This is a genomic window from Zeimonas sediminis, from assembly GCF_023721795.1.
GTDB lineage: Bacteria > Pseudomonadota > Gammaproteobacteria > Burkholderiales > Burkholderiaceae_E > Zeimonas > Zeimonas sediminis.
Genome location: NZ_JAMQYE010000002.1, coordinates 111,189 through 220,595, shown reverse-complemented (window position 1 = coordinate 220,595; position 109,407 = coordinate 111,189). Strand labels below are relative to the sequence as shown.

Below are 109,407 nucleotides of genomic sequence, written 5' to 3'. Positions count from 1 at the left end.
CCAGGGTGCTCGAGGCCTTCTCGCCGCCGTCGCCCGACTGGCGGCGCAGCGTGCTCGGCCACGCGATCGGCATCCAGCACGCCACGCTCGAGGGGCTGGCTGCCTGGCGTTGAACGCAAGCTTCGGGCGACCGCGTCACCCGGCGCGCTTGGCCTGCATCTTCTCGAGGAATCGCTGCATGTACTCGTGCGGCTCGCTGCCTTCGTAGGCCGCCCCGAAGGCCTCGATGCTCGCTTCGAGCGAGCGCTCGATCGTCTGGCCTTCCCACGACCGAAGCAGCGACTTCTGAAGCCGCACGCCCGCCGGTCCGCACTCGAGGATCTCGGCGGCGACCTGCACGATCGCGTCGTCGAGCGCGTCGGGTTCCACCAGCTTCTCGAGAAAACCCCAGCGCTCCGCCGTCGGGCCGTCGATCGCGGATCCGGTGAGCAGCAGCAGCCGGGTGCGTCCTTCGCCGATCAGGCGCGGCAGCAGCCTCGCGTGGATCACCGACGGAATCCCTATCCTGACCTCGGGCATCGCGAAGCGCGATGCCGTGGTCCCGACGCGGATGTCGCAGCAGGCCGCCAGCTCCATGCCGCCCCCGAGGCACCACCCGGACAGGCGCGCGACGGTGGGCACCGGGAAGTCCCGCGCGGCCTCGCACAGATCGTGAAGGCGCGTGATGAAGGCCCTGGCCGAGGCCGGCTCGAGAGTGGCCATCTCCTTGATGTCGGCGCCGCCGACGAACGCCTTGTCGCCGCTGCCGCGCAGCACCAGCATGCGGATGGCCCGATCCGAGGCGGCCTCGCGCAGAGCGCCGGTCAGCCCCGCGATCGTGCGGGAGTCGAGGATGTTCAGCGGCGTGCCGTTGGCGATCTGCAGGGTCGCGATGCCCTCGGCCGACACCGTCAGCGTATGCGAATCCCGTCGGCTCATCGACGACCTGGCCCGCTGCCTACAGCGCGTCGGCCGCGAAATCCGCCAGCCGCGAGCGCTCGCCGCGCTGCAGCGTCACGTGGCCGGCGTGGGCCCAGCCCTTGAAGCGGTCGACCACGTAGGTGAGGCCCGACGATCCCTCGGTCAGGTAGGGCGTGTCGATCTGCGCGATGTTGCCCAGGCACACGACCTTGGTGCCGGGGCCGGCCCGCGTGATCAGCGTCTTCATCTGCTTGGGCGTCAGGTTCTGCGCCTCGTCGACGATCAGGAACTTGTTGATGAAGGTGCGCCCGCGCATGAAGGACATCGCCTTCACCTTGACCCGGCTGCGGATCAGCTCGTTGGTCGTGCTGCGGCCCCACTCGCCGGCGCCGCTGTCGGTCTGGTTGAGCACCTCGAGGTTGTCCTCGAGCGCGCCCATCCACGGCTGCATCTTCTCTTCCTCGGTGCCGGGCAGGTAGCCGATGTCCTCGCCGACCGGCACGGTGGCGCGGGTCATGATGATCTCGGTGTAGCGCCGGCTCTCGAGCACCTGGACCAGGCCGGCGGCGAGCGCGAGCAGCGTCTTGCCGGTGCCGGCCTGGCCGAGCAGGGTCACGAAGTCGACCTCCGGGTCCATCAGCAGGTTCAGCGCGAAGTTCTGCTCGCGGTTGCGCGCGGTGACGCCCCAGACCGCGTTCTTCAGGTGGCCGTAGTCGCGCAGTGTCTGCAGCACCGCGGTGCGGCCGGCGATCTCCTTGACCTTGGCCGTGAGCGGCAGCTCGCCGTCGGACCACACGAACTGGTTGAGCAGCAGCGAAGACACCAGCGGGCCGGTGATCCGGTAGAAGGTCTGGCCGCCCTGCTGCCACGACTCGACGCCCTTGCCGTGGCGGTCCCAGAAGTCGTCCGGCAGTTGCAGCGTGCCGGCGTAGAGCAGGTCGGTGTCCTCGATGACCTGGTCGTTGAAGTAGTCCTCGGCGGGCAGGCCCATCGTGCGGGCCTTTATCCGCATGTTGATGTCCTTGGACACCAGCACGACCTTGCGCTCGGGGTGCTGGTCCTGCATCGCGCGGACCACGCCGAGGATCTGGTTGTCGGCCTTGCCCATCGGCAGGCTGGCCGGCAGCATCGAGGCGACGGCCTGCGTCTGGAAGAACAGCCGGCCGGTGGCCTCCTTGCTGCCCAGCGCCGACAGCGCGATGCCGTCGTCGATGTCGCCGTCGACCGTGGCGATCAGCTCGTCGAGCGCGCGGCTGACCTGCCGCACGTTGCGCGACACCTCGGACATGCCCTTCTTGTGATGGTCGAGCTCCTCGAGCACCATCATCGGCAGGAACACGTCGTGCTCGGCGAAGCGGAACAGGCTGCTCGGGTCGTGCATCAGCACGTTCGTGTCGAGCACGAAGAGCCGCGGCGACTCGGCGGACTGGCGCTTGCGGCGGCCGCTCGGGGCGGCGGCCGGCGCCGGGGACGGCGCCGTCGCGGGCGCCGGGGCCGGGGCCGCGGCGACCGGCGCCTGCTGGGGCGCGGCGGGCCTGGCATTCGCGGCCGGCTTCAGCGGCGCGACGACCGCGGCTTCGGCGGTGCTGGCGGCGGCCGGCGAGACCGGCGCCGGGGCGACCGCCTCGGGCGCGACGGCTTCGACGGCCGCCTCGGTCTTCTTCGCCTTGGGCCGCGCGGCGCGCGCCCGGGTGGCGGTGGACAGGTCGATCAGCGTGGCGGGCCGGGTCGGCGGCTTGGGGAGCGGCATGGTGTCGTGGACGCGTGGTCCGTGCGGGAGAGGGGGCGCGCTGCGGTCCGGCAGCGGGGCATGCGCGGGCTCAGAGGGCGCGAACGCACTCGAGGACTTCGTCGGCGTGGCCGGGCACCTTCACCCCGCGCCATTCGCGGGCCAGCCTGCCGTCGGCGGCGATCACGAAGGTCGAGCGTTCCACGCCGCGGACCTGCCGGCCGTACATGTTCTTCATCTTCATCACGCCGAACAGCTCGCAGACCTTCTCGTCGGGATCGGAGATCAGGTCGAAGGGGAGCGAGTGTTTGGCGCGAAAGCCCTCGTGCGACTTCAGGCTGTCGCGCGAGACGCCGACGATCGTGGCGCCGGCCTGGGCGAAGGCGTCGACCCGGTCGCGAAAGTCGATGCTCTCGTTCGTGCAGCCCGGGGTGTTGTCCTTCGGGTAGAAATACAGGACGAGCTTGCGGCCTTTCATCGAGGCCATCGAAAACCCGCCGCCGGTCGATGCCGCCTCGAAATCGGGCACCTTCTGGCCTGTGGTCACGCTCAATCGCACCTCCATCGGTCGGCCCGGCCGCGTGCCGGGCGGGGGACTCGGCTCAACATACCACAGGCAAGTTTCATGCAGGTTTCGTGCCCGCCGGCCGGGCTCGCGTGTCCGTCGACCCGAGCCCGCTTGCGATCAGGCCTCGCCCGGCAGCAGCGCGGCCAGCACGCGCCGGCCCTCGGCCATCAGGATGTTGTAGGTGCGACAGGCCGCGTGCGTGCTCATCACGTCGACGCCGATGCCTGCGGCCGCGAGCGCGGCGGTCAGGCGCGGATGCGGGAAGCGCTGCCTGTCGCCGGTGCCGAGCAGCACCAGTTCGGGCGACAGCGCCAGCAGGCCCTCGAAATCGGCCTCGGACAGCGCGTCGAAGCGCTGCGCGGACCACGCGGCGACCTCGCCCTCGGGCATCACCACCACGGCGCCCTCGAAGCGCCGGCGATTGATCTCGATCCAGTCCGGCCCGTAGGCGGTCACGGTGTTCAACGGCGACGGCATGTCGGCGTGCAGCTTCATCGGGTCCCGTCCATGCGGTTCGCTGAGGTGTAACTCACTGAAAATGTTACATTAATGGGCTAAGCGGAGTCCAACATGAATTCTCGACGCGAGTTCTCGCGAATCAAGCGCCTGCCCCCCTACGTGTTCAACATCACGGCCGAGCTCAAGATGGCCGAGCGGCGCCGTGGCGAGGACATCATCGACATGAGCATGGGCAACCCCGACGGCCCGGCTCCGCAGCACATCATCGACAAGCTGGTCGAGGCCTCGCAGCGGCCGCACACGCACGGCTACTCGGTGTCGAAGGGCATCCCCCGGCTGCGCAAGGCGATCTCCGACTGGTACAAGCGCCGCTACCAGGTCGACATCGATCCCGAGACCGAGGCGATCGTCACCATCGGCTCCAAGGAGGGCATCGCCCACCTGATGCTGGCCACCCTGGACCGTGGCGACACGGTGCTGGTGCCCAACCCGAGCTACCCGATCCACATCTACGGCGCGGTGATCGCCGGCGCCGAGACCATCCCGGTGCGGATGACGCCGGGCGTGGACTTCCTCGAGGAGCTCGAGCGCACGGTGCGCGAGACCACGCCCAAGCCGAAGATGATGATCATCGGCTTCCCGAGCAATCCCACCGCGAAGTGCGTGGACCTGTCGTTCTTCCAGCGGGTGGTCGAGATCGCGAAGGAGCACGACATCATCGTCGTGCACGACCTCGCCTACGCCGACATCGTGTTCGACGACTACCGGGCGCCGTCGATCATGGAGGTGCCCGGCGCGCGCGACGTCGCGGTCGAGTTCTTCACGATGAGCAAGAGCTACAACATGGCGGGCTGGCGGATCGGCTTCATGGTCGGCAACGCCGAGCTGGTCGGCGCGCTCGCGCGCATGAAGAGCTACCACGACTACGGCACCTTCACGCCGATCCAGGTCGCTGCGATCGCCGCGCTCGACGGCCCGCAGGACTGCGTCGAGGAGGCCCGCCAGAAGTACCAGCTGCGCCGCAACGTGCTCGCCAAGGGCCTGCAGGAAGCCGGCTGGGACGTCGAGGTGCCGCGCGCGTCGATGTACATCTGGGCGCAGATTCCCGAACCCTACCGGGCGATGGGCTCGCTCGAGTTCGCCAAGAAGCTGCTGATCGAGGCCAAGGTGGCGGTGTCGCCGGGCATCGGCTTCGGCGAGTTCGGCGACGATCACGTGCGGTTCGCGCTGATCGAGAACGAACACCGGATCAGGCAGGCGGTGCGGGGAATCAAGGAGATGTTCCGCAAGGACGGGCTGATCAAGGTCGCGGCCTGAGTTCTCGCACGCGTGGCGTTTGCGCGCGACGGGGCCGGGTCAGGGGCCTCGTCGAGTCGCTCCCCGATACTCGCTTGGTCGACGAGGCCCCTGACCCGGCCCCGTCGAGATGCCGTCGTGGCCTGCGAACCGTCGGGCCCCGCCCTCGATCAGCCGGCATCCTTTCTCCACTGGCTTTCTCCGCTAGCTGAAAACAGACAATGACTAACGAAAAATTCGGTCCGGTCCGCGTGGGCCTGCTGGGCATCGGCACGGTGGGGGGCGGCACTTTCGAGGTGCTCAGGCGCAACCAGGACGAGATCCGGCGTCGGGCGGGGCGCAGCATCCTGATCACCAAGGTCGCGGACCTGAACGTGGAGCGGGCGCGGGAGATCGTGGGGCCCGACGTGCAGGTGGTCGCCGACGCGCGCGAGGTGGTGAACGATCCGGACGTCGACGTCGTGATCGAGCTGATCGGCGGCTACGGCATCGCGCGCGAGATGGTGCTGTCCGCGATCGAGAACGGCAAGCACGTGGTCACCGCGAACAAGGCGCTGCTCGCGGTGCACGGCAGCGAGATCTTCCTGGCCGCTTCGCGAAAGGGCGTCATGGTGGCCTTCGAGGCGGCGGTGGCCGGCGGCATCCCGATCATCAAGGCGGTGCGCGAAGGCCTCACCGCGAACCGGATCGAGTGGATCGCCGGGATCATCAACGGCACCACCAATTTCATCCTGTCCGAGATGCGCGACAAGGGCCTGGCCTTCGACGTCGTGCTGAAGGAGGCCCAACGGCTCGGCTACGCCGAGGCCGACCCGACCTTCGACATCGAGGGCATCGACGCCGCGCACAAGATCACGATCCTGTCGGCGATCGCCTTCGGCGTGCCGGTGCAGTTCGACCGCGCCCACGTCGAGGGGATCACCGCGCTGCAGAGCGAGGACATCCGCTACGCCGAGCAGCTCGGGTACCGGATCAAGCTGCTCGGCATCACCCGGCTGCGGGCCGGCGCCGACGGCGAGCCCTTCGGCATCGAGCTGCGGGTGCACCCCACTCTGATTCCCGAGAAGCGGCTGATCGCCAGCGTCGAGGGCGCGATGAACGCGGTGTGGGTCAAGGGCGACGCGGTCGGCCACACGATGTACTACGGCAAGGGCGCCGGCGCCGAGCCGACCGCCAGCGCGGTCATCGCCGACCTGGTCGACGTGTCCCGCACGATGACCGTCGACCCGGGCAACCGCGTGCCGCACCTGGCCTTCCAGGCAGAGGCGATGTCCGACCTGCCGATCCTGCCGGTCGCCGAGACCGAGACCGCCTACTACCTGCGGCTTCGGGTTTCCGACGAGCCTGGCGTGCTGGCCGACATCACGCGCATCCTGGCCGACGAGCGAATCTCGATCGACGCGGTCCTGCAGCGCGAGCCGCACGAGGGCGAGAAGCGCACCGACATCATCCTGCTGACCCACCGCACGATCGAGAAGCAGGTCGACGCCGCGATCGAGCGGATCGAGGCCCTGCCCACCGTGCTTTCGAAGGCGATCCGCATCCGTCGCGAGGACCTTGCCTGATGCGCTACGTATCCACCCGCGGCGGCATGCCGCCGGCCTCGTTCTCCGAGATCCTGCTGGGCGGCCTGGCCCCCGACGGCGGCCTGGTGCTGCCCGAGGCCTACCCGCGCATCGACGACGCCACGCTGACGCGCTGGCGCGCGCTGCCCTACGCCGAGCTGGCCTTCGAGATCCTGCGGCTCTACGCCCCCGACATTCCCGAGGCCGACCTGCGCGAGCTCTGCGCGCGCACCTACACCGCTCGGGCCTTCGGCAGCGACGAGATCGTGCCGCTGCTGCAGCTCGAGCCCGGCCTGCAACTGCTTCGCCTGTCCAACGGCCCCACGCTGGCCTTCAAGGACGTCGCGATGCAGCTGCTCGGCAACCTGTTCGAGTACGTGCTGGCGCGCGAGGGCCGGGAGCTGAACATCCTGGGCGCCACCTCGGGCGACACCGGCAGCGCCGCCGAGTACGCGATGCGCGGCAAGCGCGGCGTGCGGGTGTTCATGCTGTCGCCGCACGGCCGGATGAGCGCCTTCCAGACCGCGCAGATGTTCTCGCTGGCCGACCCGAACATCTTCAACCTGGCGGTGCAGGGCGTCTTCGACGACTGCCAGGACATGGTCAAGGCGGTGTCGAACGACCTGGCCTTCAAGCAGCGCTGGGCGATCGGCACGGTCAACTCGATCAACTGGGCGAGGGTGGTCGCGCAGGTCGTCTACTACTTCAAGGGATGGTTCGCAGCCACCACGAGCAACGACCAGCGCGTCTCGTTCGCGGTGCCCTCGGGCAACTTCGGCAACGTGCTGGCCGGGCACATCGCCCGCATGATGGGCCTGCCGATCTCGCGGCTTGTGGTCGCCACCAACGAGAACGACGTGCTCGACGAGTTCTTCCGCACCGGCCGCTACCGGCCGCGCGGCTCGGCCGAAACGCAGCAGACCAGCAGCCCGTCGATGGACATCTCGAAGGCGTCGAACTTCGAGCGCTTCGTGCACGACCTGCTCGGCGGCGCCACCGGCCAGGTGGCCGACCTGTGGAAGGACCTCGAGACGCGCGGCGAGTTCGACCTGTCGGACACGCCCGAGTTCGCCGCGATCGGCGACTTCGGCTTCGTGTCGGGCCGCAGCCTGCACGCGAATCGCGTGGCCACGATCCGCGAGACCCGCGAGCGCTACGGCGTGGTGGTCGACACGCACACCGCCGACGGCCTGTACGTGGCCCGGCAGTGGCGCGAGCCCGGCGTGCCGATGCTGTGCCTGGAAACCGCGCAGCCGGCCAAGTTCGCCGACACGATCCGCGAGGCGCTGGGCATCGAGCCGCCGCGGCCCGCCGCGTTCGAGGGCATCGAGTCGCGGGCGCAGCGCTTCACGCTGATGCCGCGCGACGTGACGATGCTCAAGCACTACATCGCCGAGCGGGTGCTCGCGTCGCGGGCCGGCTGACATGCCGCTTCGCCCGATGACGCCCGCCAACTGGGCGCTGCTCGTCGCCACCGCCGCGAGCTTCGCCAGCTCGGTGGTGCTCAACAAGATGCTGGTCGGCGAGCTGCCGCCGCTCACGCTGGCCGCCGCCCGGGTGCTGCTCGCGCTGCCGTTCTGCCTGCTCGCGCTGCTTCTTCCGGGCGCCCGCCTGCCGCGGGGCCGCGACGACAGGCTCACCGTGCTCAAGGTGTCGCTGGGCGTGATCACGATCCCGTACTGCGCGCTGGCGATCGGCCAGCAGACGATCGCCGGCGGGCTGAGCGGCATCCTTTACTCGACGATGCCGCTGTTCACGCTGCTGGCCGCGCACCTGATGCTGCCCGACGAGAAGCTCGGCACCCGCAAGCTGGTCGGCATCGGCTTCGGGATGGCCGGCGTGGTCGCGGTGATCGGGCCGTCGCTGCTGGGCGGCCTGGGCGGGCACCTGTTCGGCGAGCTGGTCACGCTGCTTGGGCCGCTCGCCTACGCGATCGCCACCGTGCTGATGCGCCGCTCGCGGCATCTCGAACCGGTCGGCCTGACCGCAGGGCTGTTCCTGGCGGCCGCTCTGGTGCTGGTGCCGGTCGCGCTGGTCGTCGACCGGCCCTGGACGCTGGACGTCGACGCGTCGATCCTCGGCGGCCTGCTCGCGCTGGCGGTCGTCGGCACGATCTTCCCGGCGGCGCTGAACTACCTGCTGCTGCAGCGGGTCGGCGCCACCCGGGCCTCGCTGGGCATGTTCCTGATGCCCTTCTTCGCGATCGCGTTCGGCGCGCTGTTCCTCGACGAGCGGCTCGGCGCGGGCGCCTTCGCGGGGCTGGCGCTGATCGTGGCCGGCAGCCGGCTGGTCACGCACCTGCCGCAACCGCGCGTGGAGCAGTCGCGCACGTCGCAGCCGCACGCGCCGCAGGGGCATCCGGCCGGGGTTACACTCGGCCCGTCCAAGGGCTAGCCGAGAGGGGACGGATGTCGCCCAAGAAAGTTTTCGGGTTCGCCGGCTGGTCGGGCTCGGGCAAGACCACGCTGATCGAGCAGCTGATCCCGCGCTTCGTGATGCGCGGCCTCAAGGTGTCTCTGATCAAGCACGCCCACCACCTGTTCGACATCGATCGCCCGGGCAAGGACTCGTACCGGCACCGCGAGGCCGGCGCCTCCGAGGTGCTGATCACGTCGGACCAGCGCTGGGTGCTGATGCACGAGCTGCGCGACGAGGCCGAACCCGACCTGCACCGGCAGCTCGAGCGCTTCTCGCCCTGCGACCTGGTGCTGGTGGAGGGCTACAAGCACGCCGACATCCCGAAGCTCGAGGTGCACCGTCCCTCGGTCGGCAAGCCGCTGCTGCAGCCGAGCGACCCGAACATCGTGGCGGTCGCGACCGACGCCCCCGTCGATTGCGGCGTGCCCCGGCTGGACCTGAACGCGCCCGACGCGATTTCCGACTTCATCATCGAGTACCTGGACCGACGCCATGAACTCCGGACTGCTGCCCTTCGATGAGGCGCTCGCCGCGCTGCTCGCGCAGGCCGGCACGATCGACGGCATCGAGCGCGTCGACACGCTGAACGCCAGCGGCCGCGTGCTGGCCGACGACATCCGCAGCACGCTTAACGTGCCGCCGGCGGACAACACGCAGATGGACGGCTACGCGCTTCGCAGCGCCGACGTGGCCGGCGCGAGCCCCGAGTCGCCGGCGCGGCTGAAGGTCGCGCAGCGGATTCCCGCCGGTCACGTGGGCGAGCCGCTGGCCGCGGGCACCGCGGCGCGGATCTTCACCGGCGCGCTGATCCCCGAGGGCGCCGACGCGGTCGTCATGCAGGAGGCGACCCGCGCCGACGGCGACGACGTGCTGGTGATGCAGGCCGCACGGCCGGGCGAGTGGGTGCGCCGGGCCGGCGAGGACATCCGCGCCGACAGCGTGATCCTGCCGGCCGGCACCCGGCTCGCGCCGCAGGCGGTCGGCCTGGCCGCGTCGGTCGGGCTCGCGCACCTGCCGGTGCGCCGCCGGCTTCGCGCAGCGTGCTTCTTCACCGGCGACGAACTGGCGCGGCCCGGCGAGCCGCTGAAGCCCGGCGCGATCTACGACAGCAACCGCTACGTGCTGGTGTCGCTGCTGCGCGGGCTGGGCTGCGAGGTGAGCGACCTGGGCAACGTGCCCGATTCGCTCGAGGCCACCCGCGATGCGCTGCGCGCCGCGGCGATCGACAACGACCTGATCGTCACCTCCGGCGGCATGTCGGTCGGCGAGGAGGACCACGTGCGCGCCGCGGTGCAGGCCGAGGGCGAGCTGACCATGTGGCAGATCGCGATCAAGCCCGGCAAGCCGCTGGCGCACGGCCGCGTGCGACGCGACGGCATGTCGGCCGCGGCGCTGGCCGCGTCGGCGCTCAGCGGGGTGCCGATGGCGGTGCCCGCGGCGCTGCCGGGCGACGCGCACTTCATCGGGTTGCCCGGCAATCCGGTGTCGGCCTTCGTGACCTTCCTGCTGTTCGTGCGGCCCTTCCTGCTGCGGCTGCAGGGCGTGCAGAAGGTCGAGCCGCAGGCGCTGGCGCTCGTCGCCGATTTCGACTGGCCGAAGCCCGACCGCCGGCGCGAGTTCCTGCGCGCGCGACTCGGCGAGTCGGGACGGCTCGAACTCTTTCCGAACCAGGGCTCGGGGGTGCTGACCTCGACCGTGTGGGCCGACGGCCTGATCGACAACCCGCCGGGCAACCCGATCCGGCGCGGCGACACGGTCCGGTACCTGCCGTTCGGATCCTTGCTGGGATAAGGCATGAACATCAGGGTGCTCTATTTCGCCGGGCTGCGCGAGGCGCTCGGCACCGCCGGCGAGACCGTCGAGGCGCCGGCCTCGGTGGCCACTGCCGGCGACCTGCGCGCCTGGCTGCGCGAGCGCGGCGGCGCCTGGGCCGAGCAGCTTGCCGAGGGGCGAGCGGTTCGGGTGTCGGTCGACCAGGCGATGGCCGACGGCGCGACGCCGTTGCGGGCAGGGGCCGAGGTGGCCTTCTTTCCGCCGGTGACCGGCGGTTGATCGATCGGGGCGATGGACGTAGCTTATCCGGATGAACGACGACCCGCGTGAACCCGGAGCGCCCTGTCCGCGAGCAATCAGTGACGCGCCGCGGACCGAACCGATCGCGTCTTTCGAGCAGGTCGGGCGGCGGTGGCTGCTCGACAATCTCGGGACGATCGACGCGTGCAACCGGCGGATCGAGCAGCAGGGATGCTTCGCCGATTCCCTGCGTCGGTTCTGATCGCCATGCGGGCCTGACCATCATTCGAGCCTGACCACATGCCTGTTCGAGTCCAGCAACAAGACTTCGACGCCGGCGCCGAGATCGCCGCGCTGCGCGCCGGCAACCGGCGCGTCGGCGCGATCGCGACCTTCATCGGCACGGTGCGCGACCTGAACGAAGGCGAGGGCGTCGCCGCGATGACGCTCGAGCACTATCCGGGCATGACCGAGCGCGCGCTGGAAGACATCTGCGCGCAGGCGAAGGCCCGCTGGGACATCTTCGACACCACGGTCGTGCACCGCTACGGCGACCTCGACCCCGGCGACCAGATCGTGCTGGTCGTCGTCACCTCGGCGCATCGCGGCGAGGCCTTCGCGGCCTGCGAGTTCATCATGGACTACCTGAAGACGCAGGCGCCGTTCTGGAAGAAGGAGCGCACGCCCCAGGGCGAGCGCTGGGTCGAGGCCCGCGCCTCCGACGACGAAGCCGCGGCGCGCTGGTGAGCGCCCCGGCGTTCAGCCTGGCGGGCTTCGCCGCGGTCGGCATCGGCGCGGTGCTCGGGGCCTGGGGGCGCTGGGCGCTGGGCCTTTGGCTGAACACCGCCGACCGCGTCATGCCCTGGGGCACGCTGGTCGCGAACCTGGCCGGCGGCCTGCTGATCGGCATGGCGGTCGCCTGGTTCGCCAGGCACCCCGACCTCGATCCCTCGTGGCGACTGTTCGCGGTCACCGGCTTCCTGGGCGCGCTGACCACCTTCTCCAGCTTCTCGGTCGAGTCGCTCGGCATGATCCAGCGCGGGGCCTTCGGCCTGGCGCTCGCGCACACCGGGCTCCACCTGTTCGGATCGCTGGCCGCCGCCGCCGTCGGCTACCGCCTGGCGAGCTGAGATCCCCCGAGCCGGATCCTTCCTTCCCGCTTCTCTTCCGATGCCCGCCCTCGACCCGCCCGCCTGGCTCTGGATCGCCTGCACCGTCGCCGCCTGCGGCGTGCAGACCGTGCGCAACGCGATGCAGCGCAGCCTGACCGAGCGGGTCGGCACCGTCGGCGCGACGCACGTGCGCTTCCTGTTCGGCCTGCCCTTCGGGCTCGCCTTCCTCGCGGCCATGGCCACCGCCGTAGACCTGTCGGCGCTGAAGCTGTCCGAGGCCTTCCTGGCCTGGGCGCTGATGGGCGGCGTGTTCCAGATCCTCGGCACCGGGCTGATGCTTGCGGCGATGCGCGAGCGCTCCTTCGTCGTGTCGATCGCCTACGTGAAGACCGAGCCGGTGCAGATCGCGGTGTTCGGGCTGCTCTTCCTCGGCGAGCGCTTGAGCCTGTCGGCCAGCATCGCGGTGATCGTGGCCACGGCGGGGGTGCTGCTGATGTCGATGCCGGCCAAGGCGGCCGCGGCTGGCGGACAGGGCGGGGGTGCTGCCTCGGGGGGCGCTTCGCCGAGCGGCGGCTCCCCGGGCACGCAATCCCTGCTCGCCCGCTGGCTGCCGCGCGCGGCGCGGCTCGGCATCGCCTCGGGCGCGATGTTCGCGCTGTCGGCGGTCGGCTTTCGCGGGGCGATCCTCGAACTCGGCGACGCGCCGTTCTACGCCCGCGCCACGACCACGCTGGCCACTTCGCTGCTGATGCAGACCGCGCTGCTCAGCGGCTGGCTGCTGTGGCGCGACCGACGCGTGCTGGCCGAGATCTTCCGGCTGTGGCGCCCGTCGATGCTGGCCGGGTTCGCCGGCGCGCTGGCTTCGCAGATGTGGTTCCTCGCCTTCTCGCTGCAGACCGCCGCCGCGGTGCGCACCGTGGGCCTGGTCGAGATCCTGTTCGCGCAGGCGGTGTCGCACAAGCTGTTCGCGCAGGGCACAAGCCGGCGCGAGGCGATCGGCATGGCGATCATGGTCGGCGGCGTGGCGTGGCTGATGCTGTCGGCGAGCTGATCCCGCGTTAAAGTCGCGTTCGCCCGGGCGCCCGTCCGCTCGCCCCGTTTCCGAGACCCAACCGTCCCAAGAACGATGCCGCTGACCCTGCTCGTCGACACCGACACGCTCGCCGCCCGCCTTCGCGACCCCGACTGGGTCGTCGTCGATTGCCGCAGCGACCCCGCCAACGCCGCCTTCGGTCGCGCCGAGTACGCGAAAGGCCACCTGCCCGGCGCGATCTTCCTCGACATGGACAGCGACCTGTGCGGCGAGCACACCGGCCGCAACGGCAGGCACCCGCTGCCCGAGCCGCAGCGCCTGGTCGCCACGCTCAGCGCGGCCGGGATCGGCCCGGGCACGCAGGTCGTCGCCTACGACGATCGGGGCGGCGCCAGCGCGGCCAGGCTGTGGTGGATGCTGCGCTGGCTGGGCCACGATGCGGTGGCGGTGCTCGACGGCGGCATCACCCGCTGGGTTGCCGAGGGCAGGCCGCTCGCCACCGAGGCGCCGGCGCCGCGCGCGGCGCGCTTCGAAGGCAGGGCCAACGACGCGATGAAAGTCGATGCCGGCTTCGTGGCGGCCAACCTGCAGCGCCGCGAGGCAGTCCTGCTCGACGCGCGGGTGCCGGCGCGCTATCGCGGCGAGATGGAGCCGATCGACCCGATCGCCGGGCGCATCCCGGGCGCGCGCAACCGTCCGCTGCAGGACAACCTCGGCCCCGACGGCCGCTTCAAGCCGGCCCAGGCGCTGCGCGCCGATTTCGATGCGGTGCTCGCCGGCGCCGGGCCGGAGCGGGTCGTCCACTACTGCGGCTCGGGCGTCAGCGCCTGCCACAACCTGCTCGCGATGGAGATCGCGGGCCTGCCCGGTTCGCGGCTCTACGGCGGTTCCTGGAGCGAGTGGATCGCCGATCCGTCGCGGCCGATCGAGCGGGGCTGAACGAGCGGGCCTCGCCCAGCGGGGCCATCGGGCCGCGTCGACCCGGCGGGGCATGCCGGCCGGCAGCCGGGCGGCATCGAACGAACACGAAACGATCACTCACGAGGAGAGAAGATGAAACCAAGCACTCGCTCGCGCCGCGGCGCACTGTGCGCGCTCGCCTTCGCAGGCCTGGCCGCCATCGGCGCGCCGGCCGCCGCTCAGGACGCATGGCCATCCAAACCGATCAGGCTGATCGTCACCTTCCCGCCGGGCGGCCTGCTCGACGTGGTCTCGCGCATGCTGGCGCCGAAGCTCTCCGAGACCCTCGGCCAGCAGGTGGTCGTCGAGAACCGCCCCGGCGCGAACGGCAACATCGGCGGCGAGATCGCGGCGAAGTCGGCGCCCGACGGCTACACGCTGCTGGCAACCAGCGCCGACATGGTCGCGGTGAACCCCTATCTGTACAAGATGAGCTTCGATCCGGCGAAGGACCTGGAGCCGATCACCCAGCTGGTGAAGCTGTCGATGATGATCGTGGCCGCGCCGGACTACCCGGCCAACGACGCGAAGTCGCTCGTCGCCCACCTGAAGGCCAGGCCCGGCCAGAGCTACGGCACGCCCGGCAACGGCAGCGCGCCGCACCTGATCGGCGAGAGCTTCCGGATGGAAACCGGCGTACAGATCAACCACGTGCCCTACAAGGGCCTGGCGGCGGCGCTGGGCGACCTGATGGGCGGGCAGATCGACCTTGTGTTCGACGCCGGCGTGTCGCTGCCCAACGTGCGCGCCGGCAAGCTGAAGCTGCTCGCGGTGGCCAGCAAGTCGCGCCTGCCCGAGTTCCCCGACGTCGGCACGCTGGGCGAGGCCGGCATCGGCGGCTTCGACTCCGACACCACCTTCGTGATGATGGCGCCGGCCGGCACGCCCAAGGCGATCGTGGACCGGGTCAATGCCGAGGTGGTCAAGCAGCTGCGCTCCGACGAGTTCACCGCGAAACTCAAGGCGATGAACCTGGCCGCGGTCGCCAACACGCCGGCCGAGACGCGCGCCAACCTGCAGGCCGATCACGTGCGGCTGGGCAAGGTGATCCGCGAGGCGGGCATCAAGCTGCAGTGAGGCTGGCGGGCGCGCGGCGCTTCGGCGCCGCTCGCCGCCATGCGCGCTGCGCCGGCGACGAGCGTGCCCGGCGGTCAGTCGCCCAGCAGCGCGGCCCGCGCCGTCCGCCAGCTTGCCTGGTCGGGCGCGCAGAGCAGGCCGCCGTCCAGCCGGGTGGGGCGGTAAGGCGTGCCGTCGAAATGCGCGGAATAGCCGCCGGCCTCGCGGTGGATCAGCCAGCCCGGGGCGTGGTCCCAGGGCATCAGCTTGTGGTAGAGCAGCACCTGGCAGTGGCCGGCCGCGGCCATCCGGTACTCGTGCGCGGCGCAGCGCAGGTTGGCTGGCGAGCGCAGCCGGGCCAGGTTGCCGGCCACGCGGCTGCGCAGCGGCTCGGGCAGGTAGGTGATGCCCACGAAGCCGTCCATGTCGGCCGGATCCTGCGCGGGCTCGGCCACCCGCAGCGGCTGTGCGTCGCCGTCTTCGTGTTGCAGCCAGGCGCCGCCGCCGCGCAGCGCGATCGCCGAATTGCGGCCCAGCGGGTCGTGGATCACGCCGGCCACGACCTCGCCGCGCACCGTGGCAGCGGCCATCACGCCGAACAGCGGCATGCCCGCCGCGAAGTTGCGCGTGCCGTCGATCGGGTCGACCACAAAGGCCAGCTCGGCGCTGCCGAGCGCGTCTAGCAGGGTCGGGTCGGCCGCGGTGGCTTCCTCGCCGACGATCGTGGCACCGGGAAACGCGCGCGCGAGCTCGGCGGCGATCGCGCTTTCGGCGGCCTCGTCGGCGTCGGTCACCAGGTCGATCGCCGAGGTCTTCGTGCGAACGGAGCCGGCGCGCAGGCGGTTGAAGCGCGGCAGGATCTCGGCCTTTGCCGCTTCGGACAGGATCGCGGCGAGCCGCTGCAGGTCGCTTGCCGAGAAGTTCATCGGGCAGCCCTTCGCTCGTTCATCGGGCGGGCATCGCCTCGGCGCCTGCCGGGAGGCCCAGCAGCTCGCCGACCAGCGGGTGCGCCTCGCGCAGCGTGGGCACCACGGCGTGGGCGAGCGGCGCGTACCCGGCCGCCGGCGGGCGCAGGTCGGGCACCACGATGCACGCCAGTCCCGCGGCGTGGGCGGCGCGCAGGCCGATGTCCGAATCCTCGAGCGCGACGCAGGCGGCCGGCTGGAGACCGAGCTGCGCGACCGCCTCGAGGTACACGTGGGGCGCCGGCTTGCCCTCCGGCACCTGGTCGCCGCAGACCACGACCTCGAAGCGCCGGCTCAGGCCCGCGAGCTCGAGCTTTTCGACCGCCAGCAGGTGCCGCGTCGACGTGGCCACCGCAACCGGCACCGAATGCGCGGCCAGCCAGTCGAGCAGCGCGGTCAGGCCCGGCTTCAGGCCGATTCCTTCGCTTCTCAGTCGGCGCAGGTAGACCTCCTTCGCGCGGTCCGAGATCTCGCGCAACGGAAAGTCCTGCCCGACCCGCTGCATCAGCGCCCGCTCCGAAGCCCGCTGGTCGAGCCCGACCATGGCCAGGCAGTCGTCGCGGGTGATCTCCCAGCCGGCATCGCGGGCGGTGTCCAGCCAGCATTCCAGCGCGACCCGCTCGGTGTCGAGCATCAGGCCGTCCATGTCGAAGACGACCGCCCGACGCGCGCCGCTCATCGCTGGCCGAACGTCGTCTGCCCGAAGATCGCCATGTGCGCGCGCGGCTGGCTGCGCCAGTACTGGCGCGGCGCCTCCACGGTGCCGTCGAGCTCGGCGGCGGCCTGCCACGGCCAGCGCGGGTTCCAAAGCATGCCGCGGGCCAGCGCCACCATGTCGGCCTTGCCCGAGGCGAGGATCTCCTCGGCCTGGCGCGGCTCGGTGATCAGACCCACCGCGATGACCGGGATCTTCACCTGCTGGCGGACCGCCTCGGCGAAGGGCACCTGGTAGCCGGGGCCGATCGTGATCTTCTGCTGCGGCGACACGCCGCCGCTGGACACGTCGATCCAGTCGGCGCCGATCTTCTCGCACTTCTGCGAGAACACGATCGCGTCGGGCACGTCCCAGCGATCGCCCTCGGGCAGGTCGTTACGCCAGTCGGTGGCCGAGATGCGCATGCCCATCGGCTTGTGGGCGGGCCAGGCCGAGCGCATCGCCTCGAAGACCTCGAGCGGCCAGCGCATCCGGTTCTCGAGCGATCCGCCGTACTGGTCGGTGCGCTTGTTCGCGATCGGCGACAGGAACTGGTGCAGCAGGTAGCCGTGCGCGCCGTGCACCTCGATCGCGTCGAAGCCGAGGCGGTCCGCGCGCAGCGTGGCCTGCACGAAGCGCTCCTTCAGCGCGTCGAGCTCGGCCACGCTCATCGCGTGCGGCGCGGGCTCGTCGTCGCCGATCGGCGTGGCGCTGGGCGCCACCGGCGTCCAGCCGCCGCCCGAGGCCGGGATCAGGCGCCCGCCCTCCCAGGGGCGGCCGCTGGAAGCCTTGCGGCCGGCGTGCCCGATCTGCAGGGCCAGCGGAATCGGGCTCACGCTGCGCAGCATGCGCACCAGGTCGGCCATCGCGGCCTCGGTGGCGTCGTCGTACAGGCCCACGCAGCCCGGGGTGATCCGGCCGGCCGGCTCCACCGCGGTGGCCTCGACGATCAGCATGCCGGCGCCGCTGATCGCCAGCGTGCCCAGGTGGGCGTGGTGCCAGGGCTGCACCCGGCCCTCGACGGCCGAGTACTGGCACATCGGGGAGATCACGATGCGGTTGGGCAGGGTGAGCGAGCGGAGTTTGAGGGGCGTGAACAGGTGGGACATGGTGGTTTGCGGGGTGTGGTCCTGGTATGGATCAGGTCTTGGACTGGGATCAGGCGCCGAGCAGCCGACGGGCCAGCAGCGAACGCATGTCGCGGCGGCCGTCGGCGATCAGCAGGATCATCACCTTGCGGTCGACGACCCGGTAAACGACTCGGTAAGGTCCGGAGATCGCCTGCCGGTATTCACGGCTTCCGAGTTCGAGCAGCTCTCGAGGGTGCGAGCCTCTCTCCGGGAATCGGGCGAGGCCATCGCAGACCGCCTGAAGCTGCTGGACCAGACGGTCGGCGTTGGCCGGCGAGTCGAACGAGGAAATGTAGCCGTGAATCTCGTGCAGATCACGCTCGGCCCCCCGCGTGAACCGGACTTCGAACGACATTCGGCGTGCCGCCGGGGGTTCAGCGTTCCGGTATCCGCGCGCGAAGCCGCTCGAAGACCTCTTCCGCAGGCAGCGTCTTGCCCTCTTCGATCTCCCGGTTCGCGAGCGCGAGGATCTTCAGCAAGGCGAGCGTCTCTTGGGTTTCCTCGTAGGAAGCGATGTCCTGGATCACCGCCTTGGCCTCGCCGTTCTGCGTGATGATCAGCGGCTCGCGCGCCTCGAGCAGATTGTCGAGCACCTCGGCGGCATGGGCCTTCAGGTAGCTGATCGGTTTGATTCGGGTCGAGTAGCGCATCGGGGCGGCTCCGGTCGATAGAACCGAATTTAGTCCTTTATCGGTCCGGCCGCAAGCTGCGCTGGCGCCTTGAAATCCGATCCGCCGGCCCCCAGATCGAGATCAACCCGGCGGCCGCCCGTGCGGCCCAGAATCCGCCCATCACGAAGAACCGCAGGATCCTCCGCCCATGCGCCTCGACAAGCTCACCACCCAGTTCCAGCAGGCCCTCGGCGACGCCCAGAGCCTGGCGCTCGCCAACGACAACCAGTTCATCGAGCCGGTTCACCTGCTCGCGGCGATCGTCGGCCAGCCCGACGGCTCGGGCCGCGCGCTGCTCGAGCGCGCCGGCGTGCGGGTGCCGCCGCTGAAGGCAGCCGCCGAGGCGGCGATCAAGCGGCTGCCGCAGGTTTCGGGCGCAGGCGGCGACGTGCAGGTCGGGCGCTCGCTGGTCAGCCTGCTGAACCTGACCGAGAAGGAGGCGCTCAAGCGCGGCGACCAGTTCGTGGCCACCGAGATGTTCCTGCTCGCGCTGGCCGAGGACAAGGGCGAAGCCGGCGACATCGCCAGGCAGGCGGGCATGACCCGCAAGGCGCTCGAGGCCGCGATCGACGCGGTGCGCGGCGGCGCCAGCGTGGACAACCCCGAATCCGAGGGCCAGCGCGAGGCGCTGAAGAAGTACACGATCGACCTGACCGAGCGCGCCGCCCAGGGCAAGCTCGACCCGGTGATCGGGCGCGACGAGGAAATCCGCCGCGCGATCCAGATCCTGCAACGGCGCACCAAGAACAACCCGGTGCTGATCGGCGAGCCGGGCGTCGGCAAGACCGCGATCGTCGAGGGCCTGGCCCAGCGCATCGTCGACGGCGAGGTGCCCGAGACGCTGAAGGACAAGCGCGTGCTGTCGCTCGACATGGCCGCGCTGATCGCCGGCGCCAAGTACCGCGGCGAGTTCGAGGAGCGGCTGAAAGCGGTGCTCAAGGAGCTGGCCGCCGAGGAGGGCCGCACGATCGTCTTCATCGACGAGCTGCACACGATGGTCGGCGCCGGCAAGGCCGAGGGCGCCATGGACGCCGGCAACATGCTCAAGCCGGCGCTGGCGCGCGGCGAGCTGCACTGCGTGGGCGCCACCACGCTGGACGAATACCGCAAGTACATCGAGAAGGACGCCGCGCTCGAGCGCCGCTTCCAGAAGGTGCTGGTCGGCGAGCCCAGCGTCGAGGACACGATCGCGATCCTGCGAGGCCTGCAGGAGCGCTACGAGGTGCACCACGGCGTGGAGATCACCGACCCGGCGATCGTGGCCGCGGCCGAGTTGAGCCACCGCTACATCACCGACCGCTTCCTGCCCGACAAGGCGATCGACCTGATCGACGAGGCGGCCTCGCGGATCAAGATGGAGATCGACTCCAAGCCCGAGTCGATGGACCGTCTCGACCGCCGCATCATCCAGCTGAAGATCGAGCGCGAGGCGGTCAAGAAAGAGACCGACGAGGCCTCGAAGAAGCGGCTCGAGCTGATCGAGGCCGAGATCGGGCGCCTCGAGAAGGAATACGCGGACCTCGACGAGATCCTGCGCGCCGAGAAGGCCGCGGTGCAGGGCAGCGCCCAGATCAAGGCCGAGATCGACCAGCTGCGCGCGCAGATGGCCGAGCTGCAGCGCAAGGGCCAGTTCGACAAGCTGGCCGAGATCCAGTACGGCCGGCTGCCCGAGCTCGAGGGCAGGCTGAAGGCGGTCACCGAGGCCGAGGCCTCGGGCGCGGCCGGCGCGTCGGCCAAGCCCAAGCTGCTGCGCACCCAGGTGGGCGCCGAGGAAATCGCCGAGGTCGTGTCTCGCGCCACCGGCATCCCGGTCAGCAAGATGATGCAGGGCGAGCGCGAGAAACTGCTGAAGATGGAAGACTTCCTGCACAAGCGGGTGGTCGGCCAGGACGAAGCCGTGCGCCTGGTGTCCGACGCGATCCGCCGCTCGCGCGCGGGGCTTTCCGACCCGCGCCGTCCCTACGGCTCCTTCCTGTTCCTGGGGCCCACCGGCGTCGGCAAGACCGAGCTGTGCAAGGCGCTGGCCGAGTTCCTGTTCGACAGCGAAGAGCACCTGATCCGCATCGACATGAGCGAGTTCATGGAGAAGCACTCGGTGGCGCGGCTGATCGGCGCGCCCCCGGGCTACGTGGGCTACGAAGAGGGCGGCTACCTGACCGAGGCGGTGCGCCGCAAGCCGTACAGCGTGATCCTGATGGACGAGGTCGAGAAGGCCCACCCGGACGTGTTCAACGTGCTGCTGCAGGTGCTCGACGACGGCCGGCTCACCGACGGCCAGGGCCGCACCGTGGACTTCCGCAACACCGTGGTCGTGATGACCTCGAACCTGGGCTCGCACGAGATCCAGCGCCTGAGCGCGGACGCGACGATGAACGACCCCGAGATCATCAAGGACGCGGTCATGGTCGAGGTGCGCCAGCACTTCCGCCCCGAGTTCATCAACCGGATCGACGAGATCGTGGTCTTCCACGCGCTGGGCGCCTCGCACATCGCGTCGATCGCCCGGATCCAGCTGAAGGGCCTGGAGCAGCGGCTTGCCGAGCGCGAGATGTCGCTCGACGTGAGCGACGCGGCGCTAGAAGAGATCGCCAAGGTGGGCTTCGATCCGCTGTACGGGGCGCGGCCGCTCAAGCGCGCGATCCAGCAGAAGATCGAGAACCCGATCGCGAAGCTGGTGCTGGAGGGGCGGTACGGGCCGGGGGACGTGATTCCGGTGGACTTCGAGGGCGGGGGGTTCAGGTTCGAGCGGGTGGTGCACTGAAACGCGTCAGCGAGCTTTCCCATCATGCTGTCTCGATTTGCGGCCCAGTTCGGCCGGTTCGCGCTCGTCGGCGTGGCTGGATTTGTCGTCGATACCGGTATCACCACAGCGCTCGTCGAACTCGGCTGGGGGCCTCGTCTCGCCCGCTGGCCTGGTCTGGCTCTTGCGATATTCATCACCTGGATCGCCAATGGGCGGTTGACCTTTCGCGGGAGCGGCGGTCGCGGGCCGGCTGGCCTGTCGCGCTATGCCGCCGTCGCGCTCGCGGCTGCGTCCATCAACTACGGCATCTACTCGGCGCTTGTCGGGGCGATCGGGTCGGTGGTGTTGGCCATCGTGCTCGCGACAATGGTCTCCATGCTGCTGAGCTTCGCAGGCTACAGGCTGTTCGTCTTCCGAGATTGACCCGCGCGAATGTTGTTGCCGAGGTCAGCGTTTGCGTGCCACGGCGAATACGTTCTTGCCAAACCATCGTCGGGTGAGCCGATCGATGGCGCGACTCGCCGGGAACGCCCATCGGTCGTAGGCCACCACCGACGCCGGGCTCAGCGTGCCGTCCCCCCCCAGCATCCGATATGCAAGAGATGCAGGAAAGCCGAGGCAGTCGGCGTATTCCACGCGCTCGACGCTAAGCCCGGCCCCCTCGAGCGCCGCGCGAAGGCTCCCGGCGGTGTAGCGGCGATGATGGCCGACCAACCGGTCCATCGCACTGTAGAGAATGGGGAACGCCGGTACGTATATCAGGCAGCGGGCGCCCCGTCGCAGTTTAGGCATCAGTGCGGAGAGCGCCGCGACCTCGTCGTCGATATGCTCGAGCACGTTCAGCGAGTAAAGGTAGTCGATACTACTGTCGGCGAGTTCGTCGGGCGAGCGAACCGCCCGGAAACCCCGGTCAGCGAGTCCTCGCGCAAGTTCATCGTCGACCTCGAGGCACGATACCTGGTGTCCGCGCGCCCGCAACGCCTCGGCGAACAACCCAAGGCCGGCCCCGAAGTCGAGAATGCGGTCGACCGGGGCAGCGTGTGCCCCAATTAGGTCGACCAGGAACGCGTTATAGCGGACGGCGAGGCGCATCGCCTCCAAGTTGTCACGACCGGAATAGCTGAAGCCCCCGGAGTCCACTGCACTCATCGTCCGTCCGTCTGCGCTAGGTAGGCGAAGCGCTTCTGCTCGAGTTGGCCACGCGCCACGCTGTCGAGGATCAGCCCGCAGGTCAGCGAGATCGCAGACAGCACCGCTAGTCCTGTGGCCAAAATCGCGGTCGGGAAGCGGGGAACGAGACCCGTTTGTAGGAAGGTCTCGATCAGTGGGATGCCAAGAAGTACCGCTATGCCGAACAGCGCGGCAGCAATGTACCCGAAGAATCGGGCCGGGCGGACCTCCTTGTACAGGATCAGCATCATCCGGAGAATCCGCACTGCATCGCGGAAGGTGTTCAGTTTGCTGACCGACCCCTCCGGCCGCTCGCCGTAAGGCGCCTCGATCTCGGCCACCGGCAGCCTGAGCTGACTGGCGTGCACCGACATCTCGGTTTCGATCTCGAAGCCGTGGGAGACGGCTGGGAAAGACTTGACGAAGCGGCGAGAGAAAGCGCGATAACCGGAAAAGATGTCTCGGAACTCCGGCCCGAAGACCGCGCCATAGAAGGCATTGAACACGCGGTTTCCGAAGCCGTGGCCAGCGCGATGGGCGTTCGCGTAGACCCCTTGTCGGTTTGCCACGACCATGTCCAGCATGCTGGTTGCGAGAAGCTTCACCATCTCCGGCGCTACGGAGGCGTCGTAGGTACCGTCGCCGTCGACGAGGATGTAGACGTCGGCCTCCACGTCTCCGAACATCCGCCGAACGACATTCCCCTTGCCGGGGCGAGGTTCCTTGCGGACGATCGCACCCGCCGCAGCGGCGACCGCGGCCGTGCCGTCGGTCGATCGGTTGTCGTATACGTAGACGCTGGCGGTCGGGAGAGCCTGCTTGAAGGCTGCTATGACGCCTGCGACCGTCTGGGCCTCGTTATGGCAAGGGACGAGTACGGCGATGGCGGGTACGGGTGCGGAGCCACCGCTTGAGTTTGCATCGGTGAAACGAAACGGGGATCGTGCTGTGCCCACAGGCTGGAACTATTTGTCGATCGCAACCGTCATATTTGAACACGATGTCGTACATCTGAGGTGCGAGTATTTCACGAAACGTCGATCGCCCCGGTATTCGGCTCCGCTTCCCTTTGGACCCTTTGCTCCCGCAACTGGGGGCTCCGTCTGGCGTCGTGGCATCCTTCAAACTCGCAGCGATGCAAATCTGCTGCGTCGTTCTAGCTGCAAGGGGGCGTCAAAGTCGCCGGCGCTTCTTGTGACAGAGCTATTTGCGTAACTGGGCCTGATGTTGGACACGGAGCATGACGCCACTGAGGGAATCCGGGCAGGTTGGCCCTGAACGGAAAGGGCTGCTACGCAGCCCCTTCGTGTGGCTGGCCTTTGTTTCCATCTGGATGCTGGTCCATCCTTTTGGGGGCATCACACACGATTCGATTTTCTACACGGCCGAAGCTCTCTATCGACTGGGCCCTTCGGCAATACGGCAGGATCTCTTCTTCCTCGAAGGATCCCCATTCGAGGTCAGCGTCTTTGGGCGCCTATATGCGGTGGCGATCAAGTACTTTGGGATCGTGCCGGGCGCGTGGGTGATGTTCGCTATCGGTCAGTTGGCCTGGGCGGCCGCTGCCCTGTTATGGGGTGTGAGACTGGTGCCGCGCGGCTTGTTCTGGGCTGTGGCGCCCGTCTTGACCTTGATGCCACACTGGTACGGCGAGATTCTTGTATTCCGACTCGCAGAGAATTTTGTTACAGCCCGAACATTTGCGGAGCCGCTCAGCCTGCTCGGGTTGCTCGCAATCGGCGCGAATAGGTCCTGGATCGGCATTGCCTTGGTATCCGTCGCTCTGGCGGTGCATCCGATCATGGCGTTTCCTGCGGTGATCGCTGTCTGTTTGATGTTGGCGAATCGCGTGCTTCGCTGCAGCTGGTTCAGGTCGCTGTTTCTCTTGCTCCTCGCCATGGTCGCATCGGTCGCGGTCGCAAGAATCGCCTTCGGCGCGATGGATGGCGACTGGCTCGAGGCAACTCGCATGCGCAATCCGTTCATTCTTCCAAGCGAGTGGAGTGGCGCCTACTACGCGAAGATTGCAGCGCCAGTGCTCGTCCTGATCGCCGCGGCAAGGTTGGGACGGCTTCCGGCGAGCGGACTGCTTCTTGCGATTGGCATGGCAGCGGTTTCTGGGGTGGCCGCTTCTGTGTTCGCAGAAATGATGGATGCGGCGCTCGTTTTGCAGGCGCAGACATGGCGATCGGTATGGGTTGCGATGTGGGTGGCTCCATTGGCGGCATTTGCAGTCGCTTACGACTTGTGGAAACCAAGGCGAGGACTTGCGTTGCTTTTTCTGGGTGCTGTTCCCTCAGCAGCGTTGAGTTTTTATTCCTTTGTTCCGGCGGTTTCGTGGATGTTGTTGGCCCATGCCCTCATTTTGTTGGCTGTCGTGGAAAGGCCAGTCTGGCAGGGGGCCTTTCCGGAGCGATTTGGAATTGCCTCGTTCGCATTTCTTTTTGCCGGATTCATCCTCGCGGTGATTACGACCCAGTACGTTGTTTTCGAGAATTGGCAGGTACTCGCTTCAAGGGTCTCAATTCATGAGGTGATGACCACTTACTTTGGCTGGATTCTGGCGAGCGCACTTGCAGTGATACTCCGGGCGATCAGTGGGCCGGAGGGACGCTCTTGCCTGCGGAAGGCGATGGTGTTGCTCGTGACTTCTTATGCTGCTTTCGTATTGAACGACTCGAGAAGCGCCAAGACCCGCATCGAGGAGAGATGGATCTCATCAGGGATGCCCGCACTTCGAGAGGCAATAGCGGGGGGCAGCACGGTGTACTGGCCTGAAAACCTTAAGCTGGCATGGCTCGCCCTCGGACGCGCGAATTTCATTTCTTCTGAGCAGGCTGCGGCGCAGATGTTCGACCGTCGATTGTCCGATGAGGTGGTACGCCGAGCCGCAATGGTCGCGTCGTTTGGCGGTCGAGATGGAAAGATTCGATTCGAGGAGATCAGACGGATTGAGTCGCAACCGCTCAAGATCGCCAAGGGGGGCGCGGAACGATTGTGCGCCGAGCAACCAGACTTGGTCCTCATCCTGGGGAGGCAGATATCGGGGGGGGAGGGGGGTACCAGAGTCGGCATCGACGTCGATGCGGAGGTCTGGGTGCTCCATTGCGGAGCGATCGCGAGATGACGCTGGCTGTTGCGGAGGGTGGTCTTGTGGGGCCAGGAGCGTCGATTGCTGTTTCTGCCGCTCGTCATGATTCCGATTCTGGCGCCGCTTCGACCGTTGGCTGTCGTTTCGCTTGCCGATCGTCGGCGGCGCATTGTGACACTTGAAGTCTCGCCCAAAAATTTGCAGCGGTGCTTGGAGGCGTTTCACGCCAAGGTTGCGCAAGCTTTTCGCGACATGGGCTTGCGATGGCAGAGCGGCATGGAGGGCCGTCCCGCGGCCACAACCGGTGTTCGGGATGAGGCCGGGACTTTTTGAGCGGAGACGTAGATGAGCCCCGTATTGATTGCCTGGGTGCGGTCATTTTTTGATATCTATTCGACGAGTACCCGGTCGCGCCTTGGGGTATTGGCGACTATGGCCTTAGGGGTGGTTTTGCTTGGGCTCGGCGCCGAAACGGGTTCCGGCGGAGGGGCAATTCCGTTTCTCCTTTTAGTCTGGGCAAATCATGAGCGATTCCTCAAGACACTCGAGGATCTGCTCGAACGGAACCGGTGGGCTGTCGTTGGCGTGCCTCTCTTGGTCCTTGCAGCCAAACTGGTGATGACACCCCCTGCGGCGTCGGACGACCTCCTGCGCCATCTTGCTTCAGCGTTTTGGGCGGACGGCTATGCCGGAATGTATGTCCACACCGCACTTCCGCCTGCGCCGCTGTACCCCGCATTCGACCGGGTGGTCGGGGCTCTCGCGTTCGCTGTCGGTCTGCCAGGCGCGATGTGGATATTGCAGGCGTTGGCATTTTCCGGCTTCGCGCTCGTATTTGTCTTGGCTGCGAGGCGGTTCCTCGGCGGGCATCCATTCAGCGATGTGCTCGTGCTGGTCGCCATGGTGCTCGTGATGCAGACGATGTCCGCACGACTGGTACTGGCAAGGCCAGAGATCTTCCTCACGATCTGGGCGCTTGCGGGTACCTTGGTCGCGACGCGACTCGGCGTGCTCATATGGTCTGTCACGGGAGTCTTCCTCGGGACGGGCTACTGGCTGGCCGCTCTCTATTTCCCCGCGGCGATACTCTTGCCTCTGTCGTGGAGGGGACGGGTCGGCATCCTGGTGACCATGTCTGCGCTATGGGCCTGGCTATGGTGGCTTATCACTGATGGCCATGCGCTCGAGACCGTGCTTTGGGCATTTAGCCAAGTCGCGAATCGATTGCCCGGTATAGTCGTAGGTGAGAATGTCAGCATCGTGAACGTGTTGCTTGCGCCGTCGATGCTAGTGCTCGCATTCGCCTCATTCTGGGCGCTCGGGCGATCGGCCGCAGAGCCAAGAGTCTTTGTACTTGCTCTCTTCTTTCTCCTGTCGAATCAGGCGCGCTACTGCGGAATCGTGGCTCCGTTGTTCGCGCTCCATGCACTTTCCGCGTTGCGCACAGCGGAACTAAGGCTACCCGTGGCCATTCGGTCTATGGCGATCACGCTCGGTGCGCTCTCGATGTCGGTGCTTTCCTCCACCTATACGAATTATGCGACGATGGTCAGATTTGACTTGCCCCCCGGTTCGGTCGTCATGACGGCGTTTAATCAGGCGACCTACAGTACGTTGTTCGCGAATCCGGGCGAGATCCGAATTGCCCCCGCCTTCGAGGTTGGGGCGCTCAAGCCCCGTTATCAGCAAGTCGTCCTGGATCTGGGCGGCGGTAAACTACACTGTGACAGTCTCGAAGGTAGCGGGTTTACACACCTGATCGAGAACAGCCTTGTCGGCCCCATTCCCGCCTGTCTGACGCTGGTGGAAACACAGAGGGATTGGCGCCTCTGGGCGGTTCGATGACCAGGAAGGGCCGAAGCTTGAGGCGGTCGGAGCGCGAAGAAATGGTGCGGGCGCGAACTCCTTCTCGTTTTCCTCGAAGTTCCCCGCTTCAGGGGGTTGCCCGGATACGCCACTCGGCTACTCTTGTCATACCTGATCAGTAGTACAGGTTTCCCGTAGTAACTTCAGGGGCGCTACCCGGTGGCTGTTTTTTGGGGCGTCGGGGTGCTCTCAGTCTTTCGTTGATCAAAGAGGAGTTGTTGTCATGGTTAAGTTCGTGAAGAAATTTTGGCAGGAAGAAGAAGGCGTCACCGCTATCGAGTATGGCTTGATCGCCGCGCTGATCGCGGTCGTGATCATCGTTTCGGTTACTGCGGTGGGCGGCAACCTGAACCAGGTGTTCACCAGGATTGCCGGCGCGCTCTCCAACGCGCTCAACTGAGGCGCGTCAGCAAGAGCGGATCGCCTCGTTCCTCGATGCGAGGCGATCCGGTCTTCCATTTCAAGCATGGGGCGCCACATGCAGGGGTTATCCGTGAATGCAACCATGTCGAGAGCGAGTTCCACGCGGGGCGCCCCTTTCTCGAACCGTGCGCCGTCGACTGACCGAGGTGGACCCCGCAGGCAGCGCGGCGTCACTTCGATCGAGTACGCGCTAATCGGTGCTCTTGTTGCGCTGGTGATCGTCGCGTCCGTCACAAACCTGGGCGCCTCTTTGAGCGCTTTCTACTCGTTCGTTGCGGGCGAGGTCTCGAATGCAGTTGCCCGAACCTCCAACTGATTCGGGGAGGCGGGCGAGCATCCCCGTGACGCCTTGAGGTGACCTGCGTGCCTCACGTCACGATCGCCTTTCTCGCGCTTGCGTCTGTTCTCCTTGTGGCGATCTTCACCGATCTCAGGGCGAGGCGCATCCCCAATTTTCTGGTCGTGGCCGGCTGGTTGTTCGCTGCGGCCTGGCACGGGGCGGCGCCCGTCGGGATCTGGGCTTTCGATCCGCAAGAGTCGGGAGCAGTCGGAGTTTCGGGTTCCCTTCTCGGTCTGATCGCGATGATGAGCGCTTTCCTGCCGTTCTACGCGCTCAGGATCATGGGCGCTGGCGACGTGAAGCTCTTGTCGGTCGTCGGCGCTTTCTTCGGTGCGACGACCGGCGATTGGGTTCAGCTGGTTGGCGTGTCGCTCTTCGTTCTGGTTTCCGGCGGGCTTCTCGCGATCTCCAGAATGCTGGCGCGCGGGAGTGCTGCCGCCGTCGTCAACAACCTCAAGGTGATTTTGGCGGGATATGCCGCGCACGGTGCAGGCGTGCCGGGGCCCTCGTTTGATCCCAAGGCTGGAACGGCCGACAGAATGCCTTACGCCGTCGCCATCGCGACGGGAACGATCTCTTACTTGGTGGCGAAATGGGCAGGATGGATGACAGTGTTATGAGTCCCTCCGGGGGCGTTGCGCCGGCGGCGCCCCGCACGCTCGAGGAGGCGAATCTCCCCGAGCCGATGCTGATCGAGCTGCTGCTCAGGCACCTCGCGCGGGCAGGCGAGCTGCGCGCCGGTGAGCTCGCCTGGCGGCTCGGCGTGGCGCTGGCCGTGATCGAGCCCACTCTGAATTTCCTGCGGGGCGAGAAAGTCGTGGAAGTGCCGCGCCGCGGCAGCTTCGACGCCGACGTCGCCTACGCGCTGACCGACCTGGGCCGCCTGCGCGCCCGAGAGGCGTTCGAGAAATGCCGCTACGTGGGCCCGGCGCCGGTTTCTCTGGCCGACTACGTCCGGCAGGTGGATCGCCAGAGCGTCAAGGGCCTGCGGATCGACCGGGACAAGATCCGGGCGGCGCTGGGCGACGCGGTGGTTTCCGAGAACCTGATGTCGCGGCTCGGGTCCGCGCTCAATTCGGGCCGCTCCATCCTGATGTACGGGGCCAGCGGCACCGGCAAGACTTACCTGGCCGAGCGGATGGTGCGCACCGCTTCCGGCGCGATCTTCGTGCCGCACGCGGTCCACGTGGACGGCGAGATCGTGCAGGTGTTCGACCCGCTGGTTCACCAGCCGATCGAGGAGGCCGGCTCCGCCAGCAAGCTCGACAGGCAGGCCGTCGGCGACCGCCGCTGGATGAAGACCCGTCGGCCGGTCGTCGTGACCGGCGGGGAACTCACGGTCGACATGCTCGACCTGCAGTTCGAGAGCCACTCGCGTTTCTACATCGCCCCGCCGCAGATGAAGGCCAACAACGGGATGATGATCCTGGACGACCTGGGGCGGCAGCGGATTCCGGTTCGCGAGTTGTTGAATCGCTGGATCGTCCCGCTGGATCGGAACGTCGACTACATGGCACTGCACACGGGAACCAAGTTCCGGGTGCCCTTCGACGTGACCGTTGTTTTTTCGTCGAACCTGGCGCCGTCCGACATCGGGGATCCCGCGTTCCTCCGCCGGCTTGGTTACAAGATCCACGTTGGGGCGCTAGATGAAGCCGGGTATCGGGAAGTCTTCCGGCAGGCCTGCGCGCGTGCCGGGCTCGTTTACGACGAGTTTGCGGCAGATTTCCTGATTCGGGTCATGCACGCAGAGAACCGCTTACCGCTTTATGCGACTATTCCTTACGACGTGCTTAGTAAACTCCGGGATCGCGCCACCTTCCTCGGCGAGCAGCCTCGGCTGGATCCCGACTCGCTGCGCTGGGCATGGGATCTCTACTTCGCGCCGGACGAGGACCTCGGCGGCGCCCGTTCTCTGGACGACTTGAGGTGACGAAATGAGGGGCTCTCGAGCTGTGATCATGCTGGTGCTGGCGCTGGTGGCCGGCATCGCGGCGGTCGTCCTGGCGGCGCGTTGGCTGTCGCAGCAGACCTCGACCGCCACGGAAGTGGTGATCGTCGCCGCGCGCGACGTCAATCTGGGCACGCCGCTGAACGCGGCGATGCTCGAGGTGGTGCCGTGGCCCGCCGGGGCGGTTCCCACCGGGGCGTTCCGCAACCGGGCCGACCTGGAGGGCAGGGTGCTGCTGACCAGCCTCCAGCGGGGCGAACCGGTGCTCGAGGGCAAGCTCGCGCCGGTCGGGACTCGCGGCGGCCTTTCCGCCGTGATTCCCGAGGGCAAGCGCGCGATCACGGTGCGGGTCAACGAGGTGGTTGGCGTGGCCGGCTTCGCCTTGCCAGGCAACTACGTGGACGTGATGGTCAACACGCAGGACGAGCAGCAGAAGCCGATCTCCAAGATCGTGCTCGAGCGCATCCTGGTGCTGGCGGTCGCGCAGGAGGCGAGCCGCGACGAGACCAAGCCGAAGGTGGTCAACGCGGTCACGCTCGAGGTCACGCCCGAGGAAGCCGAGCGGCTCGACCTGGCCCGGAGCGTGGGTAGCCTGTCGCTGGTGCTGCGCAACCAGGTGGACCAGAACCCGTCGGCCACCGAGGGCATCACCAAGCGCGAGTTGCTCGGCCAGACGCCGCCGCCCCCGCCGCCGCCGGTCGCGGTGGCGCCGGCTCCCGCGCCCAAGCCGAAACCCCGGCCGCCGCGGATCGTGCGGCAGCCCGCGCCTCAGCCCGAGACCGTCGAGGTGATTCGCGGGGTGCAGCGCTCGACGGCGCAGTTCTAAGAAGAACACGGGATAGGGAGTTCGACATGAATCGGTTTTCCAGCGTTCTGACGGTCTCGTTGCTCGCGGCCTTCGCCGTGCCTGCCTCTGCCCAGCAGCAGCTCGCCCAGACCGCGGTCGAGTCGGGCGTGATCATGCGGGGCACGACCGGTGTCGCGAGCCCGGCCAAGCCGGCGGCGCGCGCGGCTCAACGGCCGGCAGCGTCCGCGCCGGCGGGCGCCGCCAGCGCCTCCGCCGCCCCCTACGAGGCGGGTCCGGCCGAGATCGGCCCGGCGATGAGCCTCACGATCGGCAAGTCGACCCTGGTCAGGCTGCCGGCGCCGATTTCCCGGATCTCGGTCGGCAACCCCGCAGTCGCCGACGTCACGCTGATCAATCCGCGCGAGCTGTACCTGCTCGGAAAGACCTACGGGTCGACGAATGTGATCCTGTGGAGCCGCAACGGCCCGACCACGATCGTGGACGTGGCGGTGGGCATCGACTCGGGCGCGCTGCAGAACCGCTTGCGCGAGCTGCTGCCGAACGAGCAGGGCATCGTCGTGAAGACCGCGGCCGATTCGGTGGTGCTCGCCGGCGAGGTGTCGAGCGCGTTGCAGGCGAACCATGCGGTGTCGATTGCAGAGGCCTTCGCACGGAGCTACGCTTTCGGGGTTCAGGCGCCGATCCAGGCCGGGATTCCTCAGGCGCAGCAGGGGCAGGTGCTCGCGATCACCCAGTCCCGACAGCAGGGCATGGCCGGGGGCCAGACCGGCCCCAAGATCGTCAACATGATGAGGATCGCGCAGCCGCAGCAGGTGATGCTCGAGGTCAAGGTCGCCGAACTGTCGAAGAACCTGCTCGACAAGCTCGGCGTGGGTATCAACGGCACGCGCACCAACGGCGACTGGCGCTACAGCATCCTGAGCAACTTCCTTTCGAATTCTTCGGGCCTGCTCGGAATCGCCACGCGAGGCAATTCGCTGCAACTTGACGCCGAGAAGCAGGATGGCCTGGTGAGGGTGCTGGCCGAGCCGAACATCGTGGCGATCAGCGGGCAGGAGGCCAGCTTCCTGGCGGGTGGCAAGATCTTCATCCCCGTCGCGCGCGCCAACGACACCACGGGCGGCACCACGATCACGCTCGAGGAAAAGGAGTTCGGCGTGGGGCTGAAGTTCACGCCAACCGTGCTCGACGGCGGGCGGATCAACCTGCGGGTGGCGCCCGAGGTGTCGGAGCTGTCGCAAACCGGCTCGCCGTTCACCACGATCGGGGGGCAGACCTCGATCCTGCCGAGCTTCACCACGCGGCGCGCTCAGACCACGGTGCAGTTGATGGACGGGCAGAGCTTCGCGATCGCGGGCCTGATCAAGAACAACATGACCGAAACGGTCAAGCGCTTCCCGGTGCTCGGCGAGGTGCCGATCCTGGGCGCGCTGTTCCGAAGCAGCGAGTTCCAGACCGACCGCTCCGAGCTGATGTTCGTGGTCACCGCCCGGCTGGTCAAGCCGCTGCCGTCCGGCCAGCTCACGCTGCCCACCGACAACTTCGTGCCGCCCAGCCGCGCCGAATTCTTCGCGAACGGACAGCTGGAGGGTTCCGGGCATCCCGACGTGCCGCTCACCGAGCGGCAGACGCAGATGATGAACGAAGGCGTGACGCCGGCGCCCGGCGGCACCGGCGGCTTCCAGGTCAAGTGAGCGGAGAGCGAACCATGAAACGATCGATCAACCTGGTTACGCTCGCCGGCCTGACGCTCCTGCTCGGCGCCTGCGCGAACCCGGCCACGCCGAGCTACGACGCGAAGTTCGGCGAGTCGGTGCGCCAGGCGCAGGCGCTGCAGACCCTGAATCCCGACGCCGGCAAGAATGCCGACCCGGTCACTGGCATCGACGGCGAGGCGGGCAAGGCGGCGATCGACCGCTACCAGGAGAGTTTCAGGACGCCGCCGAAGACGATCGAGGTGTTCAACATCGGCGGCGGGTTGTCGGGCCAGTGATCCGCGCCGGAGGCACGGGCCGTTGCGCCGACGGCCGGGAGTAGTTGCAATGCAGTACGGATTCGCCGGAAGGCGCGGGCAGCGAGGGTCGGTCGCGGTCATCACCGGTCTCACGATTGCGGTGCTGATCGGCTTTCTCGGGCTGTCGGTCGATCTTGGGCGCCTGTTCGTCATCAAGGCCGAGTTGCAGACCGGCATGGACGCCTGCGCTCTGGCCGCGGCTTCGCAGTTGCGGCCGGGCCTGAACGACGACGACGCGCTGGACCGGGCGATCGCCTACGGGCGCACGCCAGCCAATCGCGCGAACTTCCAGGCGCAGGGCCTGGACCCGGCGGTGATCCAGTTCTCGTTCTCCGACACGCTGGCGGGGCCCTACACCGCCTACACCTATCAGGCCGGCGGGGCCACGGCGCTGGCGCACTCGGCCCGTTACGCGCGCTGCACCTATCCGCTCGCCAACGTGCCGGTGCTCTTCATGCGGGTCCTGAACGCGGTGACCGAGACGACGGTCGCCGCCACTGCAGTTGCCACGCTGGCGCCGTCGCAGACGAACTGCGGCTTCCCGGTGGCGGTCTGCAGGGATTCGACGGCTACGGCCTCCCAGTCCCCGCCCTGGGGCCTGGTGCCGGGCAGCTGGGTCAGCGGTTTGGGCGCGCCAGGCGGTGGCGGCGGCGGTCCAGCCGGCTGCGGCTCCGGCACCGGCACCGGCAACTTCTGCTGGATCGACTTCTCGCCGCCCGCCGGGGGCGCCTCCGAGCTCTCCGCCCTGATCCAGGGGCAGGGCCAGTGCGACCTGACGATCAACAATCCGATCGGCCAGACCGGTGTGGTCGCCTCGCTGGCCGACGCCTGGGGCACCCGCTTCGGCATCTACAAGCCCGGCGCCGGCGGCGGCAACGTCAACACCGCGCCGCCCGATTTCACCGGCTATTCGTACACCGCTGCGAACTGGCCGTCCCAGAGCAACGCCTATTCGGATTTCGTGACCCGGCGCACCAACCACGAACCCTTCAACACGAGCTCGGGCGTGAGCATCAGCCCTTCCACCGCGATCAGTTCGGCGCAGCACCAGCAGTACGGGCGCGATCGCAGGCTCGTTCTCGCGCCGATCGTCAACTGTTCGAACTTCACCACCAGCCAGACGGTCAACATGGACGCCTGGGCCTGCGTGCTGCTTCTCTCGCCGATGACCAATCCCGGCGGCGGCGCCTTCGCCGCCAAGCTGGAATATCTCGGCCTTGCCAACCAGCCCGGCTCGCCCTGCGCGACCTCGGGCCTGGGAGGCGGAACCGCGGGCCCGCTCGTCCCGGTGCTGGTCCAGTGATGATGTCAGGGCGCCAGAGGTTGGGCGGCAGGCAGCGCGGCGTCGCCGCGGTGGAGATGGGCATCGTCCTGGGCCTGCTGGCGATCATCGTCTTCGGCATCACCGAACTGGGCCGGGCAATGTACCAGTACGACGCGCTCACGAAGTCGGCGCGGGCCGCCGCGCGCTACCTTGCGGTCTACGACTCGGCCGACGCCGCGGTGCAGGGCCGCGCGCGCTGCGTGGCGGTGTTCGGCAATCCGGACTGCGCCGCCGCCGGCGTGGTGCCGGCGGTTCCGGGGCTGTCGGTCGCGAACGTCGCGGTGGCGGTCGGCACGGCCGGCGCCCCCGGCTACGACGCTTCGCTGCAGGGCGTGGAAACCGGCATGGGGACGATGGACCTGGTGCGCGTGACGATCGGCGCGCCGGCCACGCCCTACACCTTCGTTTCGGTGGTGTCCTTCGTGATCCCCGACATCGAGTTCGGGCCGATCTCGGCGACGATGCCGAAGAGTTTCTTCTGAGGCGGCGGGCGATGAAGGCAACCAGATCGCGCGATCGCCGACGGACTCCGGGCCCGGCCGTCGGACAATCCGGCGCGGCCATCGTAGAGTTCGCGATCGTCGCGCTGCTGTTCTTTACGCTGCTGCTGGGGATCGCCGACTTCGGGCGCTGGCTTTACACGCTGAACGCCGCTTCCGAAGCGACGCGCCTCGGGGCCCGGGTGGCCGTGGTGTGTGACCTGAACGACGAGGCGGTGATCCAGCGCATGCAGGGCATCCTGCCGCAGGCGAGTTCCGCGCAGATCCAGATCACCTACTACGGTTCGAATCCGGTAGCGCCGGGAACCTGGGTCAGCGGGTGCACGGCCAGCAATTGCGCGGGAGTCAACGTGAGGCTGCAGGGGGTCACGATCGACAGCATCGCCTGGTTCCTGCCGGTCTCGTTGCCGATCCCGGCGTTCTCGACTTCGCTGACCCGCGAGAGCCTTGCCAGCGCGATCGACGGCAGCAGCAACCCGATATGCCAGTGACACCGCCAAGCGCGCACGCGCGAACGACTCCATGAGCTTGCGAATCCTCCTCCTCGCACCTTCCTCCGACAGGCTGTCGGCGCTGTCGAACGCGCTGCCGCAGCGCGGCGAAGCGACCCAGATCGCCTCGCGGATCGGCGGGGCGGCTGAGTTGAGCGCCGCGATCCTGCGCGACGAGGTCGACATCGCAGTGGCCGAGTTGCCCGTGGTCAGCGACACGGAGCTCTCGCTGATCGAGGCCACGCTGTCCTCGCACCCGCGAACGACGCTGATCCTGGCTTGCGGCGACTCCTCTTCCGAGTTCCTGCTGCGTGCGATGCGTGCCGGCATCAGGGAGATCGTGCTGCCGAACTCGCCGCCCGACGCGCTCGCCAAGGCGCTCGAGCGGCAGCTCGACCGGCACGCGGCGGTCTCCGGGCCTGCGCGCAAGGCGCGTACGATCGCGTTCATGTCGGCCAAGGGGGGCGGCGGAGCGACTTTCCTGGCCACGAACCTGGGCTTCGCCCTTGCCGCGCGGAATCGCAAGGTGGCGTTGCTGGACCTCAACCTGCAGTTCGGCGACGCCTCGCTCTTCGTTTCGGACCAGAGGGCCAGCCGCAACATCGCCGACGTGGCGCGCGAGATCGACCGCCTGGACCCGGCCTTCCTCGAGGCCAACATGATGCACCCGCAGGCGGGTTATTGCGTGCTGGCCGCGCCCGAGGCGCCTGAGCGCGCGGTGGACGTGAAGGCCGAGACGATCGAGCGGATCATGGCCGTGGCTCGCGCCCGCTACGACTTCGTCCTGCTCGACGTGGGCCGCGTGCTGGACAAGGTGACGGTCCGCGCCCTGGATGAGGCCGACACGATCTACGTGGTGATCCAGTCGACCCTGCCCTACCTTCACAACGCGAAGCGGCTGATCGGCGTGCTGGTGGGTCTGGGCTACGACCGCGACAAGGTCAAGGTGATCCTCAACCGCTACGTGAAGAGCGACGAGATCGGCGTGTCCGAGATCGAGAAGACCCTCGGCGCGAAGGTCGAGGTGCAGATTCCCAACAGTTATGCCGCGGTCGCATACTCGATCAACCACGGCCTGTCGCTGCTCAAGCACGCACCACGCGACCCCGTGGCGCGTTCGTTGAGCGAGATCGCGATGGACTTCGCCCCCGACGCCCCGCGCCGAACCGGCTGGTTGCGCGGCGTGTTCGGCAGCAGCGCCTGACATCCCGGAGTATCCCGACATGTCCTCCCTTCGTGACACCCTCCAAGACGTCCAGATCGCGGCGGGCGTGGCCCGGCCCGCGGTAGCGGGCGAGGCCGCGGGCTCGGCCTACCGGAAGATCGCGAGCGAGCTGCATCGCCAGCTTCTCGACCGGATCGACCTCGACGTGATGGGCAAGCTGCCTCCGGATCGGCTCAGGGAGGAGCTCAGGCTGCTCGTCGAGAAGATGATCGGCGAGGCGGGCCTGGCGCTGAACGCCAACGAGCGCAAGCAGATCGTCGCCGACGTTCAGAACGAGGTCATGGGCCTCGGCCCGCTCGAGTCGCTGCTGGCGGATCCCACGGTTTCGGACATCCTCGTCAACACCTACCAGACGGTCTACGTCGAGCGCCGGGGCCAGCTGGAGCGGACCGACGTGCGCTTCGCGAGCGACGACCACCTGATGAAGATCATCGACAAGATCGTCTCCAGGGTCGGGCGCCGGATCGACGAGTCGAGCCCGATGGTCGACGCTCGCCTCCCGGACGGCTCGCGGGTCAACGCGATCATCCCGCCGCTGGCGATCGACGGCCCCCTGCTCTCGATCCGCCGGTTCGCGGTGGTGCCGCTGAAGGCCGACGACCTGATCCGGTTCAAGTCGATGACGCCGCAGCTCTCCGAGCTGCTGGGCGCGATGGTCAAGGCGAAGCTGAACATCCTGATCTCGGGCGGCACCGGCTCGGGCAAGACGACGCTGCTGAACATCCTGTCGGCCTTCATCCCGCCGAAGGAGCGGATCGTCACGATCGAGGACGCGGCCGAGCTGCAGCTCCAGCAGCCGCACGTGGTGCGCCTGGAGACCCGGCCGCCCAACATCGAGGGCCGCGGCGAGATCACGCAGCGGTCGCTGGTGCGCAACAGCCTGCGGATGCGCCCGGACCGGATCATCCTGGGCGAGGTGCGCGGCGCCGAGACCTTCGACATGCTGCAGGCGATGAACACCGGCCACGAGGGCTCGATGGCCACGGTGCACGCCAACACGCCGCGAGACGCGCTGACCCGGCTGGAGAACATGCTGGGCATGGCCGGCATGACGATGCCGCCGAAGGCGATGCGCCAGCAGATCGCTTCGGCGCTCACCGCGGTCGTGCAGGTTTCGCGGCTGTCGGACGGCAAGCGCAAGATCGTCAGCCTGTCCGAGATCACCGGCATGGAAGGCGACATCATCACGATGCAGGAGATCTTCGTCTTTCAGCAGACCGGCATCGGGCCCGACGGCGCGGTTCTCGGCCACTTCAAGGCCACCGGCGTGCGGCCGAAGTTCCTCGAGCGCATCAGGGCCTTCGGCATCGCCCTTCCCGACGCGCTGTTCGACCCGTCGCGGATATACGAATGAAGCCGGCTTCACTCGATACGGAGGCATGACGATGGACCTCGGACTGAGCCTCTTCATCCTCGCGGCCTTCCTGGCGGTCGTGCTGCTGATCGAGGGCGCCTACCTGCTGTGGAACGATTACAAGGGCCCGGAGGTCCAGCGCCTGGAGAAGCGCCTGCGCAGCCTGTCGGCCGGCCGGCACGGGACCGAGTTCGGGTCGCTGCTCAAGGAGCGCAACCTGAGCGACACGCCCTGGCTGGACAGGCTGCTCCTTTCCATGCCGCGGGTGTCGTCGCTGGACAGGCTGCTCGAGCAGGCGGGAGTGAGCGTCACGGTCGCCCGATTCATCCTGATCAGCCTGCTGGCGGGCGCCGCCACCTTCCTGGTGCTTCTCGTCCTGCGGACCCCGTTCTTCTTCGCGGTGGCGATGGCGGCGATCGCGCTGTGCGTGCCGCTGCTGGTCGTCGTCAACCTCCGTTCGCGCCGCCTGCACAAGTTCGACGAGCAGTTGCCCGACGCGCTCGACCTGCTGTCGCGCGCCTTGCGGGCGGGGCACGCGTTCCCGTCCGCGATGCAGATGGTCGCCACCGAGGCGGCCGATCCGATCGCGACCGAGTTCCAGATCACCTTCGAGGAGATCAACTACGGCGTGTCGGTCGGCGACGCGATGCTGAACCTCGCCACGCGGGTCCCGAGCATCGACCTCCGGTACTTCGTGATCTCGGTGCTGCTGCAGCGCGAGACCGGCGGCAACCTTTCCGAGCTGCTCGACAATCTCGCCACCCTGATCCGGGAGCGCTTCAAGCTGCTCGGCAAGATCCGGGTGCTGTCGGCGGAAGGGAAGCTGTCGGCCTACATCCTGATCGGCCTGCCCTTCGTGACGGCCGGCATGATCTTCCTGGTCAACCCGAAGTTCATGAGCGTGCTGTGGACCGATCCGGCGGGCCTGAACCTGGTCTTCGCGGCGATCGTCGCGATGATCGTCGGCGCATTCTGGATGTGGCGCATCGTGAAGATCCGAGTGTGAGGCAGCCGCGATGACCAACGAACAGATCCTGTATCTCGCGCTGATCTTCGTGGCCGTGGCCTCGGGCGTGATCGGCGTCGGGCTGATCGTCACCCGCGGTTCCGAGGTTCGCGAGCGGCTGCGCGGGCTCACCGCCGGCGGCACCGTGCTGGACCAGCCTGCCGAAGTGGGCGAGTGGCAGGCCAAGGTGGTCAAGGTCGCGGCGCCGGTCGCGAAGCTCGCGACACCCACCAGCGAGGAGGAGGTCTCCAACCTCAGGGCGAAGTTTCTGCACGCCGGCATCCGCTCGCCGTCGGCGCCGGTGCTCTACTTCGCGGCGAAGGCGCTGCTCGCCGCGATCCTCCCGCTGCTGTTCGTGTTCGTCACCCGGTCGGTGGACTGGAAGCTGTCGACGCAGACGTCGACCGCGCTGCTGCTGCTGCTCGCCGCGATCGGCTACTACCTGCCGAACGTCGTGTTGGCGCGGATGACCGCCCTGCGGCAGCGCGACCTCTTCGAGGCGTTTCCCGACGCGCTGGACCTGATGATCGTCTGCGTCGAGGCCGGCCTGGGCCTCGACATGGCGATCAACAAGACCGCCGAGGAGATGAAACTGCGCAGCCCGGTGCTAGCCGAGGAGCTCGAGATGATGGCGCTGGAGTTGCGCGTCGGGTCGAGCCGCGAACGTGCGCTGCGCAACCTGGCGATGCGAACCGGGCTCGAGGAGATCTCCACCTTCGCCACGATGCTGATCCAGGCCGACCGCTTCGGCACCAGCCTGGCCGAGTCCTTGAGGGTGCACGCCGACATGCTGCGCACCCGCCGCCGCTTGCGCGCGGAGGAAGCCGCGGCCAAGATCCCGCTCAAGCTGCTCTTCCCGCTGATCTTCTGCATCTTCCCCTCGCTGCTGCTGGTGCTGCTCGGTCCGGCGTTCATCCAGATCTACCGGATCATGATCCCCACCATGCAGGGCGGCGGCTGATCGTCCCGAGAGGGGCGGCGAACTTCCTAGGGAGACCGACATGCAAACCAGTCGCTATCCGGTTCTACTCGGCGCATGCGCCGTCACCCTGGTCACGGGTTGCGCACAGACCGGCATTGGCATGCAGGCCGGCTCGGGCGACCCGGCCGCGCTGCGCGCCAAGGTCGAGCCCGTCTACCGCGTGCAGCAGCCCGTCGGCACCGCCGCCGGGCAGTACGCGATCGGCCGGATCGACCTGGCCGAAGGGCGCTACCCGGCCGCGATCAGGCGCTTCAAGGCGGCCCTTCAACTCGACCCGAATTTCGTCGAGGCGCACAACGGGCTGGGCGTCGCCTACGGGCAGACCGGCCGCTTCGGCGAGGCGGCCGAGGCCTTCCGCGCGGCGCTGGCCTCGGGCCCGGCGCAGGCGCACGTGCTGAACAACCTCGGCTTCGCGCAGCTCAAGGCGGGCCAGCTCGACGAGGCCTGGGAGTCTCTGCGGCGGTCTCACGACCTCGATCCGCTGAACGTGAAGACCCGGGAGAACCTGGCGCTGCTGGCCGAGGCCAGGCGGCTGGCCGCGCAGCGCAGCGTTGCGCAGCCGGTGGCGGCTTTGGCGCCCGCGGAGGCCGTTGCGACGCGGGCGGAGGCCGCTGCATCGCCGGTGGTGGCCGTGCCTGAGCCCCCGGTCGCGACTTCTGCCAGCCCCGTGATCGACAAGGCATCCGCACCCGCGGTCGAGCTGTCGCAGCCAACCGAGAAGCCCGTAGCCGCGCCCGCGCCGGTCGCCGCCTCGGAGCCCGCGCCGGTCACCGCGCCGCAGCCTGCGCCGGTCACTGCGCCGGAGCCCGTGCCGGTCACTGCGCTGGAGCCCGCGCCGACCGAGCCGGCGCCGATCGCCGCTTCTTCGCCGGTCGAGTTCGACCCCGCTCCGGTCGTCGCGTCCAGGGCGGTCGAGCCGGAACCCGCTCCGATCGCCGCTTCCGAGCCGGTCGCGTTCGCGCCGGCGCCGATCGTGGCGTCGGAGCCTGCCCGGATCGAAGCCGCGCCGGTCGTCGCTTCGCAGCCGTCCGGGGTAGAGCCCTCGCCGGTGGCGGCCTCCGGGCCCGTTGCGGGGGAGCCGGCACCCGTCGCTGCGGCCGAGCCTGTCCTGGCGGAGCCCGCGCCTCCGACGGTTTCCGATGCCGCTCGCCCGAGCGCGGCCGAGCCTGTCGTTGCCGCCGCTCCGAAGGTCGAGACCGCACCGCCCGCCGCTGCGCTGGTCGCGGTCGCGCAGGCCAAGGCAGCGAAGCTGCTCGGCGAGGCGCCGAACCCGGCCGCCTACGAGATCGTGGTCTCCAGGTCCGGCGACAGCGAGCTGGTGCAGCTCTCCGCCAACGTCTACGAGCTTCGCAGCAATGCGGTGGCGATCGTGGCGCCGGTGGCGGCGCCCGTGGCCGCCGCGGCAGCGCCTGCGGTCGAGCCGGTTGCGCCCGTCGCGAAAGCGCCTGCCTCCCCAGCGCGCGTCGCGGCCGATGCGCCTCGGCCCGCCCCCGAGGTGGCGGTGGCTCCGGTGCGCAGCTATCGCGTGGAGGCTCGCGTGGCCACGCTGCCCGACGTGCCCGCGGTTCGCCCGGTGGCCTACGCCCCGCAGGCAGAGGCCCGGGTGCTTGCGCCGCCGCCGCGTCATTCCCTGAAGCAGGTGGCGGGGCTGGAGGTGAGCAACGCGGTCGGCCTGCGCAGCCTGGCCGGTCGCACCGCGCGCCAGCTCGAGCGCTTCGGCGCGTCGGTGGCGCGGGTGTCCGACTTCCGGGTGTTCGGAAAGGGCCGCACCGAGGTGCATTACCTGGCCGGCCACCTGGACGGCGCGAAGGCGGTGCAGCAGCGGCTGCCGGTCGACGCGAAGCTTGTGCAGGTCTCGAAGATGCACCCCGGCGTGAACGTTCGCCTGGTGGTGGGCCGCGACATGGTCGTGGGCCCGATCGCCTGGTGGAGCGACGACGTCGATGCCGCCGACTCGGTCACGATGGCACGCGCCGAACAGGTCGCGCCGCCGTCGATCGGCATCGTTCCCGCGCTTGCCGACCCGCTGGTGATCGCGGCGCCTCCCGGCGTGGACCTGAAGGCATTCGCGGACAAGGTGGCGCGGGTGGACGTGGAGGACGGCTGGCGGCATCTGTAGTCGCGCTCTTGCCGGGCCTCCGGCATCGACGGGCCGCCTTCGGGCGGCCCTTTTCGTTTCCGGGTGGGGCGAGCAGCTCGGGACGCCGGGCCTGCCCCGGGGCGCCGTGCTCGCCGAGCATGGCAGAATCCGCCCCTCCCCGAATCAGCCTTGCAGCCTACCCAGATGGACGCTCCCAAGCTCGACGCCGCCACCGCCGCCCGTATCGTTGCCCGCATCGCCGAGGAGCTGGCCGTGCGCCCGCAGCAGGTGGCCGCCACGGTCGAGCTGATCGACGGTGGCGCCACGGTGCCTTTCATCGCGCGCTACCGCAAGGAGGTCACCGGCGGGCTGGACGACACGCAGTTGCGCGCGCTCGACGAGCGGCTGGTCTACCTGCGCGAGCTGGAGGAGCGGCGCGCGGCGATCGTCGAGGGCATTGCCGGGCAGGGCAAGCTGACCGACGCGCTGGCCGCGCAGATCGCCGCGGCCGATACCAAGCAGCGGCTCGAGGACCTGTACCTGCCGTACAAGCCCAAGCGCCGCACCAAGGGCCAGATCGCGAAGGAGGCGGGCCTGGAGCCGCTGGCCGATGCGCTGGTGGCCGACCCCTCGCTGGACCCGCAGGCCGAGGCTCAGAAGTACCTGCGCGCGCCCGACGAGAACGGCGAGCACGGAGTGGCCGACGCGAAGGCGGCGCTGGACGGCGCGCGCGACATCCTGGCCGAGCGCTTCGCCGAGCGGGCAGACGTGCTGGACGCGCTGCGCGAGCGGATGTGGACCGAGGGCTGGATCGCCGCGAAGGTCTACGAGGGCAAGGAGGCCGAGGGCGAGAAGTTCCGCGATTACTTCGACCACGCGGAGCCGATCGCGCAGGTGCCGTCGCACCGCGCGCTGGCGCTGTTCCGCGGCCGGCAGCAGGGCGTGCTGTCGCTGAAGCTGCAGCTCGAGGCCTCGCTCGAGGAGCAGCTGCCGCATCCGAACGTGGTGAAGCTCGCGGGCATCGTCGGGCTGGCCGAGTCGGTGCGCAATGCGGCGCGTCTGACTGCCGCGGCGAGGGCCGGCGGTGCCGACGCGGCCGGCGCCGTGGCCCGCCCCGCCGACGCCTGGCTCGCCGAGGCCTGCCGCTGGTGCTGGCGGGTCAAGCTGCTGCCGCACATGGAAACGGAGCTCTTCGGCCGCCTGCGCGAGGCCGCCGAGGCCGAGGCGATCAAGGTGTTCGGAGCGAACCTGAAGGACCTGCTGCTGGCAGCGCCTGCCGGCCCGCGCGCGGTGATCGGCCTGGACCCGGGCATCCGCACCGGCGTGAAGGTGGCGGTCGTCGACGCCACCGGCAAGCTGGTCGACGCCACGACCATCTTTCCGCACGAGCCGCGCCGCGACTGGGACGGCTCGATCGACGCGCTGGCGAAGCTGGCCGCGAAGCACGCCGTGGCGCTGGTCGCGATCGGCAACGGCACCGCCTCGCGGGAAACCGACAAACTGGCCGCCGACCTGATCAGGCGCCACCCCGAGCTGCACCTGCGCAAGCTGGTGGTGTCCGAGGCCGGAGCCTCGGTGTATTCGGCGAGCGAGCTGGCGGCGAAGGAATTCCCCGATCTGGACGTGAGCCTGCGCGGCGCGGTGTCGATCGCCCGCCGGCTCCAGGACCCGCTGGCCGAGCTGGTCAAGATCGACCCGAAGTCGATCGGCGTCGGCCAGTACCAGCACGACGTGAACCAGCGCGCGCTGGCGCGCCAGCTCGATGCGGTGGTCGAGGACTGCGTGAACGCGGTGGGGGTGGACGTGAACACCGCGTCGGCGCCGCTGCTGGCGCGGGTGTCGGGCCTGACGACCACGGTCGCGCAGCGCCTCGTCGACTTCCGCGATTCGCACGGCGCTTTCGCGAGCCGCGAGGCGCTGAAGCAGGTGCCGTACTTCGGCGACAAGGCCTTCGAGCAGGCGGCCGGCTTCCTGCGGATCCGCGACGGCGAGAACCCGCTCGACGCGTCGGCGGTGCACCCCGAGGCCTATCCGGTGGTGCAGCGGATCCTTGAGAGGGTCGCGCGCAGCGCGAAGGAGCTGATCGGCAACCGCGAGGTGCTGCGCAAGCTCGAGCCCAAGGCCTTCACCGACGAGCGCTTCGGCGAGCCCACGGTGCGCGACATCCTGGCCGAGCTGGAGAAGCCGGGGCGCGATCCGCGCGGCGAGTTCGTGACCGCGTCCTTCCAGGACGGCGTGGAAGACCTGAAGGACCTGCGAGAGGGCATGAAGCTGCAGGGTGTGGTGACCAACGTGGCCAATTTCGGCGCCTTCGTCGACATCGGCGTGCACCAGGACGGCCTGGTCCACATCTCCGAGCTGGCCGACCGCTTCGTGAAGGACCCGCGCGAGGTGGTCAAGGCCGGGCAGGTGGTGTCGGTGACCGTGCTCGAGGTCGACGTGGCCCGCAAGCGGATCGCGCTGTCGATGAAGACCGGCGCGAGGGCGGAGCGGGGCGGGCGCGGCGCGGATCGGGGCGATGCGCGCGGCGCGTCCGGCGAGGCCCGTGGAAGGCCCGACGGCGGGCCGGGGCATGGCCGCGGCGACCGCGACGGCCGTGGCGGCGATCGAGCCGGCGCAGGTCGCTACGGAGGAGCAGGCGGCGGGCGGGATGCCGGCCGCGGCGGCAGTCGCGGGCCGGCCGGTGGCGGCGCGACGGTTCTCGGCGATGCGCTGGCGAGGGCACTGAAGCGCTGACGGCTGGGCAGTCCGTTACTGCCCGGCATCCGGCCTAGGCCGTCAGGGCAATGGTTTGGCGCGCTTTCTGCGCGCCAACGTTGTTCCATGTCGAATCGAGCGTGCCTTCGCCAGCGGTGTTTCGGCGCATCGGCTGTCGCGGGCGCGGCGGCTTGACCGGCAGTATCTATACGGATACGATCGGTGCAGAACCGCTTCCTGCGCACAGCCGAGTTCGATGCGTGGCTGCAAGCGCTGCGAGATCCGGTCGGCAAGGCGAGAATCCTGGCCCGCATTCGGTCGGCAGAAGCCGGAAACTTCGGCGACTGCGCGCCGTTGGGCGAGAGCATCTACGAAATGCGGATTCATGCCGGGCCCGGCTACCGCGTCTACTACTGTCGCCGAGGCGAGGTCGTATACCTGCTCCTGTGCGGCGGCGACAAGTCGTCCCAGCAACGAGACATCCGCATGGCCAAGGCCCTTCTCGTGGGCCTGAAGGGCTGACCGATGAAGAAGATCACCGCGTTCGATGCCGCCGACTATCTCGACGACGACGTCGTCATCGCCGAGTACCTGAACGCCGCGTTGGAGGACGAGAATCCGGACGTGTTCCTCCAGGCCGTCGCGGACGTTGCCAAGGCCCGTGGCATGACCCGGCTCGCCAGGGACACCGGCCTGGGCCGTGAAAGCCTCTACAAGGCCCTGGCTCCCGGTGCGAAGCCGCGGTACGACACCGTTCTGAAACTCCTCCGCGCGCTGGGCGTCGAACTCACCGCCTCGCCACGTCGAGCAACCTGACCATCGCCGCCAGCGCCCGGTTCACCGGCGTAGCCACGCCGAGCGCCTCGCCGCGCGCGGCCACGTAGCCGTTCAGCGAATCGATCTCGGTGGGCCGGCCCAGCGACAGGTCCTGCTCGGTGGAAGACGTCGCAGGCGCCATCGCCTGGCCGAGTTTCAGCGCGGCCTCGTACAGCGTGTCGGCGTCGGCCAGAGGCACGCCTTCGGCCTTCGCCACCGACACGCACTCGTCGACCAGGTCGCGCGCCACCGCCCGGGTGTCGGGCCGCTCGACCAGCGGACCGTAGCGCGAGCGGCCGACCGCCGACATCGCGTTGAACACGCAGTTCATCACCAGCTTGGTCCACAGCTCGCCGCGCACGTCGGCCACCAGCTTGCAGCGCACGCCGGCGCGCTCGAACAGCTCGGAAACCGCCGCGGCGCGCGCGCTGGGCGCCTGCGCCGAGCCGTACTCGCCGACCACCAGGTCGCCGCGCCCCGAATGCAGCAGGTGGCCAGGGCCCGGCATCGACGCGGCCACGTAGACCACCGCGCCGAGCGCGTCGACGCCGGCCTCGCGCATCTTCGGCACGTTGTCCACCCCGTTCTGCATGCTGACCACGGTGGCGCCGGGCTTGAGCAGCGGCACCAGCGACCTTGCGCCTTCGGTGGTGTCGCGGGTCTTAACGCAGAAGAGCACGACGTCGGCGTCGCGCACAGGCTCGGGGGAGGTGTCGGCGGAGATCGCGATCCGGCGCTGCTGGCCGCCGCTCTCGAAGAGCAGCCCGTCTTTCCGGATGGCGTCCACGTGCGCGGGCCGCGCGATCAGCGTGACCGGCACGCCGGCCTCGGCCAGCTTGGCGCCGAAGTGGCAGCCGACCGCGCCGGCGCCGAACACCGCCACCCTGGGCCAGGAAGTTCCCGCGTCGCCCGCGTCCGATCCAATGCTCATCGCTCTGCCTCCGTTTCCTGATCCTGTTTCCCGTGGTGTCCGCGCGCGGTCGCTGGCGCTTTCGCGGTATGCGTTCCGACGTTGTTGCGGCTTCCGCTTTCCCGGCGCAGCGGCCGGGGGCGCTGCCGCCGATCGTCGATAATCGATGCTAGCAACGATTCGCGGGCCCGGCACCAACCGGCCCCGTGCAACGGAACAAGAGGTGGAGACAGGATGAACGACTTGCTGATTCGCGGCGCGATGGTCTACGACGGCACCGGCGCGCCCGGCAGGCCGGCCGACGTGTCCGTGAAGGACGGCCGCATCGCGGCGATCGACGAGCCCGGGCAGGGTGTCGCGGCCCGCGAAACGGTCGATGCCGACGGCCTCGCGCTGATGCCCGGCATCGTCGACAACCACACCCACTACGACGCGCAGGTCACCTGGGACCCGTTCTGCACGCCGTCGCCGTCGCTGGGCGTGACCACCGCGGTGATCGGCAACTGCGGCTTCACGATCGCGCCGTGCCGGCCGGGCGATCGCGAGCTGATCATGCGCAACCTGACCCAGGTCGAGGGCATGTCGCTCGACGTGCTGCGCCAGGGAATCGACTGGCAGTTCGAGACGATTCCCGAGTACCTGGACTTCCTCGAGCGGCGCGGCTCGCTGGTGAACCTGGCGGCCTTCGTCGGCCACTCGTCGCTGCGCACCTTCGTGATGGGCGAGGACGCGCCGAAGCGCGCCGCCACCGACGCCGAGATCGCCCGGATGCGCGAGCTGGTGCTCGAGGGCATGAAGGCCGGCGCGATCGGCTTCGCCACCTCGACCTCGCCCGCCCACAACGGTGAGGGCGGCCTGCCGATGCCGTCGCGGCTGGCCACCGACGAGGAACTGCACACGCTGGTCGCCAGCCTGAAGGAAGCGGGCCGCGGCCTGTTCATGCTGACCAAGGGCGGCCACACGAAGATCGACTTCCTGGAGAAGCTGGCGGTGGACAGCGGCCGGCCGGTGGTCGTGGCGGCGCTGCTCCACAACAGCACGAACCCGACCGCGGTCTTCGCCGACCTCGACGCGATCGAGGCGGCCCGCCAGCGCGGCCGGCGGATGATCGGCGCGATCTCGCCCTGCCCGCTGACCAACGACTTCACGATGCACTCGCCCTATCCGGTCGAGGGGCTCGCTTCCTGGAAGCCGGCGCTGTCGCTGAAGGGCGACGCATTCAAGGCCAAGCTGGCCGACAAGGCCTTCCGCGACGCGGTGCGCGCCGAGATCGCCTCGCCGGCCGTGTTTCGGCTGTTCAACGGCGAGTGGCACAAGGTGCAGGTGGTCGAGGCGAAGAACGAGAAGAACCGCCGCCTCGAGCACCGCACGATCGCCGAGCTGGCCGCGGAGGCCGGCGCCGATCCGCTCGACTTCATGCTCGACCTGGCGCTGTCCGAGGACCTCGACACCGTGTTCTCGGCGGTGCTGCTGAACTCCGACGAGGAGGCCGTGGGCCGCATGCTGCGCCACCCGGCGAGCCTGGTGTCGCTGTCCGATGCCGGCGCCCACCTGACCTTCTTCAACGACGCCGGCTTCGGCCTGCACCTGCTCGGCCACTGGGTGCGCGAGCGCGGCGTGTTGTCGCTGCCCGAGGCGATCCGCAAGCTCACCTCCGAGCCGGCCGAGCTGTTCGGCATCCAGGGCCGCGGCCGGATCGCGCCAGGCGCCTGGGCCGACCTGATGCTGTTCGATCCGGCCACCGTCGATCGCGGCCCCAAGCAGCGAGTCTTCGACCTGCCGGGCGGCGGCGCGCGGCTGACCACGCCGGCGATCGGCGTGCACGGCGTGTGGGTCAACGGGGTGAAGGTGGCCGGGGCGAACGGCTTGGATCCGGCGGTGGTGGCGGCGGGCAAGGCGGCCGTTGCGGGCGCCGGCGCCGGGAAGCTGCCGGGCAAGCTGCTGCGCGAGTTCGCGGCCTGATCCGGCACCCGCGCGCGATCACTGAGTCGAGGGAACGATGAGCCTGCCGACCTGGGAAGTCTTCGCGCTGCGCTACGCCACCGTGTCGCGGCGCCGCCTCGAGATGTTCATCGACCACGATCTGCACGACGGGCCGCAGGAGATGGACTATTTCGTCTGGCTGATCCGCCGCGGCGACGACGTGGTCCTGGTCGACACCGGCTTCAACCGGGCGCAGGCCGACCTGCGCGGCCGGCGATTCCTTCGCTGCCCGATCGGGTCGCTCGACCGCGCCGGCATCCCGGTCGACGCGATCCGCGACGTGGTCATCACCCACGCCCACTACGACCACGCCGGCAACCTGGACCTGCTGCCCCGCGCGCGCTTCCACCTGCAGGAGCGCGAGATGAACTACGCGACCGGCCGCGACATGCGCCAGAAGCTGATGCGCCACGCCTACTGCGTGGACGACGTCTGCTCGCTGGTCCGGCTGGTGTTCGAGGACAGGGTCGAGTACCACGACGGCGACTGGGAACTGCGCCCCGGCCTCACCGTGCACCTGGTGGCCGGCCACACGCGCGGGCTGCAGGTCGTGCGGGTGCACACCGCGCGCGGCTGGATCGTGCTGGCCTCCGATGCCGCGCACTACCTCGAGAACTTCGCCGAGCGGTCGCCGTTCCCGATCGTGGCCGACGTCGGCGACATGCTGCGCGGCCACGACCTGCTCGAGCGCCTGGCCGAGTCGCCGGCGCACGTGGTGCCGGGGCACGACCCGATCGTGATGAGCCGTTACGCGCGAACCGGACCGGCCGAGCTCGAGATCGTGTCGCTGACCGAGCCGCTGCCGCAGGCCCCGGCGGCGGCGCCCCGGGCGCGGGCGCGATGACGGGAGAGGGCGTCGGCGCCGACGCGCGGGTGCAGGCGCCGCCCGGCGCGGGCGCGCTCGCAGGCGTCCGAGTGCTCGACCTGTCCCGTCTGGTGTCGGGGAACATCGCGACCCACGTGCTGGCCGACCTGGGCGCCGACGTGATCAAGGTCGAGCCGCTGCCGCGCGGCGACGACCTCCGCAACTGGCGCACGAACGGCGTGTCGACCTACTGGAAGGTCTACTGCCGCAACAAGCGCAGCCTGGCGCTGGACCTGCGAAGGCCCGAGGGCATGGCGGCGCTGCGGCGACTGATCCCCACCGCGCAGGTGCTGGTCGAGAACTTCCGGCCCGGCACGCTCGAGAAGATGGGGCTGGCGCCCGACGCGCTGCTGGCCGCCAATCCGGACCTGGTCATCCTTCGCATCTCGGGCTGGGGCCAGACAGGCCCCTGGGCCGACCGGGGCGGCTTCGGCTCGCTGGTCGAGGCGCTGTGCGGCTTCGCTGCGATGAACGGCTACGAGGACCGGCCGCCGGTGCTGCCGCCCTTCGCGCTGGCCGATTCGATGGCCGGCCTGTACGGCGCGGTGGCGGCGCTGAACGGCGTGCGGCACGCCGAGCGGGGCGGGGGCGGCCAGGTGATCGACCTGTCGCTGTTTGACCCGATCCACTCGCTGATCGGCCCGCTCGCGCTCGAGCACCAGCTGACCGGCCAGGCGCCGAAGCGCGCCGGCAGCCGTTCGCCGACGCATGCGCCGCGCAACGTCTACGAAACTGCCGACGGCCGCTTCATCGCGCTGTCGGCCGGCATGGAGGGCACGGTGCAGCGGCTGTTCGCCGCGATCGGCCGGCCGGACATGGTCGGCGACCCGCGCTTCGCGAGCCACGCGGCGCGCATCGAGAACATCGACGCGCTCGACGCGGTGATCGGCGACTTCGTGAAGGGCCGCAGCCTGGAGGAGAACCTCGCCTTCTTCGCCGCGCAGGACGTGACCGCCGGCGAGATCTGCGACGCGGCGCAGCTGGCCGATCATCCGTACGCGATCGGCCGCGGCGTGATCGTCGAGCAGCCCGACCCCGAGCTGGGAACCGTCCGCACCCCGGCGCCGCCGCTTCGCTTCGCCGGCACGCCGGCCACGATCAGGACGCCGGCGCCGGAGCTGGGCGAGCACAGCGCGGAGATCCTGCGCGAGGCGGGCTATTCGGAGGGGGAGCTGGCCGCGATGCAGGCCGCTGGGGCGGTGTCATGCATGCCGGGCGGCATCTCGGGCAGCTGAGTCGGCGGAACGAGAGGCCGTCGCTCGCAAGCCGCGCGGCAACAGGCTGAGCACCGCCTGCCGCATCGGCCTCAGGTACAGGGCGCCGATCGAGCGGAGCTCGCGCGTTTCCTCGCCCAGGCCGAAGTTCAGCTCGATGCGCTCGGGTGTGGTGACGAACAGGGTGCCGAACATCCTGTCCCAGATCGCGAGCGAGCCGCCCAGGTTCTTGCCGTAGTGGCGCTCGTCGGTCGAGTGGTGGATCTGGTGCTGGGCCGGACTCAGCAGCCAGCGCTCGATGCGGGGGCCGAACGAAAGCCACACCGGCGAATGCCGAAGGCCGGAGGCCAGGATCGTGGTGGCGAGCCAGAAGACGTTGGCGCCGAGCAGCCCGGCCGGCGTGATCGAGTCGCCGAAGGCCCACAGGAACACGCCGTTCACCGTGGCGACCGAACTGACGATCGCGACACGGAAGACCAGCATCGACAGCGGGTGGTGCCGCTCCGCGGTCATGAAGTTGAGCACCTCGGCCGAGTGGTGAACCTTGTGCAGTTCCCAGAGGGCCGGCACGCGGTGCTCGAGCCAGTGGACCGTGTAGCGGACGAAATCGTCGACGACGAACAAGGCTGCGGCCAGCAGAATCGGCGCCCAGACCGACGGGGTTGCGGCGAAGCCGGGAAAGGCGCCGCGCAGGGTCTCCGCCACCCATGCCGAGATCCGCTCGCCCTCGGGGAGGACGACCTTCATGAAGCCGAGGCCGAAGAGCGCGCCGTTGATCAGGATCAGCCAGTAGTCGTTGATCGCGCTGCGCCCCAGCCAGGTCTCGAACGAGCCGAGCCGCAGGTGCGCCGGCAGTTGCCGCCCGCTCGCACGCTCCCGCCGCCAGATCCAGAGAGCGGCCAGCAGCGAGACCGCGAGCACCGGCAACCAGGTTCTCGAATACGGGGAAATCGCGAGCTTGACGAGCTCGGCGAAGGAGCCGAAGGCGGCGTCCTGCAGCAGCGATTTCAGCCAGTCCATCATCGTGCTTCGATCATGGCACAGGTCGGGCGGCGAAGCCGCGAAATGCTTCGCACTCGATGGCGCGAGGTCGAAGCGCCGCGCCGCCGGGTCGGGGCGGCCCGGCCGCTTGTCGATGTCGAAATATTTGACAGATTTGCCGGCCGGAAGGTGGAGTCTCCCGGCTGGCGCCTGGACTTCAGGACGACCGCCTGCTCGGCGGGCGGGTGCAGCCATGTCTCGCTCGGGGACCGTGGCACGCTGATCGACCCCGGCCTGCTCGCGATCGCGTCGCGCAAGCGATGGGCTCTCGCCCGAGAGATTCGATGCGAGCATTCCGGACGCCGGGAGGCGATCCGTCTCCAGGTCCTCTGGCCTCGGTCGATCGTCTCGCTTCGGCCGGCGACCAGGCCGGGCGGACGAGACGAATGCACGATTGACCTGCGTCGTGGCGAAGCGCAGAATCAGACCAACGTTGGTCAACCATTCTCCACAGCGATACCCGGCATGAGCGCAGACCCGATCGTCAATCTCTACGAGGCGAAGACGCAGCTCTCCGCGCTCGTCGAGCGGGCCGCCAACGGCGAGGAGATCGTGATCGCCAAGGCCGGGCGGCCGCTCGCCCGGCTGGTCGCCTTCGAGCCGGCGCCGGCGCTGAAGTTCGGCTCCTTGAAGGGAAAGATCGAGGTTCCCGAAGATTTCGACGACATCGCTGCCGAAGAGATCGATCACATGTTCAATGCGCCGGGCCGATAGCTGCTGGCGCTGGTTCCGTGCGCTGCCTGCTCGACACCCATCTGCTGCTCTGGCTGCTCGCCCAGCCCGAGCGGATTCCTCGTAGCGAGCGCGACCGGCTGCGCAATGCGGCGGGGCAGGTCTTCTACAGCGTCGCTTCGCTCTGGGAGATCGCAATCAAGCGAAGCCTGGGCCGGCTGTCGTTCGAGCCGGACACCGTGTTCGAGCACGCCGATCGAAGCGGCTTCCAGCGGCTTGCGATCGAGCCGACGCACGTCAGCGCGGTCGCGCAGCTCCCTTGGCACCACCGCGATCCGTTCGACCGCCTGCTGGTCGCCCAGAGCATCGTCGAGCCGATGACGCTGCTCACCGTCGACGCCCAGCTCGCCCGCTACGGCAGCACCGTGCGGGTGCTCGCCGCCTGACCTGCCCCCCTCCCGCATTTGTGTTTTACTTTCGTTTTTCCCGGCGCCCGCCGCGCGCGCCGTCCCTCAGCATTCCCCTCGGGCCACCGCGATGAAGTTCCGTTTCCCCATTGTCATCATCGACGAAGACTGGCGCTCCGACTCGGCCAGCGGACTGGGCATCCGGGCGCTCGCCAAGGCGATCGAGGAGCAGGGCTGGGAGGTGGTCGGCGGCTTCACCTACATCGACGTGTCGATGGTCGCCAACCAGGCGGCGCGGGCCTCGGCCTTCATCGTGTCGATCGACGACGAGGAGATCGGCGAGGACGGCGCCGAGAGCACCGCGATCCAGGAGCTGCGCAAGTTCATCGCCGAGACCCGGCGGCGCAACGCCGAGATCCCGATCTTCCTGTTCGGCGAGACCCGCACCTCGCAGCACGTGCCCAACGAGATCCTGCGCGAGCTGCACGGCTTCATCCACATGTTCGAGGACACGCCGGAGTTCGTGGCCCGCACGATCATCCGCGAGGCGAACAACTACCTGTCCTCGCTGGCGCCGCCCTTCTTCAAGGCGCTGGTCAACTACGCGCACGACGGCTCGTACTCCTGGCACTGCCCGGGCCACTCCGGCGGGGTGGCCTTCCTGAAGAGCCCGGTGGGGCAGATGTTCCACCAGTTCTTCGGCGAGAACATGCTGCGGGCCGACGTCTGCAACGCGGTCGACGAGCTCGGCCAGCTGCTCGACCACACAGGGCCGGTGGCTGCCTCGGAGCGCAATGCGGCGCGCATCTTCAACACCGACCACCTGTTCTTCGTCACCAACGGCACGTCGACCTCGAACAAGATCGTCTGGCACTCGGCGGTCGGCAACGGCGACGTGGTGCTGGTCGACCGCAACTGCCACAAGTCGATCCTGCACGCGATCATGATGACGGGCACGGTGCCGATCTTCCTGCAGCCCACCCGCAACAACTACGGGATCATCGGGCCGATCCCGAAGGAAGAGTTCGAGCCGGCGAACATCCAGCGAAAGATCGACGCGAACCCGCTGATCAAGGACAAGACCGCCCGGCCGCGGATCATGACGATCACCCAGTCCACCTACGACGGGGTCATCTACAACGTCGAAACCATCAAGAACACGCTGGGCGACTACATCGAGAACCTGCACTTCGACGAGGCCTGGCTGCCGCACGCCACCTTCCATCCCTTCTATCACGAGTACCACGCGATCGGCCCGAACCGGCCGCGCAGCAAGGACTCGATGATCTTCTCCACCCAGTCCACCCACAAGCTTCTGGCCGGCCTGTCGCAGGCCTCGCAGATCCTGGTCCAGGATTCGGAGAACAACAAGCTCGACAGCTACCGCTTCAACGAGTCCTTCCTGATGCACACGTCGACCAGCCCGCAGTACGCGATCATCGCGTCCTGCGACGTGGCCGCGGCGATGATGGAGCCGCCAGGCGGCACCGCGCTGGTGGAGGAGTCGATCTTCGAGTCGCTCGAGTTCCGCCGCGCGATGCGCAAGGTCGATGCGGAGTACGGCAACGACTGGTGGTTCAAGGTGTGGGGCCCGAACAGCCTGGTCGACACCGGCATCGGCCACCGCGAGGACTGGTTCCTCGGCTCCGAGGACCGCTGGCACGGCTTCGGCAAGCTGGCCGAGAACTTCACGATGCTCGACCCGATCAAGGCCACGATCGTGACGCCGGGCCTCGACATCGAGGGCAAGTTCGACGACTGGGGCATCCCCGCCTCGATCGTCACCAAGTACCTGGCCGAGCACGGCGTGGTGGTCGAGAAGACCGGCCTGTACTCGTTCTTCGTGATGTTCACGATCGGCATCACCAAGGGCCGCTGGAACACGCTGGTCACCGAGCTTCAGCAGTTCAAGACCGACTACGACAACAACCAGCCGCTGTGGCGGGTGATGCCCGAGTTCGTGCAGGCGCACCCCACGTACGAGCGGGTGGGACTGCGCGACCTGGCCCAGCGCATCCACGAGCAGTACCGCGCCCACGACATCGCGCGGGTCACCACCGAGATGTACCTGTCGAGCATGCAGCCGGCGATGAAGCCGTCCGAGGCCTACGAGTGCCTCGCGCACCGCAACGTCGACCGCGTGCCGATCGACGAGCTGGAAGGCCGCATCACCACGATGCTGGTCACGCCCTATCCGCCCGGCATTCCGCTGCTGATCCCGGGCGAGCGCTTCAACAAGTCGATCGTCGAGTACCTGAAGTTCGCGCGCACCTTCAACGCGAAGTTCCCGGGCTTCTACACCGACGTGCACGGACTGGTGATCGAGAAGGGCGCCGACGGCGTCGACCGATACTACGTGGATTGCGTGAAGGCCTGAATTCGATGACCGATACCCTGCACCCCCAGTCCGCCGCGCTGCTCGCCCGGCTGCCCGCCCCGCCGAAGGCGTTCACCCCGGAGGGCGCGCGCGCCGGCCACGAAGCCATGACCCAGTGGGTCTGCGGCCCGAAGCCCGAGGTGGCCGAGGTCGCCGACCTGGTCGTGCCGGCGGGCCTGTACGCGGGCCTGCGCTCGCCGCGGGGCGAGGCTTTCGATGCCGCCGGCTGCCCCGCGATCCCGCTGCGCCGCTTCGTGCCCCGGCCCGGCGCCGATCGCGCGATCGTCTACCTGCACGGCGGCGGCTGGGTACAGGGCACGCTCGACACCTACGACACGCTGTGCCGCCAGCTGGCTCTGGCCTGCGACGCGCAGGTCTTCTCGGTCGGCTACCGGCTGTCTCCCGAATCCCGCTTCCCGGGCGCCATCGTCGACTCGGTGCGCGCGCTGCGCTTCGTGTGCGACGAGGCCGCGCGCTTCGGCGTCGACCCCGCGAAGATCGTCGTGTCGGGCGACAGCGCCGGCGGGCACCTCGCGGTCACCGCCGCGCGCTGGCTGAAGGCCGCCGGCCTGCCGCTTCCGGCCGGCATGGCGCTGGTCTATCCGGTCGCCGACCGCCGGCTCGACAGCGGCTCGGTGAAGGCTTTCGGCGAAGGCTTCTACCTGTCGCGCGCGCAGATGGCCTGGTACTGGGAGCAGTTCCTGGGCGACACCGCGATCGAGCCCACGCATCCCGACCTCTCGCCGGCGCTGGCTGGCGACCTGGCGGGCCTGCCGCCCTCGCTGGTGATCACCGCCGGGTGCGACATCCTGCGCGACGAGGGTGAGGCGCTCGCGAAGCGGCTCACCGAGCAGGGCGCGCCCGCCGAGGTGCTGCGCATGCCCGGCATGCTGCACGGCTTCATCCGCTTCGGCGCGGTGATCGACGACGCCGCAAGCGCGGTTGCCGCGATCTCGGACGCCACCCGTCGCTGGTGCGCCTGAATCCTCAGACGTCCACCGACTTCATCCCCGCGTCCGGCGCCCGCTTGACCAGCCGGGTGCCGGCGATCACGTCGTACAGCGCCCGGCGGTCGCGATCGACCAGCGTCCAGGCGAAGGGCAGCAGCACCAGCAGGTAAAGCCAGCCCGCCAGGTAGTGGCCGGCCGCCAGCGCGCCCACCCACAGCCCGACGGCGGCGGCGAAGCGCGCGAACGCGCGGCCGTAGCCGAGCGGCCCGTCGTCTCGCGTGACGACCTGCAGCGACAGCGTCTTCATCGGCAGCGAGCGGCGGCCGTGCGCCCAGAAGAAGCAGAAGTAGGCGGCCAGCACCAGCAGGGTGAACACCTGGAACGCGGTGCGCAGCGGCCCCGGGTGGCCGCGGAACTGGGTAAGCGCCGAGAACGCGTAGTCGGCGAACCAGAGCACCCCGAACAGGACGATCGATTCGTAGACGATGCCCATCAGCCGGCGCCAGGGATCGGCAGCCGGCATCAGTTCGCGTGCCCGGGTCCGGGCAAGGCGGGCGCCAGCGGTTGCGCGGCCTCCTTGGCCAGGCCGGTGCGGGCGCCGGCGTGGCGGGCCGCGGTGTTGCTGGTCCAGCCGCTGGCGCGCAGCACCTGCTGCTGCTCCGGCGTCATCTGCGTGTAGCGCTCCCACAGCGCCTTGCGCTCGTCGGGCGGCAACTGCCGGGCCATCCGGTAGTTGCGCAACGCGAGCCGCTGCTGCGCGGGCGTCAGCGCCGCCCACTCGGCGATCCGCTCGCGGGCGCGCGCCTGGCTCTCGGCCGACATCCTGGGAATTCGGTCGGCGAGCGTCTGCCAGCGGCGCTTCTCGGCTGCCGGCCAGTCGTTCCACTGCGCCTCGAACGGGGCGAGCACCTGCCGCTGCGATGCGGAGAGGTCGCTCCAGAGTGGGCGGGAGGCGGGAGAGGCCGACAGGCCGCGCCGCAGCGTCCGCTCGGCGGGCCGCGCGACCGGTTGGGGCTCCACGTACTCGGTCGGGCCGTTCGCGTGGGCCGGCGCGGGCTCCTCGGTCGACTCGGCAGCCTGGGCGGGCTCGCCGTCCCCGGAGTCCTTTGCGGCCGCCGAGGCTTCGCCCTCCGCGGCCGGCTCCGCAGCCAGCGCGGGCTCGCCTGCTTCGGGCGGCTCGCTGGCCAGCGTCGGGCCGGCTTCCCCGGCCGGCTCGGCCATCTGGGCCGGATGGATCTCGCCGGACGCCTCGGCCGCCTGCGCCGGCGGCGCTTCCGCGCTCGGGGCGGCGCCGTCGGCAGCCGCGGCGCCGATTGGCGGGGCATCCCCAGAAGGGGCTGCCGCCTGCGGGGAGGCGGCGGCGTCGATCGAATCGGAGGCCTTGGCGGGCTCGGCCGCGACCGGTTCGACCGTGGGCGCCGGCTCTGCGGTTTCCGTCGCCGCCGGCGCGCCAGGCGCCGCCGCGAAGCTCCAGGCCGCCACCAGCAGGCCGATGGCGAACCGGATACTGCGTTGCACGGTCATTCGTCAGCCAGGTTCGAGTTCTTCAGGAACACGCCGAAGCCGCGGTCGGCATAGGCGGCGATCGGGACGTCGTCGGCGAGCACCGCGGCCTCGAGCTCGGCCACTTCGGCCGCGCCGCGCTCGGCCGCCAGCTCGCTGAAGGCGATCATGCCCGCCACCAGCGCGGCCACCGGGAACACGATCGCGGCGATTCGCCAGGCCAGGCAGGGCGCGCGATCGCAGGCATCGGCGTCGCGCTTGGAAAGGACCCAGCCGCCCATGGCCGCATTCCCGGCGAATCCGGGCCCGCCGGCGGTGGCCAGGCCCAGGGTCGGGACGACGGCGGCCGACGCGCGCGCGGGTTGCGTCGCACGTTCGGGCACGCGCGCCAGTGCGGCCCTGCGGGCCTGCTCGAGCCGATGAGTGACGCGCATCGGCAGACGATCGGCGGATTCGTCGAGGGCCTGTCTGATCGAAGAAATGAAGCGAGTTTCGTTCATGGGGTGATGCCTCGGGCCTTCAGAGCGGCAGCCAGTGCGTGGTTCGCCCGGGAGCAGTGCGTTTTCACGCTGCCCTCGGAGCAACCCATGATCGCCGCTGTTTCGGCAACGTCCATGTCTTCCCAGTAACGCAGCAGGAAGGCCTCGCGTTGACGCGCGGGCAGCTTGCGGATCTCCTCGTCGATGATCGCCAGGATCTGGTCGCGCTCGACATTGGCCGCGCCGTCGCGTCCCAGGCTGGTCGACGGGTCGGCCTCGAGCGACTCCAGCACGTCGCGATCGTCCTCGTCGTCCCCGTCCGAGGACAGCGAAGAGAGCAGGGTGGTCCAGAGGTTCCGGACCTTCTGCCGGCGGAAGTGATCGGTGACCGCGTTCTGCAGGATCCGCTGGAACAGCAGCGGGAGCTCGGGCGCCGGCCGGTCGGCGTACTTTTCGACCAACCGCAGCATCGCGTCCTGCACCAGGTCCAGCGCAAGCTCCTCGTCCCGCACCGCGAACACCGCCTGCCGGAAGGCGCGGCGTTCGGCCGATTCGAGAAAGTCGGACAGTTCCTGGCGGGTGGCCATCGAGTGAGGGGGATTGCGCGGCGGACGGCGTTGCGTGGGGTTTGGTCTCGCAGATGCGGGAAAGGTCCGCGCGGATGCGTTCGGTGAAAGGGATCGAGCGCGATCCTAGCAGACCCGGGGCCCTCGCCTTGACCGGCAGTGTTGCACTGCGATATCCTGCCGGGCTACCCCGAACCGCCTCCTCGATCGCTGGTGGCTTTGGCCGTCAACGAGAGGGGGCGTTGTCTTTGCAGTCGCGGCTCACCTGCCAAACCTTGCACAAGACGCGCTTGCCCCGAGCGCCTTCACGAGAGGCGTGCAAGGGCATCCGATCAATCTCGCAGGCCCCGTTCCAAGGTCTGCGTCGTGGCTCCCGGGCTCCGATCGAAGGTCGGCGCCGCGCGCCATGGCGCCGACGGGCGGGCTTCCCTGGGTCTTGAAAGGACTGAACATGGAACTCACTGGCGCGGAAATCGTGGTCCGCTGTCTGCAGGAAGAAGGGGTCGAACACCTGTTCGGCTATCCCGGCGGCGCGGTCCTCTACATCTACGACGAAATCTACAAGCAGGACAAGGTCCAGCACATCCTCGTCCGGCACGAGCAGGCTGCCGTCCACGCGGCCGATGCGTACTCCCGGTCCACCGAAAAGGTCGGCGTCTGCCTGGTCACCAGCGGCCCGGGCGTGACCAACGCTGTCACCGGCATCGCCACGGCCTACATGGACTCGATCCCGATGGTGATCCTGTCCGGACAGGTGCCCACGCACGCGATCGGCGAGGACGCCTTCCAGGAGTGCGACACGGTCGGCATCACCCGGCCCTGCGTCAAGCACAACTTCCTGGTCAAGGACGTCAAGGAGCTGGCGTCCACGATCAAGAAGGCCTTCCACATCGCCGCCAGCGGGCGGCCCGGCCCGGTCCTGGTCGACATCCCGAAGGACGTCACCCGAAACAAGTGCCGCTTCGACTACCCGGAGTCGGTGTCGATGCGCTCGTACAACCCGGTCACTCGCGGTCACCAGGGCCAGCTGAAGAAGGCGCTGGGCCTGCTGCTCGGCGCCGAGCGGCCGATGGTGTACACCGGCGGCGGCGTGATCCTCGCCAATGCGGCGCCCGAGCTGAACAAGCTGGTCGACCTGCTCGGCTACCCGGTCACCAACACGCTGATGGGGCTGGGCGGCTATCGCGCGAGCGATCCGAAGTTCGTCGGCATGCCGGGCATGCACGGCACCTACGAGGCGAACATGGCGATGCAGCACTGCGACGTGCTGATCGCGATCGGCGCGCGCTTCGACGACCGTGTCATCGGCAATCCCAAGCACTTCGCGCAGAACCCGCGCAAGATCGTCCACATCGACATCGACCCGTCGTCGATCTCCAAGCGGGTGAAGGTCGACGTGCCGATCGTCGGCGACGTGCGCGAGACCCTGGTCGAGCTGACCTCGCTGCTCGAGGAGAGCTTCGCGGCCGGCAAGAAGACCAACACCGCCGCGCTGAAGGCCTGGTGGGACCAGATCAACGAGTGGCGCAAGCGCGACTGCCTGAAGTACAAGGGCAGCGACGAGGTCATCAAGCCGCAGTTCGTCGTCGAGAAGCTCTGGGAGGTCACGAAGGGCGACGCCTTCGTCACCTCCGACGTCGGCCAGCACCAGATGTTCGCGGCCCAGTTCTACCGCTTCGACAAGCCGCGCCGCTGGATCAACTCTGGCGGCCTGGGCACGATGGGCGTGGGCCTTCCGTACGCGATGGGCGTGCTGATGGCGCACCCGGGCGCGCAGGTGGCCTGCGTCACCGGCGAGGGCTCGATCCAGATGTGCATCCAGGAGCTCTCGACCTGCAAGCAGTACGACCTGCCGGTCAAGATCGTCAACCTGAACAACCGCTACCTGGGCATGGTCCGGCAGTGGCAGCAGATCGAGTACGGCAGCCGCTACTCCCAGTCGTACATGGACGCGCTGCCCGACTTCGTCGCGCTGGCCGAGGCCTACGGCCACGTGGGCATCCGCGTCGAAAGGCCGGCCGACGTCGAGCCGGCGCTGCGCGACGCTTTCGGCAAGTACAAGGACCGGCTCGTGTTCCTCGACTTCATCACCGACCAGACCGAGAACGTCTGGCCGATGGTGCAGGGCGGCAAGGGCCTGACCGAGATGCTGCTCGGCTCGGAAGATCTCTGAGGAGCGACGACATGAGGCACATCATTTCGATCCTGCTCGAGAACGAGGCCGGCGCGCTGTCGCGGGTGGTCGGGCTGTTCTCGGCGCGCGGCTACAACATCGAGACGCTGACGGTCGCGCCCACCGAGGACAAGTCGCTGTCGCGGATGACGATCGTGACCACCGGCTCGGACGAGGTGATCGAGCAGATCACCAAGCAGCTGAACCGGCTGATCGACGTGGTCAAGGTCGTCGACCTGACCGAGAGCCCCTACAACGAGCGCGAGCTGATGCTGATCAAGGTTCGCGCCACCGGGAAGGAGCGCGACGAGATGAAACGGATGGCGGACATCTTCCGCGGCCGCATCATCGACGTCACCGACAAGACCTACACGATCGAGCTGACCGGGGACGGCGCCAAGCTCGACGCGTTCATCGACGCGCTCGACCGCGCGGCGATCCTCGAGACGGTGCGAACCGGCAGCTCGGGCATCGCCCGCGGCGAACGGGTGCTCAAAGTCTGAAACCAGTCTGGACAACAGGAGAGGCAGGAATGAAGGTTTTCTACGACAAGGACTGCGACATCAAGCTCATCAAGGGCAAGAAGGTCGCGATCATCGGTTACGGCTCGCAGGGCCACGCGCACGCGCTGAACCTGAAGGATTCGGGCGGCAAGGTCGTCGTCGGCGTTCGCAAGGGCGGCCCGTCGTGGGACAAGGTCAAGAAGGCCAAGCTCGAGGCCGCCGAGATCAAGGATGCGGTCAAGGGCGCCGACTTCGTGATGATGCTGATGCCCGACGAGCACATCGGCGCCGTCTACAAGAGCGAGATCGAGCCGAACATCAAGAAGGGCGCCACGCTGGCCTTCGCTCACGGCTTCAACGTGCACTACGGCCAGGTCGTGCCGCGCGAGGACCTCGACGTGGTCATGGTCGCGCCCAAGGCCCCGGGCCACACCGTGCGCTCCACCTACGCGGCCGGCGGCGGCGTGCCGATGCTGATCGCGATCCACCAGGACAAGTCGGGCAACGCCCGTGACCTGGCCCTGTCGTACGCCGCCGCGATCGGCGGCGGCCGCGCCGGCATCATCGAGACGAACTTCCGCGAGGAGACCGAGACCGACCTGTTCGGCGAGCAGGTCGTGCTGTGCGGCGGCACCGTCGAGCTGATCAAGGCGGGCTTCGAGACGCTGGTCGAGGCGGGCTACGCCCCCGAGATGGCCTACTTCGAGTGCCTGCACGAGCTCAAGCTGATCGTCGACCTCATCTACGAGGGCGGCATCGCGAACATGAACTACTCGATCTCGAACAACGCCGAGTTCGGCGAGTACGTGACCGGCCCGCGCATCATCAACGACGAGTCGAAGAAGGTCATGCGCGACGTGCTGCGCGACATCCAGACCGGCGAGTACGCGAAGGCCTTCATCCTCGAGAACCGCGCTGGCGCGCCCACGCTGCTGTCGCGCCGCCGCATCATGGGCGAGCACCAGATCGAGGTCGTCGGCGAGAAGCTGCGCGCGATGATGCCCTGGATCAAGGCCAACAAGCTGGTCGACAAGTCGAAGAACTGATCGACCGGTCGCGACCGGCCGGCGCTGGGGCAAACGCCCTCCCGCCCCGGCCGATCGGACAGGGTCGAGCCGACCGCCCGCCAGGGCGCCGGCGCAGCGGGGAAGGGCGCGCAAGCCCCTTCCCCGTTTTTCCTTCCCCCTTCCCCCTTCTCCCTTCTCTATACTTGGAGCCAACGCTCCAAGGCATCCCCAATGTCCCGCTACCCGCATCCGATCATCGCCCGCGAGGGCTGGCCCTTCCTGGCGATCGCCGTCGTCGTCTCCCTGGTCGTCACGATCTGGGGCGGCTGGCTCTGGGCGCTGCCCTTGTGGCTGGTCTCGCTGTTCGTGCTGCAGTTCTTCCGCGACCCGCCGCGCGAGATCCCTCAGGGCGAGCGGCTGGTGCTCGCGCCCGCCGACGGACGGGTGATCGCGATCGAGACGGTCCGCGACCCCTACGCCGATCGCCAGGCGCTGAAGATCTCGGTCTTCATGAACGTGTTCAACGTGCACTCGAACCGGTCGCCGGTCGACGGCCGGATCGACAAGGTCGAGTACTTCCCGGGCAAGTTCCTGAACGCCGACCTGGACAAGGCCTCCGAGGCCAACGAGCGCAACGCGCTGCAGATCCGCACGGCCGACGGCGCGCTGGTCGGCTGCGTGCAGGTGGCGGGCCTGGTCGCCCGTCGCATCCTCTGCTACGTGGCCGCCGGCGACACGCTGGCCCGCGGGCAGCGCTTCGGCTTCATCCGCTTCGGCTCTCGGGTCGACCTGTACCTGCCGACCGACGCGCGACCCAGGGTCGGGGTGGGCGAGAAGGTCTATGCCGCGCGCGACGTGCTGGCCGAGCTCGCGCCGGCGCAGCAATAACGAGGCAGCGAATGAACCAGGATCCGCGCGACCGCGACGACGAGGACACCCGCCGGCTGGAGTTCGACGAGCTGGCCGGCGCGCCGGGCGCTGGCTCCGAGGCGCCGGGGGCGCCGGCGGGGCTCGCGCCGCAGCGCTCGCGACGGATCTACCTGCTGCCCAACGCCTTCACCACGGCGAACCTTTTCTGCGGCTTCTACGCGATCGTGCAGGCGATGAACGGCCGCTTCGAGATCGCGGCGATCGCGATCTTCGTGGCCATGGTGCTCGACAGCCTCGACGGGCGGGTCGCCCGGCTCACCAACACCCAGAGCGCCTTCGGCGAGCAGTACGACAGCCTGTCCGACATGCTCTCGTTCGGGGCGGCGCCGGCCCTGATCGTCTACGAGTGGGCGCTGCAGCCGCTGGGCAAGTGGGGCTGGCTGGCGGCCTTCGTCTACGTGGCCGGCGCGGCGCTGCGGCTGGCCCGCTTCAACACCAACATCGGCGTCGTCGACCGGCGCTTCTTCCAGGGGCTGCCGAGCCCGGCTGCGGCGGCGCTGATCGCCGGCCTGGTCTGGATCGCCACCGACCTGCGCCAGACCCGCTGGATCGAGGCCACCGGCCGCGACCTGGCCTGGCCTGCGTTCGTGCTGACCATCTACGCCGGCATCACGATGGTCTCGAACGCGCCGTTCTACAGCTTCAAGGACATCAACCTGCGGCGCAGCGTGCCCTTCGTGTTCGTGATCGGCATCGTGCTGCTGTTCGTGCTGGTCTCGTCGGACCCGCCGATCGTCCTGTTCTTCCTGTTCCTGGCCTACGGTCTTTCGGGCTACGGGCTGTGGTTCTGGCGCTGGCGCACCGGCCGGGAGTCGCCCTGGAAGCGGCCGCGCGAATAGGCCGCTCCGGGCCCGGGGCGTTCCCGGGCCGAGGGCTGATGTAAAATCGCGGGTTTTTCACCGAACGGTCTCGACCGATGAAGTCCCGCAAGCCGCTCGTCGCCGGAAACTGGAAGATGAACGGCGACATCGTCACGAACGAGCACCTGTTCACCGCGCTGCGCTCGGCGCTCGAGCGCGCGTCGATTTCGCAGGTCGACGTGGTGATCTGCCCGCCGTTTCCCTATCTCGGACAGGCCGGCGCCTGGCTGGGCGACACGGGCATCGCGTGGGGCGCCCAGAACGTGGCCGCCGCGGCCAACGGCGCGCTGACCGGCGAGGTCTCGGTCAGCATGCTGGCCGACCTCGGCTGCGGCTGGGCGATCGTCGGTCACTCCGAACGGCGAACGCTGCTCGGCGAGACCGACGAGGTGGTCGCGCGCAAGGCCTCGATGTGCGTGGCCGGCGGCCTGGGCGTGATCGCCTGCGTCGGGGAAACCCTGGACGAGCGCGAGGCCGATGCCACCGAGGCCGTGCTGGCCCGACAGGTCGAGGCGCTGGTTCCGGCACTGCAGGGGGCCGATCCGGCCCGGGCTGTGGTCGCCTACGAGCCGGTCTGGGCGATCGGCACCGGCCGCACCGCCTCGCCGGAGATGGCCCAGCAGGCCCACGCCTTCATCCGGGCGCGGATGGCCCACGCCGGGGTGGCGGGCGCCGACGCGATCCGCATCGTCTACGGCGGCAGCGTGAAGGCCGCCAACGCGATGAGCCTGTTCTCGATGCCCGATGTCGACGGTGGCCTGATCGGCGGCGCGTCGCTGGTGGCCGACGAGTTTCTCAACATCTGCCGCGCTGCCGCCGTCGCCTGAGGGCGGGGCGATCGGCAGTCCGAATCGAACGAAATACCGACTGGAGCTGTCCGGATGACCTGGTTGAACAATTTGCTGATGATCGTGCAGGTGCTCAGCGCGCTGGGCGTCATCGTCCTGGTGCTGATGCAGCACGGCAAGGGCGCCGACATGGGCGCGGCCTTCGGCTCCGGTTCCTCCGGCAGCCTGTTCGGCGCCACCGGCTCGGCGAACTTCCTGAGCCGCACGACCGGCGTGCTGGCCACCGTGTTCTTCGTCTGCACGCTGGCGCTGGCGCTGCTGGCCAACAAGCGGCCCGAGGCGCCGACCAGCGTGATGCAGGGCGCTTCGCAGCCCGCCGCGCCGGCTGCGCCGGCCGATGTGCCGCCCGCCGGCGGCAGCGCCCCGGCCTCGGGCGCGGGTTCCGGTACGGCCGCCCCGGCGAGCGACGTGCCGAAGTGACGGGAAAGTAGTAGAATTTACGGCTGCGCTGAACGACATTCCGGATGTCCTCGATCCGGAAGCCGGGCGAGGTCCGGAACGTGCGGCGCAGTGGGGCGGTGCGGCTTGTTGAGCGAGGTCATCCTCGCGGCAATCCGAGCGGATCGCCCCGCGGTTTCTTGCAGTGCCGACGTGGTGAAATTGGTAGACACGCTATCTTGAGGGGGTAGTAGCGAAAGCTGTGCGAGTTCGAGTCTCGCCGTCGGCACCACCAACAAAGAAGAGCGGCTTCCGCACTGACGGAAGCGGCGCCGCCCGCCTCGGGTTCATGGCGGGTCGGGGCGTGAGGAGGTCGAGCGGAAAGGGTCCGCCGGGGTGAGAGCCCGAGCGGACTTTTTTCTGGCACGGACCGGACCGCCGCGACGGTTTCGCTTCGTGCTCGGCCTTTGCGGACAGAGCGGAACTGAGCGAACGACACCAACGGGAAGCGCGGCGTGAACCTCGAAAACTACCTCCCCGTCCTGCTGTTCATCCTCGTCGGCATCGCCGTGGGCGTCGGCCCGATGCTGATCGGCAAGATCCTCGGCCCCAGCCGGCCCGATCCCGAAAAGCTCTCCCCCTACGAATGCGGCTTCGAGGCCTTCGAAGACGCACGGATGAAGTTCGACGTCCGCTACTACCTGGTCGCGATCCTCTTCATCCTCTTCGACCTCGAGATCGCGTTCCTCTTCCCGTGGGCCGTTTCGCTCGACACGATCGGCTTCTTCGGGTTCGTCTCGATGATGATCTTCCTCACCGTCCTGGTCGTCGGATTCGTCTACGAATGGTCCAAGGGCGCGCTCGACTGGGAATGATCGCCCGGTCGTCCAGGCATCCGCACGGAGCGGCAAGATGAGTATCGAAGGTGTCCTGAGCCAGGGTTTCGTCACGACCCAGCTCGACAAGCTGGTGAACTGGACCCGCACCGGTTCGCTGTGGCCGATGACTTTCGGCCTGGCCTGTTGCGCGGTCGAGATGATGCACGCGGGCGCGTCCCGCTACGACCTCGACCGCTTCGGAGTGATCTTCCGGCCCAGCCCCCGCCAGTCCGACGTGATGATCGTCGCCGGCACGCTGTGCAACAAGATGGCGCCGGCCTTGCGCAAGGTCTACGACCAGATGCCCGAGCCCCGCTGGGTGATCTCGATGGGCTCCTGCGCCAACGGCGGCGGCTACTACCACTACTCGTACTCGGTGGTTCGGGGCTGCGACCGCATCGTGCCGGTCGACGTCTACGTGCCGGGCTGCCCGCCCACCGCCGAGGCCCTGATGTACGGAATCCTGCAGCTGCAGGCCAAGATCCGTCGCGAATACACGATCGCACGCCAGTCATGAACCGACTCGAACAGCTCGAGGCCAACCTGCGCGAGGTGCTCGGCGAGGCGCTGGTCTCGCTCGAGAACCGCTACGGCGAGATCACCGTCGTGGTCCGCTCGGCCGACCACGTCGAGGCCGCGCGCCGCCTGCGCGACGACCCCTCGCTTCGCTTCGACACGATGATCGACCTGTGCGGCGTCGACTGGCAGAACTGGGGCGATGGCGCCTGGGACGGCGCCCGCTTCTCGGTGGCCATGCAGCTGCTGTCGGTCGAGAAGAACTGGCGCGTGCGGGTGCAGACCTTCTGTCCCGACGACGACTTCCCGATGGTCGAGACCGTGACCGGCGTCTGGCCCTCGGCCAACTGGTACGAGCGCGAGGCCTTCGACCTGTTCGGCATCGTCTTCGAGGGCCACCCCGACCTGCGCCGAATCCTCACCGACTACGGCTTCGTCGGCCACCCGTTCCGCAAGGACTTCCCGGTCTCTGGCTATGTCGAGATGCGTTACGACCCCGAGCAGAAGCGCGTCGTCTACCAGCCCGTCACGATCGAGCCGCGCGAGATCACCCCGCGCGTGATACGCGAGGAAGGCTACGGGGCAGGGCGCTGACCATGGCAGAGATCAAGAACTACACGCTCAACTTCGGCCCCCAGCATCCGGCGGCGCACGGCGTGCTCCGGCTGGTGCTCGAGCTCGACGGCGAGGTCGTGCAGCGCGCCGACCCGCACATCGGCCTGCTGCACCGGGCCACCGAGAAGCTGGCCGAGCAGAAGACCTTCATCCAGAGCGTGCCGTACATGGACCGTCTCGACTACGTGTCGATGATGTGCAACGAGCACGCCTACGTGATGGCGATCGAGAAGCTGCTCGGCATCGAGGTGCCGGTCCGCGCGCAGTACATCCGGGTGATGTTCGACGAGATCACCCGCATCCTGAATCACCTGCTGTGGATCGGCGCCCACGGGCTCGACGTCGGCGCGATGGCGGTCTTCCTGTACGCCTTCCGCGAGCGCGAGGACCTGATGGACTGCTACGAGGCGGTGTCGGGCGCGCGCATGCACGCGGCCTACTACCGGCCGGGCGGCGTCTATCGCGACCTGCCCGACGAGATGCCGAAGTACCGCGCAACCAGGGTGCGCAACGAGGCCGCGATCCGCGAGATGAACCGCGATCGCCAGGGCTCGCTGCTCGACTTCATCGAGGCCTTCACCGAGCGCTTCCCCGGCTACGTCGACGAGTACGAGACCCTGCTCACCGACAACCGGATCTGGAAGCAGCGGCTGGTGGGCATCGGCGTGGTCGATCCCGATCGCGCCAAGGCGCTGGGCTTCACCGGCCCGATGCTGCGCGGCTCGGGCGTGCCCTGGGACCTGCGCAAGACCCAGCCCTACGAGGTCTACGACCGGCTCGACTTCGACATCCCGGTCGGCACCAACGGCGACTGCTACGACCGCTACCTGGTCCGCGTGGCCGAGATGCGCGAGAGCAACCGCATCATCCGGCAGTGCGTCGAGTGGCTGCGCGCCAACCCTGGCCCGGTGATGACCGACAGCCACAAGGTGGCGCCGCCCAGCCGCGTCGACATGAAGTCGAACATGGAAGAGCTGATCCACCACTTCAAGCTCTTCACCGAGGGCTTCCACGTGCCCGAGGGACAGGTCTACTCGGCGATCGAGCACCCGAAGGGCGAGTTCGGCATCTACCTGGTGTCCGACGGCGCGAACAAGCCCTACCGCCTGAAGATCCGCGCGCCCGGCTATGCCCACCTGCAGGGCCTCGACGAAATGTCCCGCGGCCACATGATCGCCGACGTGGTCACGATCATCGGCACGCAGGACATCGTGTTCGGCGAGATCGACCGCTGAGACGCGCCCCGGCAACGAACGCAACGCACGCAACGGACATCGAGCGATGAGCGCAGTACCGAATCCCCAACGCCTGCTCAGCGACGAGGCCTACGCGCGGATCGACCGCGAGCTGGCCAAGTACCCGGCCGACCAGCGCCAGTCGGCGGTCATGTCCGCGCTGGCGATCGCGCAGCGCGAGAAGGGCTGGGTGTCGCCCGAGGTGATCCGCGACGTCGCCGCCTACATCGGCATGCCGCCGATCGCGGTGCACGAGGTCGCGACCTTCTACAACATGTACGACACGCAGCCGGTCGGCAAGCACAAGCTGTCGGTCTGCACGAACCTGCCCTGCGCGCTGCGCGACGGCGTCAAGGCGGGCGAGTACCTGAAGGAGAAGCTCGGCATCGGCTACGGCGAGACCACGGCCGACGGCCTGTTCACGCTGAAGGAGAGCGAGTGCTTCGGCGCCTGCGCCGACTCGCCGGTGCTGCTGGTGAACAACCACCGGATGTGCAGCTTCATGAGCAACGAGAAGCTCGACGCGCTGATCGCCGAGCTCAAGGCGCAGGGGTAAGCCGATGGGAGCCAAAGACCTGCTGATCGACGCCAAGTCCCAGGAAACCTGCTTCCACGGCCGCCACGTCTCGCCGCAGATCTACGCCGGGCTCACGCACGCCGACGGCTGGCGCCTGAAGGACTACGAGGCGCGCGACGGCTACAAGGCGCTGCGCAAGATCCTGACCGAGGGCATCACGCCCGAGCAGGTGATCGCCGAGGTCAAGGCCTCGGGCCTGCGCGGCCGCGGCGGCGCGGGCTTTCCCACCGGGCTGAAGTGGAGCTTCATGCCCCGGCAGTTCCCGGGGCAGAAGTACCTGGTCTGCAACTCCGACGAGGGCGAGCCGGGCACCTTCAAGGACCGCGACATCCTGCGCTACAACCCGCACATCGTCATCGAGGGCATGTCGATCGCGGCCTACGCGATGGGCATCACGGTCGGCTACAACTACATCCACGGCGAGATCTTCGAGGCCTACGAGCGCTTCGAGGAGGCGCTCGAGGAGGCCCGCGCGGCCGGCTACCTGGGCGAGAACATCCTCGGCTCGGGCTTCTCGTTCCAGCTGCACGCGCACCACGGCTACGGCGCCTACATCTGCGGCGAGGAAACCGCGCTGCTCGAGTCGCTGGAAGGCAAGAAGGGCCAGCCGCGCTTCAAGCCGCCGTTCCCGGCCAGCTTCGGCCTGTACGGCAAGCCGACCACGATCAACAACACCGAAACCTTCGCGGCGGTGCCCTGGATCATCCGCAACGGCGGCCAGCCCTACCTCGAGGTGGGCAAGCCCAACAATGGCGGCACCAAGATCTTCTCGATCTCCGGCGACGTCGAGCGGCCGGGCAACTACGAGATCCCGCTGGGCACGCCGTTCGCGAAGCTGCTCGAGCTCGCCGGCGGCATGCGCCACGGCCGCAAGCTCAAGATGGTGATCCCGGGCGGCTCGTCGGCGCCGGTGATCCCCGGTCACATCATGATGGACACCGACATGGACTACGACTCGATCGCCAAGGCGGGGTCGATGCTCGGCTCCGGCGCGGTCATCGTGATGGACGAGACCCGCTGCGCGGTGAAGTCGCTGCTGCGCCTGTCCTATTTCTACTACGAGGAGTCCTGCGGCCAGTGCACGCCCTGCCGCGAGGGCACCGGCTGGATGTGGCGGATCGTGAACCGCATCGAGCACGGCGAGGGCACGCCGGCCGACCTCGACGAGCTGCATCGCATCGCCGACAACATCCAGGGCCGCACGATCTGCGCGCTCGGCGATGCCGCCGCGATGCCGGTGCGGGCCTTCGTCAAGAACTACCGCGACGAGTTCGCCTACCACGTCGAACACAAGACCTGCATGGTCCCGGCCTACGTCTGAGCCGGCGCCGCCCCGCAGCGAAACGCAACGAACAAACGGATACGAGATGGTCAAGCTGGAGATCGACGGCCGCGAAGTCGAGGTGCCCGAGGGCAGCATGGTGATGCATGCGGCGAACGCGCTCGACATCTTCGTGCCGCATTTCTGCTACCACAAGAAGCTCTCGATCGCGGCCAACTGCCGGATGTGCCTGGTCGAGGTCGAGAAGGCGCCCAAGCCGATGCCGGCCTGCGCCACCCCGGTCTCCAACGGCATGAAGGTCTACACGAACTCCCCGAAGGCGGTCGCCGCGCAGAAGGGCGTGATGGAGTTCCTGCTGATCAACCATCCGCTCGACTGCCCGATCTGCGACCAGGGCGGCGAGTGCCAGCTGCAGGACCTGGCCGTGGGCTACGGCGGCTCCTCGTCGAGCTACCACGAGGACAAGCGCGTCGTCTTCCACAAGTCGATGGGTCCTCTGATCTCCGCCGAGGAGATGACCCGCTGCATCCACTGCACCCGCTGCGTGCGCTTCGGCCAGGAAGTTGCCGGGATCATGGAACTCGGCATGGCCGGCCGCGGCGAGCACTCCGAGATCATGAGCTTCCTCGGCGAGTCGGTCGACTCCGAGCTGTCCGGCAACATGATCGACCTGTGCCCGGTCGGCGCGCTCACCAGCAAGCCCTTCCGCTACAGCGCCCGCACCTGGGAGCTGTCGCGTCGCAAGTCCGTCGCCGCGCACGATTCGCTCGGCTCGAACATCGTCGTGCAGGTCAAGAACAACCGGGTGATGCGCGTCGTGCCGCTCGAGAACGAGGCGGTCAACGAGTGCTGGCTCTCCGACCGCGACCGCTTCTCCTACGAAGGCCTGAACAGCGCCGATCGCCTCGCCTCGCCGATGCTCAAGCAGGACGGCCAGTGGCGCGAGGTCGACTGGCCCACCGCGCTCCAGTACGCGGCGCACGCGCTGCGCACGGTGCGCGAGCAGAAGGGCGCGGCCGCGATCGGCGCGCTCGCTTCCGGGCAGGGCACGGTCGAGGAGCTCTACCTGCTCGGGCAGCTGGTCCGCGGGCTGGGAAGCGGCAACGTCGATTTCCGGCTGCGCCAGGTCGACTTCTCGCTCGACGCCGCCCGCGCCGGCGTGCCCTGGCTGGGCATGGCGGTGGCCGAGGTCAATCGCCTCGACCGCCTGCTGCTGGTCGGCTCCTTCCTGCGCAAGGACCATCCGCTGCTGGCCGCCCGGGTGCGCGCGGCGGCCAAGGCCGGCTGCCGGCTCTCGATCGTGCATGCGGCCGACGACGACCTGCTGATGCCGGTCGCGAACAAGGCGCTGGCCGCGCCGTCGCAGTGGGCGCGCGTGCTGGCGGGCATCCTCGCGGCGCTGCCCGCGGCCGCCGCAGCGGCCGGCGGCACCATCGAGCTGCCCGAGTCCGTGGCGGCCGAGCTGAATGGCGTGCAGCCCACCGATGCCGAGCGCGCGATCGCCGCGTCGCTTGTGACGGGCGATCGCAAGGCGGTGCTGCTCGGCAACGCGGTCGCGCAGCATCCGGCGCAGGCGCAGCTGGCCCGGCTCGCGCAGGCGATCGCCGACGCAACCGGCGCGCGGCTCGGCTGGCTGGGCGAGTCGGCCAACTCGGTCGGCGGCTGGCTGGCCGGTGCGGTGCCGTCGCAAGGCGGGCTCGACGCCCGCGCGATGGTCGAGCAGCCGCGCTCGCTGTACCTGCTGATGAACGTCGAGCCCGACTACGATCACGCGATGCCGGCCGCCGCCCGCGCCGCGCTCGCATCGGCCGAGTCGGTGATCGCGCTCTCCGCGTACAAGTCCGACGAGCTGCTCGAGCTGGCCGACTGCCTGCTGCCGATCGCCCCCTTCACCGAGACCGCCGGCACCTTCGTCAGCGCCGAGGGCAGGGTGCAGTCCTTCAACGGCGTGGTCCGCCCGGCGGGCGAGGCCCGCCCCGGCTGGAAGGTGCTGCGCGTGCTGGGCAACCTGCTCGACCTGCCCGGCTTCGACCAGGACTCCGCCGACGCGGTGCGCGCGCAGGCGCTGCCGGCCGACGTGGCCGCCAGGCTCGACAACCGCGTCTCGGGCGCGATCGGATCGATCGCCGCGCCGGCCCAGGCGGGCGCGCTGGAGCGCCTGCCCGAGGTCGCGATCTACTCGGTCGACCCGATCGTGCGCCGCGCGCCCAGCCTGCAACAGACCAGCGATGCGCGTGCGCCCAAGGCCCGGGTCAGCCCGGCGACGCTGGCCGCGCTCGGCGGGCCGGCGAGCGGCGACAAGGTGCGGGTGAGCATGGCGGGTGGCGGCGACGCGCTGGTCGAGCTGGCCGTCGATCCGGCGCTGGCCGACGGCGTGCTGAGGCTGGCCAGCGGCCACGAGGCCACGGTCAGGCTGGCCGCGATGACCGGCGCGGCGCGCGTCGAGCGGGCCTGAGCGGGCGGACGAACCCTCGAGACGAAACGCGGACGAAGAACGGGAACATGGAGAATCTGCTCAACGGCGTCACCACCTGGGGCGAGGGCACGCTCGGCGCCGCCTGGCCGGTCGTCTGGAACCTGGTCAAGATCGTCTGCATCGTGCTGCCGGTGCTCGGCTGCGTCGCGTATCTCACGCTGTGGGAGCGCAAGATGATCGGCTACATGCACCTGCGCATCGGCCCGAACCGGGTGGGGCCCAAGGGCCTGCTGCAGCCGATCGCCGACGCGTTCAAGCTGATGTTCAAAGAGATCATCATGCCGACGCAGGCGAACAAGGGCCTGTACCTGCTCGGCCCGATCATGACGATCATGCCGGCGATGGCGGCGTGGGCCGTGATCCCGTTCGGCCCCGAGCTGGTGCTGGCCAACGTGAACGCGGGCCTGCTGCTGCTGTTGGCGATCACCTCGGTCGAGGTCTACGGCGTGATCATCGCCGGCTGGGCGTCGAACTCGAAGTACGCGTTCCTCGGCGCGATGCGCGCGTCGGCCCAGATGGTGTCCTACGAGCTGGCGATCGGCTTCTGCCTGGTCGTGGTGCTGATGGTCTCGGGCAGCCTGAACATGGTCGACATCGTCACCGGCCAGGGCGAGGGCCGTTTCGCCGAAATGGGCCTGAACTTCCTGTCCTGGAACTGGCTGCCGCTGCTGCCGATCTTCGTCGTCTACGTGATCTCGTCGGTCGCCGAGACCAACCGCCACCCGTTCGACGTGGTCGAGGGCGAGTCCGAGATCGTTGCCGGCCACATGGTCGAGTACTCGGGCATGGGCTTCGCGGTCTTCTTCCTGGCCGAGTACGCGAACATGATCCTGCTGTCGGCGCTCGCGTCGATCATGTTCCTGGGCGGCTGGTATCCGCCGATCGATTCGGTCGTCTTCAACTGGATCCCGGGCTGGCTGTGGCTCGGCATCAAGACCTTCTGCGTCGTCTCGCTGTTCATCTGGTTCCGGGCCTCGTTCCCGCGCTATCGCTACGACCAGATCATGCGGCTGGGCTGGAAGATCTTCATTCCGGTGACGCTGGTCTGGCTGGTGGTGATCGCCGCCTGGATCCAGACCCCGTGGAACATCTGGAACTGACCGGCAACGGGTGACTCACATGGAAGCGGTCAAGGATTTCTTCTCGAGCTTCATGCTCACCGAACTGCTCAAGGGGCTGCGGCTCACCGGGCGGTACTTCTTCGCGCGCAAGATCACGGTGCTCTATCCCGAGGAGAAGACGCCGATGTCGCCGCGCTTCCGCGGCCTGCACGCGCTGCGCCGCTACCCGAACGGCGAGGAGCGCTGCATCGCCTGCAAGCTGTGCGAGGCGGTCTGCCCGGCCCTGGCGATCACGATCGAGTCCGAGAAGCGGGCCGACGGCACGCGCCGCACCACCCGCTACGACATCGACCTGACCAAGTGCATCTTCTGCGGCTTCTGCGAGGAGAGCTGCCCGGTCGACTCGATCGTCGAGACGCACATTCACGAGTACCACGGCGAGAAGCGCGGCGACCTGTACTTCACCAAGGAAATGCTGCTCGCGATCGGCGACCGCTACGAGAAGGAAATCGCCGCCAACCGGGAGGCAGACGCCCGCTATCGCTGACGCGAAGCTCCGGGCCAAGCGACATCCATGCAAGCCACGACCGTCCTCTTCTACGTCTTCGCCGCCGTGACCGTGTTCGCGGCGCTGCGCGTGATCTCCTCGCGCAATCCGGTGCACTCGGCGCTGTTCCTCGTGCTCACCTTCTGCTCGGCCGCGGCGATCTGGATGCTGCTGAAGGCCGAGTTCCTCGCGATCACGCTGGTGCTCGTCTACGTGGGCGCCGTCATGGTGCTGTTCCTGTTCGTGGTCATGATGCTCGACGTCAACCTCGACAGCGCGCGCCGCGGCTTCTGGATGAACCTGCCGGTGGCGCTGTTCGTGGGCGTGGTCGTGGTGCTCGAGCTGGCGGCGGTGCTGATCCACTCCTTCGGCAACGTGAAGGCGTCCGATGCGCCGAAGCTGCCGGCCGACTACAGCAACACGAAGGCGCTGGGCAGCCTGCTGTACACCGAGTACGTGTGGGCCTTCGAGATCGCGGCGGTGATCCTGCTGGTGGCGATCGTGTCGGCGATCGCGCTGACCCTGCGCCGCCGGAAGGACGTTCGCTACAACGACCCGTCGGCGGCGGTGCGCACCCGCAGCCAGGACCGCCTGCGCATGATCAAGATGCCTGCCCAGCCCCGTGAAGGGAGCCAGGAATGACCCTCTCGCTCGCCCACTTCCTGATCCTCGGCGCGATCCTGTTCGCGATCAGCGTGATCGGGATCTTCATGAACCGCCGCAACGTGATCATCGTGCTGATGGCGATCGAGCTGATGCTGCTCGCGGTCAACCTGAACTTCATCGCCTTCTCGCATTTCCTCGGCGACGCGGCGGGGCAGATCTTCGTGTTCTTCATCCTGACGGTGGCCGCCGCCGAGTCCGCGATCGGCCTGGCGATCCTGGTCCTGCTGTTCCGCAACTTCGATACGGTCGATGCCGAGGCGCTCGACAGCCTGAAGGGCTGACGAAATGAAAACCGCATACCTTCTCGCAGCCTTCGCCCCGCTGGTCGGCGCAATCGTGGCCGGCCTGTTCGGCCGGCAGGTCGGCCGCGCCGGCGCCCACACGGTGACCATCGCCGGCGTGGCGGTGTCCTTCCTGGCCTCGCTCTGGACGCTGTTCGACGTGTTGCAGGGCAACACCTTCAACGGCACCGTCTACCAGTGGGCGTCGGTCGGGGGCGTGAACCTCGAGGTCGGTTTCCTGGTCGACACCCTTACGGCCACGATGATGTGCGTGGTCACCTCGGTGTCGCTGATGGTGCACGTGTACACGATCGGCTACATGGCCGAGGACCCGGGCTACCAGCGCTTCTTCTCGTACATCTCGCTGTTCACCTTCTCGATGATGATGCTGGTGATGGCGAACAACTTCCTGCAGCTGTTCTTCGGCTGGGAAGCGGTGGGCCTGGTCTCTTACCTGCTGATCGGTTTCTGGTTCAAGCGGCCCACGGCGATCTACGCGAACATGAAGGCCTTCCTGGTCAACCGGGTCGGCGACTTCGGCTTCGTGCTGGGCATCGGCCTGGTGCTCGCGCACTTCGGCTCGCTCGACTACGCGCAGACCTTCGCCGCCGCGCCCGGCCTGGCCGACCGCACGATCGAGCTGATCCCCGGCACGCAGTGGTCGCTGCTCACCGTGGCCTGCATCTGCCTGTTCATCGGCGCGATGGGCAAGTCGGCGCAGTTCCCGCTGCACGTGTGGCTGCCCGACTCGATGGAAGGCCCGACGCCGATCTCGGCGCTGATCCACGCGGCGACCATGGTCACGGCCGGCATCTTCATGGTGGCGCGCATGTCGCCGCTCTTCGAGCTGTCCGACACCGCGCTGGGCGTGGTCATCACGATCGGCGCGATCACCGCGCTGTTCATGGGCTTCCTGGGCATCATCCAGAACGACATCAAGCGGGTGGTCGCCTATTCCACGCTGTCGCAGCTCGGCTACATGACGGTCGCGCTCGGCGCCTCGGCCTACAGCGTCGCGATCTTCCACCTGATGACGCACGCCTTCTTCAAGGCGCTGCTGTTCCTGGCGGCAGGCTCGGTCATCATCGGCATGCACCACGACCAGGACATCCGCAACATGGGCGGGCTGCGCAAGTACATGCCGATCACGTGGATCACCTCGCTGATCGGCTCGCTGGCGCTGATCGGCACGCCGTTCTTCGCGGGCTTCTACTCGAAGGACCTGATCATCGAGGCGGCGAAGTTCGCCGACGTGCCGGGCGCGGGCTTCGCCTACTTCGCGGTGCTGGCCGGCGTGTTCGTCACCGCCTTCTACTCGTTCCGGATGTACTTCCTGGTCTTCCACGGCGAGGAGCGCTGGAACAAGCCGGCCCACGGTCACGCCGAAGCGCACGCGGCGCACGGCCACGGCGCCCATGGCGGCGACGCGCACGGCGACGACGAGCACGGCCACGACGAGCATCACCACGGGCTCGCGCCGGGCCAGAAGCCGCACGAGTCGCCGTGGGTGGTCACGCTGCCGCTGGTGCTGCTCGCGATCCCGTCGGTGGTCATCGGCGCCTTCGCGGTCGGGCCGATGCTGTTCGGCGGCTACTTCGACGGCGTCATCGCGGTCGACGCGGCGAAGCACCCGGCCATGGCGACGCTGGCCGAGCACTTCCACGGCTGGTTCGCGCTCGGCACGCATTCGGTCGCCACCCCCGCGTTCTGGCTGGCGCTGGCGGGCGTGGTCGTGGCCTGGTACTTCTACATGGTCAACCCGAAGCTGCCCGAGGCGATCAAGGCCTCGGCCGGCGGCCTTTACCGGCTGCTCGACAACAAGTACTACATGGACCGGATCAACGAGGTCGTCTTCGCCGCCGGCGCCCGCGCGCTGGGTCGCGGCCTGTGGAAGGGCGGCGACCAGGCACTGATCGACGGCCTGGCGGTCAACGGCAGCGCGAAGCTGGTCGGCTGGTTCTCCGGCGTGCTGCGCCTGGCCCAGAACGGGCGGCTCAACAGCTACGCGATCACGATGATCGCCGGCGTGGCGCTGCTGCTCCTGTTCGTCGTGCTGCCGCTGCTGCGCGGCTGACCCCGACACAACGAAGAACGAACGCGATGAGTTCCTTTCCGATCCTGAGCGCCGCAATCTGGATTCCGATCCTGTTCGGCGTGGCCCTGCTGGCCGTGGGCAACGACCGCAACGCGCCGGCGGTGCGCGTGGTGGCGCTGGTTGGCGCGCTGCTCGGGCTGCTCGCCACGCTGCCGCTGTTCACCGAGTTCGACCGCGCCTCGTCGGCGATGCAGTTCGTCGAGCTCGCGCCCTGGATCGAGGCCTTCGCGGTCGACTACCACCTGGGCGTCGACGGCCTGTCGGTGTGGTTCGTGATCCTCACCGCGTTCATCACGGTGATCGTGGTCATCGCCGGCTGGGAGGTGATCACCGAGCGGGTCGCGCAGTACATGGCGGCCTTCCTGATCCTGTCCGGCCTGATGATCGGCGTGTTCAGCGCGCTCGACGGGCTGTTGTTCTACGTGTTCTTCGAGGCCACGCTGATTCCGATGTACATCATCATCGGCGTCTGGGGCGGGCCCAACCGGGTCTACGCGGCCTTCAAGTTCTTCCTGTACACGCTGCTGGGCTCGCTGCTCACGCTGGTGGCCATCATCTGGCTGTACCTGGAGTCCGGCTCGTTCGCGATCCTCGACTGGCACAAGCTGCCGTTGCCGCTCGAGGTGCAGGTGCCGATCTTCCTGGCCTTCCTGGTGGCCTTCGCGGTCAAGGTGCCGATGTGGCCGGTGCACACCTGGCTGCCCGATGCGCACGTGGAGGCGCCCACCGGCGGCTCTGTCGTGCTGGCGGCCATCATGCTGAAGCTCGGCGCCTACGGCTTCCTGCGGTTCTCGCTGCCGATCGCGCCCGACGCGAGCCACGAACTCGCCTGGCTGATGATCGCGCTGTCGCTGATCGCGGTCGTCTACATCGGCCTGGTGGCGCTGGTGCAGGCCGACATGAAGAAGCTGGTCGCCTACTCGTCGATCGCGCACATGGGCTTCGTCACGCTCGGCTTCTTCATCTTCAACCACATGGGCGTGCAGGGCGCAATCGTGCAGATGATCTCGCACGGCTTCGTGTCGGGCGCGATGTTCCTGTGCATCGGCGTCATGTACGACCGGTTGCACTCGCGCAACATCGCCGATTACGGCGGCGTGGTGAACACGATGCCGAAGTTCGCCGCGCTGTTCATGCTGTTCTCGATGGCCAACGCCGGCCTGCCCGCCACCTCGGGCTTCATCGGCGAGTTCTTCGTGATCCTCGGCGCGGTCCAGTTCGACTTCTGGATCGGCCTGGTCGCCGCCACCGCGCTGATCTGGGGCGCGGCCTACTCGCTCTGGATGTACAAGCGGGTGATCTTCGGCGAGATTGCCAACGACAAGGTGCGCGGCCTGCAGGACCTCAACCGGCGCGAGTTCTGGATGCTGATGGCGATGGCCCTGCTGGTGCTGGGCATGGGCGTGTTCCCGAAGCCGGTCACCGACATGACCGAAGCCTCGATCGGCGCGCTGCTCGAGCACGTGTCGGTCTCCAAGATCAAGTGAGCGGTGCGACCGGAACGCCTCGCGGAACAACGAGATGAACGCTGAATCCCTGAACATCCTTGCTGCGGTCCCCGAGATCCTCCTGCTCGTGGCGGCCTGCTGCGTGCTGCTTGTCGAGGCGATCGTGAAGTCGCCCAGGCGCCCGTCCTCGCTCGCGCTCGCGCTGGCGGCGATGGCCTTCCCCGCCGCCGCGCTGATCGGCCAGATGGGCGCCGAGGGCACGCACTACGCGTTCAACGGCCTGTACGTGGCCGACCCCCTCTCCAACCTGCTCAAGCTGTGCGCGATCGTCGCGGTGGCGGCCACGCTGGTCTACGCGGGCCGCTACACGGCCGATCGGGACATCCCGCGCAGCGAGTTCCACGCGCTGGCGCTGTTCTCGCTGCTGGGCCAGATGGTGATGATCTCGGCCGCCAACCTGCTGGTGATCTACCTCGGGCTGGAGCTGATGTCGCTGTCGCTTTACGCGCTGGCCGCGATGCGCCGCGACGACAACGCGTCGACCGAGGCGGCGATGAAGTACTTCGTGCTGGGGGCGCTCGCGTCGGGCTTCCTGCTGTACGGCATGTCGATGATCTACGGCGGCGCCGGCAGCCTGGACCTCTTCGAGATCGCGCGCCGCTTCGAGGCCGGGCTGGCCAACCCGACGGTCTTCTCGTTCGGCGTGGTCTTCCTGGTGGCGGGCCTGGCCTTCAAGCTCGGCGCGGTGCCTTTCCACATGTGGCTGCCCGACGTGTACCAGGGCACGCCCACGTCCACCACGCTGCTGATCGCCGGCGCGCCCAAGCTGGCCGCCTTCGCGATCGCGTTCCGGATGCTGGTCGAGGGGCTGCCCGGCGTGGCAGCCGACTGGCAGGCGATGATCCTGGTGCTGGCGGTCGCCTCGCTGGCGGTCGGCAACGTCGTGGCGATCGCGCAGACCAACCTGAAGCGCATGCTCGCGTGGTCCACGATCGCGCAGGTCGGCTTCGTGCTGCTCGGCTTCCTGTCGGGCATCGTGGGCGGCGACGCCGGCGGCGTGCCGGCCGCCTGGGGCGCGTCGCTGTTCTACGTGATCACCTACGTGCTGACCACGCTGGGCACCTTCGGCCTGGTGCAGCTGCTGTCGCGCCGCGGCTTCGAGTGCGACCGCATCTCCGACCTGCGCGGCCTGAACGCGCGCAGCCCGTGGATGGCGCTGGTCATGCTGCTGCTGATGTTCTCGCTGGCCGGCATCCCGCCGCTGGTCGGCTTCTACGCCAAGCTGGCCGTGCTGACCGCCGCGGTCGAGGCGGGCCTGGTCTGGCTGGCGGTGGTGGCGGTGCTGTTCTCGCTGGTCGGCGCCTTCTACTACCTGCGCATCGTCAAGGTCATGTACTTCGACGAGGCCGGCGAGCAGCCTCCGATCGAGGCTGGCAGCGCCGCGCGCGCCACGCTCGCGGTCAACGGCGCCGCGGTGCTGCTGCTGGGCATCGTGCCGGGCCCTCTGATGGCGGTGTGCCTCGAGGCGATCCGCGCCGCGGTCGCGGGCTGAGCGCTCGCCCGATGCAGCGCGAGCCCGCCCTCGGCGAGACCTGCTCCGGGCGTTTCGCGCGATGAGCGAGCGGCAGGCGCCGCGCGACCTGACCGAGCGCGAGCTCGAGTCCGAGCTCGCGTGGCAGGGCGGCTTCCTGAAGATCCGCCGCGACCGCGTGGCCCTGCCCGACGGGCGCGAGAGCTTCCGCGAGTACGTGGTGCACCCGGGCGCCGCGGTCATGATCCCGCTGCTCGACGACGGCCGCATCCTGGTCGAGCGGCAGTACCGCTATCCGCTTCGCCGCCATTTTGTGGAGATGCCGGCGGGCAAGCTCGATCCGGGCGAGGCGCCGCTTGTCACCGCGAAGCGCGAGCTGCTCGAGGAGACCGGCTACCGGGCGGCCGAGTGGGCGCTGCTCACCGTGCTGCATCCGGCGATCGGCTTCGCCACCGAGGAGATGCACGTCTACCTGTGCCGCGGCCTCGAGCACAGCGGCCAGAAGCTCGACGACGACGAGCACCTGGACGTCGAGGCGGTCACGCTCGACTGGCTGATCGGCGAGCTTCGCGCCGGCCGGCTCACCGACGTCAAGACCCAGATCGCGGTGTTCTGGCTCGACAAGCTGGTGTCGGGGGCCTGGCCCTGGCCGGCGTTCGAGCGGGGCTGAGGCGCGGCCCGCCGCGCCCGGGCCTTGCGGCTGCTGCCCGAGTCGGAATGAATTTCCAGCGCACGGCTTCGGCGGACGATGCCGCCGCCATCCGCGAGGGCATCTGGCGCGAGCTCGGCCTTGCATGCCGGGATCGCGGGCACGATTGGCGCACGCCGGTGCTGGCCAGCGCAGGGCTCGACGGCGCGCCGCAGGCTCGCACCGTGGTGCTTCGGGAAGTCGTCCCTGGCGAGGCGCGGCTGGTCGTCTACAGCGATCGCCGCAGCCCCAAGGTGGCCGAATTGCTGAGCGAGCCCCGGGCAGCGCTGGTATTCTGGAGTCGCCGGTTGGGCTGGCAGTTGCGGGCCGTCGTTGTCGCCTCCGTCGAGGTCGACGGCGAGAATGTTCGGACGGCCTGGAGCCGGATCGCCGCCACCGGTGCGGCAGGCGACTACCTCGCGCCCGCGGCGCCCGGTGCGCCGCTCGTTCAGGCCGCCCGCGCCCCCGCAACCGCGCATCAACTTTGCGTGGTCGCGATGCGCATCGAGCAGATGGACTGGCTGGCGCTCGCGGCCGACGGCAATCACCGCCGGATTCGCTTCAGCGGCGAGCGGGCGGAGTGGCTGGTACCTTGAGGAGGCGACCACGATGAGCACGCAGACCGTCGATCCGGCGAGCTTTCGCAGCTTCGCCGAGTTCTACCCGTTCTACCTGCAGGAGCACAGCAACGCGACCTGCCGGCGCCTGCATTTCCTGGGCTCAACGCTGGCGCTGGTCTGCCTGGTCATGCTGGTCGTCACCGGTCGTCCCCAGTACCTGCTCTATGGCGTGCTGGCCGGCTACGGCTTCGCCTGGCTCGGGCACTTCGGGTTCGAGAAGAACCGGCCCGCGAGCTTCAGGCGCCCGCTCTACAGCTTCATGGGCGACTGGCGGATGTATCGAGACATGTGGACCGGCAGGGTGCCGTTCTAGGGCCCGAACAGGCCCTGGTTGCGCGCCGCGCGCTTCATCAGAACAGGAAGGGCACGAAACGCCTGGTGGCCGCGCGGTAGTCCGCGTAGCCGACGTGCGCCGTCGCCATCCAGCGCTCCTCGAGCGCGGCCTTCGCGTTCAGCGTGGCGGCCAGAGAGATCCACAGCGCCCAGCCGACCGCGCCGCCCGCGGCCAGCGCGCAGCCGGCGCCGAAGAGCAGCAGCGCGCTGTACATCGGGTGTCGGATCCAGCGATACGGACCGGTTCGGACCAGCGTCCCGCCGGCCTTCGGTTCCGGATGGATGTTGAAGTTGCCGGGTCGATTGGACCACACCGCGGACAGGCCCAGCGCGATGCCCGCGAGGGCCAGGGCGATCGCGGTCGGCGACCAGTGGCCGCCGCGCGCGGCAACGGCCAGCAGGGCCGCCAGCAGCGCGAACTGCAGCGCGACCAGCAGGCTGCCGAGAGGGCGATTCAACGCGACTTCGGCGGGGCGCCACCGGGCGCCTGAGCCGCCGCGTCGAGCATGGCGCCGGAGATCTCCGCCTTGCCGCGCTTGCCCAGCTCACCGGCCGCGTTGACCCGGTCGCGCGCTTCCTTGTTCTGGCTGAGCTTGGACTTGCCGACGATGCGGTCGATCTCGACCTCGATGCCGACGATCGCCGCCAGCATCGTGTCGATGAAGTCGGGCGGCGCGTCGCCCATCTTCCAGGGTGTCTGGCCGGTGCCGGCCTCGTGGGCGCGCGTGAGCCGCGCGACCAGGCCGCGCACGAATCGCTCGTCGTCGCGAATCCTGATCCGGCCGTGAACGTGAACGACCTGGTAATTCCAGGTCGGCACCTGCTTGTGGGCCTCGTGCTTGCTCGGGTACCAGTTCGGCGACACGTAGGCCTCGGCGCCCCGGAAGATCACCAGCACCTCGTCGCCGTCGGCGGCCTCGTTCCAGACCGGGTTCGCGCGCGCCACGTGCGCGCGCAGGATTCCGTGCGGGCCGGTGCCGGCGTCGAACTCGAACGGAACGTGATTGGCGTCGAGCCCGTTCGGGCCGTTCGTCACCAGGGCACCGAGCGGATGCTCGACGATGAGGCGGCGCAGCTCGTCGGCGCGCGCCTCGATGAAATGCGGGGGGAGGTACATGGCGACTCTCTCCGAACGGGCGCGCGCAGCGATTGCTGCCGGCTTGCGGCGCGGACTGCCCGGGCGCGCGGCCGCGTGGCGTGGCGGAGACGGTGAGATTCGAACTCACGGAGGGGTTGCCCCCTCGGCAGTTTTCAAGACTGCTGCCTTAAACCGCTCGGCCACGTCTCCGGACGAGCCGAGTATATCGGGGAAGGCCGCCGCCGGTCGGCCACGATCTGCCGTGCGTCCCGCCAGAAATGTTTCAAGGTGCTTCGTCACGTGAGCGCGAACCTGGCGGCACCTACAATCGGACGGCGTTCCCATGACTTCTGGAGACTCCAGATGAAATACCTTCGAATGCTCCTGATGGCCTTCGCGGCTTCCGTGCTCGCCGCCTGCGGCGGCGGCGGGGGCAGCGCCAGCGGCACCGGCACGCTCAGCGTCAAGATGACCGACGCGCCGGCCACCCCCGAGTACAAGGAAGTCTGGGTCACCGTCGAGAAGGTTCGTGTCCACATGGACGAGACCGCCGCCGAGGGCGACGGGGGCTGGGAAGAGATCGTCTTGAACCCGCCCAAGAAGATCGACCTGTTGACGCTGCGAAACGGCGTGCTGGCCGAGCTCGGTGCGATCGAAGTGCCGGCCGGCCAGTACCACCAGTTCCGGCTGGTGCTCGGCTCGGGCCCGAACGACAACGAACTGGTGCTCGCCGACGGCTCGACCGAGCCGCTTCCGCTCAAGACGCCCAGCGCCCAGCAGAGCGGCCTGAAGCTGAACGCGAAGCCCTTTACCGTCGAGGACGGCCAGCTCGTCGAGATCGTGCTCGACTTCGACGCGGCGCGCTCGATCGTCAAGGCCGGCAACAGCGGCAAGTACAACCTCAAGCCGGTCATCACGGTGATCCCGGTGCTCGATGCCGGTGCGGTGTCGGGTTCGTTCGCGGATGCGACGGTGGGTGCGAACGCGAGCGTTTCGTTGCAGGTCTACGACCCGTCCACCGACACCGTGACCGTCTTGCGCGCGACGACGCCGAACGCCGATGGCAGCTGGAAGCTCGCGCCGGTCGCCGAGGGCGGCAACTACAACCTGGTCGTCACCAAGGCGGGCTACCGGCCGCTGGTGCAGACCGGCGTGACCGTCGTGGCCGGCGAGATCCTCGCGATCGATCCGCTCGTGCTGACGCCGGTGGAGGAGGTCACGTCCGGCGATCCGCCGGTGACGAGCTATCCGACGATGCGCACCGTTTCGGGCAACGTCGCTCCGGCCGGTTCGGCCCTGGTCCGGGTGCTGCAGAAGGTCGTCGATCCGGCCGACACCGCCAATGACATCGTCGTCGAACTGGCCTTCCAGAACGCCGACGCGGTGACGGGCGAGTTCTCCTTCGCCCTGACGGTCGAGCCGGCGGATGTCGACGGGGGCGCGGGCGCCAACGGTGGCCTGTTCACGCTGGTCGCCGTCGGCGACAACGGGCCCGGCACGCCGGTCGACGTCGACCTCAATGCTGGCGACCGGACCGACCTGTCGCTCCCGATGGCTCCCTGAGCCCTGCAGCCTCCCGCCGGCCCTGCCGGCGGGGCGGCCCCGGCGCGCTCGCCGCCGGCGTGCCGTAACATCCATCCTGAGACGAGTCCGGGACCGGCCGCGCGCCGGTCCCTTCATTTTCAGGGAGGAGTTCGAATGAAAGCCGTGCTGTGCAAGGACTGGGGCCTGCCCGAGACGCTGGTCGTCGAGGATGTGCCTTCGCCGGTTGCCGGGCCGGGCGAGGTGCTGATCGAGGTCCACGCGGCCGGCGTGAACTTTCCCGACACGCTGATCATCCAGAAGAAGTACCAGTACCAGCCCGAGCTGCCGTTCTCGCCGGGCGGCGAGGTCGCCGGCGTGGTCAAGGCGGTCGGCGAGGGCGTGAAGGCCTTCGCGCCCGGCGACCGGGTGCTGGCCAGCAGCACCTGGGGAGGCTACGCGCAGGAGATCGCGGTGAAGGCCGAGCGCACGATGCCGATTCCCGACGGCATGGACTTCGTGACCGCCTCGGCCTACGTGCTGGCCTACGGCACCAGCCTGCACGCGCTGAAGGACCGGGCGAAGCTCGCCGCCGGCGAGACGCTGCTGGTGCTCGGCGCGGCCGGCGGCGTGGGCATCTCGGCGATCGAGATCGGCAAGGCGATGGGCGCGCGGGTGATCGCCTGCGCGTCGAGCGACGACAAGCTCGCGCTGTGCCGCGAGCGCGGCGCCGACGAGACGATCAACTACGCGACCGAGGACCTGCGCGAGCGGATCAAGCTGCTGACCAACGGCAAGGGGCCGGACGTGATCTACGACCCGGTCGGTGGCCCCTACACCGAGCCCGCGTTCCGCTCGATCGGCTGGGAAGGGCGGCACCTGGTGGTGGGCTTCGCGGCCGGCGAGATCCCGAAACTGCCGCTCAACCTCGCGCTGCTCAAGAGCGCGTCGGTGGTCGGCGTGTTCTGGGGCGCTTTCCTGCAGCGCGACCAGGCGGTCACCCGCCAGCACCTGCGCGACCTGTTCGAGCTCTACACTTCGGGCAAGGTCAAGCCGCCGGTCACGAAGACCTACAAGCTGGAAGAGGCCGCCCAGGCGCTGCGCGACGTGATGGAGCGCCGTGTGAAGGGCAAGGTCGCGATCCTGCCCAGGGGTTAGTCGCCGAAGTAGCGCAGCGGCTTCAGGTCCGGGAACTCCGCGGCCCGCCGCTCGCCGCGCGCCTGGATCGCCTCGACCACCGCGCCGGTGTCCCACATGCCGGCCTGCAGCCAGCCCATCTGGCGCAGGCCGTCGGCCACCGCGTGGTCGCGCGCGTAGTCGATCGCCTGCTTGGTCGCCCACACGGCCACCGGCGGGCGGGCGGCGATCTCCGTCGCGGTCTGCATCGCGGCCTCGAGCATCGCCTCCTGGGTGTCGAACACCTCGTTGACCAGCCCGACCGCCAGCGCGCGGTAGGCCGGCATCCGGCGGCCGGTGTACGCGTATTCGCGCACCACGCCCTCCGGGATCAGCTTGGGCAGGCGCTGCAGCGTGCCCAGGTCGGCGGCCATGCCGATGTTGATCTCCTGGATGCAGAAGAACGCGTCGGCCGTGCAGTAGCGGATGTCGCAGGCGGCGACCATGTCCACGCCGCCGCCCACGCAGCCGCCCTGGATCGCCGCGATCACCGGCATGCGCAGCCCCGCGATCCGGTCGAAGGCGCGCTGCATGTCGGTCAGCACCTCGGCGATGTTGGCGCGCGACTGGGCGCTCGAGTCGTCGAGCGCGATCGACGAGTCGAAGCTGTCGAGGGCCATGCCCGCGGTGAAGTGCTTGCCGGTGGAGTCGATGACCAGCGCGCGGGCCGGCGCGTCGCGCTGCAGCTTGTCGAGCGCGTCCTCCAGCTCGCGCCAGAAGGCCGGGCTCATCGTGTTCATCTGCTCGGGGCGGCACAGCGTGAGCCGCGCCACGCGGTCCTCGATCGAGAGCTCCATCGTTCGTTCGGTCATCGTCGTCGGCCTCGGGTCGCAGGGTTTGAAAGGGGAAGCTGGCGGCACGAAGGCGCGCGGCGCCGCAGCGTCGATCTTAGCGCCCCGAGCCATGCGGGATAATGAAGCGGCCGGTAAGGCGGCCCTGCCGCCGGCGACCGGACTCTGGACACGATGAACGACCTTCTCTTCTCCCTCAGGCTGACCTGGCGCGACTGGCGCGCCGGCGAGTTGCGGCTGCTGGTCGCGGCGCTGGTCGTGGCGATCGGCGCGATCGCGAGCGTCGGGCTGTTCGTCGACCGGATGCGCGAGGCGCTCACGCTCGAGGCGCGCCAGTTGCTGGGCGCTGACCTGGTGGTGGCCGCCGATCGCGAGTTGCCGGAGGCCTGGCTCGCGCGCGCTCGCGAGGACGGGCTGCGCACCGCCGCAACGGTCGTCTTTCCCAGCATGGTCATGGGTGGCGGGCTCCCGCAGCTGGCTTCGGTCAAGGCGGTGTCGAGCGGCTACCCTCTGCGCGGGGCGGTCAGGGTCGCCGATGCCCCGGGTGCTCCCGATCGCGAGGCCGGGGCCGCGCCCGTCCGCGGCGAGGTCTGGCTCGACCCGCAGCTGGTCGACGCGCTCGCGCTTAAGGTCGGCGACGCGGTGCGGCTCGGCGAGTCCGAGTTCCGGCTGTCCCGGGTGATCACGCTCGAGCCCGACCGCGGCGCGGGCTTCGTCAATTTCGCGCCGCGCGCGATGATCGCGCTCGACGACCTGCCGGCCACGAAGCTGGTGCAGCCGGCGAGCCGGGTCAGCTGGCGGATGCTGCTGGCCGGCGAGCCGGCGGCCGTGGCGGCCTTCGAGAAGTGGGTCGGCGAGCGGCTCGAGCGCGGCCAGAAGGTCGAATCGCTCGACAACGGCCGGCCCGAGCTCGGCGCAACCCTGGAGCGCGCCGAGCAGTTCCTGTCGCTGGTCGCGTTGCTGTCGGCGCTGATCGCGGCGGTCGCGATCGCGCTGGCCGCTCGCCGCTTCGCCGAGCGCCACCTGGACGGCGCGGCCGTGCTGCGCAGCATCGGCGCCACGCATTCGCGGCTGGTGCGCCTGCTGCTGCTCGAGCTGGGCTGGGTGGCCCTCGCGGGCACGGTGCTGGGCCTGGCCACCGGCTGGGCGGTGCACTACGGCCTGGTCTGGGCGATCCAGCCGCTGATCGGGGTCGCGCTGCCGATGCCTGGCATCGCCCCGATCCTGCAGGCCGGCGGCGCGGCGATCGTGCTGCTGCTCGGATTCGGCGCCTTTCCCTTCCTGCGGCTGGCGGGCGTGCCGCCCTTGCGGGTGCTCCGGCGCGAGGTCGGCGCTGCGCCGGCCTCGGCCTGGGGCAGCGCGGGGCTGGCGCTCGCCGCGTTCGCGCTGCTGCTGTTCTGGTTCTCGGGCGACCGCAAGCTCGCGGCGATCGCGGTCGGCGGCTTCGCCGGCGGTGCGCTGGTCTTCACCGGCGTGTCCTTCGCCGCGGTCCGCCTGCTCGAACCGGTGCGTCATGCCGGCTTCGTGGCCGGCAACCCGTCGATCCGCCTGGCCTTCGCGTCGTGGTCGCGGCGCCGCGCGCTGACCGTGGCGCAGACGTCGGCGCTGGCCGTGGGCCTGATGGCGCTGCTGCTGCTCACGGTCACCCGCAACGACCTGATCGACGGCTGGCGCGCGGCCAGCCCGCCCGATGCGCCGAACCGCTTCGTGATCAACATCCAGCCCGACCAGCGCGAGCCGGTGCTCGCCGAGTTCGCCGGGGCGGGCATCGATCCCGACCTGTACCCGATGATCCGCGGGCGGCTGGTCTCGATCAACGGCCGTCAGGTCGGACCCGACGACTTCGAGGGCGACCGCGCCCGCCGCATGCTCGACCGCGAGTTCAATCTCTCGTATTCGGCCGAGCGGCCGGGCCACAACACCTTGGTCGAGGGAGCCTGGTTCTCCGGCCAGGCCGAGGTCTCGGTGGAGCAGGGCATCATGGGCACGCTGGGGCTGGCCATGGGCGACGAACTCGGCTTCGACATCGCCGGTGAGATCGTCAAGGCGAAGGTGACCAGCGTGCGCCGCGTGGCCTGGGACTCGATGAAGGTCAACTTCTTCATGATCCTGTCGCCCGAGGCGCTGGCCGACAAGCCGCAGACCCTGATCACCGCCTACCACCAGCCGCGCGTGGAAGGCCAGGCGGTCGACCGGAAGCTGGTCGCGCGCTTTCCGAACCTGACCGTGTTCGACACCGGCAACATCGTTCGACAGGTGCAGGCGATGATCGACCAGGTGGTGCAGGCGGTGCAGGTGCTGTTCCTGCTGACGCTGGCCGCCGGCATCGTCGTGCTGTGGGGCGCGCTGGCCAGTTCGCGCGACGAGCGGGTCCGCGAGGCTGCGCTGATGCGCGCGCTCGGCGCCTCGCGCCGGCAGCTCGCGGGCGCCCAGCTGATCGAGCTGGCGATGGGCGGCGCGCTGGCCGGGCTGCTCGCGGCCGGCGGCGCGATCGCGATCGGCTGGATCCTGGCCGAGCAGGTGTTCCGCTTTCCGTTCGAGCCGCAGTGGCTTGTGCTGCCGGCCGGTGCGGCGGCTGGCATGCTGCTAGCGCTGGTGGCCGGCTGGCTGAGCCTCAGGCCGGTGCTGTCGGTGCCACCGCTGGCCACGCTTCGCGAGGCCTGAAGCGGGCCGATCACGAGGCACGGACCGACCCGATCAGAATCGGAGACGAGCATGAGCGACAGCGTGTTCGAGACGCTGGGCGGCGAGACCGGCGTGCGCGCGCTGGTCGACCGCTTCTACGACCTGATGGACATGGACGAGCGTTTCGCCGGCATCCGCGCGATGCATCCGGTGAACCTGGACAGTTCCCGCGACAAGCTCTTCTGGTTCCTGTGCGGCTGGCTGGGCGGACCCGACCACTACCAGAGCCGCTTCGGGCACCCGCGGCTGCGGGCGCGCCACCTGCCGTTCCCGATCGGGGTGTCCGAGCGCGACCAGTGGCTGCTCTGCATGGCCGAGGCGATGCGCGACCAGGGCATCGAGGGGGAACTGTTCGATCGCCTGCTCGAGGCCTTCCACGGCACTGCCGACTGGATGCGCAACCGGCCGGGCTGACCGGTCGGGCGCCTCGGTCGCCGAGCCGGGGCCCCAACGGGGCCCCTCGGCAGTCCGTAGCTCAGTCGGCCAGGAACATGTGCTGGACCGTGTCGGGGGGCAGCCGGCAGACGCGCGCGGCCGCGTCGAATTCGCCGCCGCGCTGCCGGCAGACGACCCAGGGTTCGCTCGGGCCGGCCAGCACCGGCTCGGGCTGGCCCGCCAGCACCGTGTGCGGCGCGGGCCCCGGGCGCGCGCCGCCGGTGGCAACGATGCCCGGCGCGGCGGCAGGCCGCGACCATGCGCTGGCGCGCGAGCCGGCCGGGCAGGGCGCGTCGGAAAACTGGACCTTGCCGCCCTTCGTTTCGCAGCGGTACACGACTTGCGCGGCAGGCGCGGCGACCTGGCTCTGCGGTGCCGGCGGCTGGGCGGCAGCCGCGATGCCGCCCCACAGCACCGCGGTGCCGCCGAGGGCGGCCAGCGCGGCCGAGCGCAAACGGGCGGGTTCGGGAATCGGTGTCATCGCGCGCCTCCTTGGTCTGGACAGGAGATTCCGGACGGCAGTCAGGGATTCGGCCGGCTGCCGGCCGGCCCCGACCGTCGGACAATTGATGATCGCGCCGGAAGGCCTTCGCGGGCAAGGGCCCGGACCGGGCGGATTTCACGATCGGCGACAATGGCGGGCGGCTTCGCCCGGGATGCGGGGCGCATCGAGGACGGCGGCGCAGGGATGAGCTACATACTCGTGGTGGATGACGACGCGGATCATCGGGAGCTGATCCGGCTGGTGATGGGGCCCGCGTACCGGGGCATGCCGGTGCGACTGGCCGGCTCGGGCGAGGACGCGCTGCGCGTGATCGAGCGCGAAGGCGTGCCGCGCCTCGCGCTGGTCGACGTCGAGATGCCCGGCCTGGACGGCGAGGGCACGGTCAAGCGTATCCGCGAACAGGACGAGGCCCGCGCGCTGCCGATCGTGATGCTGTCCACCTCCGACGATGCCGACGACATCCGGGCCTGCCTGCAGGCGGGCGCGAACTCGTACGTGCGCAAGCCGATGGCGCTGTCCGAATGGGGACGCACGATCGGCGCCGTCGCCGACTACTGGCTGCTGATGGACTCCTCGTCGAAGCTCCGTGCCGATGTCCATTGAGCGGCCGCTGAAGCTGCTCTGCGTCGAGGACAGTCCCGACGACGTCGAGCTGATCCGGCTGGCCATGATCCGCCACGGCATGTCCTTCCGGCTGGAGGCGGTTTCCGAGGAAGCGCCCTTTCGCGCGGCCCTCGAGCGCGACCCCGACCTCGTGCTCTGCGACTATTCCCTGCCGATGTTCTCGCCGCTGCGGGCACTGGAGCTGATCGAGGAGAGCAGGCCGGGCCTGCCGCTGATCGTGGTCACCCGGGCGATCGGCGAGGAGGCCGCGGTGGCGGTGCTGCGCGCCGGCGCGCGCGACTACCACCTGAAGGAGCGGCTCAACCTGCTCGGCCCGGCGATCGAGCGCGTGATGCGCGAGCGCCGGCTCGAGGCGGAGCGGCGCCGCGCGCAAATGGCGGTGGCCGACGCGTATCGACGGCTGTCGCGGGTGTCGGCGCGGATCGTCGACGCGCAGGAGCGCGAGCGCGCGCTGATCGCGCGCGAGCTGCACGACGAGCTCGGCCAGACGATGACCGGCATCGTGCTGCACCTGCACGCGGTGCGTCGCGCGCGCCTGCCCGACGGAGCGGCCGCGTCGGTGGACACGGCGCTCGCACTGGCGCAGGATGCAGTCGAGCAGGTGCGCCGCATGTCCTTCATGTTGCGGCCGCCGCAGCTGGACCTGCTCGGCCTTTCGGCCGCGGTGCGAAGCACCGTCGAACGGCAGCTCGGCGCGGCAGGCGTCCAGGGCGGGGTCGAGGTGTTCGGAGCCGAGCCCCGGGAAGCCGCGCCTTGCTGGATCGCCGCCTTCCGGATCGTCCAGGAGGCGGTCACCAACGCGTTGCGGCATTCGCGTGCGAGCCGGGTCGTCGTGCGCCTGCGATTCGTGGCCGGCGGACGGCTAGTGGTCACGGTGGGTGACGACGGCCAGGGCTTCGACGTCCCCGGTGTGCTGGCCGGCGGCGTGCGCGACGAGAATTTCGGGCTCGCCGGCATGGTCGAGCGGGCCGAGATGGCGGGCGGACACTTGCGGATCCGGGCGAAGAGGGCGCTCGGCACCGTGGTTCGTGCCGTGTTCGAACCCTCGCGAATCTGATGTAAACGAAGCGGTGAGACCAGATGGAAAGAAAGAAGAACCCGGTTCGCGTCGTGCTGGCCGATGACCACTATGTCGTGCGATCGGGCATCCGCGCGCTGCTGGAGTCGATGGACGGGCTCGAGATCGCCGGCGAGGCGTCGAACGGCCGCGAGCTGATCGAGATCGTCGAGCGCACGTCGCCGGAGCTCGTGATCACCGACTTGTCGATGCCCGAGATGGACGGCATGAAGGCGATCGCCGAGCTGCGCGCGCGGCACCCGAAGCTGAAGATCCTGGCGATCTCGATGTACGACACGCCCGATTTCGTGCAGGGGGCCCTGCGCAACGGCGCGAACGGCTACGTGATGAAGGACGCCACCCCGACAGAGCTCGGTTTCGCGGTGCAGAGCGTGCTGGCGGGCGAGAGCTACCTGAGCCCGAAAGTCTCGGGGCAGCTGGTCGAGAGCCTGCGCGGCGACCGCGGCACCGACATCCCGCTCACCGACCGGCAGCGACAAGTGCTGGTGATGATCGCCCGCGGCTATTCCACCAAGGAGATCGCCTTCGAACTGGGCCTGAGTCCCAAGACGGTCGAGGTGCACCGGGCACGGCTGATGGAGCGGCTCGGGATCTCCGATGTGGCGGGCCTCACGCTCTACGCGGTGCGCAAGCGGCTGGTCGACCCCGAGAACCCGCAGTGACGCGGCACCGCCGGAATTCTGCCGGCTGAGAAATTCGATTCACATCGTGAAAATTCCATGTCGCGGCGCGCAAGCCGTTTTTTTCATCGTGGCAAAGATTTTTCCGCGATATGGAAATTCGTTGTTAGGTGCATGATTCGAAAAGATAAATTTGTTGCTCGTTTTGCGGTCTCGATCGTGTTGCGCCGCACATCGGCTCGGTAATCTCTTGTCCAACGCGCCGCGATTTGCCTGAAGGCAAGGCGCAGAAGGTTTCCCCGAAACTTCAAGGACAGGAGAGAACGACCATGTCGTCCCGAGAGCTGGAAGCGCAGAAACTGCAAAAGGAATGGTCCGAGAACCCGCGCTGGCGCGGCATCAAGCGCGGCTACACCGCCGAAGACGTGATCCGCCTGCGCGGCTCGCTGCAGGTCGAGCACACGCTGGCCCGCCGCGGCTCCGAGAAGCTCTGGAAGCTGCTCAATGACGAGCCCTTCGTCAACACGCTGGGCGCGCTGACCGGCAACCAGGCGATGCAGCAGGTCAAGGCCGGCCTGAAGGGCATCTACCTGTCGGGCTGGCAGGTGGCGGGCGACGCCAACCTGGCCGGCGAGATGTACCCGGACCAGTCGCTGTACCCGGCCAACTCGGTGCCGCAGGTGGTCAAGCGCATCAACAACACGCTGACCCGCGCCGACCAGATCCAGTGGATGGAAGGCAAGAACCCGGGCGACGCCGGCTACATCGACTACTTCGCGCCGATCGTGGCCGATGCCGAGGCCGGCTTCGGCGGCGTGCTGAACGCCTTCGAACTGATGAAGGCGATGATCGAGGCCGGCGCCGCCGGCGTGCACTTCGAGGACCAGCTCGCGTCGGCCAAGAAGTGCGGCCACATGGGCGGCAAGGTGCTGGTGCCGACCCGCGAGGCGGTCGCCAAGCTGGTGTCGGCCCGCCTGGCCGCCGACGTGATGGGCGTGCCCACGCTGCTGCTGGCCCGTACCGACGCCGAGGCCGCCGATCTGGTCACTTCCGATGTCGACGAGACCGATCGCCCGTTCCTGACCGGCGAGCGCACCGTGGAGGGCTTCTTCCGCTCGAAGAACGGCTTCGACCAGGCGGTCTCGCGCGGCCTGGCCTACGCGCCCTACGCCGACCTGATCTGGTGCGAGACCGGCACGCCCGACCTCGAATTCGCGCGCAAGTTCGCCGAGGCGATCCACAAGCAGTTCCCGGGCAAGATGCTCGCCTACAACTGCTCGCCCTCGTTCAACTGGAAGAAGAACATCGACGAGGCCACGATCGCGAAGTTCCAGCGCGAGCTGGGCGCGATGGGCTACAAGTTCCAGTTCATCACGCTGGCCGGCTTCCACGCGCTGAACTACTCGATGTTCAACCTGGCCTACGGCTACGCGCGCAACCAGATGAGCGCCTTCGTGGAGCTGCAGGAGGCCGAGTTCGCCGCTGCGGACAAGGGCTTCACCGCGGTCAAGCACCAGCGCGAGGTCGGCACCGGCTACTTCGACGCGGTGACCACCACCGTGGAGCGCGAGGCCTCGACCGCCGCGCTGAAGGGCTCGACCGAGGACGAGCAGTTCTTCGAGGACAAGGCGGTCGCCAAGAAGGCTGCCTGATCGAGGCTGCCTGATCGGCGGGGGACCGCTGCAGCCCGGCTCGGCGCAAAGCCGTCCGGCTCGGCGCGATCCCCGACAGTTTGCGGGTGATCCGCGGCGTTCGCGCCGCGGACCGTTTCCAAGGGTGTTTCTCCTGGGAACGACTTTTGGGCCGGCGCTTGCCGGCCCCTTTTTTTGGTCAATAGAACGCGCGGCCTACCCCCCAGCGGCCTAGCCGCTCCGTGCAATGGCGCGAGATCGCGCCCGATCCCAGCATTGCTCCTGTGCCCGCGCCATCCGGGGCGGCACCGCAACCCACACAGGAGCCCGCCATGCATCAAATCCCGAACCACGGCCGGTCCCGCCGCCAGCGCGGCCAGGGCATGACCGAATACATCGTCGTCGTCGCGCTGATCGCGGTCGCGGCGATCGGCATCTACACGCTGTTCGGCCAGACGCTGCGCAACCAGACCGCCGGCCTCGCGCTCGAGATGTCCGGGCAGGACGCGAACGCCGCGATCGCCGGCGCGCAGGCGAACGCCAACACCGCGGCCAACAACGCGAACCAGCGCAAGGGGCTGGACAACTACAACCTCGGCAATCGCTGAGCCCGGGCGAGCATCACTGCCATGAACGCCCGAGCCATGTCCTTCGCCTGCGTCGCACGCTTGCCGGAACGGCAGAGCGGCCAGGCACTGGTCCTCGGACTGGTGCTGCTCTTCGCCGCGGTGCTCGGGCTGTTCTTCCTGTTCTCCACCGGGCAGGCGCTCGGCACGCGCCAGCGGCTCGACAACGCGGCCGACGCAGCCGCCTGGAGCGCCGCGCTGTGGCGGGCGCGGGTGCTGAACTTCCACGCCTACTCGAACCGCGCGATCGTCGCCCAGGAGGTCGCTGTGGCCCAGGCGGTCACCATGACCTCCTGGGCCAAGTACTTCGAGCGCTTCACCGCCAACGCCAGCGTGTTGGCCGCGGCCTATCCGCCGGTGGCCACGGTGATCTCCGCGGCGGCGTCGATTGCGGCCAACGCGCGCGAAATGACCGAGCGTGCGGCTTCCGACGAAATCGGCTGGCGCGCCGATCCGCTGACCGGCTACAAGCAGCTGCTGCTGCGCAGCCAGGCGCTGCTGCACCGCTCGGCCGATACCTTCGGCATGGGCGCGGTCGCCAACGAGATCGCTCGCGCCAACGATCCGCGCTTCTTCGCGTTCGCGATGACCGATGCCGGCGGCTACGAGCGCTTCACCCGCCGCTGGGACACCGACGCCGATCGCGAGCGCCTGCAGAAAGTGGTGCTCGACGCGCTCGATCCGTTCACTTCGGGCCCGCGCGGGCTCGACCTGCGGCTGCTGCTGATGCCGTCCAGCTGCGCAGGCACCACGCTGGACTTCGACAAGTGGTTCCACTGGTACCGCAAGCGCGGCGGCACGGTGATGAGCAGCCTGGATCGCTGGGAGTCAGCGGACACCGGCTCGATCCACGACTGGCGCCGCCGCGGCTTCATCTTCGGCAGCTGCCGCGACCGCGAGAGCATCCAGCTCGGCTGGGGGGCGGCCGAGGCCACCAATGACGACCCGGTCCAGTGGCTGCTCGCCTATCCCGGCGACGCCGACGACAACGGCGGCGCCGCGTTGCTGGCCGCCTTCGGCATCTCGGGCCGCGGCTATCGTGGCTTTCACGATTACGACGGCATCGCACGGGTGCGCGACCTGAACTACTCGGCGCTCGACAACCCGCGATTCCCGGTCACGCGGGTTGCGGTGCTGGCCCGCGTCGAAGGCAACACGGTGCGCACCGCCAATGCGCTGAACCTCGGCACCGGCCGGCTGCGGCTGTTCGAGCGCTACGCGGGCGGCCGGATCTGGTCGCTGTCCGCGGCCGAGACCTATTTCCGCAGGCCGCCCGGCGCGCCCGAGCGCATCGAGTACGCGAGCCTGTACAGCCCGTACTGGCAGGTCCGGCTGGTGGAACCTTCTGGCGCGGAACGCGCGGCGGCGGCGGCCTATGTGCGCTGAACCACTTCGCGCTCGACCGTTCGCCGGCGGCGACCGGCGCGCCCGGGGCCAGGCCCTGGTCGAGACCCTGGTGGTCGCGATCGCGCTGGTGCCGATCGCGGTGCTGGTCGTGCTGCTCGGCAAGTACCAGACGATCCAGTCGGCCGGCGTGGCGGCGTCGCGCGCCTTCGCGTTCGAGTGCGCCGCGCGTCCCGCCGACTGCGCCGACCCGGCCCGTTCCGGCTGGATCGTCGAGGCCTTGCGGGTGCGGCACTTCGCGCGGCCCGACCGGGCGATCCTCAGCGGCGAGCGGGTAACCGCCCTTGCGGGTGCATCGGGCGGGGCGTCGTCCACGGGTTCCGCGCCTGGCGCCACCGGTCCGCAGGGCCTGGACCGCCATCCGCTCTGGCAGGACCGAGCCGGCCGGCCGCTGCTCGAGAACCTGGCGCAAGTCGGCGCCGCCGCTTCGCCGCAGCGCTTCGATGCCGGCCTGGGCACCGCGCTGGGCCGCGCCGCGTCGGTCGACTTCCGGGGCCTCACCGGGCCGATCGGCGGGAGCGGCGGGGGCGCCGACAACGGCGGCGGCTCCTTGCCCTTCGATCCCGGCGTGCCGGGCGCCGGCGCGGCGGAAATCCTCGACCGACTTGCCGGGCCCGCGCGTTTCGGGCTCGCGATCGAAGGCGGCCTGTACGACGCCAGGGTGCAGGTTGCGGTCGCGCCGTCGCATGCCGGCAACATCGGCTTCGCAAGGCTCGATCCGCTGGCAGTCACGATGCGCGCGCGCACCGCGATCCTGTCCGATGCCTGGGCCGCGTCGGGCCCCTCCGGCGGGCCTGCCAGCGTCGCGATCCGCACCGACGCCGGCTCGCGGCTCGACACGTTGCGCGAGAGCCGGCTGCGCATCGGCTACCAGCTCACACGCTGGTCGATCGACCTGATGGGCGCGATCGGGCTCGAGCCCCAGGCGGGCGAGTTCCGCTATCACCAGGCGGATCCCGACGCGATTCCCGCCGACAGGCTGGGCCAGCCATGACCCGCGCCACCACCGCGATGATCGCGCTGCTCGGCGGCTTCGCCGCCCTGGTCGGCATGGCGCCGCAAGGCGAAGCCGCCGGCGTCGACCCGCTCGATCGCCTGCCGCTGCAGTTCGTGTCGGCCCCGATTCCGCTCACGATCGCCGGTCACGCCGCGGTGCTGCGGGTGGTGCGGGCCGACGTCGAGCCCGAGGTCGCGCTGAGCGCGGTTGCGCAGGCGTGGAAGGACCCCCGGGCCATGCTCAGGCGCGACGAGGAGGGTCCCTGGCGCAATCTGTCCCGCGTCGATCGAAACGGCATCCGCGCGCTGCAGTTGCGAGCCACCGAAAAGGGTGGCAGCGAGGGCTACCTGGTCGGCTGGCAGCTCGGCGCGGAGCCGCGTACCGAGTCTCTCGCCCATCGCCTGCTGCCGCCCGCGGCCACGACGCTCTCCGATGTCGCCAGCGGCGGCGATTCGCCCGGCCGCACGGTCGTCGCCTGGACGCCGTTGCCGCTCGATGCCGCCGATCGCTCGGTCACAGCGCGGGCCGCATCGCTCGGACTCAGGCCCCGCACCGAAGGCCGGCGCGCCGACCCCGATCCGGCGGCCGAGCGCAGCCGCCATTTCACCGGCAAGCGCGCCGAGCTGGCCATGACCCTGCATCGCGAGGGCCGCGGCACGGCGCTAGTGATCCACCTGATGGAGGCATCGAAATGAACGCCGCGTCCATGCAGCGCGGGCAATCGCTCGCCGAATACCTGGTCGTGCTCGCGCTGGTGGTCATGGCGCTCACGGCCGGGCCGAACAGCCCGATCGAGCGCCTGTTCGAGGCCTTCGGCGAGCGCTACCAGCGCTTCACGAGCGAAGTATCCCGACCCTGAACCTGGCCCCGACCGGAGACCGCACGATGAACATCGACTCGACTGGCGCGTCGGCGCCGCCTTCACCGCCGGGACCAGGCGTCGCGGGGCTGCTCGCCTGGCCCGCCAGGCTGCTGCGCAACCGAACGCTGGTGCTGCTGCTGGTCGCAGCCGCCTTCGGCGCGCTGGCGGTAGGCGGAGCGCGCGGCTACATCGCCGAGCGCCTGGCCGTCGAGCGCGAGCGCCTGAACCCGCCGCGCGCGATGGTCGAGGTCGTCGTCGCCAAGCGAGACCTTCCGCCGGGCGCGCCGGTCGATGCGGACACGATGGCGGTGCGCAGCATGCCGGCCGAGTACGCACCCGGCGGCTCGGTGCGGCCCGACGCCTTCGGACAGCTCGAGGGCATGCGGCTCGCCCAGCCGATGCGAAGCGGCGAGCCGCTGCTGCCGGTCGCCGTCGAGCCCGCACGCGACGGCAACTTCTCGAACCGGATCCGCCAGGGCATCCGGGCGATGACGATCCAGGTCGACGAGGTCAACTCGGTGTCGGGCATGCTGCAGCCAGGCGACCGGATCGATCTGCTGTTCACCGTGCGCCCGCCGTCGGTGGCCGGAGGCCCGCCCGGCGACGAGCTCACCGCGCCGCTGATGCAGGACCTGCGGGTGCTCGCCACCGGCAGCCAGGTCGCGCCGAGCGGCGATCCGTCGGGCATCGGGCGTCCGTTCACGTCGATCACCGTCGAGGTCGAGCCCGACCAGGCTCAGCGGCTGATCGTCGCGCAGCGCAGCGGCCGGCTCACCGCCACGCTGCGCAATCCCGAGGACCGCGCGCCGGTCGCCGCGCAGGCGCTCGACGTGTCGGCGCTGCTCGGCATCCGCCGCGGGCCGGCGGCGGTTGCGCGCAAGCCCGCCGGGCCCGAGCTGATCGTCGGCGGACAGGGCGGGCCGCTGCGCGCGGCCGGCTCCGGCGATCCGGCCGCAGCCCAGATCGGTGTGCCTCCCGGTGTGCCGGTGGCGCTCGCGCAGCCCGTGCCGGGCCAGGTGCCCGCCGGAGCGCTCCTCACGCCGGCCCGCGCCGTCCAGCCGGCGAGCGAGATCGTCGGCGCCGGCCGTCGGGGAGACATGCGATGAAAGGTCTCCGAGCGGTACGTCCGATGCTCGCGTGCCTGGCGAGCTCCCTTGCGCGATTGGCGAATTCTCTTGTCCACCCGGCGAGTTCCTTCGCGCCCTCGGCACTTTCATTCGCTCGCTTGGCCCTGGTGACGCTGGCGATCGCCGGCCCCATCCAGGGCACGGCCCAACCGGTCACCGAGAACCTCGAGCTCTACGTCGGCGAAGTCCGCGTGCTCGAGGTCGGCGAGTTGCGCCGCATCGCGATCGGCAACGGCAAGGTCCTGCAGGCCAGCGCGCTGGACCGCGGCCAGCTGCTGATCATCCCCGAGGCGCCCGGCCAGAGCGCGCTGTACCTGTGGGGCAAGGACGGCGCCGAGCGACACCTGTCGATCAGCGTCGTGCCCGCCGATGCCAGTCGCCTGCTCGGCGAGGTGCGCGCGATGCTCGGCGACACGCCGGGCGTGGTGCCGAAGATCGTCGGCGACAAGGTCGTCGTCGAAGGCTCGGGCGTGTCCGAGGAGCAGGCCGCGCGTATCGCCGAGGTCGCCGGCCGCTATCCGCAGATCGTGAACCTGGTGAGCCGCGTGGGCCGCGAGCGAATGATCGAGATGGACGTGAGAATGGTCGAGATCCGGCGCGACGCGATGCAGAACCTCGGCGTCAAGTGGAGCGCCAGCGCGCAGGGGCCGAGCTTCGGCCTGATCGGCGACCTGCACCGCAGCGCGGCCTTCCGGACCGGTGGCGCGGCGGCCGAGGCGGGGCTGGACGTGCGCTCGCGCATCGCGCCTTTCGCGACCACGCTGGGCATCGCCACCTCGATCGGCTCGATGATCAACCTGATGGTGCAGAACGGCGACGCGGTCGTGCTGGCCGAGCCCAGGCTCGCCTGCCGCAGCGGCGGCTCCGCGCGTTTCGTGGCCGGCGGCGAGCTGCCGATCCCGCAGACCAGCGGGCTGGGCGCCACGTCGGTGGCATTTCGCGAGTACGGCGTCAAGTTCGACGTGAGTCCGGTGGCCAGCGAGTCCGGTGTCATCGCCGCGAAGATCGCCACCGAGATCTCGGCGGTCGACTTCGAGGTTCTCGTGCAGGACGTGCCCGGCCTGCTCAAGCGCCGCGCCGAAACCGAGGTGAACCTGCGCGAGAACGAAACGCTGGTGATCGCCGGACTGCTTGCCGAAGAGACCTCGCGCTCGATCGACCGGGTGCCGGGCCTGGGCGAACTGCCTATCCTAGGTCCGCTGTTCCGGTCGAGGAACTTCCGCGACCGGCGCAGCGACCTGGTCGTGTTCATCACGCCGCGCTTCGTCGGCGCCGACTCGCCGTCGAACCTCGCCGAGATCGCGCGCAGCGCCGAGCGCCTCGAGCGGGCCCGCGAAACCGTACGGATGGCCGACTGATGCTGACCCTCGTCATCGAATCCGACGGGCAGCCGACCCGCACCCAGCGCATCGAGCGCTTCCCGTGCCGGATCGGCCGGGCACGCGATGCCGACGTGGTCCTGCCGGGCTGGCGGGTGGCGCGGGCGCATGCCGAGCTGCAGCGCATCGACCGCGGCTACCGGCTGGTCGACGCTGGCACGCTGGCGGGAACCTGGGTCAACGGCGAGCGGATCGCCGAGTTCGGCCCGCTCGACGAGCGCGACGAGATCCTGATCGCCGGGCACCGGCTCACCGTGCATCCGGCGCGCGAGCGGTCGCGGGCGGGCGGCGGGAGCCGACCGCCGCAACACGGCGCGGCGGATGCGAGTACTAGCGAGGCCGACGCAGAGCATGGCGGACAGCGCGCCGTGGGCGAATTCGCGCAAGGCCACGAGCACCGGGCGGATGGTGGCCTCGCTGCGGAATCACCGGCCGGCGCCCCCGACGAGGGACTCGAGTGGCGACGCATCCTGCACCGGAGGCTGTTGCAGGCGATCGACCTTCATCGCAAGGACGTCCGCCAGTTGAGCCCCGCCCAGTTGCGCAGCGAGGCGCGCGCGCTGCTGGTCGAACTGGTCGCCGGCGAAGCCGCCCTGCCCGAAGGCATGGACCGGGCGCGCACGATCGAGCAGGTGCTCGACGAGGCGATCGGACTCGGCCCGCTCGAAGCCTTGCTCGCCGACGACACGATCGGCGAGATCATGGTCAATTCGGCGCACGAGATCTTCGTCGAGCGTAACGGACTGATCGAGCGCTGCGCCGCGGTCTTCTCGGGCGACGACGCGGTGCGAGCGGCCATCGAGCGCATCGTCGCGCCGGTCGGCCGTCGCATCGACGAGAGCTCGCCGATGGTCGACGCGCGACTGCCGGACGGTTCGCGGGTCAACGCGGTGATTCCCCCACTGGCCTTGCGCGGGCCGGCGGTCACGATCCGCCGCTTCAACCGCCGGCTCTTTTCGCCCGAGGACCTGGTTGCGATCGGCTCGATGTCGCGGCCGATGCTCGATTTCCTCGAGCTATGCGTGGTCCACCGCCGCAACGTCGTCGTGTCGGGCGGCACCGGCTCGGGCAAGACCACGCTGCTGAACCTGCTGTCCAACCTGATCCCGCGCGGCGAGCGGATCCTCACGATCGAGGACGCCGCCGAGCTGCGGCTCGCGCATCCGCACCTGGTCGCGCTCGAGGCCCGGCCCTCGAACGTGGAGGGGCGCGGCGAGGTCACGATCCGAGACCTGGTCCGCAACGCGCTGCGCATGCGGCCCGACCGGATCGTCGTCGGCGAGTGCCGCGGCGGCGAGGCGCTCGACATGCTGCAGGCGATGAACACCGGGCACGACGGCTCGCTGACCACCGTGCACGCCAACAGCGCGCGCGACGTGCTGTCGCGCCTCGAGACCATGGTGCTGATGGCGGGGGTCGACATGCCGGTGGCGGCGATCCGCGAGCAGGTCGCGTCGGCCGTGGACATCGTCGTGCACCAGGCGCGGTTGCCGGATGGCAGCCGGCGCATCGTCGAGATCGCCGAGCTCACCGGCATGGAGGGCGGCAAGGTTCTGATGCAGCCGCTGTTCCGGCACCGGCGCGGCGCGGGCGAGGGCGGCTGGTTCTGCGGTTGCGGGAACGTGCCGCAGTGCCTGGAGGCGCTGCGCGAGCAGGGCGTTGCCTTCGACCTGTCGGCTTTCGACGAGGCGCGCCATGCCTGAGTACGTGCTGGTATCGGCCTTCGTCGCGGCGGCCGCCGGTTTCGCTGCGATCGGGGCGCTCGTGATCCAGATGGCGCGGCGCCATCGCGAGCGCTTCGAGCGCACTGTCGATCGCTCGCTGCGCGGCGCCTTCCTGTTCGTCGATCCGGCCTCGCTGCATCGCCTGTCCCTGGTGGTTGCGGCCGCGCTCACGATCGCCGCCTGGCTCGTCACGGGGAATCCGGTCGTGGCGCTGCTGGCGGCGCTGGCCGCGGGTGGCCTGCCGCGCTGGGCGATCGCGCGGATCCGGGTCCGTCACGTCGAGGCCTTCCGGCAGCAGATGCCGGACCTGCTGATGCTGGTGGCCGGCGCGCTGCGCGCCGGCAACGGACTCGCGCAGGCGCTCGGCGGGGCGGCGGCCGAGATCGCGCCGCCGGCCCGCCAGGAGCTCGCGCTGATGCTGCGCGAGCAGCGGCTCGGCGCCTCGCTCGCCGACAGCCTGGCAGGCCTGCAGCGCCGCATCCGGGTCGAGGAGACCGCGCTGTTCGCCTCGGCGCTGCGGATCGGCACGGAGGCCGGCGGCAACGTGGCCGACGCGCTCGAGTCGCTGGCCGACGCCACCCGGCGAAAGCTCGCGATCGAGGGAAAGATCCGCGCGCTGACCGCGCAGGGCCGGCTGCAGGCCTGGGTGATGGGCATGCTGCCGGCCGCTCTGGCGGCGCTGCTCGCGCTGTTCGACCCCGAGGCGATGCGCCCGCTGGTGGCCGACTGGCGCGGTTGGCTGGTGTGCGCGGCGGTGCTTGCGATGCAGGTCGCCGGTTTCCTGACGATCCGCCGCCTGGTGGCGATCGAGATCTGAACGAGCAGGGGGAGATGAGCGTGTACGCGATTCCGTCGACCTGGTTCGAGTGGCTGGATGCCGGCCTGGCGATTCCCGGCGCCGAGTTTCGTCTCTGGCTGTCCCTGGCTGCGGCCTTCGTAGCGGCCTCGCTGGCAGGTTCGGCCCTCGTTCGAGTCGCGCCGAGGCGGTCGGCGGGGCCGCGCGGACCAAGGGATCCGCTGCCGCCGCTCTGGCGCCTCGCCTGGCCGATGATCCGACTGCTCGAGGGGCCCGCAGCCGCCACGATCGGCGCCCAGGCCCGGCTGGCGCTTGAGGAGCGCCTGCAGCAGGCCGGCTTTTCGCGAATGCTCTCGCCGGCGCAACACCGCGCGGCCTGCTGGCTAGCCGCGCTGTGGGGCGCCTCGATTGGCCTGGCCGCGAGCATCGGCCCTGCCGGGCCGCTGGGCGGGGCGGTCATAGGGATGCTGCTGCCGATCACGCGGCTGCGCGACCGGGCCGCGGCGCGACAGCGCGCGCTGCTGCGCCAGCTGCCTTTCTACCTCGACCTGGTCACCATGTCGGTCGAGGCCGGCCTGAACCTGGGCGCCTCGCTCGCGCAGGCGGTAGACCGCGGCCCGCCCGGCCCGATGCGCGACGAGCTCGCTCAGCTGCTGCGCGACCTGCGGGCCGGCCGCTCGCGCGACGAAGCGCTTCGCGCGATGGCCGCAAGGGTCCGGCTGTCCGCGGTCTCGAACCTGGTGGCCGCGCTCGCCACCGCGCAGAAGCAGGGCGTGAGCCTCGGCCCGATCCTTCGCGCGCAGGCCGAGCAGCGGCGCACCGAGCGCTTCCTGCGCGCCGAGAAGCTCGCGATGGAAGCCCCGGTGAAGATGCTGATGCCGCTGGTGCTGTTCATCTTTCCCGGCACCTTCGCGGTGCTGCTGTTTCCGGTCGTCAGCCGGCTGATCGCGGAGGGCGTGCTGTGAAGCCGGGCACCGCCCGCTGGCTGCTGATGCGGCCAGACGGCAGCAGCTGTGCGCTGCGCCTGACCCGCGCCACCGGCTTCGTCGAGCGCCTGCGCGGCTTGCTCGGCCGGCCGCTGCCCGAACCGGGGCAGGGGATCTGGCTCGAGCCCTGCAACGCGGTCCACACCCTGGGCATGGCGGGGGCGATCGACCTGCTGTTCCTCGATGCCGCGCGCCGCGTCGTTCGTGTCGTCCCTTCGCTCGACCCATGGCGGGCGGCCGGGTGGCGCGATGCCGTCTCCACGGTCGAACTTCGCGCGGGCGAAGCCGACCGGCTTCGGATCGTCCCCGGATCGCGTCTCGTCGCCTTCAACCCCGACCAGGAGGAGTCCACCATGAACACCCGCACCGAAGTCCGCCGTGCACGCGGCGCGTCCCGCCCGGCGCGCGCCGCCGCGATCGCGGCAGTCGCCGCCGCCTCGCTCGTTTCCAGCAGCGCCAAGGCCGACGCTTCCGACAATGCCAACCTGGGCTACAGCTTCCTCGACGAGCAGCACAGCAAGGACGAGGCCGCCGTCGCCGGCGACGGTCGCCCGGGCAGCGCGGGGGACATGGGGGCCTTGCCTCCGAACCCCGAGGAACTTGCGAAGGTTCGTTCGACGCACGCCGAGCCGGCTACCTCCACCGAGCCGTCCGCATCCACCGGGCAATCCGCATCCACCCGGCAGGCTGCATCCGCCGAGCCGGCGTCATCGAACGAGAGGCCGGATACGTCGGGTGGAGCCACGCCGTCCGCGTCCGCGCATGCGATCCCGGTCCCATCGCCCAGTGCCGAAGTTCGCTCCCTGCCGGCGCCGGATCTCGCGGCAGCCGAAGGGCTCTATCGCGGCAGCCGCTTCGACGAATCGTTGACTGCGTTCCGCGCGATCGTCGATGCCGACCCGGCGCACGCCCATGCCTGGCTGCGGATCGGCAACATCCTGCACCGCAAGCGCGAGTGGTTCGACGCGCTGAGCGCCTATCGCAAGGCGGCGCGGCCGCAGGCCGACGCAGCGATTCGCGAGAAGGCGATCTACAACGTCGCGCTGCTCAATCTCGAACTGGCGCGCCAGGCGATGAAGCGGCTCGAGCGGATCCGCAACGGAGATGGCGGCGCGGACGGTCGAGCGGCCGGGCCCCGTGGCGCCGGCGTCAGCGACGGCGCGCTGCGCCACCTGTCGGACCAGGTCGGCGTTTCCTATCGGGCGCTCGCTGCGGCACGGCGGACGGCAGCTGCCGCCACGACCGGGCCGACTCCGGTGCCCGCGGGCCCCGACGCCGCCGTGGCCCTCGCGCCCGCGCCGCAGCCCGGGCCGCGCACGCCCGCGCCGGCGGCAGACGAGAAGCCCGTCGAGGTCGAGATCCGGCAAGGCGGAGTCGGGCGGTGACGATCGCCCGGCGCCGGCCACCGGAAGGTCGCAGCGGTCGCGCGGGGGGCCGCCCTTCAGCGCGAACGCAGCGCGGCGCCAGCGCGATCGAGTTCGCGATCGCCGCGCCGGTGGTGCTGATGCTGGGCCTGGGCGCGCTGCAGTGGGCGCTGGTCTTCCACGCCCGGCAGTCGATCGAGCACGCGGCGATCGAGGCGGGCAGGGCCGGCAGCGTCGGCAATGCGCTGCCCGATGCGATCGAGACAGGGCTCGCGCGTGGTCTGCTGCCCTACTGGAGCACGCTGCCCGAGATCCGGGCGATTCCAGACCGCCAAGCGGCGACCGCCGCGGCCCGCAACAGGCTGCGGCAGGGCCGGGCTTCGGGCTGGATCGTGGTGCGCCGCCTGTCGCCCACCCGCGAGAGCTTCGCCGACTGGGCCGAGGCAGCGCTCGACGGCTGGGGCCGGCCGTTGCCGGGCCTGCTCGAGATCCCCAACGACAACCTTCAGTTCGCCGAGCAGCGAAGCCCGAATGGCGGCGCGGCCGGCACGCACCTGGGCCTGCCGGTCGGCCGCGCATCGGGCCAGACGCTGGTCGATGCGAACCTGCTGAAGCTGGAGATCGTCTACGGCGTGCCGATGACGGTGCCTCTGGTAGGCCGGATCGCCGCGCTCGCGGGCCGAATGGCCGGAGGCTGCCTGAGCGCCGAGCGAGGCGGCTGCGCGATCTTCACGGCTCCCGATTCGAGCGGTCGGCCGGTGCCGCGCTGGCCGGTCGCGACCATGGCCACGATCCGCATGCAGAGCCCGGCGCGCCAGGCCGCCGATGCGCCGTCGCGCGCGTCGCTGCCGCAGGGCACGAGGTTCGCCGGTTCGATCGGCGCAGGAGCTGGGGCGGGCTCCGGCGCGGGCGGCGGCACGAACGCCGCCGGGGGCACGGAAACGCCTTCCACCGGCGCCGTGTCCGGTCCGGCGGCCTTCCGCCCCCCCGCGGGTTCGCCGGGCGACAGCTACGGTGGAATCGACGCGGCAAGCGACGGCAGCCTGGCGCGCCCCGATTCGGGCTGGTTGTCGCTGGGAGGGGAGAGCTTGTTCAGCGTGCCGGGAGCGTGCGTGGCGCCGTGAGCGGGAACGGCGCATCGAGCTGCAAGCAGAATTCCCTGCCCATGACTCCAACGCTGCTGCGCGAGGGCGGCTTCCGGTTCTGCTTCTTCTCGCGCGAGGAATTGCGCCCGCATGTGCATGTGCAGCACGCAAATGGCGAGGCCAAGTTCTGGCTTGAGCCGATGGTGGAGGTGGCGAATAATGCGGGTTTGTCCGATCGGCAGCTTCGCGCGGCACTGCTGCTCGTGAAAGACCGTTCGGTGGAGTTTCGAGATGCCTGGGATCGCCATTTCGGACCGGGTTGAACTGGTCGGCGTTTTTATCGACGGCCTGCGGCTGCGAGTGGGGGCGGAGACACTGTCTCTTTCCTTCACGGATTTCCCATGGTTGCGCGAGGCGACGATCGCCCAACTGGCGAATGTGCAGCGCCCTTCGACCGACCACCTCTATTGGCCAGAGCTCGACGTCGATCTCTCGGTGGAGTCGATCCGGCACCCCGAGCGTTTTCCGCTGAAGGCGGGAATGCACCGTTAAGCGGGGGGCTGTGCTGCGCACCTGAGCCGGGTCGTGCTGCCGAAAGTCAGCTCGTCCGCAGTGCGGAGAGGCCTCCCCAGGAGCGGCCGAACGTTCGGCCCGCGGCGACGTATTGCGCAATTCGCCACGGAACTCGCCGCGGTTCCCCGCTACCATTCCTCCTTCGCTCCGCTCCGGAGCCCACGCAAAGCCGAGCACCGATGCAACTGAAAAAGGCCGTCTTTCCCGTCGCCGGCATGGGCACCCGCTTCCTGCCCGCCACCAAGTCGATCCCCAAGGAGATGCTGCCGATCGTCGACCGGCCGATCATCCAGTACGCGGTCGACGAGGCGATCGAGGCCGGCTGCGACACGCTGATCTTCGTGACCGGGCGCTCCAAGCGCGCGGTCGAGGACTACTTCGATCGCAACCCGGAGCTCGAGGCCGAACTCGAGGCCAAGGGCAAGGCCGAGGCCCTGGACGTGGTGCGCAACATCATTCCGCCGCACGTGAAGGTGCTGTTCGTGCGCCAGCCGGCACCGCTGGGCCTGGGCCACGCGGTGCTGTGCGCCGCGCCGATGATCGGGCCCGACGAGCACTTCGCGGTGCTGTTGCCCGACGACCTGATCGACGGTCATCCCGAGGGGGTGCTCAAGCAGATGCTGCCCTTCGCCGAGTCCACCGGCGGCAGCGTGGTGGCGGTAGAGCAGGTGCCGCGCGCCGACGTCAGCAAGTACGGCATCGTGGCGCCGGTCGACGAGCAGGGGCCGCGAATGCGCGTGAGCGCGATCGTCGAGAAGCCTTCGATCGAGGACGCGCCGTCGACCTACGCGGTCGTGGGCCGCTACATCCTGCACCCGAGCGTGATGAAGACCCTGGTCGACCTGCCGCCCGGGGCCGGCGGCGAGATCCAGCTCACCGACGCGCTGGCCCGCCAGATAGAGAGCCCCGGCCTGCACGGCTACCGCTTCGGCGGCAAGCGCTTCGATTGCGGCAGCAAGCAGGGCTTCCTGACGGCGAACATCTACTTCGGCTTGCGTTAGGCGTCCTCTGCCCGGCGTGGGGGCTCGCCGCTCGCACGGACTCGCTGTCCGCCTGCGCGAGGCCCCTGTTCCGTCAGCCGGGAACGCCGCCCTTCCGGGCCGCGAGCGGATCCTGGCCGAAGTAGCCGGCAAGCAGCCGGTACAGATTCGGGAAGACCTCGGCCAGCGGTTCCGGGTCCACGAAGAAGGCCTCGGCCGCCACCGCGAAGAACTCGCCCACGTCGGTCGCGGCGTAGGGGTCGAGCGGCAGGCTCGCGTACCACGCCTCGCCTTCCGGCGATTCGGGGTCGACGTGGCGGGGGATCGAATCCTCCAGCCTGTCGAGCATGCCGCAGAAGCTCTCCCAGGCCCCGTCGATCTCGCGTTCCCACTCGGCGCGCTGCCGGGCGGGCAGCGGGGGAACGCCGTCGGGCTCGCCGTCGAGCATGTCGAGCTTGTGCGCGAACTCGTGGATCACCACGTTCCAGCCGCGCGCGTCGCCGTCGGGCGCTCCGCCCGGGTCGGCGTCAGCCCACGACAGCACCACCGGGCCGCGCTCCATCGCCTCGCCGGCCAGCTCGTCGGTCGATTCGTGGACGACGCCCGCCTCGTCGACCTGCGTGCGAGGCACCAGGAAGCGGTCGGGATAGACGACGATCTCGACGAAGTCGTCGTAGGCGCGCAGCCCGAGCCTGAGGATCGGCAGGCAGGCCTGGACCGCGATCGCGATCCGGACCCGCTCGTCGACCTGGAAGCCGGCGGCGCCGGTGATCGTCTTGGCGGCCAGGAACTCGGCCGACAGCTCGCGCAGGCGCGCCAGCGCGGCGCCGTCGAGGTGCCCGAGCCAGGGCATCGCGGCGAGCGCGTCGCGCCACGGTGCGTCGGCGATGGTCGGCCGGGCCGGGGCAGGTCGGCCGAACAGGCGATTGAGCAGCGAGGCCAAGGTCGAAACCTATAATCGACGCGAAACACGCCGGGCGCCGGGAGAGCGCGCGCGGCGAACCACAGCGGCGGCCCGGCGGGCCGATCCGGAGCAATGAGCGAGCCGAAGCCTACCATCGACGCCGGGCACGCGTGCGGGACACCGAACGCACCCGAGGCCGCCACTCGCGGGACCTCGGGCGCGCGCGAGACAGACGCGCACGAAACCGGCAACGAACGGATCGAGCGCGCGCTCGCGCTGGCCGCCGACGCGGTCGGCGAGACCGCGGCGCCGAACGGCGAAGGCTACCTCGCCCACGCGCGCGGCACGATCGCGATCCTGCACGCGATCGGCGCGGACGAGGCCACGCAACTGGCCGCCGCGCTGGTCGAGCCGGCCACGCTGCTGCCGCGCGAGGCGGTCGACCGCGAGTTCGGGCCCGAGGTCGGCCGGCTGGTCGACGCGATGCGCCA

General features: G+C 69.3%; 113 protein-coding genes, 2 tRNA genes and 1 pseudogene (2 of these 116 running past the window's edge). 93 read left to right on the top strand and 23 right to left on the bottom strand.

Annotation, left to right across the window (positions count from 1 at the left end; all coding sequences use genetic code 11):
• On the top strand, window positions 1-113 hold the end of the coding sequence (locus tag M6I34_RS16485) for a DUF2817 domain-containing protein (protein WP_272486900.1). The gene continues 1,018 nt to the left of window position 1, outside the view; only the last 113 of its 1,131 coding nucleotides appear in the window; its start codon lies beyond the left edge, outside the window; it ends in the stop codon at window positions 111-113.
• A gap of 22 nt (window positions 114-135) precedes the next feature.
• Here M6I34_RS16485 and M6I34_RS16480 read toward each other — a convergent pair whose 3' ends face one another.
• The 4 genes from M6I34_RS16480 to M6I34_RS16465 form a co-directional block, all read right to left on the bottom strand.
• A complete protein-coding gene (locus M6I34_RS16480; RefSeq protein ID WP_272486899.1) occupies window positions 136-918 on the bottom strand; it encodes an enoyl-CoA hydratase in 783 nt (260 codons plus the stop codon).
• A gap of 19 nt (window positions 919-937) precedes the next feature.
• Window positions 938-2,650 (bottom strand): PhoH family protein, encoded by a 1,713-nt coding sequence (locus M6I34_RS16475; RefSeq protein ID WP_272486898.1) that lies wholly within the window; start codon window positions 2,648-2,650, stop codon window positions 938-940.
• A 70-nt stretch (window positions 2,651-2,720) separates the two neighbouring features.
• Window positions 2,721-3,194 (bottom strand): peroxiredoxin, encoded by a 474-nt coding sequence (locus M6I34_RS16470; RefSeq protein ID WP_272486897.1) that lies wholly within the window; start codon window positions 3,192-3,194, stop codon window positions 2,721-2,723.
• A 120-nt stretch (window positions 3,195-3,314) separates the two neighbouring features.
• Window positions 3,315-3,692, bottom strand: coding sequence for an Mth938-like domain-containing protein (locus M6I34_RS16465; RefSeq protein ID WP_272486896.1), 378 nt, complete (start codon window positions 3,690-3,692; stop codon window positions 3,315-3,317).
• Window positions 3,693-3,767: 75 nt separating this feature from the next.
• On the opposite strand from M6I34_RS16465, the gene alaC reads away from it, so the two are divergent.
• The 13 genes from alaC to M6I34_RS16400 all read left to right on the top strand — a co-directional run bounded on the left by alaC (window position 3,768) and on the right by M6I34_RS16400 (window position 15,130).
• Window positions 3,768-4,973, top strand: coding sequence for an alanine transaminase (gene alaC / locus M6I34_RS16460; RefSeq protein WP_272486895.1), 1,206 nt, complete (start codon window positions 3,768-3,770; stop codon window positions 4,971-4,973).
• Between the two features lie 200 nt (window positions 4,974-5,173).
• The gene (locus M6I34_RS16455; RefSeq protein ID WP_272486894.1) at window positions 5,174-6,517 is read left to right on the top strand and encodes a homoserine dehydrogenase; all 1,344 of its coding nucleotides are present in this window, start codon (window positions 5,174-5,176) and stop codon (window positions 6,515-6,517) included.
• Window positions 6,517-7,941, top strand: a complete 1,425-nt coding sequence (thrC, locus tag M6I34_RS16450; protein ID WP_272486893.1) for a threonine synthase — start codon at window positions 6,517-6,519, stop codon at window positions 7,939-7,941. Before M6I34_RS16455 ends, thrC begins: the two co-directional genes overlap by 1 nt.
• A 16-nt stretch (window positions 7,942-7,957) precedes the next feature.
• Window positions 7,958-8,911, top strand: a complete 954-nt coding sequence (locus M6I34_RS16445) for a DMT family transporter (protein ID WP_272486892.1) — start codon at window positions 7,958-7,960, stop codon at window positions 8,909-8,911.
• Window positions 8,912-8,925: 14 nt separating this feature from the next.
• Entirely contained in the window at window positions 8,926-9,456 is a 531-nt protein-coding gene (gene mobB, locus M6I34_RS16440) for a molybdopterin-guanine dinucleotide biosynthesis protein B (RefSeq protein ID WP_272486891.1), read from the top strand.
• The gene (locus M6I34_RS16435; RefSeq protein WP_272486890.1) at window positions 9,428-10,726 is read left to right on the top strand and encodes a molybdopterin molybdotransferase MoeA; all 1,299 of its coding nucleotides are present in this window, start codon (window positions 9,428-9,430) and stop codon (window positions 10,724-10,726) included. Before mobB ends, M6I34_RS16435 begins: the two co-directional genes overlap by 29 nt.
• Before the next feature lie 3 nt (window positions 10,727-10,729).
• On the top strand, window positions 10,730-10,987 hold the full coding sequence (gene moaD, locus M6I34_RS16430) for a molybdopterin converting factor subunit 1 (protein ID WP_272486889.1): 258 nt from the start codon (window positions 10,730-10,732) through the stop codon (window positions 10,985-10,987).
• 31 nt (window positions 10,988-11,018) lie between these two features.
• Window positions 11,019-11,210 (top strand): type II toxin-antitoxin system CcdA family antitoxin, encoded by a 192-nt coding sequence (locus tag M6I34_RS16425; protein ID WP_272486888.1) that lies wholly within the window; start codon window positions 11,019-11,021, stop codon window positions 11,208-11,210.
• 38 nt (window positions 11,211-11,248) lie between these two features.
• Window positions 11,249-11,695: a molybdopterin synthase catalytic subunit MoaE gene (gene moaE, locus M6I34_RS16420; protein WP_272486887.1), complete on the top strand. Its 447-nt coding sequence runs from the start codon at window positions 11,249-11,251 to the stop codon at window positions 11,693-11,695.
• A complete protein-coding gene (gene crcB / locus M6I34_RS16415) occupies window positions 11,692-12,078 on the top strand; it encodes a fluoride efflux transporter CrcB (protein ID WP_272486886.1) in 387 nt (128 codons plus the stop codon). The genes moaE and crcB overlap by 4 nt, the downstream gene beginning before the upstream one ends.
• Before the next feature lie 40 nt (window positions 12,079-12,118).
• Complete coding sequence (locus tag M6I34_RS16410) at window positions 12,119-13,111, top strand: EamA family transporter (RefSeq protein WP_272486885.1); 993 nt, start codon at window positions 12,119-12,121, stop codon at window positions 13,109-13,111.
• A 75-nt stretch (window positions 13,112-13,186) separates the two neighbouring features.
• A complete protein-coding gene (locus M6I34_RS16405; RefSeq protein WP_272486884.1) occupies window positions 13,187-14,032 on the top strand; it encodes a sulfurtransferase in 846 nt (281 codons plus the stop codon).
• Between the two features lie 114 nt (window positions 14,033-14,146).
• Window positions 14,147-15,130, top strand: a complete 984-nt coding sequence (locus tag M6I34_RS16400; RefSeq protein ID WP_272486883.1) for a Bug family tripartite tricarboxylate transporter substrate binding protein — start codon at window positions 14,147-14,149, stop codon at window positions 15,128-15,130.
• A gap of 74 nt (window positions 15,131-15,204) precedes the next feature.
• Here M6I34_RS16400 and M6I34_RS16395 read toward each other — a convergent pair whose 3' ends face one another.
• Genes M6I34_RS16395 through M6I34_RS16375 form a run of 5 tightly spaced genes read right to left on the bottom strand, consistent with a single transcriptional unit; the run spans window position 15,205 to window position 18,548 of the window.
• Window positions 15,205-16,035 (bottom strand): inositol monophosphatase family protein, encoded by an 831-nt coding sequence (locus tag M6I34_RS16395; RefSeq protein ID WP_272486882.1) that lies wholly within the window; start codon window positions 16,033-16,035, stop codon window positions 15,205-15,207.
• A 19-nt stretch (window positions 16,036-16,054) separates the two neighbouring features.
• Entirely contained in the window at window positions 16,055-16,753 is a 699-nt protein-coding gene (locus tag M6I34_RS16390; RefSeq protein ID WP_272486881.1) for an HAD family hydrolase, read from the bottom strand.
• The gene (locus tag M6I34_RS16385; RefSeq protein WP_272486880.1) at window positions 16,750-17,877 is read right to left on the bottom strand and encodes an NADH:flavin oxidoreductase/NADH oxidase; all 1,128 of its coding nucleotides are present in this window, start codon (window positions 17,875-17,877) and stop codon (window positions 16,750-16,752) included. Before M6I34_RS16385 ends, M6I34_RS16390 begins: the two co-directional genes overlap by 4 nt.
• A 49-nt stretch (window positions 17,878-17,926) precedes the next feature.
• Complete coding sequence (locus tag M6I34_RS16380; protein ID WP_272486879.1) at window positions 17,927-18,253, bottom strand: type II toxin-antitoxin system RelE/ParE family toxin; 327 nt, start codon at window positions 18,251-18,253, stop codon at window positions 17,927-17,929.
• 19 nt (window positions 18,254-18,272) lie between these two features.
• Window positions 18,273-18,548, bottom strand: coding sequence for a type II toxin-antitoxin system Phd/YefM family antitoxin (locus tag M6I34_RS16375; protein ID WP_272486878.1), 276 nt, complete (start codon window positions 18,546-18,548; stop codon window positions 18,273-18,275).
• A gap of 169 nt (window positions 18,549-18,717) precedes the next feature.
• Here M6I34_RS16375 and clpB point away from each other — a divergent pair, with 169 nt between their 5' ends.
• Both clpB and M6I34_RS16365 read left to right on the top strand, forming a co-directional pair.
• Entirely contained in the window at window positions 18,718-21,330 is a 2,613-nt protein-coding gene (clpB, locus tag M6I34_RS16370; protein WP_272486877.1) for an ATP-dependent chaperone ClpB, read from the top strand.
• Window positions 21,331-21,354: 24 nt separating this feature from the next.
• A complete protein-coding gene (locus tag M6I34_RS16365; protein ID WP_272486876.1) occupies window positions 21,355-21,735 on the top strand; it encodes a GtrA family protein in 381 nt (126 codons plus the stop codon).
• A gap of 24 nt (window positions 21,736-21,759) precedes the next feature.
• Here M6I34_RS16365 and M6I34_RS16360 read toward each other — a convergent pair whose 3' ends face one another.
• Both M6I34_RS16360 and M6I34_RS16355 read right to left on the bottom strand, forming a co-directional pair.
• On the bottom strand, window positions 21,760-22,461 hold the full coding sequence (locus M6I34_RS16360; RefSeq protein WP_272486875.1) for a class I SAM-dependent methyltransferase: 702 nt from the start codon (window positions 22,459-22,461) through the stop codon (window positions 21,760-21,762).
• Window positions 22,458-23,438, bottom strand: coding sequence for a glycosyltransferase (locus M6I34_RS16355; protein ID WP_272486874.1), 981 nt, complete (start codon window positions 23,436-23,438; stop codon window positions 22,458-22,460). Before M6I34_RS16355 ends, M6I34_RS16360 begins: the two co-directional genes overlap by 4 nt.
• 284 nt (window positions 23,439-23,722) lie before the next feature.
• Between M6I34_RS16355 and M6I34_RS16350 the strand changes: the two genes are divergently transcribed.
• From M6I34_RS16350 to M6I34_RS16250, 21 genes and pseudogenes are all read left to right on the top strand, one after another.
• Window positions 23,723-25,609: a hypothetical protein gene (locus tag M6I34_RS16350; RefSeq protein ID WP_272486873.1), complete on the top strand. Its 1,887-nt coding sequence runs from the start codon at window positions 23,723-23,725 to the stop codon at window positions 25,607-25,609.
• Window positions 25,610-25,654: 45 nt separating this feature from the next.
• Window positions 25,655-25,906 (top strand): hypothetical protein, encoded by a 252-nt coding sequence (locus M6I34_RS16345; RefSeq protein WP_272486872.1) that lies wholly within the window; start codon window positions 25,655-25,657, stop codon window positions 25,904-25,906.
• 12 nt (window positions 25,907-25,918) lie between these two features.
• A complete protein-coding gene (locus M6I34_RS16340; RefSeq protein WP_272486871.1) occupies window positions 25,919-27,418 on the top strand; it encodes a hypothetical protein in 1,500 nt (499 codons plus the stop codon).
• A gap of 244 nt (window positions 27,419-27,662) precedes the next feature.
• The gene (locus tag M6I34_RS16335; RefSeq protein WP_272486870.1) at window positions 27,663-27,839 is read left to right on the top strand and encodes a Flp family type IVb pilin; all 177 of its coding nucleotides are present in this window, start codon (window positions 27,663-27,665) and stop codon (window positions 27,837-27,839) included.
• Window positions 27,840-27,905: 66 nt separating this feature from the next.
• The gene (locus M6I34_RS18240) at window positions 27,906-28,178 is read left to right on the top strand and encodes a Flp family type IVb pilin (RefSeq protein ID WP_336254697.1); all 273 of its coding nucleotides are present in this window, start codon (window positions 27,906-27,908) and stop codon (window positions 28,176-28,178) included.
• 47 nt (window positions 28,179-28,225) lie between these two features.
• Window positions 28,226-28,822 carry an A24 family peptidase gene (locus M6I34_RS16325; protein ID WP_272486869.1) on the top strand — a complete coding sequence of 199 codons (597 nt, stop codon included), beginning with the start codon at window positions 28,226-28,228 and terminating at the stop codon, window positions 28,820-28,822.
• Window positions 28,823-28,887: 65 nt separating this feature from the next.
• On the top strand, window positions 28,888-30,135 hold the full coding sequence (locus tag M6I34_RS16320; RefSeq protein ID WP_272486868.1) for an ATP-binding protein: 1,248 nt from the start codon (window positions 28,888-28,890) through the stop codon (window positions 30,133-30,135).
• Between the two features lie 4 nt (window positions 30,136-30,139).
• A complete protein-coding gene (gene cpaB, locus M6I34_RS16315; RefSeq protein ID WP_272486867.1) occupies window positions 30,140-30,979 on the top strand; it encodes a Flp pilus assembly protein CpaB in 840 nt (279 codons plus the stop codon).
• Window positions 30,980-31,005: 26 nt separating this feature from the next.
• A complete protein-coding gene (locus M6I34_RS16310; RefSeq protein WP_272486866.1) occupies window positions 31,006-32,655 on the top strand; it encodes a type II and III secretion system protein family protein in 1,650 nt (549 codons plus the stop codon).
• A gap of 14 nt (window positions 32,656-32,669) precedes the next feature.
• A complete protein-coding gene (locus tag M6I34_RS16305) occupies window positions 32,670-32,954 on the top strand; it encodes a hypothetical protein (RefSeq protein ID WP_272486865.1) in 285 nt (94 codons plus the stop codon).
• A gap of 49 nt (window positions 32,955-33,003) precedes the next feature.
• Window positions 33,004-34,278 carry a pilus assembly protein TadG-related protein gene (locus tag M6I34_RS16300; RefSeq protein WP_272486864.1) on the top strand — a complete coding sequence of 425 codons (1,275 nt, stop codon included), beginning with the start codon at window positions 33,004-33,006 and terminating at the stop codon, window positions 34,276-34,278.
• A 2-nt stretch (window positions 34,279-34,280) separates the two neighbouring features.
• Window positions 34,281-34,781, top strand: coding sequence for a TadE/TadG family type IV pilus assembly protein (locus M6I34_RS16295; protein WP_272486863.1), 501 nt, complete (start codon window positions 34,281-34,283; stop codon window positions 34,779-34,781).
• Window positions 34,782-34,792: 11 nt separating this feature from the next.
• Complete coding sequence (locus tag M6I34_RS16290) at window positions 34,793-35,290, top strand: TadE/TadG family type IV pilus assembly protein (RefSeq protein WP_272486862.1); 498 nt, start codon at window positions 34,793-34,795, stop codon at window positions 35,288-35,290.
• A gap of 31 nt (window positions 35,291-35,321) precedes the next feature.
• On the top strand, window positions 35,322-36,494 hold the full coding sequence (locus M6I34_RS16285) for a CpaE/TadZ family protein (RefSeq protein ID WP_272486861.1): 1,173 nt from the start codon (window positions 35,322-35,324) through the stop codon (window positions 36,492-36,494).
• A gap of 19 nt (window positions 36,495-36,513) precedes the next feature.
• The gene (locus M6I34_RS16280) at window positions 36,514-37,869 is read left to right on the top strand and encodes a TadA family conjugal transfer-associated ATPase (RefSeq protein ID WP_272486860.1); all 1,356 of its coding nucleotides are present in this window, start codon (window positions 36,514-36,516) and stop codon (window positions 37,867-37,869) included.
• 31 nt (window positions 37,870-37,900) lie between these two features.
• The gene (locus M6I34_RS16275; RefSeq protein ID WP_272487224.1) at window positions 37,901-38,875 is read left to right on the top strand and encodes a type II secretion system F family protein; all 975 of its coding nucleotides are present in this window, start codon (window positions 37,901-37,903) and stop codon (window positions 38,873-38,875) included.
• A 10-nt stretch (window positions 38,876-38,885) separates the two neighbouring features.
• Window positions 38,886-39,836, top strand: coding sequence for a type II secretion system F family protein (locus M6I34_RS16270; RefSeq protein ID WP_272486859.1), 951 nt, complete (start codon window positions 38,886-38,888; stop codon window positions 39,834-39,836).
• A gap of 40 nt (window positions 39,837-39,876) precedes the next feature.
• Window positions 39,877-41,976, top strand: a complete 2,100-nt coding sequence (locus tag M6I34_RS16265; protein WP_272486858.1) for a tetratricopeptide repeat protein — start codon at window positions 39,877-39,879, stop codon at window positions 41,974-41,976.
• Between the two features lie 165 nt (window positions 41,977-42,141).
• Window positions 42,142-44,514, top strand: a pseudogene (locus tag M6I34_RS16260) (Tex family protein); the annotation flags it as partial.
• Between the two features lie 342 nt (window positions 44,515-44,856).
• Window positions 44,857-45,156, top strand: coding sequence for a type II toxin-antitoxin system RelE/ParE family toxin (locus M6I34_RS16255; RefSeq protein WP_272486856.1), 300 nt, complete (start codon window positions 44,857-44,859; stop codon window positions 45,154-45,156).
• Window positions 45,157-45,159: 3 nt separating this feature from the next.
• On the top strand, window positions 45,160-45,450 hold the full coding sequence (locus M6I34_RS16250; RefSeq protein WP_272486855.1) for an addiction module antidote protein: 291 nt from the start codon (window positions 45,160-45,162) through the stop codon (window positions 45,448-45,450).
• Here M6I34_RS16250 and M6I34_RS16245 read toward each other — a convergent pair.
• Window positions 45,422-46,381: a ketopantoate reductase family protein gene (locus M6I34_RS16245; RefSeq protein ID WP_272486854.1), complete on the bottom strand. Its 960-nt coding sequence runs from the start codon at window positions 46,379-46,381 to the stop codon at window positions 45,422-45,424. The genes M6I34_RS16250 and M6I34_RS16245 overlap by 29 nt on opposite strands.
• Before the next feature lie 213 nt (window positions 46,382-46,594).
• Between M6I34_RS16245 and M6I34_RS16240 the strand changes: the two genes are divergently transcribed.
• The 3 genes from M6I34_RS16240 to M6I34_RS16230 are packed head-to-tail and all read left to right on the top strand — an operon-like array spanning window position 46,595 to window position 50,443.
• Window positions 46,595-48,322, top strand: a complete 1,728-nt coding sequence (locus M6I34_RS16240; protein ID WP_272486853.1) for an N-acyl-D-amino-acid deacylase family protein — start codon at window positions 46,595-46,597, stop codon at window positions 48,320-48,322.
• A gap of 37 nt (window positions 48,323-48,359) precedes the next feature.
• Window positions 48,360-49,187: an N-acyl homoserine lactonase family protein gene (locus M6I34_RS16235; RefSeq protein WP_272486852.1), complete on the top strand. Its 828-nt coding sequence runs from the start codon at window positions 48,360-48,362 to the stop codon at window positions 49,185-49,187.
• A complete protein-coding gene (locus tag M6I34_RS16230; RefSeq protein WP_272486851.1) occupies window positions 49,184-50,443 on the top strand; it encodes a CaiB/BaiF CoA transferase family protein in 1,260 nt (419 codons plus the stop codon). The genes M6I34_RS16235 and M6I34_RS16230 overlap by 4 nt, the downstream gene beginning before the upstream one ends.
• Here the strand turns inward: M6I34_RS16230 and M6I34_RS16225 are convergent.
• A complete protein-coding gene (locus tag M6I34_RS16225; RefSeq protein WP_272486850.1) occupies window positions 50,411-51,442 on the bottom strand; it encodes a sterol desaturase family protein in 1,032 nt (343 codons plus the stop codon). The genes M6I34_RS16230 and M6I34_RS16225 overlap by 33 nt on opposite strands.
• A gap of 45 nt (window positions 51,443-51,487) precedes the next feature.
• Here M6I34_RS16225 and M6I34_RS18235 point away from each other — a divergent pair, with 45 nt between their 5' ends.
• From M6I34_RS18235 to M6I34_RS16205, 4 genes are all read left to right on the top strand, one after another.
• Window positions 51,488-52,177, top strand: coding sequence for a type II toxin-antitoxin system Phd/YefM family antitoxin (locus M6I34_RS18235; RefSeq protein WP_336254692.1), 690 nt, complete (start codon window positions 51,488-51,490; stop codon window positions 52,175-52,177).
• 17 nt (window positions 52,178-52,194) lie between these two features.
• Window positions 52,195-52,581, top strand: a complete 387-nt coding sequence (locus M6I34_RS16215; protein ID WP_272486849.1) for a type II toxin-antitoxin system VapC family toxin — start codon at window positions 52,195-52,197, stop codon at window positions 52,579-52,581.
• A gap of 91 nt (window positions 52,582-52,672) precedes the next feature.
• A complete protein-coding gene (locus M6I34_RS16210) occupies window positions 52,673-54,919 on the top strand; it encodes an arginine/lysine/ornithine decarboxylase (protein ID WP_272486848.1) in 2,247 nt (748 codons plus the stop codon).
• 5 nt (window positions 54,920-54,924) lie between these two features.
• On the top strand, window positions 54,925-55,902 hold the full coding sequence (locus M6I34_RS16205; protein ID WP_272486847.1) for an alpha/beta hydrolase: 978 nt from the start codon (window positions 54,925-54,927) through the stop codon (window positions 55,900-55,902).
• A gap of 4 nt (window positions 55,903-55,906) precedes the next feature.
• On the opposite strand, the gene M6I34_RS16200 is transcribed toward M6I34_RS16205, so the two are convergent.
• Genes M6I34_RS16200 through M6I34_RS16185 form a run of 4 tightly spaced genes read right to left on the bottom strand, consistent with a single transcriptional unit; the run spans window position 55,907 to window position 58,438 of the window.
• Window positions 55,907-56,392, bottom strand: coding sequence for an RDD family protein (locus tag M6I34_RS16200; RefSeq protein WP_272486846.1), 486 nt, complete (start codon window positions 56,390-56,392; stop codon window positions 55,907-55,909).
• On the bottom strand, window positions 56,392-57,387 hold the full coding sequence (locus tag M6I34_RS16195) for a DUF3106 domain-containing protein (RefSeq protein WP_272486845.1): 996 nt from the start codon (window positions 57,385-57,387) through the stop codon (window positions 56,392-56,394). Before M6I34_RS16195 ends, M6I34_RS16200 begins: the two co-directional genes overlap by 1 nt.
• A gap of 2 nt (window positions 57,388-57,389) precedes the next feature.
• The gene (locus M6I34_RS16190) at window positions 57,390-57,872 is read right to left on the bottom strand and encodes a DUF3619 family protein (protein WP_272486844.1); all 483 of its coding nucleotides are present in this window, start codon (window positions 57,870-57,872) and stop codon (window positions 57,390-57,392) included.
• Window positions 57,869-58,438, bottom strand: coding sequence for an RNA polymerase sigma factor (locus M6I34_RS16185; protein ID WP_272486843.1), 570 nt, complete (start codon window positions 58,436-58,438; stop codon window positions 57,869-57,871). Before M6I34_RS16185 ends, M6I34_RS16190 begins: the two co-directional genes overlap by 4 nt.
• A gap of 430 nt (window positions 58,439-58,868) precedes the next feature.
• Here M6I34_RS16185 and M6I34_RS16180 point away from each other — a divergent pair, with 430 nt between their 5' ends.
• The 25 genes from M6I34_RS16180 to M6I34_RS16060 all read left to right on the top strand — a co-directional run bounded on the left by M6I34_RS16180 (window position 58,869) and on the right by M6I34_RS16060 (window position 81,945).
• A complete protein-coding gene (locus tag M6I34_RS16180; protein ID WP_272486842.1) occupies window positions 58,869-60,590 on the top strand; it encodes an acetolactate synthase 3 catalytic subunit in 1,722 nt (573 codons plus the stop codon).
• A gap of 11 nt (window positions 60,591-60,601) precedes the next feature.
• Complete coding sequence (gene ilvN, locus M6I34_RS16175; protein ID WP_272486841.1) at window positions 60,602-61,093, top strand: acetolactate synthase small subunit; 492 nt, start codon at window positions 60,602-60,604, stop codon at window positions 61,091-61,093.
• 29 nt (window positions 61,094-61,122) lie between these two features.
• Complete coding sequence (gene ilvC / locus M6I34_RS16170; RefSeq protein WP_272486840.1) at window positions 61,123-62,139, top strand: ketol-acid reductoisomerase; 1,017 nt, start codon at window positions 61,123-61,125, stop codon at window positions 62,137-62,139.
• 192 nt (window positions 62,140-62,331) lie between these two features.
• Complete coding sequence (locus tag M6I34_RS16165; protein WP_272486839.1) at window positions 62,332-62,988, top strand: phosphatidylserine decarboxylase; 657 nt, start codon at window positions 62,332-62,334, stop codon at window positions 62,986-62,988.
• A gap of 11 nt (window positions 62,989-62,999) precedes the next feature.
• The gene (gene pssA, locus M6I34_RS16160; RefSeq protein ID WP_272486838.1) at window positions 63,000-63,869 is read left to right on the top strand and encodes a CDP-diacylglycerol--serine O-phosphatidyltransferase; all 870 of its coding nucleotides are present in this window, start codon (window positions 63,000-63,002) and stop codon (window positions 63,867-63,869) included.
• A gap of 77 nt (window positions 63,870-63,946) precedes the next feature.
• Window positions 63,947-64,717 (top strand): triose-phosphate isomerase, encoded by a 771-nt coding sequence (gene tpiA, locus M6I34_RS16155; protein WP_272486837.1) that lies wholly within the window; start codon window positions 63,947-63,949, stop codon window positions 64,715-64,717.
• Between the two features lie 54 nt (window positions 64,718-64,771).
• The gene (gene secG / locus M6I34_RS16150; protein WP_272486836.1) at window positions 64,772-65,158 is read left to right on the top strand and encodes a preprotein translocase subunit SecG; all 387 of its coding nucleotides are present in this window, start codon (window positions 64,772-64,774) and stop codon (window positions 65,156-65,158) included.
• A gap of 165 nt (window positions 65,159-65,323) precedes the next feature.
• Window positions 65,324-65,408, top strand: a tRNA-Leu gene (locus M6I34_RS16145).
• Between the two features lie 223 nt (window positions 65,409-65,631).
• The gene (locus M6I34_RS16140) at window positions 65,632-65,991 is read left to right on the top strand and encodes an NADH-quinone oxidoreductase subunit A (protein ID WP_272486835.1); all 360 of its coding nucleotides are present in this window, start codon (window positions 65,632-65,634) and stop codon (window positions 65,989-65,991) included.
• A gap of 37 nt (window positions 65,992-66,028) precedes the next feature.
• Window positions 66,029-66,511: a NuoB/complex I 20 kDa subunit family protein gene (locus M6I34_RS16135; RefSeq protein WP_147703940.1), complete on the top strand. Its 483-nt coding sequence runs from the start codon at window positions 66,029-66,031 to the stop codon at window positions 66,509-66,511.
• Window positions 66,508-67,104, top strand: coding sequence for an NADH-quinone oxidoreductase subunit C (locus M6I34_RS16130; protein WP_272486834.1), 597 nt, complete (start codon window positions 66,508-66,510; stop codon window positions 67,102-67,104). Before M6I34_RS16135 ends, M6I34_RS16130 begins: the two co-directional genes overlap by 4 nt.
• Before the next feature lie 2 nt (window positions 67,105-67,106).
• On the top strand, window positions 67,107-68,360 hold the full coding sequence (locus M6I34_RS16125) for an NADH-quinone oxidoreductase subunit D (RefSeq protein ID WP_272486833.1): 1,254 nt from the start codon (window positions 67,107-67,109) through the stop codon (window positions 68,358-68,360).
• A gap of 46 nt (window positions 68,361-68,406) precedes the next feature.
• Complete coding sequence (nuoE, locus tag M6I34_RS16120) at window positions 68,407-68,916, top strand: NADH-quinone oxidoreductase subunit NuoE (RefSeq protein ID WP_272486832.1); 510 nt, start codon at window positions 68,407-68,409, stop codon at window positions 68,914-68,916.
• Between the two features lie 4 nt (window positions 68,917-68,920).
• Window positions 68,921-70,258: an NADH-quinone oxidoreductase subunit NuoF gene (gene nuoF, locus M6I34_RS16115; protein ID WP_272486831.1), complete on the top strand. Its 1,338-nt coding sequence runs from the start codon at window positions 68,921-68,923 to the stop codon at window positions 70,256-70,258.
• 46 nt (window positions 70,259-70,304) lie between these two features.
• Window positions 70,305-72,674 carry an NADH-quinone oxidoreductase subunit NuoG gene (nuoG, locus tag M6I34_RS16110; protein WP_272486830.1) on the top strand — a complete coding sequence of 790 codons (2,370 nt, stop codon included), beginning with the start codon at window positions 70,305-70,307 and terminating at the stop codon, window positions 72,672-72,674.
• Between the two features lie 47 nt (window positions 72,675-72,721).
• On the top strand, window positions 72,722-73,795 hold the full coding sequence (nuoH, locus tag M6I34_RS16105) for an NADH-quinone oxidoreductase subunit NuoH (protein WP_272486829.1): 1,074 nt from the start codon (window positions 72,722-72,724) through the stop codon (window positions 73,793-73,795).
• Window positions 73,796-73,814: 19 nt separating this feature from the next.
• A complete protein-coding gene (gene nuoI, locus M6I34_RS16100; RefSeq protein ID WP_272486828.1) occupies window positions 73,815-74,303 on the top strand; it encodes an NADH-quinone oxidoreductase subunit NuoI in 489 nt (162 codons plus the stop codon).
• 27 nt (window positions 74,304-74,330) lie between these two features.
• Complete coding sequence (locus M6I34_RS16095; RefSeq protein WP_272486827.1) at window positions 74,331-74,945, top strand: NADH-quinone oxidoreductase subunit J; 615 nt, start codon at window positions 74,331-74,333, stop codon at window positions 74,943-74,945.
• Entirely contained in the window at window positions 74,942-75,250 is a 309-nt protein-coding gene (gene nuoK / locus M6I34_RS16090) for an NADH-quinone oxidoreductase subunit NuoK (RefSeq protein ID WP_272486826.1), read from the top strand. Before M6I34_RS16095 ends, nuoK begins: the two co-directional genes overlap by 4 nt.
• Before the next feature lie 4 nt (window positions 75,251-75,254).
• The gene (nuoL, locus tag M6I34_RS16085; protein ID WP_272486825.1) at window positions 75,255-77,324 is read left to right on the top strand and encodes an NADH-quinone oxidoreductase subunit L; all 2,070 of its coding nucleotides are present in this window, start codon (window positions 75,255-75,257) and stop codon (window positions 77,322-77,324) included.
• A gap of 26 nt (window positions 77,325-77,350) precedes the next feature.
• Entirely contained in the window at window positions 77,351-78,832 is a 1,482-nt protein-coding gene (locus M6I34_RS16080; protein ID WP_272486824.1) for an NADH-quinone oxidoreductase subunit M, read from the top strand.
• 34 nt (window positions 78,833-78,866) lie between these two features.
• The gene (gene nuoN, locus M6I34_RS16075; protein WP_272486823.1) at window positions 78,867-80,345 is read left to right on the top strand and encodes an NADH-quinone oxidoreductase subunit NuoN; all 1,479 of its coding nucleotides are present in this window, start codon (window positions 78,867-78,869) and stop codon (window positions 80,343-80,345) included.
• Window positions 80,346-80,406: 61 nt separating this feature from the next.
• Entirely contained in the window at window positions 80,407-80,994 is a 588-nt protein-coding gene (locus tag M6I34_RS16070) for an NUDIX domain-containing protein (protein ID WP_272486822.1), read from the top strand.
• A gap of 47 nt (window positions 80,995-81,041) precedes the next feature.
• Window positions 81,042-81,608, top strand: a complete 567-nt coding sequence (locus tag M6I34_RS16065) for a pyridoxamine 5'-phosphate oxidase family protein (protein ID WP_272486821.1) — start codon at window positions 81,042-81,044, stop codon at window positions 81,606-81,608.
• Window positions 81,609-81,621: 13 nt separating this feature from the next.
• On the top strand, window positions 81,622-81,945 hold the full coding sequence (locus tag M6I34_RS16060; protein ID WP_272486820.1) for an Mpo1-like protein: 324 nt from the start codon (window positions 81,622-81,624) through the stop codon (window positions 81,943-81,945).
• Between the two features lie 37 nt (window positions 81,946-81,982).
• Here the strand turns inward: M6I34_RS16060 and M6I34_RS16055 are convergent, their stop codons facing one another.
• From M6I34_RS16055 to M6I34_RS16045, 3 genes are all read right to left on the bottom strand, one after another.
• A complete protein-coding gene (locus M6I34_RS16055) occupies window positions 81,983-82,423 on the bottom strand; it encodes a methyltransferase family protein (RefSeq protein WP_272486819.1) in 441 nt (146 codons plus the stop codon).
• Complete coding sequence (locus M6I34_RS16050) at window positions 82,420-83,082, bottom strand: FMN-binding negative transcriptional regulator (RefSeq protein WP_272486818.1); 663 nt, start codon at window positions 83,080-83,082, stop codon at window positions 82,420-82,422. Before M6I34_RS16050 ends, M6I34_RS16055 begins: the two co-directional genes overlap by 4 nt.
• Before the next feature lie 81 nt (window positions 83,083-83,163).
• Window positions 83,164-83,253 (bottom strand) — tRNA-Ser (locus tag M6I34_RS16045).
• Between the two features lie 153 nt (window positions 83,254-83,406).
• Here M6I34_RS16045 and M6I34_RS16040 point away from each other — a divergent pair.
• Window positions 83,407-84,606, top strand: a complete 1,200-nt coding sequence (locus M6I34_RS16040; protein ID WP_272486817.1) for a DUF4382 domain-containing protein — start codon at window positions 83,407-83,409, stop codon at window positions 84,604-84,606.
• A 135-nt stretch (window positions 84,607-84,741) separates the two neighbouring features.
• Window positions 84,742-85,722, top strand: a complete 981-nt coding sequence (locus M6I34_RS16035; RefSeq protein ID WP_272486816.1) for an NADPH:quinone oxidoreductase family protein — start codon at window positions 84,742-84,744, stop codon at window positions 85,720-85,722.
• On the opposite strand, the gene M6I34_RS16030 is transcribed toward M6I34_RS16035, so the two are convergent.
• Window positions 85,719-86,552 (bottom strand): enoyl-CoA hydratase-related protein, encoded by an 834-nt coding sequence (locus M6I34_RS16030; protein ID WP_272486815.1) that lies wholly within the window; start codon window positions 86,550-86,552, stop codon window positions 85,719-85,721. The genes M6I34_RS16035 and M6I34_RS16030 overlap by 4 nt on opposite strands.
• Before the next feature lie 153 nt (window positions 86,553-86,705).
• On the opposite strand from M6I34_RS16030, the gene M6I34_RS16025 reads away from it, so the two are divergent.
• Both M6I34_RS16025 and M6I34_RS16020 read left to right on the top strand, forming a co-directional pair.
• Complete coding sequence (locus tag M6I34_RS16025; protein WP_272486814.1) at window positions 86,706-89,195, top strand: ABC transporter permease; 2,490 nt, start codon at window positions 86,706-86,708, stop codon at window positions 89,193-89,195.
• A gap of 51 nt (window positions 89,196-89,246) precedes the next feature.
• Window positions 89,247-89,630: a group II truncated hemoglobin gene (locus tag M6I34_RS16020; protein ID WP_272486813.1), complete on the top strand. Its 384-nt coding sequence runs from the start codon at window positions 89,247-89,249 to the stop codon at window positions 89,628-89,630.
• A gap of 61 nt (window positions 89,631-89,691) precedes the next feature.
• Here M6I34_RS16020 and M6I34_RS16015 read toward each other — a convergent pair whose 3' ends face one another.
• Window positions 89,692-90,132: a DUF4124 domain-containing protein gene (locus M6I34_RS16015; RefSeq protein WP_272486812.1), complete on the bottom strand. Its 441-nt coding sequence runs from the start codon at window positions 90,130-90,132 to the stop codon at window positions 89,692-89,694.
• Window positions 90,133-90,339: 207 nt separating this feature from the next.
• Between M6I34_RS16015 and M6I34_RS16010 the strand changes: the two genes are divergently transcribed.
• The 19 genes from M6I34_RS16010 (at window position 90,340) to galU (ending at window position 108,033) form a co-directional block, all read left to right on the top strand.
• Complete coding sequence (locus M6I34_RS16010; RefSeq protein ID WP_272486811.1) at window positions 90,340-90,759, top strand: response regulator; 420 nt, start codon at window positions 90,340-90,342, stop codon at window positions 90,757-90,759.
• Window positions 90,749-91,837: an ATP-binding response regulator gene (locus M6I34_RS16005; protein WP_272486810.1), complete on the top strand. Its 1,089-nt coding sequence runs from the start codon at window positions 90,749-90,751 to the stop codon at window positions 91,835-91,837. The genes M6I34_RS16010 and M6I34_RS16005 overlap by 11 nt, the downstream gene beginning before the upstream one ends.
• A gap of 23 nt (window positions 91,838-91,860) precedes the next feature.
• Window positions 91,861-92,520, top strand: a complete 660-nt coding sequence (locus M6I34_RS16000) for a response regulator (RefSeq protein WP_272486809.1) — start codon at window positions 91,861-91,863, stop codon at window positions 92,518-92,520.
• 287 nt (window positions 92,521-92,807) lie between these two features.
• A complete protein-coding gene (aceA, locus tag M6I34_RS15995; protein ID WP_272486808.1) occupies window positions 92,808-94,130 on the top strand; it encodes an isocitrate lyase in 1,323 nt (440 codons plus the stop codon).
• A gap of 311 nt (window positions 94,131-94,441) precedes the next feature.
• Entirely contained in the window at window positions 94,442-94,717 is a 276-nt protein-coding gene (locus M6I34_RS15990) for a pilus assembly protein (RefSeq protein ID WP_272486807.1), read from the top strand.
• Between the two features lie 21 nt (window positions 94,718-94,738).
• The gene (locus tag M6I34_RS15985; RefSeq protein ID WP_272486806.1) at window positions 94,739-96,121 is read left to right on the top strand and encodes a pilus assembly protein TadG-related protein; all 1,383 of its coding nucleotides are present in this window, start codon (window positions 94,739-94,741) and stop codon (window positions 96,119-96,121) included.
• The gene (locus tag M6I34_RS15980) at window positions 96,111-97,133 is read left to right on the top strand and encodes a hypothetical protein (protein ID WP_272486805.1); all 1,023 of its coding nucleotides are present in this window, start codon (window positions 96,111-96,113) and stop codon (window positions 97,131-97,133) included. The genes M6I34_RS15985 and M6I34_RS15980 overlap by 11 nt, the downstream gene beginning before the upstream one ends.
• Window positions 97,130-97,831 carry a hypothetical protein gene (locus tag M6I34_RS15975; protein WP_272486804.1) on the top strand — a complete coding sequence of 234 codons (702 nt, stop codon included), beginning with the start codon at window positions 97,130-97,132 and terminating at the stop codon, window positions 97,829-97,831. Before M6I34_RS15980 ends, M6I34_RS15975 begins: the two co-directional genes overlap by 4 nt.
• Window positions 97,828-97,995, top strand: coding sequence for a hypothetical protein (locus M6I34_RS15970; protein ID WP_272486803.1), 168 nt, complete (start codon window positions 97,828-97,830; stop codon window positions 97,993-97,995). The genes M6I34_RS15975 and M6I34_RS15970 overlap by 4 nt, the downstream gene beginning before the upstream one ends.
• 26 nt (window positions 97,996-98,021) lie before the next feature.
• Entirely contained in the window at window positions 98,022-99,104 is a 1,083-nt protein-coding gene (gene cpaB, locus M6I34_RS15965) for a Flp pilus assembly protein CpaB (protein ID WP_272486802.1), read from the top strand.
• Between the two features lie 128 nt (window positions 99,105-99,232).
• Entirely contained in the window at window positions 99,233-100,483 is a 1,251-nt protein-coding gene (locus M6I34_RS15960; protein WP_272486801.1) for a type II and III secretion system protein family protein, read from the top strand.
• Window positions 100,483-102,207 (top strand): TadA family conjugal transfer-associated ATPase, encoded by a 1,725-nt coding sequence (locus M6I34_RS15955; RefSeq protein ID WP_272486800.1) that lies wholly within the window; start codon window positions 100,483-100,485, stop codon window positions 102,205-102,207. The genes M6I34_RS15960 and M6I34_RS15955 overlap by 1 nt, the downstream gene beginning before the upstream one ends.
• The gene (locus M6I34_RS15950; protein ID WP_272486799.1) at window positions 102,200-103,045 is read left to right on the top strand and encodes a type II secretion system F family protein; all 846 of its coding nucleotides are present in this window, start codon (window positions 102,200-102,202) and stop codon (window positions 103,043-103,045) included. Before M6I34_RS15955 ends, M6I34_RS15950 begins: the two co-directional genes overlap by 8 nt.
• Window positions 103,046-103,059: 14 nt before the next feature.
• Window positions 103,060-103,989 (top strand): type II secretion system F family protein, encoded by a 930-nt coding sequence (locus tag M6I34_RS15945; protein ID WP_272486798.1) that lies wholly within the window; start codon window positions 103,060-103,062, stop codon window positions 103,987-103,989.
• Window positions 103,986-105,395 (top strand): DUF192 domain-containing protein, encoded by a 1,410-nt coding sequence (locus M6I34_RS15940; RefSeq protein WP_272486797.1) that lies wholly within the window; start codon window positions 103,986-103,988, stop codon window positions 105,393-105,395. Before M6I34_RS15945 ends, M6I34_RS15940 begins: the two co-directional genes overlap by 4 nt.
• The gene (locus M6I34_RS15935; RefSeq protein WP_272486796.1) at window positions 105,392-106,498 is read left to right on the top strand and encodes a TadE/TadG family type IV pilus assembly protein; all 1,107 of its coding nucleotides are present in this window, start codon (window positions 105,392-105,394) and stop codon (window positions 106,496-106,498) included. The genes M6I34_RS15940 and M6I34_RS15935 overlap by 4 nt, the downstream gene beginning before the upstream one ends.
• A 41-nt stretch (window positions 106,499-106,539) precedes the next feature.
• A complete protein-coding gene (locus M6I34_RS15930) occupies window positions 106,540-106,782 on the top strand; it encodes a DUF4160 domain-containing protein (protein ID WP_272486795.1) in 243 nt (80 codons plus the stop codon).
• Entirely contained in the window at window positions 106,751-107,011 is a 261-nt protein-coding gene (locus M6I34_RS15925; protein WP_272486794.1) for a DUF2442 domain-containing protein, read from the top strand. Before M6I34_RS15930 ends, M6I34_RS15925 begins: the two co-directional genes overlap by 32 nt.
• 200 nt (window positions 107,012-107,211) lie before the next feature.
• On the top strand, window positions 107,212-108,033 hold the full coding sequence (gene galU, locus M6I34_RS15920) for a UTP--glucose-1-phosphate uridylyltransferase GalU (RefSeq protein ID WP_272486793.1): 822 nt from the start codon (window positions 107,212-107,214) through the stop codon (window positions 108,031-108,033).
• Window positions 108,034-108,106: 73 nt separating this feature from the next.
• Here galU and M6I34_RS15915 read toward each other — a convergent pair whose 3' ends face one another.
• Window positions 108,107-108,955, bottom strand: a complete 849-nt coding sequence (locus M6I34_RS15915; RefSeq protein ID WP_272486792.1) for a M90 family metallopeptidase — start codon at window positions 108,953-108,955, stop codon at window positions 108,107-108,109.
• Window positions 108,956-109,048: 93 nt separating this feature from the next.
• Between M6I34_RS15915 and M6I34_RS15910 the strand changes: the two genes are divergently transcribed.
• Window positions 109,049-109,407 carry the 5' end (the start) of a RelA/SpoT family protein gene (locus M6I34_RS15910; RefSeq protein WP_272486791.1) on the top strand. Its footprint extends 1,996 nt past the window's final position, so the window shows 359 of its 2,355 coding nt (coding positions 1-359); it begins with the start codon at window positions 109,049-109,051; its stop codon lies beyond the right edge, outside the window.

What these genes read in the sequence shown, in the direction of transcription:
- M6I34_RS16235 (WP_272486852.1), top strand. Translation starts at nt 48,360, where the DNA reads ATGAGCCTGCCGACCTGGGAAGTCTTCGCGCTGCGCTACGCCACCGTG.
- mobB (WP_272486891.1), top strand. Translation starts at nt 8,926, where the DNA reads ATGTCGCCCAAGAAAGTTTTCGGGTTCGCCGGCTGGTCGGGCTCGGGC.
- M6I34_RS15985 (WP_272486806.1), top strand. Translation starts at nt 94,739, where the DNA reads ATGAACGCCCGAGCCATGTCCTTCGCCTGCGTCGCACGCTTGCCGGAA.
- M6I34_RS16395 (WP_272486882.1), bottom strand. Translation starts at nt 16,035, where the DNA reads ATGAACTTCTCGGCAAGCGACCTGCAGCGGCTCGCCGCGATCCTGTCC.
- M6I34_RS16270 (WP_272486859.1), top strand. Translation starts at nt 38,886, where the DNA reads ATGACCAACGAACAGATCCTGTATCTCGCGCTGATCTTCGTGGCCGTG.
- ilvN (WP_272486841.1), top strand. Translation starts at nt 60,602, where the DNA reads ATGAGGCACATCATTTCGATCCTGCTCGAGAACGAGGCCGGCGCGCTG.
- M6I34_RS16180 (WP_272486842.1), top strand. Translation starts at nt 58,869, where the DNA reads ATGGAACTCACTGGCGCGGAAATCGTGGTCCGCTGTCTGCAGGAAGAA.
- M6I34_RS16455 (WP_272486894.1), top strand. Translation starts at nt 5,174, where the DNA reads ATGACTAACGAAAAATTCGGTCCGGTCCGCGTGGGCCTGCTGGGCATC.
- moaD (WP_272486889.1), top strand. Translation starts at nt 10,730, where the DNA reads ATGAACATCAGGGTGCTCTATTTCGCCGGGCTGCGCGAGGCGCTCGGC.
- M6I34_RS16470 (WP_272486897.1), bottom strand. Translation starts at nt 3,194, where the DNA reads ATGGAGGTGCGATTGAGCGTGACCACAGGCCAGAAGGTGCCCGATTTC.
- nuoK (WP_272486826.1), top strand. Translation starts at nt 74,942, where the DNA reads ATGACCCTCTCGCTCGCCCACTTCCTGATCCTCGGCGCGATCCTGTTC.
- M6I34_RS16480 (WP_272486899.1), bottom strand. Translation starts at nt 918, where the DNA reads ATGAGCCGACGGGATTCGCATACGCTGACGGTGTCGGCCGAGGGCATC.
- M6I34_RS15950 (WP_272486799.1), top strand. Translation starts at nt 102,200, where the DNA reads ATGCCTGAGTACGTGCTGGTATCGGCCTTCGTCGCGGCGGCCGCCGGT.
- M6I34_RS16245 (WP_272486854.1), bottom strand. Translation starts at nt 46,381, where the DNA reads ATGAGCATTGGATCGGACGCGGGCGACGCGGGAACTTCCTGGCCCAGG.
- M6I34_RS16405 (WP_272486884.1), top strand. Translation starts at nt 13,187, where the DNA reads ATGCCGCTGACCCTGCTCGTCGACACCGACACGCTCGCCGCCCGCCTT.
- M6I34_RS15925 (WP_272486794.1), top strand. Translation starts at nt 106,751, where the DNA reads ATGCCTGGGATCGCCATTTCGGACCGGGTTGAACTGGTCGGCGTTTTT.
- M6I34_RS16475 (WP_272486898.1), bottom strand. Translation starts at nt 2,650, where the DNA reads ATGCCGCTCCCCAAGCCGCCGACCCGGCCCGCCACGCTGATCGACCTG.
- nuoN (WP_272486823.1), top strand. Translation starts at nt 78,867, where the DNA reads ATGAACGCTGAATCCCTGAACATCCTTGCTGCGGTCCCCGAGATCCTC.
- M6I34_RS16185 (WP_272486843.1), bottom strand. Translation starts at nt 58,438, where the DNA reads ATGGCCACCCGCCAGGAACTGTCCGACTTTCTCGAATCGGCCGAACGC.
- aceA (WP_272486808.1), top strand. Translation starts at nt 92,808, where the DNA reads ATGTCGTCCCGAGAGCTGGAAGCGCAGAAACTGCAAAAGGAATGGTCC.
- galU (WP_272486793.1), top strand. Translation starts at nt 107,212, where the DNA reads ATGCAACTGAAAAAGGCCGTCTTTCCCGTCGCCGGCATGGGCACCCGC.
- M6I34_RS15955 (WP_272486800.1), top strand. Translation starts at nt 100,483, where the DNA reads ATGCTGACCCTCGTCATCGAATCCGACGGGCAGCCGACCCGCACCCAG.
- nuoI (WP_272486828.1), top strand. Translation starts at nt 73,815, where the DNA reads ATGGAAGCGGTCAAGGATTTCTTCTCGAGCTTCATGCTCACCGAACTG.
- M6I34_RS15980 (WP_272486805.1), top strand. Translation starts at nt 96,111, where the DNA reads ATGTGCGCTGAACCACTTCGCGCTCGACCGTTCGCCGGCGGCGACCGG.
- M6I34_RS16020 (WP_272486813.1), top strand. Translation starts at nt 89,247, where the DNA reads ATGAGCGACAGCGTGTTCGAGACGCTGGGCGGCGAGACCGGCGTGCGC.
- M6I34_RS16295 (WP_272486863.1), top strand. Translation starts at nt 34,281, where the DNA reads ATGTCAGGGCGCCAGAGGTTGGGCGGCAGGCAGCGCGGCGTCGCCGCG.
- moaE (WP_272486887.1), top strand. Translation starts at nt 11,249, where the DNA reads ATGCCTGTTCGAGTCCAGCAACAAGACTTCGACGCCGGCGCCGAGATC.
- M6I34_RS16040 (WP_272486817.1), top strand. Translation starts at nt 83,407, where the DNA reads ATGAAATACCTTCGAATGCTCCTGATGGCCTTCGCGGCTTCCGTGCTC.
- M6I34_RS15930 (WP_272486795.1), top strand. Translation starts at nt 106,540, where the DNA reads ATGACTCCAACGCTGCTGCGCGAGGGCGGCTTCCGGTTCTGCTTCTTC.
- M6I34_RS16265 (WP_272486858.1), top strand. Translation starts at nt 39,877, where the DNA reads ATGCAAACCAGTCGCTATCCGGTTCTACTCGGCGCATGCGCCGTCACC.
- clpB (WP_272486877.1), top strand. Translation starts at nt 18,718, where the DNA reads ATGCGCCTCGACAAGCTCACCACCCAGTTCCAGCAGGCCCTCGGCGAC.
- nuoL (WP_272486825.1), top strand. Translation starts at nt 75,255, where the DNA reads ATGAAAACCGCATACCTTCTCGCAGCCTTCGCCCCGCTGGTCGGCGCA.
- M6I34_RS16275 (WP_272487224.1), top strand. Translation starts at nt 37,901, where the DNA reads ATGGACCTCGGACTGAGCCTCTTCATCCTCGCGGCCTTCCTGGCGGTC.
- M6I34_RS16205 (WP_272486847.1), top strand. Translation starts at nt 54,925, where the DNA reads ATGACCGATACCCTGCACCCCCAGTCCGCCGCGCTGCTCGCCCGGCTG.
- ilvC (WP_272486840.1), top strand. Translation starts at nt 61,123, where the DNA reads ATGAAGGTTTTCTACGACAAGGACTGCGACATCAAGCTCATCAAGGGC.
- M6I34_RS15970 (WP_272486803.1), top strand. Translation starts at nt 97,828, where the DNA reads ATGAACGCCGCGTCCATGCAGCGCGGGCAATCGCTCGCCGAATACCTG.
- nuoE (WP_272486832.1), top strand. Translation starts at nt 68,407, where the DNA reads ATGAGCGCAGTACCGAATCCCCAACGCCTGCTCAGCGACGAGGCCTAC.
- M6I34_RS16015 (WP_272486812.1), bottom strand. Translation starts at nt 90,132, where the DNA reads ATGACACCGATTCCCGAACCCGCCCGTTTGCGCTCGGCCGCGCTGGCC.
- M6I34_RS15990 (WP_272486807.1), top strand. Translation starts at nt 94,442, where the DNA reads ATGCATCAAATCCCGAACCACGGCCGGTCCCGCCGCCAGCGCGGCCAG.
- alaC (WP_272486895.1), top strand. Translation starts at nt 3,768, where the DNA reads ATGAATTCTCGACGCGAGTTCTCGCGAATCAAGCGCCTGCCCCCCTAC.
- M6I34_RS16320 (WP_272486868.1), top strand. Translation starts at nt 28,888, where the DNA reads ATGCTGATCGAGCTGCTGCTCAGGCACCTCGCGCGGGCAGGCGAGCTG.
- M6I34_RS16000 (WP_272486809.1), top strand. Translation starts at nt 91,861, where the DNA reads ATGGAAAGAAAGAAGAACCCGGTTCGCGTCGTGCTGGCCGATGACCAC.
- M6I34_RS16225 (WP_272486850.1), bottom strand. Translation starts at nt 51,442, where the DNA reads ATGGACTGGCTGAAATCGCTGCTGCAGGACGCCGCCTTCGGCTCCTTC.
- M6I34_RS16465 (WP_272486896.1), bottom strand. Translation starts at nt 3,692, where the DNA reads ATGAAGCTGCACGCCGACATGCCGTCGCCGTTGAACACCGTGACCGCC.
- M6I34_RS16065 (WP_272486821.1), top strand. Translation starts at nt 81,042, where the DNA reads ATGAATTTCCAGCGCACGGCTTCGGCGGACGATGCCGCCGCCATCCGC.
- M6I34_RS16130 (WP_272486834.1), top strand. Translation starts at nt 66,508, where the DNA reads ATGAACCGACTCGAACAGCTCGAGGCCAACCTGCGCGAGGTGCTCGGC.
- cpaB (WP_272486867.1), top strand. Translation starts at nt 30,140, where the DNA reads ATGAGGGGCTCTCGAGCTGTGATCATGCTGGTGCTGGCGCTGGTGGCC.
- M6I34_RS16425 (WP_272486888.1), top strand. Translation starts at nt 11,019, where the DNA reads ATGAACGACGACCCGCGTGAACCCGGAGCGCCCTGTCCGCGAGCAATC.
- M6I34_RS16390 (WP_272486881.1), bottom strand. Translation starts at nt 16,753, where the DNA reads ATGAGCGGCGCGCGTCGGGCGGTCGTCTTCGACATGGACGGCCTGATG.
- M6I34_RS15945 (WP_272486798.1), top strand. Translation starts at nt 103,060, where the DNA reads ATGAGCGTGTACGCGATTCCGTCGACCTGGTTCGAGTGGCTGGATGCC.
- M6I34_RS16240 (WP_272486853.1), top strand. Translation starts at nt 46,595, where the DNA reads ATGAACGACTTGCTGATTCGCGGCGCGATGGTCTACGACGGCACCGGC.
- M6I34_RS16080 (WP_272486824.1), top strand. Translation starts at nt 77,351, where the DNA reads ATGAGTTCCTTTCCGATCCTGAGCGCCGCAATCTGGATTCCGATCCTG.
- M6I34_RS16310 (WP_272486866.1), top strand. Translation starts at nt 31,006, where the DNA reads ATGAATCGGTTTTCCAGCGTTCTGACGGTCTCGTTGCTCGCGGCCTTC.
- secG (WP_272486836.1), top strand. Translation starts at nt 64,772, where the DNA reads ATGACCTGGTTGAACAATTTGCTGATGATCGTGCAGGTGCTCAGCGCG.
- M6I34_RS16360 (WP_272486875.1), bottom strand. Translation starts at nt 22,461, where the DNA reads ATGAGTGCAGTGGACTCCGGGGGCTTCAGCTATTCCGGTCGTGACAAC.
- M6I34_RS16400 (WP_272486883.1), top strand. Translation starts at nt 14,147, where the DNA reads ATGAAACCAAGCACTCGCTCGCGCCGCGGCGCACTGTGCGCGCTCGCC.
- M6I34_RS18240 (WP_336254697.1), top strand. Translation starts at nt 27,906, where the DNA reads ATGGGGCGCCACATGCAGGGGTTATCCGTGAATGCAACCATGTCGAGA.
- M6I34_RS16435 (WP_272486890.1), top strand. Translation starts at nt 9,428, where the DNA reads ATGAACTCCGGACTGCTGCCCTTCGATGAGGCGCTCGCCGCGCTGCTC.
- pssA (WP_272486838.1), top strand. Translation starts at nt 63,000, where the DNA reads ATGAACCAGGATCCGCGCGACCGCGACGACGAGGACACCCGCCGGCTG.
- M6I34_RS16305 (WP_272486865.1), top strand. Translation starts at nt 32,670, where the DNA reads ATGAAACGATCGATCAACCTGGTTACGCTCGCCGGCCTGACGCTCCTG.
- M6I34_RS16300 (WP_272486864.1), top strand. Translation starts at nt 33,004, where the DNA reads ATGCAGTACGGATTCGCCGGAAGGCGCGGGCAGCGAGGGTCGGTCGCG.
- M6I34_RS16190 (WP_272486844.1), bottom strand. Translation starts at nt 57,872, where the DNA reads ATGAACGAAACTCGCTTCATTTCTTCGATCAGACAGGCCCTCGACGAA.
- M6I34_RS16200 (WP_272486846.1), bottom strand. Translation starts at nt 56,392, where the DNA reads ATGCCGGCTGCCGATCCCTGGCGCCGGCTGATGGGCATCGTCTACGAA.
- M6I34_RS16280 (WP_272486860.1), top strand. Translation starts at nt 36,514, where the DNA reads ATGTCCTCCCTTCGTGACACCCTCCAAGACGTCCAGATCGCGGCGGGC.
- M6I34_RS16070 (WP_272486822.1), top strand. Translation starts at nt 80,407, where the DNA reads ATGAGCGAGCGGCAGGCGCCGCGCGACCTGACCGAGCGCGAGCTCGAG.
- M6I34_RS16375 (WP_272486878.1), bottom strand. Translation starts at nt 18,548, where the DNA reads ATGCGCTACTCGACCCGAATCAAACCGATCAGCTACCTGAAGGCCCAT.
- M6I34_RS16125 (WP_272486833.1), top strand. Translation starts at nt 67,107, where the DNA reads ATGGCAGAGATCAAGAACTACACGCTCAACTTCGGCCCCCAGCATCCG.
- M6I34_RS16340 (WP_272486871.1), top strand. Translation starts at nt 25,919, where the DNA reads ATGAGCCCCGTATTGATTGCCTGGGTGCGGTCATTTTTTGATATCTAT.
- cpaB (WP_272486802.1), top strand. Translation starts at nt 98,022, where the DNA reads ATGAACATCGACTCGACTGGCGCGTCGGCGCCGCCTTCACCGCCGGGA.
- M6I34_RS16005 (WP_272486810.1), top strand. Translation starts at nt 90,749, where the DNA reads ATGTCCATTGAGCGGCCGCTGAAGCTGCTCTGCGTCGAGGACAGTCCC.
- M6I34_RS16285 (WP_272486861.1), top strand. Translation starts at nt 35,322, where the DNA reads ATGAGCTTGCGAATCCTCCTCCTCGCACCTTCCTCCGACAGGCTGTCG.
- M6I34_RS16335 (WP_272486870.1), top strand. Translation starts at nt 27,663, where the DNA reads ATGGTTAAGTTCGTGAAGAAATTTTGGCAGGAAGAAGAAGGCGTCACC.
- nuoH (WP_272486829.1), top strand. Translation starts at nt 72,722, where the DNA reads ATGGAGAATCTGCTCAACGGCGTCACCACCTGGGGCGAGGGCACGCTC.
- M6I34_RS16025 (WP_272486814.1), top strand. Translation starts at nt 86,706, where the DNA reads ATGAACGACCTTCTCTTCTCCCTCAGGCTGACCTGGCGCGACTGGCGC.
- M6I34_RS16410 (WP_272486885.1), top strand. Translation starts at nt 12,119, where the DNA reads ATGCCCGCCCTCGACCCGCCCGCCTGGCTCTGGATCGCCTGCACCGTC.
- nuoG (WP_272486830.1), top strand. Translation starts at nt 70,305, where the DNA reads ATGGTCAAGCTGGAGATCGACGGCCGCGAAGTCGAGGTGCCCGAGGGC.
- thrC (WP_272486893.1), top strand. Translation starts at nt 6,517, where the DNA reads ATGCGCTACGTATCCACCCGCGGCGGCATGCCGCCGGCCTCGTTCTCC.
- M6I34_RS16385 (WP_272486880.1), bottom strand. Translation starts at nt 17,877, where the DNA reads ATGTCCCACCTGTTCACGCCCCTCAAACTCCGCTCGCTCACCCTGCCC.
- M6I34_RS16135 (WP_147703940.1), top strand. Translation starts at nt 66,029, where the DNA reads ATGAGTATCGAAGGTGTCCTGAGCCAGGGTTTCGTCACGACCCAGCTC.
- M6I34_RS16095 (WP_272486827.1), top strand. Translation starts at nt 74,331, where the DNA reads ATGCAAGCCACGACCGTCCTCTTCTACGTCTTCGCCGCCGTGACCGTG.
- M6I34_RS16165 (WP_272486839.1), top strand. Translation starts at nt 62,332, where the DNA reads ATGTCCCGCTACCCGCATCCGATCATCGCCCGCGAGGGCTGGCCCTTC.
- M6I34_RS16365 (WP_272486876.1), top strand. Translation starts at nt 21,355, where the DNA reads ATGCTGTCTCGATTTGCGGCCCAGTTCGGCCGGTTCGCGCTCGTCGGC.
- M6I34_RS18235 (WP_336254692.1), top strand. Translation starts at nt 51,488, where the DNA reads ATGCTTCGCACTCGATGGCGCGAGGTCGAAGCGCCGCGCCGCCGGGTC.
- M6I34_RS16380 (WP_272486879.1), bottom strand. Translation starts at nt 18,253, where the DNA reads ATGTCGTTCGAAGTCCGGTTCACGCGGGGGGCCGAGCGTGATCTGCAC.
- M6I34_RS16210 (WP_272486848.1), top strand. Translation starts at nt 52,673, where the DNA reads ATGAAGTTCCGTTTCCCCATTGTCATCATCGACGAAGACTGGCGCTCC.
- M6I34_RS16350 (WP_272486873.1), top strand. Translation starts at nt 23,723, where the DNA reads ATGACGCCACTGAGGGAATCCGGGCAGGTTGGCCCTGAACGGAAAGGG.
- M6I34_RS16290 (WP_272486862.1), top strand. Translation starts at nt 34,793, where the DNA reads ATGAAGGCAACCAGATCGCGCGATCGCCGACGGACTCCGGGCCCGGCC.
- M6I34_RS16445 (WP_272486892.1), top strand. Translation starts at nt 7,958, where the DNA reads ATGACGCCCGCCAACTGGGCGCTGCTCGTCGCCACCGCCGCGAGCTTC.
- M6I34_RS16250 (WP_272486855.1), top strand. Translation starts at nt 45,160, where the DNA reads ATGAAGAAGATCACCGCGTTCGATGCCGCCGACTATCTCGACGACGAC.
- M6I34_RS16050 (WP_272486818.1), bottom strand. Translation starts at nt 83,082, where the DNA reads ATGTACCTCCCCCCGCATTTCATCGAGGCGCGCGCCGACGAGCTGCGC.
- tpiA (WP_272486837.1), top strand. Translation starts at nt 63,947, where the DNA reads ATGAAGTCCCGCAAGCCGCTCGTCGCCGGAAACTGGAAGATGAACGGC.
- M6I34_RS16030 (WP_272486815.1), bottom strand. Translation starts at nt 86,552, where the DNA reads ATGACCGAACGAACGATGGAGCTCTCGATCGAGGACCGCGTGGCGCGG.
- nuoF (WP_272486831.1), top strand. Translation starts at nt 68,921, where the DNA reads ATGGGAGCCAAAGACCTGCTGATCGACGCCAAGTCCCAGGAAACCTGC.
- M6I34_RS16230 (WP_272486851.1), top strand. Translation starts at nt 49,184, where the DNA reads ATGACGGGAGAGGGCGTCGGCGCCGACGCGCGGGTGCAGGCGCCGCCC.
- M6I34_RS16035 (WP_272486816.1), top strand. Translation starts at nt 84,742, where the DNA reads ATGAAAGCCGTGCTGTGCAAGGACTGGGGCCTGCCCGAGACGCTGGTC.
- M6I34_RS16060 (WP_272486820.1), top strand. Translation starts at nt 81,622, where the DNA reads ATGAGCACGCAGACCGTCGATCCGGCGAGCTTTCGCAGCTTCGCCGAG.
- M6I34_RS15975 (WP_272486804.1), top strand. Translation starts at nt 97,130, where the DNA reads ATGACCCGCGCCACCACCGCGATGATCGCGCTGCTCGGCGGCTTCGCC.
- M6I34_RS16010 (WP_272486811.1), top strand. Translation starts at nt 90,340, where the DNA reads ATGAGCTACATACTCGTGGTGGATGACGACGCGGATCATCGGGAGCTG.